100 protein-coding genes, 4 pseudogenes and 1 riboswitch (2 of these 105 running past the window's edge) are annotated in these 113,845 nt (G+C 69.6%); of the genes and pseudogenes, 46 read left to right on the top strand and 58 right to left on the bottom strand.

What is annotated here, in order from left to right:
* From AB0O34_RS02865 to AB0O34_RS02855, 3 genes are all read left to right on the top strand, one after another.
* Positions 1 to 656: the 3' portion of a winged helix-turn-helix transcriptional regulator gene (locus tag AB0O34_RS02865; RefSeq protein ID WP_363911889.1), read on the top strand. Its footprint begins 19 nt before the window's first position; 656 of the gene's 675 nt are visible here — the last part of the coding sequence; its start codon lies off the left edge, out of view; it ends in the stop codon at positions 654 to 656.
* A gap of 104 nt (positions 657 to 760) precedes the next feature.
* Entirely contained in the window at positions 761 to 2,146 is a 1,386-nt protein-coding gene (locus tag AB0O34_RS02860) for a hypothetical protein (protein WP_363911887.1), read from the top strand.
* A 239-nt stretch (positions 2,147 to 2,385) separates the two neighbouring features.
* Positions 2,386 to 2,676: a hypothetical protein gene (locus tag AB0O34_RS02855; protein ID WP_363911885.1), complete on the top strand. Its 291-nt coding sequence runs from the start codon at positions 2,386 to 2,388 to the stop codon at positions 2,674 to 2,676.
* A gap of 14 nt (positions 2,677 to 2,690) precedes the next feature.
* Here the strand turns inward: AB0O34_RS02855 and AB0O34_RS02850 are convergent, their stop codons facing one another.
* Positions 2,691 to 3,935 (bottom strand): styrene monooxygenase/indole monooxygenase family protein, encoded by a 1,245-nt coding sequence (locus tag AB0O34_RS02850; RefSeq protein WP_363911883.1) that lies wholly within the window; start codon positions 3,933 to 3,935, stop codon positions 2,691 to 2,693.
* A 294-nt stretch (positions 3,936 to 4,229) separates the two neighbouring features.
* Between AB0O34_RS02850 and AB0O34_RS02845 the strand changes: the two genes are divergently transcribed.
* Entirely contained in the window at positions 4,230 to 6,200 is a 1,971-nt protein-coding gene (locus AB0O34_RS02845) for a multicopper oxidase (RefSeq protein ID WP_363911881.1), read from the top strand.
* Positions 6,201 to 6,340: 140 nt separating this feature from the next.
* The gene (locus AB0O34_RS02840; RefSeq protein ID WP_363911879.1) at positions 6,341 to 6,919 is read left to right on the top strand and encodes a thioredoxin domain-containing protein; all 579 of its coding nucleotides are present in this window, start codon (positions 6,341 to 6,343) and stop codon (positions 6,917 to 6,919) included.
* 127 nt (positions 6,920 to 7,046) lie between these two features.
* On the opposite strand, the gene AB0O34_RS02835 is transcribed toward AB0O34_RS02840, so the two are convergent.
* Positions 7,047 to 7,178 carry a hypothetical protein gene (locus AB0O34_RS02835; RefSeq protein WP_363911877.1) on the bottom strand — a complete coding sequence of 44 codons (132 nt, stop codon included), beginning with the start codon at positions 7,176 to 7,178 and terminating at the stop codon, positions 7,047 to 7,049.
* Positions 7,179 to 7,326: 148 nt separating this feature from the next.
* Here AB0O34_RS02835 and AB0O34_RS02830 point away from each other — a divergent pair, with 148 nt between their 5' ends.
* A complete protein-coding gene (locus AB0O34_RS02830) occupies positions 7,327 to 7,698 on the top strand; it encodes an STAS domain-containing protein (protein ID WP_363911875.1) in 372 nt (123 codons plus the stop codon).
* 21 nt (positions 7,699 to 7,719) lie between these two features.
* On the opposite strand, the gene AB0O34_RS02825 is transcribed toward AB0O34_RS02830, so the two are convergent.
* Positions 7,720 to 8,232: a VOC family protein gene (locus tag AB0O34_RS02825; protein ID WP_363911873.1), complete on the bottom strand. Its 513-nt coding sequence runs from the start codon at positions 8,230 to 8,232 to the stop codon at positions 7,720 to 7,722.
* A gap of 68 nt (positions 8,233 to 8,300) precedes the next feature.
* Entirely contained in the window at positions 8,301 to 9,467 is a 1,167-nt protein-coding gene (locus AB0O34_RS02820) for an ROK family transcriptional regulator (protein WP_363911871.1), read from the bottom strand.
* Between the two features lie 133 nt (positions 9,468 to 9,600).
* Between AB0O34_RS02820 and xylA the strand changes: the two genes are divergently transcribed.
* The 5 genes from xylA to AB0O34_RS02795 all read left to right on the top strand — a co-directional run bounded on the left by xylA (position 9,601) and on the right by AB0O34_RS02795 (position 13,863).
* Complete coding sequence (xylA, locus tag AB0O34_RS02815; RefSeq protein ID WP_363911869.1) at positions 9,601 to 10,752, top strand: xylose isomerase; 1,152 nt, start codon at positions 9,601 to 9,603, stop codon at positions 10,750 to 10,752.
* Positions 10,749 to 12,122 carry a xylulokinase gene (gene xylB / locus AB0O34_RS02810; protein ID WP_363911867.1) on the top strand — a complete coding sequence of 458 codons (1,374 nt, stop codon included), beginning with the start codon at positions 10,749 to 10,751 and terminating at the stop codon, positions 12,120 to 12,122. Before xylA ends, xylB begins: the two co-directional genes overlap by 4 nt.
* Before the next feature lie 93 nt (positions 12,123 to 12,215).
* Positions 12,216 to 13,013: a DUF998 domain-containing protein gene (locus AB0O34_RS02805; RefSeq protein WP_363911865.1), complete on the top strand. Its 798-nt coding sequence runs from the start codon at positions 12,216 to 12,218 to the stop codon at positions 13,011 to 13,013.
* A gap of 164 nt (positions 13,014 to 13,177) precedes the next feature.
* Complete coding sequence (locus tag AB0O34_RS02800; RefSeq protein WP_363911863.1) at positions 13,178 to 13,564, top strand: roadblock/LC7 domain-containing protein; 387 nt, start codon at positions 13,178 to 13,180, stop codon at positions 13,562 to 13,564.
* Positions 13,565 to 13,740: 176 nt separating this feature from the next.
* Complete coding sequence (locus AB0O34_RS02795; RefSeq protein ID WP_363911861.1) at positions 13,741 to 13,863, top strand: hypothetical protein; 123 nt, start codon at positions 13,741 to 13,743, stop codon at positions 13,861 to 13,863.
* Positions 13,864 to 13,928: 65 nt separating this feature from the next.
* Here the strand turns inward: AB0O34_RS02795 and AB0O34_RS02790 are convergent, their stop codons facing one another.
* Together AB0O34_RS02790 and AB0O34_RS02785 are read right to left on the bottom strand one after the other, a co-directional pair.
* Positions 13,929 to 14,408 (bottom strand): ATP-binding protein, encoded by a 480-nt coding sequence (locus AB0O34_RS02790; protein WP_363911859.1) that lies wholly within the window; start codon positions 14,406 to 14,408, stop codon positions 13,929 to 13,931.
* A gap of 341 nt (positions 14,409 to 14,749) precedes the next feature.
* Positions 14,750 to 15,130, bottom strand: a complete 381-nt coding sequence (locus AB0O34_RS02785) for a hypothetical protein (protein ID WP_363911857.1) — start codon at positions 15,128 to 15,130, stop codon at positions 14,750 to 14,752.
* A gap of 419 nt (positions 15,131 to 15,549) precedes the next feature.
* Between AB0O34_RS02785 and AB0O34_RS02780 the strand changes: the two genes are divergently transcribed.
* The 4 genes from AB0O34_RS02780 to AB0O34_RS02765 all read left to right on the top strand — a co-directional run bounded on the left by AB0O34_RS02780 (position 15,550) and on the right by AB0O34_RS02765 (position 17,292).
* Positions 15,550 to 16,401 (top strand): helix-turn-helix transcriptional regulator, encoded by an 852-nt coding sequence (locus AB0O34_RS02780; protein ID WP_363911855.1) that lies wholly within the window; start codon positions 15,550 to 15,552, stop codon positions 16,399 to 16,401.
* Positions 16,402 to 16,410: 9 nt separating this feature from the next.
* Positions 16,411 to 16,614, top strand: coding sequence for a DUF397 domain-containing protein (locus AB0O34_RS02775; protein ID WP_363911853.1), 204 nt, complete (start codon positions 16,411 to 16,413; stop codon positions 16,612 to 16,614).
* A 159-nt stretch (positions 16,615 to 16,773) separates the two neighbouring features.
* Positions 16,774 to 17,034, top strand: coding sequence for a hypothetical protein (locus AB0O34_RS02770; protein ID WP_363911851.1), 261 nt, complete (start codon positions 16,774 to 16,776; stop codon positions 17,032 to 17,034).
* Positions 17,035 to 17,070: 36 nt separating this feature from the next.
* Positions 17,071 to 17,292: a hypothetical protein gene (locus AB0O34_RS02765; protein WP_363911849.1), complete on the top strand. Its 222-nt coding sequence runs from the start codon at positions 17,071 to 17,073 to the stop codon at positions 17,290 to 17,292.
* Between the two features lie 318 nt (positions 17,293 to 17,610).
* On the opposite strand, the gene AB0O34_RS02760 is transcribed toward AB0O34_RS02765, so the two are convergent.
* From AB0O34_RS02760 to AB0O34_RS02745, 4 genes are read right to left on the bottom strand one after another with little or no spacing between them, the layout of a single operon-like run.
* On the bottom strand, positions 17,611 to 18,186 hold the full coding sequence (locus AB0O34_RS02760) for an ATP/GTP-binding protein (RefSeq protein WP_358552919.1): 576 nt from the start codon (positions 18,184 to 18,186) through the stop codon (positions 17,611 to 17,613).
* Complete coding sequence (locus AB0O34_RS02755; protein WP_363911846.1) at positions 18,167 to 18,541, bottom strand: DUF742 domain-containing protein; 375 nt, start codon at positions 18,539 to 18,541, stop codon at positions 18,167 to 18,169. Before AB0O34_RS02755 ends, AB0O34_RS02760 begins: the two co-directional genes overlap by 20 nt.
* The gene (locus tag AB0O34_RS02750; RefSeq protein WP_358552923.1) at positions 18,538 to 18,945 is read right to left on the bottom strand and encodes a roadblock/LC7 domain-containing protein; all 408 of its coding nucleotides are present in this window, start codon (positions 18,943 to 18,945) and stop codon (positions 18,538 to 18,540) included. Before AB0O34_RS02750 ends, AB0O34_RS02755 begins: the two co-directional genes overlap by 4 nt.
* A complete protein-coding gene (locus AB0O34_RS02745; protein WP_363911844.1) occupies positions 18,942 to 21,425 on the bottom strand; it encodes a nitrate- and nitrite sensing domain-containing protein in 2,484 nt (827 codons plus the stop codon). The genes AB0O34_RS02750 and AB0O34_RS02745 overlap by 4 nt, the downstream gene beginning before the upstream one ends.
* 266 nt (positions 21,426 to 21,691) lie before the next feature.
* Between AB0O34_RS02745 and AB0O34_RS02740 the strand changes: the two genes are divergently transcribed.
* Positions 21,692 to 22,516: an SDR family NAD(P)-dependent oxidoreductase gene (locus AB0O34_RS02740; RefSeq protein WP_363911842.1), complete on the top strand. Its 825-nt coding sequence runs from the start codon at positions 21,692 to 21,694 to the stop codon at positions 22,514 to 22,516.
* Between the two features lie 107 nt (positions 22,517 to 22,623).
* On the opposite strand, the gene AB0O34_RS02735 is transcribed toward AB0O34_RS02740, so the two are convergent.
* Positions 22,624 to 24,552 (bottom strand): FAD/NAD(P)-binding protein, encoded by a 1,929-nt coding sequence (locus tag AB0O34_RS02735; protein ID WP_363911840.1) that lies wholly within the window; start codon positions 24,550 to 24,552, stop codon positions 22,624 to 22,626.
* Positions 24,553 to 24,934: 382 nt separating this feature from the next.
* Here AB0O34_RS02735 and AB0O34_RS02730 point away from each other — a divergent pair, with 382 nt between their 5' ends.
* The 6 genes from AB0O34_RS02730 to nrfD all read left to right on the top strand — a co-directional run bounded on the left by AB0O34_RS02730 (position 24,935) and on the right by nrfD (position 32,237).
* Positions 24,935 to 25,114 (top strand): hypothetical protein, encoded by a 180-nt coding sequence (locus tag AB0O34_RS02730; RefSeq protein WP_363911838.1) that lies wholly within the window; start codon positions 24,935 to 24,937, stop codon positions 25,112 to 25,114.
* A gap of 32 nt (positions 25,115 to 25,146) precedes the next feature.
* Complete coding sequence (locus AB0O34_RS02725) at positions 25,147 to 26,637, top strand: SPFH domain-containing protein (RefSeq protein ID WP_363911836.1); 1,491 nt, start codon at positions 25,147 to 25,149, stop codon at positions 26,635 to 26,637.
* An 84-nt stretch (positions 26,638 to 26,721) separates the two neighbouring features.
* A complete protein-coding gene (locus tag AB0O34_RS02720; protein ID WP_363911834.1) occupies positions 26,722 to 27,033 on the top strand; it encodes an isocitrate lyase/phosphoenolpyruvate mutase family protein in 312 nt (103 codons plus the stop codon).
* Between the two features lie 142 nt (positions 27,034 to 27,175).
* The gene (gene fdh, locus AB0O34_RS02715) at positions 27,176 to 30,397 is read left to right on the top strand and encodes a formate dehydrogenase (protein WP_363911832.1); all 3,222 of its coding nucleotides are present in this window, start codon (positions 27,176 to 27,178) and stop codon (positions 30,395 to 30,397) included.
* Positions 30,398 to 30,479: 82 nt separating this feature from the next.
* The gene (locus AB0O34_RS02710; RefSeq protein WP_363911905.1) at positions 30,480 to 31,268 is read left to right on the top strand and encodes a 4Fe-4S dicluster domain-containing protein; all 789 of its coding nucleotides are present in this window, start codon (positions 30,480 to 30,482) and stop codon (positions 31,266 to 31,268) included.
* Between the two features lie 30 nt (positions 31,269 to 31,298).
* Positions 31,299 to 32,237: an NrfD/PsrC family molybdoenzyme membrane anchor subunit gene (nrfD, locus tag AB0O34_RS02705; RefSeq protein ID WP_363911830.1), complete on the top strand. Its 939-nt coding sequence runs from the start codon at positions 31,299 to 31,301 to the stop codon at positions 32,235 to 32,237.
* A 77-nt stretch (positions 32,238 to 32,314) separates the two neighbouring features.
* On the opposite strand, the gene AB0O34_RS02700 is transcribed toward nrfD, so the two are convergent.
* Positions 32,315 to 32,773 carry a peptidase inhibitor family I36 protein gene (locus AB0O34_RS02700; RefSeq protein ID WP_363911828.1) on the bottom strand — a complete coding sequence of 153 codons (459 nt, stop codon included), beginning with the start codon at positions 32,771 to 32,773 and terminating at the stop codon, positions 32,315 to 32,317.
* 398 nt (positions 32,774 to 33,171) lie between these two features.
* Between AB0O34_RS02700 and AB0O34_RS02695 the strand changes: the two genes are divergently transcribed.
* Entirely contained in the window at positions 33,172 to 34,032 is an 861-nt protein-coding gene (locus AB0O34_RS02695) for an SAM-dependent methyltransferase (RefSeq protein ID WP_363911826.1), read from the top strand.
* A gap of 292 nt (positions 34,033 to 34,324) precedes the next feature.
* Here the strand turns inward: AB0O34_RS02695 and AB0O34_RS02690 are convergent, their stop codons facing one another.
* The 5 genes and pseudogenes from AB0O34_RS02690 to AB0O34_RS02670 form a co-directional block, all read right to left on the bottom strand.
* Complete coding sequence (locus AB0O34_RS02690; protein ID WP_363911824.1) at positions 34,325 to 35,356, bottom strand: ImmA/IrrE family metallo-endopeptidase; 1,032 nt, start codon at positions 35,354 to 35,356, stop codon at positions 34,325 to 34,327.
* Positions 35,357 to 36,173: 817 nt separating this feature from the next.
* A pseudogene (locus AB0O34_RS02685) lies at positions 36,174 to 36,838 on the bottom strand (DUF5996 family protein).
* Between the two features lie 110 nt (positions 36,839 to 36,948).
* Positions 36,949 to 37,272: a subtilase-type protease inhibitor gene (locus tag AB0O34_RS02680; protein WP_363911822.1), complete on the bottom strand. Its 324-nt coding sequence runs from the start codon at positions 37,270 to 37,272 to the stop codon at positions 36,949 to 36,951.
* A gap of 321 nt (positions 37,273 to 37,593) precedes the next feature.
* The gene (locus AB0O34_RS02675) at positions 37,594 to 38,700 is read right to left on the bottom strand and encodes a S8 family peptidase (protein ID WP_363911820.1); all 1,107 of its coding nucleotides are present in this window, start codon (positions 38,698 to 38,700) and stop codon (positions 37,594 to 37,596) included.
* A 400-nt stretch (positions 38,701 to 39,100) separates the two neighbouring features.
* A complete protein-coding gene (locus tag AB0O34_RS02670; RefSeq protein ID WP_363911818.1) occupies positions 39,101 to 39,658 on the bottom strand; it encodes a pentapeptide repeat-containing protein in 558 nt (185 codons plus the stop codon).
* 147 nt (positions 39,659 to 39,805) lie between these two features.
* Between AB0O34_RS02670 and AB0O34_RS02665 the strand changes: the two genes are divergently transcribed.
* Entirely contained in the window at positions 39,806 to 40,585 is a 780-nt protein-coding gene (locus AB0O34_RS02665) for a hemerythrin domain-containing protein (RefSeq protein WP_363911816.1), read from the top strand.
* Between the two features lie 130 nt (positions 40,586 to 40,715).
* Here AB0O34_RS02665 and AB0O34_RS02660 read toward each other — a convergent pair whose 3' ends face one another.
* Together AB0O34_RS02660 and AB0O34_RS02655 are read right to left on the bottom strand one after the other, a co-directional pair.
* Entirely contained in the window at positions 40,716 to 42,407 is a 1,692-nt protein-coding gene (locus AB0O34_RS02660; protein ID WP_363911814.1) for an ATP-binding protein, read from the bottom strand.
* A 227-nt stretch (positions 42,408 to 42,634) separates the two neighbouring features.
* Entirely contained in the window at positions 42,635 to 43,975 is a 1,341-nt protein-coding gene (locus tag AB0O34_RS02655) for an MFS transporter (RefSeq protein ID WP_363911813.1), read from the bottom strand.
* 70 nt (positions 43,976 to 44,045) lie between these two features.
* On the opposite strand from AB0O34_RS02655, the gene AB0O34_RS02650 reads away from it, so the two are divergent.
* Positions 44,046 to 45,044, top strand: a complete 999-nt coding sequence (locus AB0O34_RS02650; protein WP_363911812.1) for a DUF5937 family protein — start codon at positions 44,046 to 44,048, stop codon at positions 45,042 to 45,044.
* A gap of 3 nt (positions 45,045 to 45,047) precedes the next feature.
* On the opposite strand, the gene AB0O34_RS02645 is transcribed toward AB0O34_RS02650, so the two are convergent.
* The 3 genes from AB0O34_RS02645 to AB0O34_RS02635 all read right to left on the bottom strand — a co-directional run bounded on the left by AB0O34_RS02645 (position 45,048) and on the right by AB0O34_RS02635 (position 46,971).
* Positions 45,048 to 45,251 carry a DUF397 domain-containing protein gene (locus AB0O34_RS02645; protein ID WP_363911811.1) on the bottom strand — a complete coding sequence of 68 codons (204 nt, stop codon included), beginning with the start codon at positions 45,249 to 45,251 and terminating at the stop codon, positions 45,048 to 45,050.
* Positions 45,251 to 46,099 carry a helix-turn-helix transcriptional regulator gene (locus tag AB0O34_RS02640; protein ID WP_363911809.1) on the bottom strand — a complete coding sequence of 283 codons (849 nt, stop codon included), beginning with the start codon at positions 46,097 to 46,099 and terminating at the stop codon, positions 45,251 to 45,253. The genes AB0O34_RS02645 and AB0O34_RS02640 overlap by 1 nt, the downstream gene beginning before the upstream one ends.
* A 617-nt stretch (positions 46,100 to 46,716) precedes the next feature.
* Positions 46,717 to 46,971 (bottom strand): hypothetical protein, encoded by a 255-nt coding sequence (locus AB0O34_RS02635; protein WP_363911907.1) that lies wholly within the window; start codon positions 46,969 to 46,971, stop codon positions 46,717 to 46,719.
* On the opposite strand from AB0O34_RS02635, the pseudogene AB0O34_RS02630 reads away from it, so the two are divergent.
* Positions 46,882 to 47,358: pseudogene (locus AB0O34_RS02630) on the top strand (ATP-binding protein); the annotation flags it as partial. The gene AB0O34_RS02635 and the pseudogene AB0O34_RS02630 sit on opposite strands and share 90 nt — an antisense overlap.
* 72 nt (positions 47,359 to 47,430) lie before the next feature.
* Here AB0O34_RS02630 and AB0O34_RS02625 read toward each other — a convergent pair.
* The 7 genes from AB0O34_RS02625 to wecB all read right to left on the bottom strand — a co-directional run bounded on the left by AB0O34_RS02625 (position 47,431) and on the right by wecB (position 55,919).
* Positions 47,431 to 47,835: a VOC family protein gene (locus tag AB0O34_RS02625; RefSeq protein WP_363911807.1), complete on the bottom strand. Its 405-nt coding sequence runs from the start codon at positions 47,833 to 47,835 to the stop codon at positions 47,431 to 47,433.
* 112 nt (positions 47,836 to 47,947) lie between these two features.
* Positions 47,948 to 49,468, bottom strand: coding sequence for an MDR family MFS transporter (locus AB0O34_RS02620; protein ID WP_363911805.1), 1,521 nt, complete (start codon positions 49,466 to 49,468; stop codon positions 47,948 to 47,950).
* 208 nt (positions 49,469 to 49,676) lie between these two features.
* Positions 49,677 to 50,750, bottom strand: coding sequence for a glycoside hydrolase family 19 protein (locus tag AB0O34_RS02615; RefSeq protein ID WP_363911803.1), 1,074 nt, complete (start codon positions 50,748 to 50,750; stop codon positions 49,677 to 49,679).
* Positions 50,751 to 51,003: 253 nt separating this feature from the next.
* On the bottom strand, positions 51,004 to 51,663 hold the full coding sequence (locus tag AB0O34_RS02610) for a DUF234 domain-containing protein (RefSeq protein WP_363911801.1): 660 nt from the start codon (positions 51,661 to 51,663) through the stop codon (positions 51,004 to 51,006).
* 39 nt (positions 51,664 to 51,702) lie between these two features.
* Positions 51,703 to 52,425 (bottom strand): ATP-binding protein, encoded by a 723-nt coding sequence (locus AB0O34_RS02605; RefSeq protein WP_363911799.1) that lies wholly within the window; start codon positions 52,423 to 52,425, stop codon positions 51,703 to 51,705.
* A 163-nt stretch (positions 52,426 to 52,588) separates the two neighbouring features.
* The gene (locus AB0O34_RS02600; RefSeq protein WP_363911796.1) at positions 52,589 to 54,667 is read right to left on the bottom strand and encodes a glycosyltransferase; all 2,079 of its coding nucleotides are present in this window, start codon (positions 54,665 to 54,667) and stop codon (positions 52,589 to 52,591) included.
* Between the two features lie 115 nt (positions 54,668 to 54,782).
* Complete coding sequence (gene wecB / locus AB0O34_RS02595) at positions 54,783 to 55,919, bottom strand: UDP-N-acetylglucosamine 2-epimerase (non-hydrolyzing) (protein WP_363911794.1); 1,137 nt, start codon at positions 55,917 to 55,919, stop codon at positions 54,783 to 54,785.
* 76 nt (positions 55,920 to 55,995) lie between these two features.
* On the opposite strand from wecB, the gene AB0O34_RS02590 reads away from it, so the two are divergent.
* The 6 genes from AB0O34_RS02590 to hisC all read left to right on the top strand — a co-directional run bounded on the left by AB0O34_RS02590 (position 55,996) and on the right by hisC (position 63,930).
* Positions 55,996 to 57,657, top strand: a complete 1,662-nt coding sequence (locus tag AB0O34_RS02590) for a glycosyltransferase family 4 protein (RefSeq protein WP_363911792.1) — start codon at positions 55,996 to 55,998, stop codon at positions 57,655 to 57,657.
* Between the two features lie 127 nt (positions 57,658 to 57,784).
* Positions 57,785 to 59,050 carry a nucleotide sugar dehydrogenase gene (locus tag AB0O34_RS02585; protein WP_363911790.1) on the top strand — a complete coding sequence of 422 codons (1,266 nt, stop codon included), beginning with the start codon at positions 57,785 to 57,787 and terminating at the stop codon, positions 59,048 to 59,050.
* A gap of 18 nt (positions 59,051 to 59,068) precedes the next feature.
* The gene (locus AB0O34_RS02580) at positions 59,069 to 60,157 is read left to right on the top strand and encodes a glycosyltransferase (protein ID WP_363911788.1); all 1,089 of its coding nucleotides are present in this window, start codon (positions 59,069 to 59,071) and stop codon (positions 60,155 to 60,157) included.
* A 125-nt stretch (positions 60,158 to 60,282) separates the two neighbouring features.
* A complete protein-coding gene (locus AB0O34_RS02575) occupies positions 60,283 to 62,091 on the top strand; it encodes a DUF4434 domain-containing protein (protein ID WP_363911786.1) in 1,809 nt (602 codons plus the stop codon).
* Positions 62,092 to 62,130: 39 nt separating this feature from the next.
* A complete protein-coding gene (locus tag AB0O34_RS02570; protein ID WP_363911784.1) occupies positions 62,131 to 62,793 on the top strand; it encodes an NUDIX domain-containing protein in 663 nt (220 codons plus the stop codon).
* 75 nt (positions 62,794 to 62,868) lie between these two features.
* On the top strand, positions 62,869 to 63,930 hold the full coding sequence (gene hisC / locus AB0O34_RS02565; protein WP_363911782.1) for a histidinol-phosphate transaminase: 1,062 nt from the start codon (positions 62,869 to 62,871) through the stop codon (positions 63,928 to 63,930).
* Here hisC and AB0O34_RS02560 read toward each other — a convergent pair.
* From AB0O34_RS02560 to purD, 5 genes are all read right to left on the bottom strand, one after another.
* Positions 63,917 to 64,891, bottom strand: coding sequence for an EamA family transporter (locus AB0O34_RS02560; protein WP_363911780.1), 975 nt, complete (start codon positions 64,889 to 64,891; stop codon positions 63,917 to 63,919). The two genes, hisC and AB0O34_RS02560, sit on opposite strands and share 14 nt — an antisense overlap.
* A gap of 361 nt (positions 64,892 to 65,252) precedes the next feature.
* Entirely contained in the window at positions 65,253 to 66,485 is a 1,233-nt protein-coding gene (locus AB0O34_RS02555) for a transcriptional regulator (RefSeq protein ID WP_363911903.1), read from the bottom strand.
* A 395-nt stretch (positions 66,486 to 66,880) separates the two neighbouring features.
* Positions 66,881 to 68,152, bottom strand: coding sequence for a UDP-N-acetylglucosamine 1-carboxyvinyltransferase (gene murA / locus AB0O34_RS02550; protein ID WP_363911778.1), 1,272 nt, complete (start codon positions 68,150 to 68,152; stop codon positions 66,881 to 66,883).
* A 141-nt stretch (positions 68,153 to 68,293) separates the two neighbouring features.
* Positions 68,294 to 69,367 (bottom strand): hypothetical protein, encoded by a 1,074-nt coding sequence (locus AB0O34_RS02545; protein ID WP_363911776.1) that lies wholly within the window; start codon positions 69,365 to 69,367, stop codon positions 68,294 to 68,296.
* Positions 69,368 to 69,436: 69 nt separating this feature from the next.
* Positions 69,437 to 70,669 carry a phosphoribosylamine--glycine ligase gene (purD, locus tag AB0O34_RS02540; RefSeq protein WP_363911774.1) on the bottom strand — a complete coding sequence of 411 codons (1,233 nt, stop codon included), beginning with the start codon at positions 70,667 to 70,669 and terminating at the stop codon, positions 69,437 to 69,439.
* A gap of 403 nt (positions 70,670 to 71,072) precedes the next feature.
* Between purD and corA the strand changes: the two genes are divergently transcribed.
* The 3 genes from corA (at position 71,073) to AB0O34_RS02525 (ending at position 73,318) form a co-directional block, all read left to right on the top strand.
* Positions 71,073 to 72,206: a magnesium/cobalt transporter CorA gene (corA, locus tag AB0O34_RS02535; protein WP_363911772.1), complete on the top strand. Its 1,134-nt coding sequence runs from the start codon at positions 71,073 to 71,075 to the stop codon at positions 72,204 to 72,206.
* A 293-nt stretch (positions 72,207 to 72,499) separates the two neighbouring features.
* Positions 72,500 to 72,943, top strand: a complete 444-nt coding sequence (locus AB0O34_RS02530; protein ID WP_363911770.1) for an Hsp20/alpha crystallin family protein — start codon at positions 72,500 to 72,502, stop codon at positions 72,941 to 72,943.
* Between the two features lie 63 nt (positions 72,944 to 73,006).
* The gene (locus AB0O34_RS02525) at positions 73,007 to 73,318 is read left to right on the top strand and encodes a MerR family transcriptional regulator (RefSeq protein ID WP_358550628.1); all 312 of its coding nucleotides are present in this window, start codon (positions 73,007 to 73,009) and stop codon (positions 73,316 to 73,318) included.
* A 108-nt stretch (positions 73,319 to 73,426) separates the two neighbouring features.
* On the opposite strand, the gene AB0O34_RS02520 is transcribed toward AB0O34_RS02525, so the two are convergent.
* On the bottom strand, positions 73,427 to 73,696 hold the full coding sequence (locus tag AB0O34_RS02520) for a zinc-binding dehydrogenase (RefSeq protein ID WP_363911768.1): 270 nt from the start codon (positions 73,694 to 73,696) through the stop codon (positions 73,427 to 73,429).
* Positions 73,697 to 73,787: 91 nt separating this feature from the next.
* A pseudogene (locus AB0O34_RS02515) lies at positions 73,788 to 74,057 on the bottom strand (zinc-binding dehydrogenase); the annotation flags it as partial.
* A 19-nt stretch (positions 74,058 to 74,076) separates the two neighbouring features.
* Between AB0O34_RS02515 and AB0O34_RS02510 the strand changes: the two are divergent.
* Entirely contained in the window at positions 74,077 to 74,319 is a 243-nt protein-coding gene (locus AB0O34_RS02510) for a TetR-like C-terminal domain-containing protein (protein ID WP_363911766.1), read from the top strand.
* Positions 74,320 to 74,449: 130 nt separating this feature from the next.
* Here AB0O34_RS02510 and tenA read toward each other — a convergent pair whose 3' ends face one another.
* From tenA to AB0O34_RS02480, 6 genes are all read right to left on the bottom strand, one after another.
* Positions 74,450 to 75,133: a thiaminase II gene (tenA, locus tag AB0O34_RS02505; RefSeq protein ID WP_363911764.1), complete on the bottom strand. Its 684-nt coding sequence runs from the start codon at positions 75,131 to 75,133 to the stop codon at positions 74,450 to 74,452.
* Positions 75,125 to 75,236, bottom strand: a riboswitch (TPP riboswitch). (Overlaps the previous gene by 9 nt.)
* Before the next feature lie 37 nt (positions 75,237 to 75,273).
* The gene (locus AB0O34_RS02500; protein ID WP_363911762.1) at positions 75,274 to 76,479 is read right to left on the bottom strand and encodes an XRE family transcriptional regulator; all 1,206 of its coding nucleotides are present in this window, start codon (positions 76,477 to 76,479) and stop codon (positions 75,274 to 75,276) included.
* Positions 76,466 to 77,296: a hypothetical protein gene (locus tag AB0O34_RS02495; RefSeq protein ID WP_363911760.1), complete on the bottom strand. Its 831-nt coding sequence runs from the start codon at positions 77,294 to 77,296 to the stop codon at positions 76,466 to 76,468. Before AB0O34_RS02495 ends, AB0O34_RS02500 begins: the two co-directional genes overlap by 14 nt.
* A gap of 123 nt (positions 77,297 to 77,419) precedes the next feature.
* Positions 77,420 to 78,340, bottom strand: a complete 921-nt coding sequence (locus tag AB0O34_RS02490; protein ID WP_363911758.1) for a glycerophosphodiester phosphodiesterase family protein — start codon at positions 78,338 to 78,340, stop codon at positions 77,420 to 77,422.
* A gap of 207 nt (positions 78,341 to 78,547) precedes the next feature.
* Positions 78,548 to 79,831, bottom strand: coding sequence for an adenylosuccinate synthase (locus tag AB0O34_RS02485; protein ID WP_363911756.1), 1,284 nt, complete (start codon positions 79,829 to 79,831; stop codon positions 78,548 to 78,550).
* A 102-nt stretch (positions 79,832 to 79,933) separates the two neighbouring features.
* Entirely contained in the window at positions 79,934 to 80,353 is a 420-nt protein-coding gene (locus AB0O34_RS02480; protein ID WP_363911754.1) for a DUF3151 domain-containing protein, read from the bottom strand.
* A 120-nt stretch (positions 80,354 to 80,473) separates the two neighbouring features.
* Between AB0O34_RS02480 and AB0O34_RS02475 the strand changes: the two genes are divergently transcribed.
* Complete coding sequence (locus AB0O34_RS02475; RefSeq protein ID WP_363911752.1) at positions 80,474 to 81,283, top strand: polysaccharide deacetylase family protein; 810 nt, start codon at positions 80,474 to 80,476, stop codon at positions 81,281 to 81,283.
* 7 nt (positions 81,284 to 81,290) lie between these two features.
* On the opposite strand, the gene AB0O34_RS02470 is transcribed toward AB0O34_RS02475, so the two are convergent.
* From AB0O34_RS02470 to fbaA, 5 genes are all read right to left on the bottom strand, one after another.
* A complete protein-coding gene (locus tag AB0O34_RS02470) occupies positions 81,291 to 82,919 on the bottom strand; it encodes a glycosyltransferase (protein ID WP_363911750.1) in 1,629 nt (542 codons plus the stop codon).
* Positions 82,916 to 84,850, bottom strand: coding sequence for a glycosyltransferase (locus tag AB0O34_RS02465; protein ID WP_363911748.1), 1,935 nt, complete (start codon positions 84,848 to 84,850; stop codon positions 82,916 to 82,918). Before AB0O34_RS02465 ends, AB0O34_RS02470 begins: the two co-directional genes overlap by 4 nt.
* 43 nt (positions 84,851 to 84,893) lie before the next feature.
* Positions 84,894 to 86,114 (bottom strand): class I SAM-dependent methyltransferase, encoded by a 1,221-nt coding sequence (locus AB0O34_RS02460; protein ID WP_363911746.1) that lies wholly within the window; start codon positions 86,112 to 86,114, stop codon positions 84,894 to 84,896.
* Between the two features lie 55 nt (positions 86,115 to 86,169).
* On the bottom strand, positions 86,170 to 87,759 hold the full coding sequence (locus AB0O34_RS02455; RefSeq protein ID WP_363911744.1) for an asparagine synthase-related protein: 1,590 nt from the start codon (positions 87,757 to 87,759) through the stop codon (positions 86,170 to 86,172).
* A 249-nt stretch (positions 87,760 to 88,008) separates the two neighbouring features.
* Positions 88,009 to 89,031 (bottom strand): class II fructose-bisphosphate aldolase, encoded by a 1,023-nt coding sequence (gene fbaA, locus AB0O34_RS02450; protein WP_363911742.1) that lies wholly within the window; start codon positions 89,029 to 89,031, stop codon positions 88,009 to 88,011.
* A 225-nt stretch (positions 89,032 to 89,256) separates the two neighbouring features.
* On the opposite strand from fbaA, the gene AB0O34_RS02445 reads away from it, so the two are divergent.
* Both AB0O34_RS02445 and AB0O34_RS02440 read left to right on the top strand, forming a co-directional pair.
* Positions 89,257 to 89,949 carry a VTT domain-containing protein gene (locus tag AB0O34_RS02445; RefSeq protein ID WP_363911901.1) on the top strand — a complete coding sequence of 231 codons (693 nt, stop codon included), beginning with the start codon at positions 89,257 to 89,259 and terminating at the stop codon, positions 89,947 to 89,949.
* Between the two features lie 111 nt (positions 89,950 to 90,060).
* Positions 90,061 to 90,510, top strand: coding sequence for a hypothetical protein (locus tag AB0O34_RS02440; protein WP_363911740.1), 450 nt, complete (start codon positions 90,061 to 90,063; stop codon positions 90,508 to 90,510).
* Here the strand turns inward: AB0O34_RS02440 and pyrE are convergent.
* Positions 90,488 to 91,024, bottom strand: a complete 537-nt coding sequence (pyrE, locus tag AB0O34_RS02435; RefSeq protein ID WP_363911738.1) for an orotate phosphoribosyltransferase — start codon at positions 91,022 to 91,024, stop codon at positions 90,488 to 90,490. The genes AB0O34_RS02440 and pyrE overlap by 23 nt on opposite strands.
* 234 nt (positions 91,025 to 91,258) lie before the next feature.
* Here pyrE and AB0O34_RS02430 point away from each other — a divergent pair, with 234 nt between their 5' ends.
* Both AB0O34_RS02430 and AB0O34_RS02425 read left to right on the top strand, forming a co-directional pair.
* Complete coding sequence (locus tag AB0O34_RS02430; RefSeq protein ID WP_363911736.1) at positions 91,259 to 93,052, top strand: NYN domain-containing protein; 1,794 nt, start codon at positions 91,259 to 91,261, stop codon at positions 93,050 to 93,052.
* Between the two features lie 9 nt (positions 93,053 to 93,061).
* Positions 93,062 to 94,708, top strand: a complete 1,647-nt coding sequence (locus AB0O34_RS02425; protein ID WP_363911734.1) for an HD domain-containing protein — start codon at positions 93,062 to 93,064, stop codon at positions 94,706 to 94,708.
* Between the two features lie 9 nt (positions 94,709 to 94,717).
* On the opposite strand, the gene AB0O34_RS02420 is transcribed toward AB0O34_RS02425, so the two are convergent.
* Positions 94,718 to 95,344 (bottom strand): response regulator, encoded by a 627-nt coding sequence (locus AB0O34_RS02420; protein WP_363911732.1) that lies wholly within the window; start codon positions 95,342 to 95,344, stop codon positions 94,718 to 94,720.
* On the bottom strand, positions 95,344 to 99,531 hold the full coding sequence (locus AB0O34_RS02415) for a HAMP domain-containing protein (protein WP_363911730.1): 4,188 nt from the start codon (positions 99,529 to 99,531) through the stop codon (positions 95,344 to 95,346). Before AB0O34_RS02415 ends, AB0O34_RS02420 begins: the two co-directional genes overlap by 1 nt.
* Before the next feature lie 370 nt (positions 99,532 to 99,901).
* On the opposite strand from AB0O34_RS02415, the gene AB0O34_RS02410 reads away from it, so the two are divergent.
* A complete protein-coding gene (locus AB0O34_RS02410) occupies positions 99,902 to 101,206 on the top strand; it encodes a SpoIIE family protein phosphatase (RefSeq protein ID WP_363911728.1) in 1,305 nt (434 codons plus the stop codon).
* Between the two features lie 19 nt (positions 101,207 to 101,225).
* Here AB0O34_RS02410 and AB0O34_RS02405 read toward each other — a convergent pair whose 3' ends face one another.
* The 5 genes from AB0O34_RS02405 to AB0O34_RS02385 form a co-directional block, all read right to left on the bottom strand.
* Positions 101,226 to 103,010, bottom strand: coding sequence for a prolyl oligopeptidase family serine peptidase (locus AB0O34_RS02405; protein ID WP_363911726.1), 1,785 nt, complete (start codon positions 103,008 to 103,010; stop codon positions 101,226 to 101,228).
* A 117-nt stretch (positions 103,011 to 103,127) separates the two neighbouring features.
* Positions 103,128 to 103,970 carry a putative RNA methyltransferase gene (locus AB0O34_RS02400; RefSeq protein WP_363911724.1) on the bottom strand — a complete coding sequence of 281 codons (843 nt, stop codon included), beginning with the start codon at positions 103,968 to 103,970 and terminating at the stop codon, positions 103,128 to 103,130.
* Between the two features lie 25 nt (positions 103,971 to 103,995).
* Positions 103,996 to 106,089 (bottom strand): 3-hydroxyacyl-CoA dehydrogenase NAD-binding domain-containing protein, encoded by a 2,094-nt coding sequence (locus tag AB0O34_RS02395; protein WP_363911722.1) that lies wholly within the window; start codon positions 106,087 to 106,089, stop codon positions 103,996 to 103,998.
* Positions 106,086 to 107,285 (bottom strand): acetyl-CoA C-acyltransferase, encoded by a 1,200-nt coding sequence (locus AB0O34_RS02390; protein WP_363911720.1) that lies wholly within the window; start codon positions 107,283 to 107,285, stop codon positions 106,086 to 106,088. The genes AB0O34_RS02395 and AB0O34_RS02390 overlap by 4 nt, the downstream gene beginning before the upstream one ends.
* Positions 107,286 to 107,375: 90 nt before the next feature.
* Positions 107,376 to 107,915: a PadR family transcriptional regulator gene (locus tag AB0O34_RS02385; RefSeq protein WP_363911718.1), complete on the bottom strand. Its 540-nt coding sequence runs from the start codon at positions 107,913 to 107,915 to the stop codon at positions 107,376 to 107,378.
* A gap of 90 nt (positions 107,916 to 108,005) precedes the next feature.
* Between AB0O34_RS02385 and AB0O34_RS02380 the strand changes: the two genes are divergently transcribed.
* Positions 108,006 to 108,563: a hypothetical protein gene (locus AB0O34_RS02380; protein WP_363911716.1), complete on the top strand. Its 558-nt coding sequence runs from the start codon at positions 108,006 to 108,008 to the stop codon at positions 108,561 to 108,563.
* A gap of 29 nt (positions 108,564 to 108,592) precedes the next feature.
* A complete protein-coding gene (locus AB0O34_RS02375; RefSeq protein WP_363911714.1) occupies positions 108,593 to 109,894 on the top strand; it encodes a carotenoid oxygenase family protein in 1,302 nt (433 codons plus the stop codon).
* A 3-nt stretch (positions 109,895 to 109,897) separates the two neighbouring features.
* Here AB0O34_RS02375 and AB0O34_RS02370 read toward each other — a convergent pair whose 3' ends face one another.
* Positions 109,898 to 110,512 carry a TetR/AcrR family transcriptional regulator gene (locus AB0O34_RS02370; protein WP_363911712.1) on the bottom strand — a complete coding sequence of 205 codons (615 nt, stop codon included), beginning with the start codon at positions 110,510 to 110,512 and terminating at the stop codon, positions 109,898 to 109,900.
* A 104-nt stretch (positions 110,513 to 110,616) separates the two neighbouring features.
* Here AB0O34_RS02370 and AB0O34_RS02365 point away from each other — a divergent pair, with 104 nt between their 5' ends.
* Entirely contained in the window at positions 110,617 to 111,252 is a 636-nt protein-coding gene (locus AB0O34_RS02365) for an SDR family oxidoreductase (protein ID WP_363911710.1), read from the top strand.
* Between the two features lie 135 nt (positions 111,253 to 111,387).
* On the opposite strand, the pseudogene AB0O34_RS02360 reads toward AB0O34_RS02365, so the two are convergent.
* Positions 111,388 to 112,215, bottom strand: a pseudogene (locus AB0O34_RS02360) (transcription termination factor Rho); the annotation flags it as partial.
* Positions 112,216 to 112,502: 287 nt separating this feature from the next.
* Here AB0O34_RS02360 and AB0O34_RS02355 point away from each other — a divergent pair.
* A complete protein-coding gene (locus AB0O34_RS02355) occupies positions 112,503 to 113,294 on the top strand; it encodes an MBL fold metallo-hydrolase (protein WP_363911708.1) in 792 nt (263 codons plus the stop codon).
* Here AB0O34_RS02355 and AB0O34_RS02350 read toward each other — a convergent pair.
* Positions 113,268 to 113,845 carry the 3' portion of an MFS transporter gene (locus AB0O34_RS02350; protein ID WP_363911706.1) on the bottom strand. It continues 703 nt past the right edge of the window, so 578 of the gene's 1,281 nt are visible here — the last part of the coding sequence; the start codon falls outside the window, past its right edge; its stop codon occupies positions 113,268 to 113,270. The two genes, AB0O34_RS02355 and AB0O34_RS02350, sit on opposite strands and share 27 nt — an antisense overlap.

The following is a 113,845-nucleotide window of genomic DNA, read 5'->3' as shown; positions in this document are numbered from 1 at the left end:
ACTACGGCCAATACTGTGGCCTCGCCGCGGCGCTGGACGTGATCGGCGAGAGGTGGACGCTGCTCATCGTCCGTGAGCTCCTGGTCACGCCGCGCCGCTACAACGAGCTGCTGGCCAACCTGCCGGGAATCGGCACGAACCTTCTGGCCGTCCGGCTCAAGCTGTTGAGCGACACGGGCGTGGTGGAGCAGCTCACCTCCGATCCCGACGGCCGCGCCCGCCGCTACAGGCTGACCGAGCGCGGGCAGTCGCTGCGCCCGGTGGTGCTCGACCTCGCCCGCTGGGGCATGCCGCTCCTGGCCGAGCCCGATCCGGAGGACGAGGTCCGCCCCGAGTGGTCGCTCGTCGCGGTGGAGGCCATGATGCGCCCGCCGTCCGTGTCCGCCCCCGACGAGTGCTACCAGTTCGAGATCTCCGGGAAGGACGGGCGCATCGAGGTCTTCCATGTCGCGATCAAGGAGGGCAGCGCGCAGGTCGTGGCGGGCCCCACCCCTGAGCCCGGCCTGCTCGCCGTGACCGACGCGGTCACGTTCGTGGAGATCGGGGCGGGCAGGCTCGACCCCCTGGAAGCCGTCGTCGTGGGCAGGCTGCGCCTCGACGGAGACCCCGGAGCCGTGCTCCGCTGCTGCCGCATGCTCGGCCTGCTCCCCGGCTGATTCCGGTCCCTTTCCCTTTCGCTCTATGCAACGAACCTTTGTCATGAAAAAACACTCTTACGGATGGGGGTCCGGGACTACTCAGACAACGGGGAAGGAACGACATGCCGGTCAATCTGTCCAACAGCACGCCGCTCGCGTGGGACTCGGCCACTCTGGACGCCGACACCAAGGCGATGCTGGACAACCTGCAGCCCAACATCCTGCAGGCGCATGTCAGGGAACACATGTCGGTCCTGTTCATCGGCTTCGGCGACGGGGCCGACGCCAAGCGCTTCCTGCGGGACCTGGTCCCTTTGATGAAGTCGGCCAGGAGGCACCTGGAGGAGGTCAGGGAGTTCAACCGGTCCAAGGCGGCGGGCACGTCGTACGTCGGGGTCGGGATCAGCAAGCTCGGCTACCTCAAGCTCGGCCACTCCACGACCGGCTTCACCGACAACGCGTTCAAGTCCGGGCTCAAGCGGCGCAAGGACACCCTCGAAGACCCGCCGGTGAGCGCCTGGGAGGCGTCGTACAAGGGCGAGATCCACGCGGTCGTGATGATCGGGGACGCCACCGCGCCGCCGGTGGCCGCCACCCGTGAGCGCGTCCTGGCGCTGCTGCCGGCGACGGCGAAAGTCCTTGGCGAGGAGACGGGACTCGGGCTGCGTAACGCCCAGGACCGGGGCATAGAGCACTTCGGCTACATCGACGGCCGAAGCCAGCCGCTCTTCCTCGCCGAACAGGTGGCCGGGGAGAAGGGTACGAACTGGACGCCGTTCTTCCCGCTGAGCCACATCCTGGTCGCCGACCCGCTGGCTCCGAAGCCGGCCAGGCACTTCGGCAGCTACCTCGTCTTCCGGAAGCTGGAGCAGAACGTACGCGCCTTCCGGCAGGCCGAGGAGCACCTCGCCGACAACCTCGGGCTCACGGGAGCCGACCGGCAGCTGGCCGGGGCCATGCTGGTCGGAAGGTTCCGCGACGGCACGCCGCTGAGGCTCCACGGCAAGCCGAGCTCGGACGGCTTCCCGGTGCAGAACGATTTCAGCTACCGCGACGACCCCGGGTCGAAGTGCCCCGTCAGCGCGCACATCCGCAAAGTCAATCCGCGCGACTCCCGTGACGGTGGCCTCGAGCGGGTCCTCGGTGTGATGATGGCCAGGCGCGGTCAGACGTACGGCACGCGGACGGACGTGCCCTGGGACGACGCGCCCCCGGAGACCAGGCCCACGGGCGGAGTCGGCCTGCTGTTCATGGCGTTCAACTCCAGCCTGCAGAACCAGTTCGAGTTCACGCAGCAGTCGTGGGCCGACAGCCCCGGCTTCCCGTCGGAGGGCGCCGGCCACGACCCTGTGATCGGCCAGGGCAAGCGCGAGGTCAAGGTGAGGTATCCGAAGGCCTGGGGCAGTGACAAGCTCAGCGCGCCGCAGGCCGAGGTTCCCCAGACCGTCACGATGCGGGGCGGCGAGTATTTCTTCATGCCGTCCCTCGCCTACCTCAAGAGCCTGTGAGGGCCCTCAGGGGAGGGTGAACGACGGGAGGAGGGCCGGCAGGTCGGTGGCGCCCTGGGCGGTGAGGGTCAGGTCGCGGGTGCCTTCGTGCGCCTCGACCAAGCCGCGCCGCGCTGCAGATATTCGTCACGAACTTCACCCGGACCACGTCGGGGGCCGCGCGTACCACGGTCTGGGCGGGAGCCTTCCTCGCCGCGAGCTGCGTCCTGCTCGCCACCACGGCTGGAGGCTCGGGGCCGGTGGCGACGGCGGTGGTGGCGGTCGCCGCGCTGTTCCACGTGGCAGGTGAGCTCGGGTACGTCGGCGGGAGCTGGGCGTTGTCGGTCGAGCTGATGCGGGAGGACGCCCGGGGCGCCTACCAGGGCGCGTCCGAGGCGGCGACCGCCACGGTGCAGATGTTCGCACCGGCCGTCTTCACCCTCCTGCTGACGCAGTTCCGGGCGTCGGGCTGGCTGATGGTCGCCGCCGTCTTCCTCGCGTGCTCGGTCCCCGTCCCCGCGCTGGCGCGGTGGGCGGGCCGTACGCGCTGACGCGGACGCGCGGGCTAGGACGAGACCACGAGCGAGGACTCCGCGCGGGAGGCCAGGAGCGCGTCCACCTCGGCCGGGTCGGAGAACAGCGACCAGGCGGCCACCGGGTCGCTGAACAGGTTGATGAAGTGGTCGGCCAGGCCGCGGTCCATGGCCGCGCCGATGAACAGCTTCAGCACGTGCTCGGCCGGCGGCTGGAGGAAGGCGTTGGCCCACTCGGTCACCGGCCCCGCGACCTTCCACATCTCGGCGGCCACGGACTCGGCGAACCGCACGTCGTACGGGCCGCCCGCCGCGATCGCCTCGGCGGCCACCCAGGCGCAGTGCGAGCCGAGGTTGGCGCCCTGCCCGGTGATCGGGTCGTTGGTGATCCACGCGTCCCCGACGGCGAGGGCGATGCGGCCGGTGGCGAGCTTGGCGACGGGGTTGCGTACCATCGGCGTGACCGCGCCCTGGAGCATGTCGTCCGGGCCGAGCAGGTCGAACGAGCCCGGGTCGACGCGCTCGGCGATGCGGGGAGCGTGCTCGGCGAGCACGCCCTGGAGCGTGCGGATGAAGGCGCGCGGATCGTCCTGGTAGGACATGCGGGTGATCGGCTCCAGCGGGCCGCCGGGGACCGCCTCGACCAGCATCCCGCCGGCCATGCCGTCCCGCGTGCGCATGGGCATCTGGAAGATCTCCCCGCACCCCGGCGACACGTTGTAGCTGAAGCCCGCCGGGGTGATGCCGGTGTAGAGGCCGGCGAGGAGCGACCGCTGCGGGCGGTCGTACGGGGATCGGGCCTCGTCGCGGGGGAACAGCTCGGCGACCGAGCGCCGCCCGGCGGCCACCACGATCAGCTCGTGGTCCGCCGACCACCTCTCGACGTCCGCGGCGCCCGGAGAGGGCTCGGTCACCACCAGCCGCCCGCCACGGGAGGTGTAGTCGTCGAGGAAGGCGGGCAGCAGGAGGCGGAAGTCGGCGGCGTGGAAGGGCTTTTCGATGGTGCCCTCGAACTCCAGCGGCGGCTCGCCCTTGATGGAGATCCTCGCGGTCTTCGAGAGGCTCTCGGCGTCCGCGAAGTGCTCGCTGCCGAGGGCGCGTTCACGGTCGCGGGTGCGCCCCATGCGGGCGACGGTGTTGGGCAGGCGGCCACCCCTCAGCTCGTCGGCGGTCTTCTCGGTGTACAGGGTCACGTCCACGCCGAGCTGCCGCAGCCTCAGCGCCAGCGTCAGGCCGGAGATCCCCGCGCCCACTACGCCGATTTCACTGGTGGTCATTTCTTGCTCCCTTCTCCGCCCTCATTCAGCAGCACCGGACTTGGGCGCTGATTGACGCCGAGTTGGCATGTGCTTGGCAGCCTCGTTTCTCCTGGAAAGCCGTAAAAGGGACACGCGCATGGGCGTTACCTGGCCTTCCGTTAGGGTGGGCCGTGAACGCGACCCGGTGAGCGCGCGGGCGGGTGGGTACAAGTCGTGCAGGGGGAATTGTCGCCTTTAAGGCATATATCCGCGCATAGGCGGACGTCGGCGTACTGATCTACAGAACTTCCCGGCCCCGGGAAAGGAGCCGAGATGATCGATAGACGTCAGGTCCTGAAGGCGGCGGCGGGCGGAGCGGCCCTGCTGGTCACCGGACGTACGTCCCAGACCTCCGGCGGGGTGACATCGGCCAGGCGGGCGACGGCCTCCTCGCCGGGCGTGCGCTGGGCGGGCACGCTCGACGCGGCGGGCATCGCGAAGTACGTCACACCACTGGTCATCCCGCCGGCCATGCCCGCCGACGCCTCACCGGACGGCGACCGCGACCGCTACGTCATCGGCGTCCGGCAGTTCCGGCAGCAGGTGCTGCCTCCGGGCAACCCGGCGACCACGCTGTGGGGGTACGGCTCGCCGGAGCACCCCGAGAGCTTCGCCTCCCCCGCGTGCACCATCGAGGCCAGGTCAGGACGTCCCATACGGGTCATGTGGGTCAACCAGCTCGTCGACGGCGACGGGGGCTACCTGTCGCACCTGCTGCCCGTGGACCCGACGCTGCACTGGGCGAACCCTCCAGGCGGGCAACACGGCCGGGACACGCGACCGGCGTTCTCGGCCACGCCCGGCCGGTACCGGGGGCCCGTGCCGATCACCACGCACCTGCACGGCGGGTGCAGCATGGACGACAGCGACGGCCATCCCGAGTCGTGGTACCTCCCGGCCGCGCGGAACATCCCCTCTGACCACGCCACGGAGGGCTCGCGGTACGGCCATTTCATGAGCACGTTCGGGAGCCGCGAGAGCGTCGAGTGGCAGCCGGGCTCGGCGGTCTTCCAGTACGACAACGACCAGCCCGCGTCCACGCTGTGGTTCCACGACCACACCCTCGGCATGACTCGGCTCAACGTCTACGCGGGGCTCGCGGGCTTCTACCTGCTTCGCGGCGGAGCGTCGGACCTCGACCCCGGAGTGCTTCCCGGACCCGCTCCCCAGGCCGGCGACCCTCCCGGCACGCGCTACTACGAGATCCCGATCATCATCCAGGACCGGACCTTCGCCGAGGACGGCTCGCTGTTCTACCCCGGCAGCCGGGCGCTGTTCTCCGACAAGTACGGCGGCCCGTACATCCCCCGCAGCCATGTGCCGCCCATCTGGCAGCCGGAGTTCTTCGGCGACGCGATGATGGTGAACGGCCGCACGTGGCCGGTGCTGGCGGTCGAGCCACGCCGCTACCGCCTCCGCTTCCTCAACGGATGCAACTCGCGGTTCCTGATCCTCAAGGTGGCGGCCGACCCCCTCGCCAGACGCCCGGCGGCGCCCGCCGTGCCCTTCTGGCAGATCGGGGCGGAGGCCGGGTACCTGCCCCAGCCGGTGCGACTACACAGCCTGATCATCGGCCCCGGCGAGCGTGCCGACGTCATCGTCGACTTCACCGGTGCCAGGCCGGGCACGGAGTTCTACCTGATCAACGAGGGTCCCGACGAGCCGTTCAGCGGGGACGCGAAGGCGGCGCCCGCCAACCCGGCGACCACCGGGCAGGTGATGAAGTTCGCGCTGAGGCCGCTTTCCGGCAGGGACGAGAGCGTGCCGCCCGCACGGCTCGCGCTGCCCGCGCTCACCCGGCGCGGCCCGGCGACGCTGACCCGTCAGGTGGCACTCCTGGAGCATTCCATGGAGGTCAGGGCGGGCACGGAGGTGCCGGCGGCGACGATGCTCGGCACCCTCGCCGGAGGCGGCACGGCCAAGATGTGGTCGGATCCCGTGACCGAGAACCCATCGCTCGGCGCCATCGAGGTGTGGGAGATCCACAACTCCACCGACGACGCCCACACGGTCCATCTGCACGAGGTCCGTTTCGAGGTCGTCGACCGCGGGCCGCTCAAGGGCGCCAAGGCCCGGCCACCCGAGCGCTGGGAGCGGGGCTTCAAGGACACGGTGATCGCCTACCCGAAGGAGGTCACCCGGATCAAGATGATGTTCGACCTGGAGGGTATGTACGTGTGGCACTGCCATCTGCTCGAACACGAGGACAACGAGATGATGCGGCCGTTCCAGGTCGGCTCCTGACGCCACTTGGCGGAGCGATCGTCGCGAGGGCGCGGGGCAGTCTTTGGCCGATGTTTGTGCGCCGGAGAGAACAGATGCCCACGGCCGGGTCGTTCTACTGATCGGGGGCCAAGGTCCCCCGGTGTCCGGAGGAGGATCGTATGAGCATGCGAGCAGGCCAGGTCATGGCACCGGTCCACGTGCCGGCCGGGGCGACGGAGACCGGCGACGGCATCAAGGTCGGCGACGGCCCGGTCATCGTGGACGCCTACATCGACTTCCAGTGCCCGTTCTGCAAGCAGTTCGAGCTGACGGCCGGGCCCACGCTCGACCAGCTGGTGGAGAACCGGCTGATCACCATGGTGTACCACCCGATGGCCTTCCTGGACGCGGCGTCGACCAACCAGTACTCCTCCCGGGCCGCCTCGGCCTCCGGGTGCGCCTCCGACCACGGCAGGTTCATGGAGTACGCCTACGCGCTCTTCGTCAACCAGCCCCCCGAGGGCGGGCCGGGGCTCAGCGACGACGAGCTGGCCGAGCTGGGCGGGTCGGTCGGGCTGACCGACCCGGGCTTCGGAACGTGCGTGCACCGGCACACCTACGTCGAGTGGGCGGCGTACGTGACCGCGAGGGCCGCCCAGCGGGGGGTGAACGCCACACCGACCGTCTTCGTGCAGGGCGTGTCCGTCCCGGCGAACGCCCAGATGATCGTCGCCGCGGTGGCCGCCGTGACGGGCTGAGCGCAGGCACGGAAGGCCACTTCCCGTGGTCTGGAAGTGGCCTTGTCGTGGCCTGCCCGGCCGGTGGGCACACGGTCCGGTCAGTGCGACGCGCGAGCGCCTCGCCTGGTCGGATCTGTTGCAGGTGTCAGCCGCAGTGCTCGAAGGGGCTGTCGTAGGCGGAGGAGCCGGCCTTTCCACCCCACTTGACGCAGGTGTTCGAGGCCGAGGCGCGTACCGGGCGGCGGGCCGGGCCGATCTCGCCCGCGACTACCTGCACCTCGCGGTCACCCTCCAGCGCGAACTGAGCGCGGGGTCATACCCTGGGGGAGTACAGGTCGTGAACCCGTGGGTGGCCGGGTGAGACGGGAGGGGCATAGCCTGCACTGAGACAGAAACGGTTTCACCGTTAGAAGGGGTGCATACCCATGCCAGCGTCGCAGCACGGTCAGAACTTAGATATCCGTGTTGAACGCCTTGATGACTGCACGGTGCTGCACTTGGCCGGTGACCTGGACTTCCACGGCACCCCCATCTTCAACGCCCACATCGACGGGGTGTGGACCGGAGAGCAGGGTCCCCGCATCATCATCGACCTGGCCGGTCTGAAGTTCTGCGACTCCGCCGGCCTCGGGTCGCTGGTCTATGTCTTCAACCAGATCACGTCGGCCAAGGGGCGGCTGATCCTCGTCGCCGTGCCCGACTACCTGCGGCGACGGCTGAGGATCAGCGGCCTGGACAATCACTTCGAGTCTCTGGACACCGTCGAGCAGGCGGTGCTGGAGGTCGGCCCGGCCTGAGGCGACCGCACCACGTCCTGGTCAGACGGCGCCGATCGAGATTCCTACCCCGCCGCGCGTGCTCGCACCGTACCGCTCCTTCTCGCGGGCGATGTCGAGCGGCTGGATGCTGCTGCGCCCCGCGAGGGTCTCCTCGGTGAGGAGCGCGGCGGGCACGAGCCAGGACACCTCGAACTCGATGCCGTCGGGGTCCTTGGCGTACAGGGCCTTGGTGGTGGAGTGGTCGGAGGCGCCGACGAGCGCGCCGAGGTCACTCAGCTTCGCGGCGATCTGTTCGAGGTCGCCGAGCGTCTCCACCTCCCAGGCGAGGTGGTAGAGGCCGACGGTGGCCCTGCCCGCCTGGGACGGGCCCGCCTCCGCACCGATCTGGAAGAGCCCCAGGTCATGGTCGTTGTTGGACGACGGCGCCTGGAGGAAGGCCGCGCCGGGGAACGCCATGACCGCGTGGAAGCCGAGCGCCTCCTGGTAGAACGCGACACTGCGCTCGACATCGCGCACGTACAGGACGGCGTGGTTGAGACGGTGAACGGGCATGACAGCCTCCAATAACTTGAACTCTCAACCAATATACCCCCGTGCGTTCCACCGCTCCACGGGCCGGGTCACCCTTGTGGGGTGAGCAGGAAGGCGCCGGGGTCGGCGATGATGCGCTGGATCACCTGACCGGCCGCGCCGAGCGTCGCGGCGTCGGCGCCGACCTGCGAGACGACCAGGGCGGGGACGCGGGCGCGCATCTGCCCGAGCCGCTTCCGCATCGCCTCCTCCGCCGGGCCGGACACCCAGGGGAACAGCGGCGCGAAGATCCCGCCCAGCACGATCGTGTCCGGGTCGAGCAGGTTGACCGCCGTGGTGAGGGCGACGCCGAGCGCCGAACCGGCCCGCTCGCAGGCGGTCGCCGCCGTGGGCTCGTCCGCCTTGAGCCGGGCCACGAGCTCGGTGATCTCCTCGTCCGGGGGCAGCAGCGCGTCCTGCCCGGCGTACCGCTCCAGGCAGCCGGTGCCGCCGCATCGGCACGCGGGACCGTCCGGGGAGACCACGACGTGGCCCAGCTCGCCCGCGAAGCCATGCGCGCCACGGAACAGCGCGCCGTCGACCACCAGGCCCGCGCCGATGCCGATCTCTCCGGACACGTGGAGGAAGTCGCCGAGCGACGCCCCCGACCCGAACCACAGCTCGCCCAGCGCGGCGAGGTTCGCCTCGTTGTCCACGAGCACGGGCAGCGGAAGCGCGAGTGTCTCCGCGACGGTCACGTCGCGCCAGCCGAGGTTGGGCGCCCGGTGTACGGCGCCGGTGGAGCGGTCGACGGGGCCGGGCAGCGCGACGATCGCGCCCGCGACGGAGAGCCCCTGCGCGGCGGCGTCGGCCAGCATGCCGGTCGCCAGCTGCCGCAACCGCCCGATCACGTCCACCGGCGAGGCCGCGCGGTTGTCCACAGGCTGTGTACGGATCAGGCGCACCGTGCGGCTGAGATCGACGACGCAGGCGGCCAGGTAGTCGACGTTGATCTCCAGGCCCAGCGCGGCGACCCGGTGCCCGCTGAGGCGTACGGCCACGCCGGGCCGTCCGCGCTCGCCGTCGCGCACCGCGCCGGACTCCACCGCCATGCCCGCGTCGATGAGGTCTCCGACCAGTTTCGACACCGTGGTCTTGGTCAGGCCGGTGGTCTCGGCGAGCGCGGCACGCGTCAGGGGCCCGCTCCGGTCGAGCTCTCCGAGGACGACGGCGAGGTTTCCCGCGCGCATCGAATCGTGTCGTACGGCCTGTGCCATCAGGGGTTGTCTCCTGCTTCGATCACAGCGCCCAATACCTTCCCGTGAACTCGCCGGGGCGTCCCTCTTGACCTGCCGCGAGTACCGGCCGATATTTAGTCCACAACATAGACTAAATCGGGAGACACCAACAGTGAACGAGTACGCACCCACGAAGGAAGACAAGTTCACGTTCGGCCTGTGGACGGTCGGCTGGCAGGCGCGTGACCCGTTCGGTGACGCCAGCCGCGCCCCGCTCGACCCGGCGGTGGCGATACACCGCCTCGCCGAGCTCGGCGCCTACGGCGTGACATTTCATGACGACGACCTCCTCGCCACTGAGCCCGACCGCGACAAGGCCATCGAGAACTTCAAGCGGGCCCTGAGCGAGACCGGCCTCAAGGTTCCCATGGCCACGACCAACCTGTTCACCCACCCCGTCTTCAAGGACGGTGGCTTCACCAGCAACGACCGGGACGTCCGCCGGTACGCGCTCCGCAAGGTCATCCGCAACATCGACCTCGCCGCCGAGCTCGGCGCGACGACGTACGTCTGCTGGGGCGGGCGCGAGGGCGCGGAGTCCGACGCGGCCAAGGACGTCAGGGCGGCCCTCGACCGCTACAAGGAGAGCCTCGACGTCCTCTGCTCCTACGTGATCGACAAGGGGTACGACCTGCGGTTCGCCCTTGAGCCCAAGCCGAACGAGCCCCGTGGCGACATCCTGCTCCCCACGATCGGCCACGCGCTGGCGCTGATCAACGAGCTGGAGCACCCCGAGATGGTCGGCCTCAACCCCGAGGTGGGCCACGAGCAGATGGCCGGGCTCAACTTCGTCCACGGCATCGCCCAGGCGCTCTGGCACGGCAAGCTCTTCCACCTCGACCTCAACGGCCAGCACGGCCCCAAGTACGACCAGGACCTCGTCTTCGGCCATGGTGACCTGAAGAGCGCGTTCTTCCTGGTCGACCTGCTGGAGAACGGCGGCTACGAGGGCCCGAGGCACTTCGACTACAAGCCGCTGCGCACCGAGGACGCCGAGGACGTGTGGGTCTCGGCCGCCGCGAACATGCGGACGTACCTGATCCTCAAGGAGAAGTCGGCGGCGTTCCGCGCCGACCCCGAGGTCCAGGAGGCCCTGGTGAACTCCCGCGTCACCGAGCTGGCCCAGCCCACCCTGGCCGCCGGGGAGACCTACGAGGACCTCGCCAAGGACGACTTCGACATCGACAAGGTGGCCGAGCGCGGCTTCCACTTCACCCGCCTCAACCAGCTCGCGCTCGAGCACCTCCTCGGAGTCCGGGGATGACCCTCGTCGCGGGAGTCGACTCATCGACGCAGAGCTGCAAGGTCGTCATCCGCGACGCCGAGACGGGGAGCCTGGTCCGCGAGGGCCGGGCCCCCCACCCGCCCGGCACCGCGATCCACCCCGATCACTGGTGGAACGCGCTCCAGGAGGCGGTCGCCGCCGCGGGTGGCCTCGCCGACGTGGCGGCGCTGTCGGTGGCCGCGCAGCAGCACGGCATGGTCTGCCTCGACGAGCACGGCGAGGTCGTCCGGGACGCGCTGCTGTGGAACGACACCCGCTCCGCACGCGCGGCCGACGACCTGATCACGGAGCTGGGCGGGCCGCGGGCATGGGCCGAGGCGGCGGGCAGCGTTCCGGTCGCCTCCTTCACCGTGACCAAGCTCCGCTGGCTGGCCGAGTACGAGCCGGACAACGCGGCCCGTACGGCTGCGGTGTGCCTGCCGCACGACTGGCTCACCTGGCGCCTCGCCGGGTCGCCGGGCATCGGCGCGCTCACGACCGACCGGGGCGACGCCTCGGGCACCGGCTACTGGTCGCCCGCGACGAGCTCCTACCGCCCCGACCTGCTCAAGCTCGCCATGGGCCACAGCCCGCTGGTGCCCCGCGTGCTCGACCCCACCGGCCAGGCGGGTGAGTCACAGGCTGTACGGCTCGCGCCGGGCACGGGTGACAACATGGGGGCGGCGCTCGGAGTCGGGCTGCTCCCCGGTGACGTGGTGGTCTCGATCGGCACCTCGGGGACGGTCTTCGCCTGCTCCGACGTCCCGAGCCAGGACCCCTCGGGAGCCGTGGCGGGCTTCGCCGACGCGACCGGGCGGTTCCTCCCGCTGGTGTGCACGCTCAACGCCGCCCGGGTGCTGGACGCCGCGGCGCGCATGCTCGGCGTGACCACGGCCGAGCTCTCCGATCTCGCCATGCAGGCCCCACCGGGTGCGGACGGGCTCGTGCTCGTTCCGTACCTCGAAGGGGAGCGGACCCCGAACCGTCCCGAGGCCACCGGGTCGGTGCACGGGCTGCGGCTGTCCAACTCGACCCCCGCGCACCTCGCGCGGGCCGCCGTGGAGGGCATGCTGTGCGGGCTGGCCGACGGGCTGGACGCGCTGGGACTGGAGCCTGGGCGCGTGCTGCTCATCGGCGGGGGCGCCAGGTCCGAGGCGGTACGCAGGATCGCGCCCGCAGTGTTCGGACGTCCCGTGCTCGTGCCCGAGCCGGGAGAGTACGTCGCCGACGGGGCGGCGCGCCAGGCCGCCTGGCTCGTCGCGGGCACCCCGGAACCTCCCAGGTGGGAGGCGGGAACGCCCGAGCTGTTCGAGGCGGAGCCGGCGCCCGATGTCCGCTCGCGCTACGCGGAGATCGTCGCCGGGATCTGACCTCCGACCCTGAGGCGCCTCCGGACCGCCTCAGGGGTCGCTCAGGGGTGGCACCGGATGTTCGAAACCATCGTTTCGGGACAGTCTTGATCCATGCTGCCCCTGAGAAGGCTTTACCCCCTGGTCGCCGGAACCGGAGTACTGGTCGCGTCGATCACGATGGTGGTCGGCCGGATCGGTGTCCCCCTTGACACGCTTCATCTGACGATCGGCCGGTCCACGGCGCCTGGCTCGGGCGCCTCGCTCGCGATGGTGCTGCTCGCGGCGTCCTCGCTCGGGCTGCTCGCGTGCATGCGGGCCGTACGGGCACCCGTGGAGGGCTGGCCCGAGCGGCTCGTGGCGGTGTGGGCGGCGTCGCTGACCGGCGCGGCCCTGCTGCCGGGGACGGTCGCGGCGGACGTCATGATCGTGGTCGCGCTGGTCGGCCTCGCCGGAGCCGCCGCGCTGATGGTGCGGCGGTTCGGCGACGACGAGAGCTGGCGGCCGGCGGCCCGCCCGCTGGAGTGGCTGTCACTGGGCGCGGGCGGCGCCCTGGCCGTGCTGACCTATGTCGCCCTTCCCGGGCACCGGGTGCTGATCGGCCTGGTCGAGTGGTCGCTCCTCGGCATCGAGGCGGCCGTCCTCGCCGTCGTGGCCGTACAGCTCACGCGGATCGCCTGGAGCCCCGCGGGCACTGCCGCCGTTGCCACCGCCGTCCCCGTGGAGCCCCCGCCGATCATGGTTCCCGCTCCGGCGAGGCGGCCGGTGAGCCCGGCGCGTACCCCGGCCTGGATGCCGGCGCGGACTCCGGCGATGACCGCCGGCATGGCCATGGCGAGGGCACTCGCCCCCACCATCGAACGCGCTACAAGCGGCACGGGACGGCCTACCAGGGTGCTAAGCCGACACTAGCCATGTAAGAATCTAATTCACGAAATATCACAGATGTATCAAGAAATCACGCGCCACAGTGCTAGTGTTCATCGGCGATCTTCGCCCCAGGCATCGAGTGGGTCCATCCGGTTCACGATCTCCGCGTTGGCCGACGGCGAACGAGACGGCCGGGAGGTGTGGGAATGTCGACCGAGCTGAACTGGCTGCTTGACGACTTCGTTGCGCGGGTGACGGACGTGCGGCACGCGATCATCCTGTCGATTGACGGGCTGCGCGTCGCGGCCTCCGGCAGTCTCTCGCGCGAGGACGCCGAACACCTGTCGGCCGTGGCCGCCGGCTTCCAGAGCCTCGCCAAGGGCACGAGCATGCGCTTCGGCGGCGGCGCCGTGCGCCAGACCATCGTGGAGATGGAGGCGGCCCTGCTGTTCGTCACGGCGGCCGGCAACGGAAGCTGCCTCGCGGTGATGAGCATGATGGACGCCGACGCCGGGCTGATCGCCTACGAGATGGCCCGCCTCGTCGGCAGGGTCGGCCGCCACCTGACCACCCACCCAAGAGGCACCGTCTGAAGCTACCGTGTCGCACATGTACTCGGGCGGAACATGGCGGTAGCCGAAGAGAGCGCGCTGGTCGCGGCCGCCCTCGCGGGTGACGATCGGGCGTTCACCGGGCTTGTCGAGCGTCACCGGCGGGAACTACACAATTCCTGCTGTGCCGCGACGACCGTTTCCTCCCTGCCGAGTTCATGCGCCGCCTCGTCAAGGAACGCCTGGGGATGGTCCCCGACGAGATCAACGGAGGCCACAACGTCGCCCTCAGCCGTCCCAGCGAACTGGCCGACCGCCTGACGGCACATCATCGAGTGTGAACCGGCCGGGCCGCGCTGCTTTTCCGGCCTGTCGGGCGTCGAGTACGACCGTATCCGCCGCCTGCTCACCGCGTAAGAGAGGGCGGGTCCTCGTGTGTGCGGAAGCGCGGGATGGGCAGCTCCGTGGGGACGCGGCTGGTGTTCTGGGTGGCTTGACGCCAGCGGGCCCAGACGGTCTTGCCGGGGCCGTCGGCCAGTGGGGTGATGCCGTGGTCGTGGGCGATGGCGGCGACGATGGTGAGGCCGCGGCCGTGGGTCGCGTCGATGCCGAGGTCGAGGTGGCGGGGTTGACCGTTCCCATGGTCGGTGACCCGGACGCACAGCTCCCCAGCCGAAGCCCAGAGGGAGAGCCTGATCGGAGGGTCGCCGTAGTTGACCGCGTTCGCCAGCAGTTCACTGACGACCAGGACCACGTCGTCCGCGAGCTCGCCGAACGTCCAGGCCGTGAGGATGCCGTTGACCAGTTCGCGGGTCTTGCCGATCACTGAGAGGTCGTGAGGGAGGTCCCAGCAGACGGTACGTAGACCGTCCGGCGTTCCGGGCATCGAAACTCCTCGGGATGGGGTCAGGGCGGGTGGGTGGGGTGCCGGGTGAAGCCGGTCGGCAGTGGGGCTTGAGCGCGTTGTCGGTTCCGCTTCGCGGATGAGGTCGCGTAGTTCGTCGGCGGTGCGGGCTTGCAGGATCAGGGGCCGGGGTGCGGGCCACGTGGCGACGGCGTGGAAACGTCGCGTGCCGACGCCGTACCAGATGGACCATCCGGGTTCCATCAGGTCCAACTGGTGCGCGGAGGCTCGTTTGGCGAGGTCCCATCGTCGCTGGGTGACCTTCTCGGCAGACGCCCCTTTCCGGTGCCGTCCACCCGGCCGCTTCCTGGGATCGCATCTGTTCACGCCGCGATCCCCTGTCGGTACGGCTCGCGCTCGCCGGGTGGGACTCGCGTACCGGGAGGCCGGCCACGCCGGTATGGAACGGCGACCGCCGTCGCGGGTTCCGCCATACGCCCGTGCCGCCCGGCCAGCGCGACGTGGGACTCCAGTGGGACGCGGTAGGGCTCGTGCGAGATCCCATACGGCTCCCGCCTGGGCAGCGGGCGCACGGGCATCACCGTCGGCAACCGGCCATCCAGGCCGAGACGCCGCCGCGCGCTCATCCGGGCGTTGACTTGCGCCGCAGTGGGCTGCTCCCACTCGTGGCGGGGCCGGTGCGGCAGGCTCGCGGCCGCATGGGCGTACGGCGGATGCCCACACCACCGACACCCAAGCGGCATCGGCGGCTCCTCAGCCCGCCAACGCGCCCGAATGACCCGTATGGCTTTACTACAGTTACGCATTGGGATCGGACCTCCTGAGTCCGGTTCAAGGGGCTCGCCGGGCGTGCACTGCCTTGGTGGGCCCCGTTTTTACGCCTGGGCCTACGTGGAATGTCTGGCGAACTGGGGTTTGCGCTGCATTGCGCATGCCACCTCATCGCGGCCGTCGGAGCCCAGACTTAAGGCCTCCCGCGACCTATTGCCCACGAGGTAAATGGCGGGCCGCTATTACAGCCATGTTGAGTTCACTCCTTGCGATGAGCCATGCGGCTATAGTGATAGCGCAGCCCTTAAAGTGCAAGGCGTAATTTGAGTTACGTGCAATTGTCCGATTCGAGGCACATTTCTGGACTCGTGTCCGTAACAAGAGGAGAGCCATGACGAGCAGCCCCACCGTCAAGCGACGACGGCTATCCGCTGCCCTCCGCCAGCTCCGTATTGAGACTGGACTGACTGCCGCCGAAGCTGCCAAGCACCTGGACTGGGATCCGTCCAAGATCACACGGATGGAACGCAACGAATGGAAACGACCAGCTCCACATGACATCAGAGGGCTACTGGACCTCTACCAAGTCACAGACGGGCCACGCCGGGAAGCATTGATGACCCTCGCTAGAGAGTCGCGCCAGCGTGGCTGGTGGGCTGACTACCAGGACGTCTTCCGAAGTTCCTTGCCCGACTTCGAAGCCGGCGCCTCGATGATCCGGACATACGAGGCCCTTCTGATCCCCGGCTTGCTCCAGACGGCTGCTTACACGGCAGCCATGCTCCGAGGTGGGCAAGTTCTCGACCCAGCCGTCATCGAACGCCGCGTCCAAGCCAGATTGACGCGTCAGCAGATCATTTCCCGTGAGGACCCACCCGCATTGGTCGTCGTCATCGACGAGGCCGCGTTGCATCGGATGACCGGCGGGCCGGAGGTGATGTGCGCGCAGCTTAGGCACCTGATCGACGTGGCGGCCCGGCCTAACGTGACCGTCCAGGTTCTGCCGCTCTCCGTCGGTTCACACCCGGCCATGACGGGAGGCGCATTTCTGATCTTGGACTTCCCGTCTCCAGATGATCCGAGCCTGGTGTACATGGAGACCGCAACAGACGACCTCTGGTTGGAGACCCCAGAGGAACTCCGGCGCTATACGCTCATTTATAGCCAGGTGCAGGGACTTGCCCTATCTCCTGATGAGTCCGTGCAGCACATGGCCGCATTAGCGGATCAACTGAAGAGGTAGGCCGAAACAGTGGATCACAGCACCTTTCTTGCGTGGCGCAAGAGTAGCTACAGCGGAACAGGCGATAACTGCGTCGAGGTGGCAACTGTCCCTAGCGGCGGTCGGGCAGTACGTGACAGCAAGAACCTCAGCGAGCCAACGCTGAGCTTCACGTCTGATGAATGGCATGCGTTCATCAGCGGTGTGAAGACTCGCCGATTCGGCATGCCGTAGGCACGTCGTCTGGTTTGCGAGCGACCCCGACTTGGGGTCCATGACACGCAGGCTCCTTCCGGTACCAGCTTGGGCCCCAGCCTGTGGTTCCCAAGACGAGGCGAGGCTCCCCGGCTACCGTGGCCGCGTGTTGAGCACTTACCAGGAGGGCTGGCTGCGATGACCGTGCCGATCACTCGCCACCTGAAGTTTCGTGTCACTCTTGAGGAGACGCTCGATACGAAGATCGTGGTTTGGGGCGCCGACCCTCTCGATGCACCCATCCGGTCCGGGGTGACCGGCCGCACGCTCGCGGAGCTCTTCGAGGAGGTCGAGGCGGTCAAGCACTTCGTCCTTGATCTGCCCGAGGATGTCCCGATCTCGGTTGAGTATGTGTACGAGATATCTGGCGTTCCGCAGGAACTCCTCGCCTCCTACTAGGAGGAGCGGGCGCATCTTCGTCGCACTGCTTCGGACATGGCGGCACGGCTCCGGCAGGCCGGTTTGACGGAGGATGACAGCGCGGCCCTTTTAGGCCTGTCGGACCTTGTCGTCGCGAGCACCGACGCTGCCGCGCTGACCACGGCAGGGGGTAACGCACGCCAGTCACACTGCTTCGGATCCATGGTGGAGTTCCAGCTCAACTGGAAGTTCCAGAAGTCGATGAAGATCCTGATTCGACGTGCAGTCATCCTGTAACCCTTGAACATCGCGTCTGGTCCCGGAAACAAATGCGGGGAGCCCGAAGGCTCCCCGGAGACGCAATGCGTGCGTGAACGAAGCCACGCACGGGGTTGTAATGAGAGCAGCCTACCTGGCCGACCCGAACACCGTCAAAGGTCGACGCATCACGCTCCGTGTCCGATCAGTCTTCCAGAGATGACACCCTCACCAGATGGATTCGCCGAACTATCGCCACTCAGGACCCGTCTTGAGTCGCCATGTTCTTCTGCACGCGTGATCATGAACGTTGGGCCGATCTGCGTACCTGGCATCCGGGGCGAGGGGTGGTGTCTCCTATCCGGCGGCTGGGGTGAGGGTGCGGAGGGCGTGTTCGACCAGGGTCACGAGGACTACCTTGGCGGAGGCGCGGCGGCGTACGTCGCAGAGGATGACCGGGATGTCCGGGTCGAGGTCCAGGGCGATGCGGACGTCCTCGGCCTCGTGCTTGTCGGCTCCGTCGAAGCAGTTGACCGCGACGATGAACGGCGTGCCGCGCTGCTCGAAGTAGTCGATCGAGGGGAAGCAGTCGGTGAGGCGCCGCGTGTCGGCGAGGACGACCGCGCCCAGCGCGCCGTAGGACAGCTCGTCCCACATGAACCAGAAGCGCTCCTGGCCCGGCGTGCCGAACAGGTAGACCACGAGGCCCTCGCGGATGGTGATCCGCCCGAAGTCCATGGCCACCGTGGTGGTCGTCTTGCCCTCGACGCCGTCGATGTCGTCGACGCCGATGCCTCGGTCGGAGAGGACCTCTTCGGTGCGCAGGGGCCTGATCTCGCTGATCGCTCCGACCAGCGTGGTCTTCCCCACGCCGAAGCCGCCCGCCACCAAGATCTTGAGAGCGACGGGCTCCTCAGAGGGCTCGTAGGCCATTGATCACTTCCTTGAGAATGCGCTCATTTGGGCGCGGTCCCGTCTGGGCGGGAGCTCGTACGCTGATCATGCCCTGATCTTGGAGATCGCCGAGGAGAACGCGGACCACGCCGAGCGGCAGGTCGATCTCGGAGGCGATGTCCGCGACAGACATCGGCCGGTCGGCCAGCTCGAGGATGCGTAGCTCCTCGGGGCCGAGACCGGCCTCGCCAGTGTACGGAGACCCGGTCGCCGTGACCATAGCGATCAGGTCCAGATTGTCACCCGACGACCGCGTACGGCCACGGATAAGGGCATAGGGCCGTACGATCGGCCCGGCCTCCTCGTCGAGCCACTGCTCGCCACGGGTCGTCATGACAACGTCCGCCGGGGGTTGGTGGAGATGTGCTGGCCGACGCGCTTGACCAGCATCGCCATCTCGTAGGCGATGTGGCCCACGTCGGCGTCCGAGCTGCTCAGCACGGCCAGGCAGGTGCCGGTGCCGGCCGCCGTCACGAAGAGGAACGCGGACTCCATCTCGACGATGGTCTGCCGCACCTCACCGCCGCCGAAGTGGCGTCCGGCGCCGCGGGCGAGACTCTGGAAGCCGGAGGCCACAGCCGAGAGGTGCTCCGCGTCCTCCCTGCTGAAGCCCTTGGAGGCTCCGACGACGAGGCCGTCGGTGGAGAGGATGACCGCCTGGCGCACGGCGGCGACCCTGCTGATGAGATCGTCGAGGAGCCAGTTGAGTTCGCCGTTAGACGACACTTTGCCGGTCATTCGTCACCCTTCTCGCCAGTCGTCTGATGTACGTAACCCTCACTATGGTTGCGCAGCTCGTGCTTTTGGTCACGCTCGCTCGGGCCCGCAGTGGCTCCTTCAGGGGTCTCGGATGCCCGGCCCTGGAGGGGATTCTCGTCGTCGCGCCTGCTCGCGGGCTCGTTCGGCCGGCCCTCGTTCTCTGGCACGACCCCCGGCGGTTCCTGATCGGCTTCGGCGCGTCCTCGGCGTCCTCCTTGCTGGAAAGCGGAGAACATAGCACGAGCCTCGTCCGGAGATCGCTCGATTTGTCCGGAAAGGCTGGATCGTCCGATCTCTGAGCCTCCCGGCCGTCCGGCGGGAGCGGGGGGTGTGGGAGCGGCGAGGGGGCCGGTGGTCTCCCGGAGCTGCGGGGCCATGTTGGCCTGGCGTACCCGGCGCGGCAGGCCCCTGTGGGTGCCCTTGGACGCGGAGGTGCGCGACGGCAGCCCCTTCGAGGGGGGATCCTCGGCGTCGGCCAGCGGCCTGCCCGTGCCTCCCATGCCAGAGGTGTCGATCGGGCCGGTGTCGGCGATGCTCGGCACGACGGTCAGCGAGGGCGCCGACTCGGGCGACCGCGCGCTCGGCGGGGTGAAGAACAGCGATGCCCCGGCGCGCGGCTCGCCGGCGAGCGCCGGAGGCTGCTGTGACGTCCTGCCGGTGAGGGAGTCCCGGGCGGGCAGCGGACCGGTCTCGGCGAGGGAGCCCGGGATGGGGGTCGGTGAGCCGTCGTCGGCCACCAGTTCTTTCGGAATGAGCGCGATGGCCGTCGTGCCCCCGTACGGCGACGCGCGCAGGATCACGCTGACGCCGTTGCGCGCGGCGAGCCGGCCGACGACGAACAGGCCGAGCCTGTCGCTGTCCGCCAGGTCGAACTCCGGAGGGTTGGCGAGCCGGTCGTTGATCGAGGCGTACTCCTGCGGGGTCAGGCCGAGACCCCGGTCCTCGATCTCGACGACGAAGCCGTTGGCCACCGAGTCGCCGCGTACCTGCACGCGCGTCTGCGGGGGAGAGAACATCGTCGCGTTCTCTATCAGCTCGGCGATGAGGTGGATGAGGTCCGCGACCGCAGTGCCGCTGAGGTAGGCGTTCGGCAGGGGAAGAACGTTGACCCGGGTGTAGTCCTCAACCTCGGCCACGGCGGCGCGCACGATGTCGAGGACGGGAACCGGCTTGCGCCAGGCCCGGCCCGGCGCCGCGCCCGACAGGATGATCAGGCTCTCCGCGTGGCGGCGCATCCGGGTGGTCAGGTGGTCGAGGTGGAACAGGTCGTCCAGTGCCTCGGGCTCCCTGGCGCGACGCTGCATGGCGTCGAGCAGCGTGAGCTGGCGGTGCAGCAGGCCCTGCTTGCGCCGGGCGAGGTTGAGGAAGACCTGGCTGACGCCCCTGCGCAGGTTCGACTGGCCCACGGCCGCCTCCACGGCGGTGCGCTGCACGGAGCTGAACGCCATGGCGACGTCGGCGATCTCGACGGAGTCGCCGCCGACGATCGGCGGGGCCTCGGTCTCGACGTCGACCTCCTCGCCCCTGCGCAGCCGCTCGACGACCCTCGGGAGCCGTACGTCGGCCAGCTCGCGGGCGGAGTTGCGCAGGTCGGCCAGCTCCCGCACGAGGCGGCGGCCGAAGCGGACAGAGATGATGATCGACGCGACGACGGCGACGAGGCCGAGGCCGCCCGCGAGGCCGATGCGGATCAGGATGCCGGTGGCGACGCTCTTGGCGCGGTCGGCCAGGGTGGCGGACGCCTTCGCGTTCACCTGGTCGAGCATGGCCGAGAGGTTGTCGGTGATCGGCTGCCACTTGGCGAGTGAGTCGGGCAGCGGGCCGCCGGCACGGGCCTTGTTGACGAGGTCCTGCTCCATGCCGGTGAAGCGCTTGAAGGTCGGGGAGGCGAAGACCTCCTCGTACGGCTTGCGCAGCTCCTGGTCCAGCGTGGACATGCCCTTGGCGTACAGCAGGCGCCGGTTGGCGGCCCACTCGGAGAAGGCGACGTACTCGGCGTCGGAGAGCCCGCCCGTGGTGATGGCCCCGCTCATCAGCGCGTTCTCGCGGGCGATGGTCTCGCGGCCGTTGCCCATGGCCTGCATCGCCCCGGCCTGCTCGAAGATCGCCAGGTCGGGCACCGAGACCATTCGGTCGTACACGCGGAAGAGCGCGTCCATGATGTGGTTGTACGACTGCGTGGTCTCCAGCCGGCTCGACTGCGCGGTGTCCACGTCGGCCCGGATGCTGGGCAGGTGCTCAAGCTCGTCGAGCAGGGCCGTCAGCGCGGTGTTCATCGCGTCGCTGAGCGATCCCTCGGCCGCCTGCTTGATGCCGGCGGCGCGGAACTGGGCGAGCGACTTGTCCGTGGCGTGCCGCTGGACGGCGAGCCGGTTCTGGTCGCCGGCCCGCACGCTGAGGGTGCCGGCGGACAGCGCACGCTCGGCCTGAATCTGGAGCCCCAGATCGGTTGAAGTCACGCCGACGCCCTGGTAGACCGCGTTCGCGCTCAGGAGCGAGATGCCATCACCGATCGTGAGATTTAGGACAAATCCCCACAAAGCGCTGAGCGACAGCAGGGGAAGGAGTAGTAAGGAAAAGATCTTGAAGCGGATGGACCGCTTTCCAGAACCCATGGTCACTCCTGCATCGCTCGGAGGGTCTAGCCGCATTTAGGGGGAAATGCACCTCCGGAAGATCGCACAGAAGGCTAGCACCGATAGGGTTCCGGCGTACTGGAGGACAGATGATTACTGTGATTACGGGGGCCAGTGCGGGCATTGGTGCGGCCGCCGCCGAGGGGCTCGCCCGCGCCGGGCACGACGTGGTTCTGGTTGGACGCTCCCGCGCCAAGCTGGACGCGGTCGCCGGCCGCCTCGCCGAGGTCTCGGGCCGCCGTCCCGACATCGCCACGGCCGACTTCACCTCGTTCGAGGACGTCACCCGGCTCGCCGCCGACCTTCTCGACCGATATGAGCGCATCGACGTGCTCGCCAACAACGCCGGGGTCATGTCGATGAACAGGCGGCTCACCCGCGACGGCCACGAGATGATGATCCAGGTCAACCATCTGTCGCCGTTCCTGCTGACCAACCTTCTTCTCGACCGCGTCATCGCGTCCGGCGGCAGGGTGGTCACCACCTCTTCGGGCGCAGCGAGGACCGGCCGTCTCGACCCCGCCGACCTCGACAGGTCGGGAAGGCGCTGGAGCGCCTGGCTGCAGTACGGCGACACCAAGCAGGCGAACGCGCTTTTCACGGTCGCGCTGGCCCGGCGCGGAGTGGCCGCCACCTGCTTCCACCCCGGCGTGATCAGGACGGGCTTCGCGCCCGGCAGCCTCTACATGAAGCTGCTGATGGTGATCCCCGGAGTCGCGAGCACGCCCGAGCAGGGCGCGAGCACGCTGGTCCACCTGGCGACCTCTCCGGACGGCACCAAGCACAGCGGGCGCTACTTCGCAAGGAGCGCCCCGGCGTCGGCGACCAAGGGCATGACCGACCCGGGCCTCGCCGCCGCGCTCTGGGACGCCAGCCTCGCCGTCACCGGCCTCTCCGCCGGCGAGGTGGCCTGAGCACACGTGCCGCTCGCCGTGCCGTACGTGATCTTCGAGCTGGTGTACTCCCTGCCCCGCAGCCCGACACCTCGTGGGCCTTCACGATGATCCGCCGCCCCCGGTCCTCAAACTGACAGCTCTCGTACGGCCCTGTAGGCCGCGCTGACGGCGGCGTCGGCGTCCGCCCCGGGCACCGAGTCGGAGTTGGCGATCGCGATGCGCCCGAAGCGCCGCCGTGCGGTGTCGGCGGGGAACGGCCCGTCCGGGTAGAACGCGTCCCACGGCCGCGCGTACTCGGGGGCGTACCCGTGACCCCAGCGGTTGACGGTGAGCCCCTCGATGTCGCGCGCCGGGTCGAACCCCCAGGGGCCGAGCAGCCTGGTGAGCTGTTCCCTGACGCCGTACTCCAGCGTGCCGTACGGCGTGCCGAACAGGGCGTGGCGCCCCGCCACCGCCGCGTCCCTCGGCGCCATCCCCGGCGTGGCCGGGGTGTGGACCAGGTGGACGTTGATCGGCTCGTCCGGGGTCCTCGGGCAGCGGTAGGAGCCGACGCTGACCGGCGGGGCCAGCTCGGCGGTGACCCAGTAAGCCCCGGTGAAGCGGGCGCGGCGGATCCCCGCCTCCCTGAACGCGTGCCAATCGCGCAGCTGCGCCGTCGCGGACACCAGCGGGAGCTTAACCGCCTGGCGCAGGGCCTCCTTCTGCTCCGCCGGCAGGTCCTGGACCAGGTGGGGGATCACCATGTTCCAGCAGGCCATGACCACCGCGCCCGCCCGCACGGTCCTGACCCGGTGGCCGTCGAAGTAGCCCACGGTCGCCGTCGTCGCCGTGTCGGCCGGGCCGTCGTTGTGTACGAGCACCACCGTGCTCGACAGGCGCAGCCGTACCCGGTTGGTGGGACGGTCGAGGCCGCCGTAGTCGAAGGACGTGGTGGTGATCTCCTCCATCGAGGCCGCCCCGGCGAACCCGGGCACCATGCGCGCGATCATCATGCGGACCAGGGCCTGGTTGCCCTCGGGAAAGCAGTACACGTCGGCGTCCTTCGCCGCCCAGCTCCTGGCCACCCTCGGCGAGTTGTACGCCGAGGGCTTGGTGCCGTCGAGCCTCAGCCCCGCGAAGCCGGGATAGGTGAAGCGGTCCGCCCCCGCCCACGCGTCGATGGCGCCCAGCGCGTCGGAGCCGTAGGCCCAGGTGGTGTTCGGCATCGTCTGGCAGAACCTGACGGCGTCGGGGTGCACCCGGCAGACGTCCCTGAGGAACTCCGCGTACGTCAGCCCGGCCAGCCGTTCCTTCTTCTCCTCGTCCGGCAGGCCGGGGAACCAGTCGGGGGGATCGTCGAACAGCATGACCAGGTCCTTCCTTGCCTGGACGGCGATCGGCAGCTCCGCGACCCACTGGGCGGTCGTCTTGCCCGGGTGGAGCACCACGAGCTTGTCGGCGCCGAAGCTCTCCCTGTCGCAGAAGACGCCGTCGTGCATCAGCAGGCCCGGGTAGAGGTCCGGGTCGAGGTGCCCGCGCGTCGCGCGCGGCTGCACCCCGAGGCCGGCGAGCAGGTCCTTGCCGTCGGGCGACCACGCCGAGGGCGCGTACAGCGAACGCGAGCCGCCGTGCCCGATCAGCGGCCCGACGCGTCCCGCGGGGTGGAACTCGTTGCGGCGGGCGTGGCCGCCGACGTCGTCGTGGTTGTCCAGGATGAGCACCCGCGCGCGTGGGTCGCGCCGTGTCCACGTGTAGGCGGCGGTGACGCCGCTGATGCCGGCGCCGACCACGACCAGGTCGTAGCTCTCGCCGGTGGGCTCCGGCGTGCCCGCCCGCTGCCAGAACCTGCCGTCGCGCAGGGCGTGCGCCACGCCCAGGGAGTCCGGCGTGTCGCCCTGGAGTCCCGGTGAGCGCCTCGTCACGCGGCTCCTGCCGTGAGCGCGGAGGGCCAGGGAGCCGCCGGCGTGTCCCGCCACGGCGGCTTCGGTGTGGCGGGTGCGCGAGCCGAACGCCGCGCACGCGGCCACCGCCGCCACCCCGTCGAAGAAGTCCCTGCGGCTGATCTCGCGGTCCATCCCCAGCCCACGCTCGCGTGCTCGTCTTCCCGGAAAGTCTCCGCCAAGCGGGAAATGAGCCATCATTCCGCGATCATCAGTCGGGTGAAGCGGAAAAAGGAGCGTGTCGCGGAGCGCGGGCCAACTCTTTTGGCATTTATTGCGCCACCCGCACGGGCGAAATCCCGCTTCGCGGACCGCTTCGCCGTTGTTGATGGGAACGCGATGACCAGGCCGGTCGTTGGCGGGATGAGGACGAAGCGCGCGGACGTACGAAGTCGGGGTGAAGTGCTGTTCAGCCCTTCACCTGCTGATGATGTGACGGGGCAAACGGGGTAACGTTCGCGTTCACGGTCGATGTACGACGACGGGGTGTTTACGGGTGGTCGGCAGGCAGGGCAGGGTGACCGGCAAGATCGGGCCGGGCCTTGTGGGTGAGGTGATGGTGCCGATACGCGGGGGCGTTGAGGCCTTCTACGCGCATCCGACGCTTCCCGACGAAGAGATCCCGGTGGGGACCATCATCGTCGTCGTCGATTATTCGCCGCCGCGCACGGTCTACGTGGCACGCGCGATCGTCTGACTCTCCTCTCCCCCCTCATTTCGGAGGTCTCCATGACCACCACGGAGCTGGCCATCTGGGCCGGCGGTGTCGTCGTCCTGCTCATCGTCATCATCCTTCTGTTCAAAGCCGTCTGGCGGATCGCCGAGCCCAACGAGGCGCTGATCATCTCCGGCCTCGGGGCGCACACGAGGAACGAGCTGGCGGACAGCCTCGGCTTCAAGATCATCACGGGTAAGGGCGCGGCCGTGCTGCCCGGGTTCCAGACGGCGCGGCGGCTGCGGCTCGACAGCCGGGCCACCAACCTCCAGGTCAACTGCGTGACCCAGCAGGGCATCCCCGTCCAGGTGCGCGGCGTGATCATCTACAAGGTCGGCGACGACTTCGTCTCGATCGCCAACGCCGCCCGCCGCTTCCTCGACCAGCAGGACAGCATGAACGGCGCCATCCACGAGCTGTTCACCGGCCACCTGCGCTCGATCATCGGCAACCTGACCGTCGAGGACCTCATCCTCAACCGCGAGCGGCTGACGGGCGAGACCCGCAGCAGCGCCGCCGACGAGATGAGCAAGCTCGGCCTGGTGGTCGACTCCCTCCAGATCCAGGAGATCGACGACGAGACGGGATACATCCTCAACCTCGGCAAGCCGCACGCCGCCAGGGTCGCCGCCTCGGCCCGCATCGCCGAGGCCCAGCGCGACCAGGAGGCCACCGAGGCCGAGCAGGTCGCCGCCGCCAAGAAGGCCGGAGCCGTCCGCGAGTCGCAGATCCAGCAGGCCGGATACCAGGCGGAGATCGACCAGGCCGCCGCCAAGTCGCGCCAGGCGGGCCCGCTGTCCGAGGCGACCGCGCGCCAGGAGGTCGTCGTCCAGGAGACCCGCGCCGCCGAGCTGGAGGCCCAGCTCGCGGAGCAGCGGCTGCAGTCCCAGGTGCGCAAGCCGGCCGACGCCAGGGCGTACGAGACGGTGACGCTGTCGCAGGCCGAGCGCGACGCCCGCATCGCCCAGGCGGAGGCCGAGGCCAGGGAGACCGAGCTGCGCGCCGTCGCCCAGGCGTCCCAGGTCAAGCAGGCCGCCGCGGCGGAGGCCGAGTCCGTGCGGCTTCGCGCCGAGGCGGCCGGCGCGGCGTCCCGTGCCACGGGTGAGGGCGAGGCGGCGGCGGCACAGGCGCGGGGCCTCGCGGAGGCCGAGGCGGCCAGGGCGCGTGGTCTGGCCGAGGCCGAGGCGGCGAAGGCCAAGGGTCTGGCCGAGGCCGAGTCCATCAGGGCCCGTGCTCAGGCGCTCGCCGAGAACCAGGAGGCGGTGATCGCCCAGCAGCTCGCCGAGAACTGGCCGGCGATCGTCGAGGCCGGCTCCAAGGCGTTCGGCAACATCGACCACATGGTCGTCCTGAACGGCGCCCAGGGCGTCGAGGAGCTGCTCGCCAAGGCGCTCACGCTCGGCGGGACCGGTCTCGGTCTCGCCCGCTCCCTGCTGTCCGGCGCGACGCCGCCCAGCCTGAACGGCACCGAGCCGCCGGCCGGCAAGCCGCTCGACGTCAACTGACCCTAGGCCTCACGCCGCGAGCTCGCCGGTTCCCGGCATGCCGAGGACGGTCGCGAGGGCTTCCATCGCGGCGGGGTAGGCGGGTTGCAGACGCGGGCCGAGCGGCTGGCCGAGGCGGTGGAGCGCGGGCGCCGCTACCTGCGGGCGGGGGCCGACTGCGTGTACCCGATCCTGGCCTCCGAGCCCGGCGACATCCGGGTCCTGGCCGGGGAGATCGACGGGCCGATCAACGTGCTGTTCCGGCCCGGCGTCCCGTCCCTCGCCGAGCTGGGCGCGCTGGGCGTCGCGCGGGTGAGCTTCGGGCACGGCCTGCACGCCGCCGCCCAGGCGTATCTGGGCACGATGCTCGACGCGATCAAGTCCGGCCGCAGCCCGTACGAGGTGCCCACCGGCTAGAGCCAGCAGCCCGTACGAGGTGCCCACCGGCTAGAGCCAGGAGGTTGGAGTCCTTCCCGGCGGGGGAGGAACGGGCAGAAAGCGTGGTGTGCCCCCCGATGGCAACGGTGTTGATTCGCCGGGTGATGCGGACGGGGGCGAAATGGGGATCAGTGGTTTCCTGGGTCGGTGGCCGGTGTTTCGGCAGCTCACCGGCCCCGACCCATGCGGGCTGGGCGTGGCGGTCAGATCGCCCAAGACCGACGCGCTGAAATCCCGCGTCGCCACCGCCGACCGGGTGGTGAAGTCGGTCTGCCCTTACTGCGCCGTGGGCTGCGGGCAGGACGTCTACGTCCGTGACGAGAAGGTCGTCCAGATCGAGGGCGACCCCGACTCCCCGATCAGCCGGGGCAGGCTCTGCCCCAAGGGCTCGGCGTCGCTCCAGCTCACCACCGGTCCAGGTCGCGAGCACGTGGTGATGTACCGCAGGCCGTACGCCACCGAGTGGGAGCGGCTCGACCTCGACACCGCCATGCAAATGGTCGCCGACCGGGTGGTGCGCACCCGGCAGGAGACCTGGGAGGAGGAGTGCGACGGCAGGCGCGTGGCGCGGACCATGGGCATCGCGAGCCTCGGCGGCGCCACCCTCGACAACGAGGAGAACTACTTCATCAAGAAGCTGATGACCGGGCTCGGCGTCGTGCAGGTGGAGAACCAGGCCCGGGTATGCCACAGCTCGACGGTGACCGGGCTCGGCACCTCCTTCGGCCGGGGCGGCTCGACCACGTTCATGCAGGATCTGCAGCACTCCGACTGCATCATCATCGAGGGCTCCAACTTCGCGGAGGCGCACCCGGTCGGCTTCCAGTGGGTGATGGAGGCCAAGCTGCGCGGCGCCACGATCATCCACGTGGACCCCCGCTTCAGCCGCACGAGCGCCATGGCCGACCTGTACGTGCCGATCCGCGCGGGCACCGACATCGCGTTCCTCGGGGCGATCATCAACCACGTGCTGACGGAGGGGAAGGATTTCCGGGAGTACGTCCTCAACTACACCAATGCCGCGAGCATCGTCTCCGACGACTTCGTCGACAGCGAGGACCTGGACGGTGTCTTCTCCGGATGGAACCCCGAGACGCGCAAGTACGACGTCAGCAGCTGGCAGTACAAGGGGCCCCAGGTGCAGGCGGTCTCGGGGCGGCGGCTGCGGCTGGAGGAGTACCACGTACCCGGCATGAGCGAGGCGCACGGCTCGGGCGGCGCCCCGGTGACCGCGCATCCTGAGTGGGACGAGACGCTCACCCACCCTCGCTGCGTCTACCAGATACTCAAGCGGCACTTCGCGCGCTACACCCCCGAGGTGGTCGCGGAGACCTGCGGGATCCCGCGCGAGACCTTCATGAAGGTCTGCGACGCGCTGACCTCGAACTCCGGGCGAGAACGCACCACCGCCTTCGCGTACGCGGTGGGATGGACGCAGCACACCGTCGGCACGCAGTACATACGGACGGCGAGCATCCTGCAGTTGCTGCTCGGCAACATCGGACGGCCGGGCGGCGGCATCATGGCACTGCGCGGCCATGCCAGCATCCAGGGCTCCAGCGACATCCCCACCCTGTACAACCTGCTGCCCGGCTACATCCCGATGCCGCACGCGCACACCGACGAGAACCTCGACGACTTCGTCGACGTCATCAGCACCGAGAAGGGCTTCTGGGCCGACGCCCGGTCGTACGTGGTCAGCCTGCTCAAGTCGTACTACGGGGACGCGGCCACCGCTGAGAACGACTTCTGCTTCGGTCACCTGCCCCGGCTGACCGGCTCGCACAGCACCTACGACACGGTCATGGCGCAGCTCGACGGCGTGTGCAAGGGCTACTTCCTGTTCGGTCAGAACCCGGCGGTGGGGTCCGCCAACACCCGGTTGCAGCGGCTCGGGATGGCGAACCTCGACTGGCTCGTCGTACGGGACTTCTCCCTGATCGAGTCGGCGACCTGGTGGAAGGACGGGCTGGAGATCCAGAGCGGCGAGCTGCGCACCGACCAGATCGGCACCGAGGTCTTCTTCTTCCCCGCGGCCTCCCACACCGAGAAGGACGGCACGTTCACCAACACCAACCGGCTCCTCCAGTGGCACGACACGGCCGTTGAACCGAGCGGTGACTGCCGCAGCGACCTGTGGTTCGTCTACCACCTCGGCCGGCTCGTCAAGGAGCGGCTGGCGGGGTCCGACGACCCGTGCGACCGCGCGATCCAGGACCTGGCCTGGGACTACCCGGTCGAGGGTGAGATGCGTGAGCCGAGCGCCGCGGCCGTGCTGCGGGAGATCAACGGGTACGGCCCGGACGGGAGCCTGCTGTCGACCTACACGCAGCTGCGCGGCGACGGGTCGACCTCGTGCGGATGCTGGATCTACTGCGGGGTGTTCGCGGACGGGGTGAACCAGGCGGCCCGCCGAAAGCCCCACACCGAGCAGAGCTGGGTGTCGCCCGAATGGGGCTGGGCGTGGCCGCTGAACCGGCGCACGCTGTACAACCGCGCCTCGGCCGATCCGGACGGGAACCCGTGGAGCGCGCGCAAGGCGTACGTCTGGTGGGACGCGGAGCGGGGCCGGTGGACCGGGCACGACCTCCCGGACTTCATCGACGACCGCCCACCCGACTACCGGCCCCCGGACGACGCCTTGGGCGCCGACGCGCTGTCGGGGATCGACCCGTTCATCATGCAGGGCGACGGCAAGGGCTGGCTGTACGCCCCGGCCGGGCTCCTGGACGGGCCGCTGCCGGTGCACTACGAGCCGCAGGACACCCCCTGCGATAACCCGCTGTACCGCACGCACCGGAGCAACCCGGTACGGGTGACATACGACCGTCCGGGCAACCGATACCACCCGCCGGGCAGCGAGGTCTATCCGTACGTCGTCACCACCTACCGGCTCACTGAGCACTTCACGGCGGGCGGCATGAGCCGCTGGCTGCCCTACCTCGCGGAGCTCCAGCCGGAGATGTTCTGCGAGGTCTCGCCGGCGCTCGCCGAGGAACGCATGCTGGAGCACGGCGGCTGGGCCACGATCATCACCGCCCGGGGTGCGATCGAGGCCAAGGTCCTGGTGACCGACAGGATCCCCGGGCTCAGCATGAACGGCCGTGTCGTCCACCAGATCGGCCTGCCGTACCACTACGGGCCGAACGGCTGCGCCACCGGCGACCCGGCGAACGAGCTGGCGCCCATCGTGCTCGACCCGAACGCCGACATCCAGGAGGACAAGGCGTTCACCGCGGACATCCAGCCAGGACGGCGCCCGCGCGGGGTCGGGCTGCCGCGGCTGGTGGAGACGTTCCGTCGCCGGGCCGGCATCACCGAGCCCGCTCACCAGGAGGTCTGAGATGACCGTGCGGTCGATCCCGGTGGCCACGAGGCTGCCCGAGGTCCAGGAGGAGACCGGCTACGCCGAGCATCCGCCGCGGATGGGCTTCTTCACCGACACCTCGGTGTGCATCGGATGCAAGGCGTGCGAGGTGGCCTGCAAGGAGTGGAACCAGCTCCCGGCGGACCCGCCGTTCGAGTTCACCGGCCTGTCCTTCGACAACACCGAGCAGCTGTCCGCGTCCACCTGGAGGCACGTCGCCTTCATCGAGCAGCGCAAGCCGATCAGGAAGCCGGCGGACTCCGGCGACCAGGGCATGGGCGACCTGCGCTGGCTGATGGCCTCCGACGTGTGCAAGCACTGCACCGACGCCGCCTGCCTCGACGTCTGCCCGACCGGCTCGCTCTTCCGCACCGAGTTCGGCACCGTGGTCGTGCAGCAGGACATCTGCAACGGCTGCGGTTACTGCGTCTCCGCCTGCCCGTACGGCGTGATCGACAAGCGCGAGGACGACGGCCGGGTGTTCAAGTGCACCATGTGCTACGACCGGCTGGTGGACGACCTCACCCCCGCGTGCGCGAAGGCCTGCCCGACCGAGTCCATCCAGTACGGGCCGCTGGACGAACTGCTGCAGCGTGCCGCCGCCCGCGTCCAGGAACTGCGCCAGGACGGCGTCACCGACGCCCGGCTCTACGGCCACGACCCCGCCGACGGGGTGCGCGGCAACGGCGCGTTCTTCCTGCTGCTCGACGAGCCCGAGGTGTACGGCCTGCCCCCGGCCCCGAAGGACACGACCCGCGACCTGCCATCGATGTGGCGGCACGCGGCCGTCGCCGCACTGACCCTGGCCTGCGGCATCGCCACCGCCTTCGTCGCGGGGCCCCGATGAGCCACGCCCGGACGCACCAAGGAGAGTGAAATGACGACGCGAGGCCGCCTCGATGGTCAGGCGACGCACATGGCGGACGAGTACATCTCGTACTACAACCGCCCGATCCTGAAGGCGCCGACCTGGCGCGAGGTGAACATCGGCAGCTATCTCTACCTGGGAGGCTTGGCCGGGGCCTCGTCGGTGTTCGCGGCCGGAGGCCAGCTCACCGGGCGTCCGGGGCTCGCCCGGGCCGGGAAGGGCGCCGCGCTCGCCGGGATCACGATGTCGCTCGCCCTGCTCGTCGAGGATCTCGGACGGCCGGAGCGCTTCATCAACATGCTCAGGACCTTCAAGCCGACCTCGCCGATGAGCGTGGGCACCTGGCTGCTGACCGCGTACGCGCCGCTGGTAGGGATCAGCATGCTCACCGATCTCACCGGACGGTTCCCGCTCGCCGGCCGCGCGGCGTGTTACGGGGCCGCGGTGATCGGGCCGGCGATCACGACCTACACGGCCGTGCTGGTGAGCGACACCGCCGTGCCCGCCTGGCACGAGGGCTACCGGGAGATGCCGTACCTGTTCGCCGGCTCCGCCACGGCCACGGCGGCGGGCGCCGCCATGATCGCCGCGCCGTCCTCGGAGAACGCCCCCGCGCGCCGCGCGGCCGTGCTGGGCACCACACTGGAACTGGTCGCCGGGCGGCTGATGCGCCGCCGCATGGGCATGATCGCCGAGTCGTACGAGCGGGGACGCGCGGGCACCCTGCTCCGTGCGGGAGAGGCGCTGGCCGTGGCGGGCGCCGCGGGCGCGATGCTGGCGGGGCGGAAGCGCTCCATCGCCGTGCTGGCGGGGGCGGCTCTCATGGCCGCGTCGGCCTGCGTCCGTCTGAGCGTGTTCTCGGCGGGCGTCGTCTCGGCCAAGGACCCGCGCTACACCGTCGTTCCCCAGCGCGCCCGCGCGTCCGCGCAACCGGCCGGACGCTCGTGAGCGTCCGTCGCGGTCTGTGACCCCGGACGCGAAAGCCCCGGGCCGTCCGTCTCGGGCGGCCCGGGGCGAGGTGGAGGTTACTTGCCCGCCGGCCACTCGATCTTGTCGACCGTGTCGTTGGTGGCGGCCGGCTCCTCAAGGGAGCGCCCGGCCTTCAGCGTCCGGGTGAGCCCGGGAGGGTCGATGTTGATCAGCTTCGCCTTGTGGTCGGTGTTGTTGACCCAGGAGGAGACGTTGTTGGCCGCGCTGGGTCGCCCGGCCACGCCGCCGGCGACGGGCAGCTTGTTGAGGTCCACCGGGTGGCCCGCCCCGACGCCGTAGGCCGGGCCGCTCCTGCCGTAGTCGCGGTAGAGGCACAGCGTCTTCGTCGGGCACTGCTCGCTGTCGGTCAGCTTGACGACGCCCGAAGGCAGCCCTGAGTCGGCGACAGGAGTGTCGTCAACCGTCGCGGCCATGGCCGTCGCGGCCGGGAGCGAGAACGCGGTCACAGCGGCGGCGGCAGCCGCTCCCAAATAGAACACGACGCGATTAGTCACGATTTCTCCCCTGATATCGATGACGTCGGTCGGCCGATTTGGCCTCAAAGGGATGCCCCTCCAGACCGGCCCGGCCGTTCCTCATGCGTCGACCATTAGACACGGGGAGCATCTGATTGCCCACGAGCGGTGAGCGCGAGCCGTTGGATGTTTGCCGCCGCAAATACCGCGGTTGGGGAGAAGTTGAAGGAGACCCGTGCATGTTCCCGGCATCGCTCGCAATTCACCCCGCGACGATCGGGCGTCGTTCAGAGGGGACCCGCCTGGGCCATCTTCGCGAGCCATTCACCGTACAAGGCGACGATGGCGTCCAGCGTTAGTCACTTGTGATTCATTGGCTCTTTTGAAAGATTTTATTTGCTGATATAATGGCAAAAATCATATGTAGTGTCTCTCCCGTGAATCACGATGGAGAACCAAGCCAGACGGCGCTCATGGCGGCCGCCGCGCGTGCCGCGCATCTGATCGTCGACGACGAGCCGAAAATCTTCGCCGACACTCTCGCCTACGAGCTACTGGGAGATCGGGCCGAGGAGCTCGTCGGCTACCACCGCGCCCACGGCACGCATCTCGTCCTCTCAGGCGCCCGCGCGGCGGCGGTCACCCGCAGCCGCTATACGGAGGACCGCCTCGCCGAGGCGATTCGCGGTGGCATCGATCAGTACGTGATCCTCGGCGCGGGCCTCGACTCGTACGCCTACCGGGCGGAGCCCGCCGGCCAGGTCCGGGTCTTCGAGGTGGACCATCCGGCCACGCAGCGGTGGAAGCGCCGGAAGCTGGAGGACGCGGGGATCGCGGCGCCGGGCGCCGTCACCTTCGTCCCCCTCGACTTCGAGACCGAGTCGCTGCTGGACCATCTCGTCCACCACGGCTTCGATCCGTCCCGGCCCGCGTTCGTGAGCTGGCTCGGCGTCACGATGTACCTCACCCGTGAGGCCATCGGGCAGACCCTCGCGGTGATCGGCGGCCTCGCGCCCGGCACCGAGGTGGTCGCCGACAGCATGCTCCCCGAGGACCTGCGGGACGAGGCGGGTCAGGCGTACGTCGAGGCCGTGATGCCGGTCTCGGCCGGGGGCGGCGAACCCTGGCTGACCTTCCTCGGCCCCGACGGCATGGCCTCCCTGCTGAAAGAGCACGGCTTCGACGTCATGGGGCACGCCCGCCAGCGCGACGCCGTCGACGCCGCCCTGTGGAACAGATCCGACACACTCCGACCCCAGGACCTTTCCCTGCTCACCCACGCGAGAGCATCCCGATAGGACCGGAGCGCCGTCTACTCGGTGCTGGAGGAGTACACCGACGAGGCTGCGGCCATGGCGCACAACGAACGTGCGGCAGAACTGCCGGCGCGTGTGGGACAGTGCGCGGAGATGGTCTATGCAGAGCTCTATGGACCCATCGGGCCCGAGCTCCGTGAATGGGTTCGGAATGATCCCCAGATAACCACGTTTGCAGACTTACCTGATCAGGGCGCCGAAGCCTGACAAAGCCCTGCCTCGTGCCATGCAAGGCAGCTTTACGCAGCACACCTGGTTTCAGGTGGTAACGGGCTCAGTCCTGTACCTGTCTGAGGAGTTCGTCGCGATCAAAGTCGCTCATAAGCGTGAGGTTGTACAAGTGCTCGGTTGCGGCACGCCGACTTACCCGCAAGCGGGTCGCGATGGCCGTGATGCCTTCCAAGTCGGTTATTGGATCTGGTGCGTCTGCGATGGCCTGCTGAACCAGCGTGGTGGGCATGAGAAACATCGCCGCGAAGGCATTGGCTCGGCGCTCTATGCTTCTGGGCGCCCATGGGCCACTCGCGATGGCCAGCTTCTGTCCGCGCGATCTGTCAAAGAGCAAGTGGCACAACTCGTGGGCCATGCTGAAGCGTTGGGCGTTGCGAGAGCTAAAGAATCTCGATGTGGTGTTATGCACGATCGTCGGTCGATGGTGTGGACCCACCATCGAGCAGGCCCGTATGTTCTGATCTTGCAGCTTACGAGAGACAATCGTTACGCCCAGTCGTTGGAGCAGCCCTGCTATGTTCACCCAGCCGTCTGGAAAAGCATCGTCCATCTCCGCGTGGATAAGTTCGGCGAGCTCGTACCCTTGATCCCATGCCGGAACGGCCAGGTTAGGAAGGATATGCTCGTTCAACTCGTCAAGGGAGTCCACAGCCGCGTGCCCAGAGTATTGCTCCAGCAGCACAGACGCCAGCGTACGGACATCCTCCCTTGCCACCGTGGGTGACAGCGAACTGAAGAGCAAGGCCGCGTGACAGGAGCCGGCGATGACGAGGGGAGATTCATCAACCGATAGGGCAGCTTGGGCGCCCTCGTTGTTTCCGGAGCTCTTGAGGTCAGTGATGATCTCTTCCCATCGGCTTCGCATCTCGTCCTCGAGGACACTGCCCTGGAGGCGCCCCCGAAGAGGAGGAAGCGTTCGCAGGCCGGCCAGCCAGTTGAGTCGGTTGTCATGCTGGCCTGAAAGCCTCAGATTCGCGACCTTCTCACATAGTGTCGCTACCCTTTCACTCTCTGGATTCATGCTCATTAGATGCTTCGCCGCTGCTTGTAGAACCTCGTACAGCGGCTCTGCCACCTGCGGTTGAGGAGCTTCTCCTCGTGAAGGAGCGCGTTCCAGTGCTCGGCCAGCCACTCCAGTAGCGGGAGAAGATACCAATGAGTCCTCTGCAGCAATTCACCCTGACTGATATGGGCGCAGAGGTTCTGTCCCTCCGCCCATAGTTGAAAAGCCCCCCAAGATGTCGCCTCCTCCCGAGTTGCTCCCGTTCCTGAGTCGGGATCGGGCATGAAGGCGAGTCTAAAAGCGAAGATATCCGTGTTACCGGCGAACTTTTCCCACGTAATGGTCATCGATCACGGCGCCTTCTCGCTCTACGTACCGTTCTACGGTCGATCTTCTCAGAAGCCACCCACTCGGCGATCAGACGGGGCGGGACCTCTTCCCAGTCGACGGGGTAGCCGTGCCACCTGCCCTCGGCGTGCTGTTGTGCACAGTAGGCACGGTCGCCGTCTGTCGCGTAGCGTTTCTGTCCTTCAAGATCGCTTTGAACCAGTAAACCGGGACGCGTTCGGCGGACAGATCGAGCCATTTCGTCCGGGTGTCGGGATGGGCTTGTGCTTCGGGTTGGGCTCATAAGTGAGAGGGAGTTCGTCGACCTCCTCGCGGGATTGCCCGAGTTCCCTGTCTGTCACGCACGGCCCTCCTGCTCTCCGCATGTGCATGAAATGACGAGTGCACTGATCCATCCGCAGGCCGTAGCGCGGCAGCGCTTCATGCCTTGCCCATGTCGGGGGCGAGTCGCGGCCTTGAGACATCGTGTCATCTGGAAGGGCTTACGCGCTGGCGACTGCGGACGCTGCGGGCCTCGTCGCTCGCCTTCGAGGGGGCATGCTCAGGTGCTCAGTAGTGGGTCGGTGATGCCGCCGGGGCAGGCGAGGCGTGCGATGTCCCAATTCGCCAGACGTGCTCCGGCTCGGTAGGCGCTCTCGTAGAACGCGAGCACGGTGGCGCGCGGGTCGGCCTCGGTCCGGGCGTCGGCGTAGGGCAGGACGGCGAGATGGCTGCCGCGTTGCGCGATCCACCGTGCGGCCTCGGGCAGCAGGGGCTCGTTCTCCAGTCTCTCCGGCTCGGGAGCGGTGTAGGAGTAGAAGGCCGCCTCGGGGAAGGAGTCGTCGCCGAACCAGAAGCCGGAGCTGATCACCTCCCGGGAGTACGCCTCGCGGGTCACCGGGTCCGCATCGGGCGACTGGTCGACGACACGGTCCCCGAATCGGGTGCAGGCGATGTCGAAGGTGTGCCCGCTCTGCCGTCCACCGTGGTGACGTGGAGCCGATGCCCGACGAAGTCGAAGTCGATCGTGAAGATGGGATTGCCGTCGACCTGCCCCATGGGACGTGTGGTCAGACCTCGCCCGGTGAGGTGGAAGGGGGCGTTCCACCAGTGGTTGCGCCGGACTCCGGCGGCCAACCGGATCTTTCCGATGACCTGGGCGAACCGGTGCAGCGTGGCCTTGGTGTCGCGCCACTCGGCCAGCGGTATCGCTGGGAACAACTCCATGGCACCATCGTTCCCACGTAGATCACGTTCAAGAGGGCGGACGCGAGCCTGAGCCGGCAAGGGGCCCGGCATTTCCTGGGTCCATTGCCGGCTCGCTCGTCGCGTGCACGTCAGAAACTTCCCACAGGCCCAAGAATGCTCCGTAGTTCGCAGGCATTGCCAAAGGTGCGTATCGACGACAGCAAGTGGCCGTCCCAGACACCGACCGACGACACTGTCACCGGGTTGTAAATCGACGTGCAAACCGTTCCGCTTGAACCCTTCAGCTTTTGCACATCACCGCCTACGCCTGCCAGCATCGCACAGGCCTCCCGCACTCTTGGGTGCGTTCCGCCTTCCGTGGGCGCACACTGCAACACCACGGCCCGAGAGGGCCGTACGAGGTCCGGCCCCTGGCCGAGCACCAGCACCAGCGCCTTGTCCGACTTGGTCATCCCTGCCGCGTCGGGTGTGGTGGCGGAGTGGCTCGGTGGTGGCTGGCCGGCCGAGCCGGCATTCGCCGCCGACTGCCCGAACCCCGTGACCGCCACCGCGACTAGGATCACGGCGATGCGGGCGATACCTCCCCACAAAGGTCTCACGTGCATTCCCCCTGGTCATCGCGTTGCCAACGGTCACATTCTTGATCGCGGTGGCCTGAGGGTCAAAGACCTACCCTTGGGGCGCGGGCCAACGTCTCGCCTGATCAAGGCCAAGCCCTGGCATGCCGGCTCCCTGCCGTCGCGGAGGCCGTACCGCGAAGTGGGAGGGATGAGCTAGAGCCCGGCGGTGTACAGCAGGCTGTTGCTCGTGCCCGTGGGCAGACCCTTCAGGACGCCAGGGGTGGTTGCGCCGACGACCCATTTGAGGACGGACGCCGTGGCGTGATCGCCGTAGGTCTGCTTGTACAGCGCCGCGACCCCGGTGGCGTAAGGAGAGGCGAAGGAGGTTCCGCTGCCCGAGGTGCTGCCGCCACCCCTTCTGGCCGAAAGGATGTTCGAACCTGGAGTGATCACGTCGACGCAGGTGCCGACGTTGCTGAACGAGGCGAGGTCGTCGGTGATGGTGGAGGCTCCGACGGTCAGCACCCGCGGAGCGCTGGCCGGGGAGGTGCCGCACGCGTCGGCGGAGTTGTTGCCGGCTGCCACGCTGACGAACACTCCGGAGTCGGCCAGCGCGGCGGCGGCGTTGGCCGCGTCAGACCTCGGCCCACCGAGTGAGACGTTGGCGACGGCCGGTTTGACCGCGTGGGCCGCCACCCAGTCGAACGCGGCGATGATCTGGGAGAACGTACCGGTGCCGTCGCAGCCCAGGACACGCACCGGAGAGAGCTTGACGGCGCGGGCTACGCCCCAGGTTGTGCCGCCGACGATGCCGGCGGTCATGGTGCCGTGGCCCAGGCAGTCGTTGGTGCCGTAGCCGTCGTTGACGTTGCTGTAGCCGGGGACGATGCGGCCGGTGAACTGGGAGTTGGCCGGGTCGATGCCGCTATCGATCATGTAGGCGGTCACCCCCGCACCGGTGTGCGTGGAATTGAAGAGGTGATTGAGCGGGAGGCGGCGCTGGTCGATGCGATCGAGCCCCCATGAGGTGGTGGACCCCGCCGGTGGAACGCGCATCACCGGTCCGGCCGGGCGCGGCGGGGAGTCGAAGGCGTGGGCCAGGGCATCCTGTTCGATGGCCGCGACGGCGGGATCACTCCGCACTTCGCTGGGCTCGGAAGGCGTCAGCCGGGCCGCGAACCCTTTGACCACGTGCTGGTAGGTGTAGAGGGGCTGCACGCCCAGGGGGATCACCGCGCCGAATGCGCTGGTGCCCTGTTTCAGCCTGACGATGTACTGGCCGGGGATGGAGCTGGAAGAGGGACCCATCGTGACCTTCACCGGGGATCGTGGTGGAGTCGTCGTCCCGGCCTGCGCGGCAGGGGACATCGTGATCGCGGCACTGAACAGCAGAAGTCCGTGCAACCCGCGCGCGAGGCTTCTCCTGCTTGTGCGGATCTTCCTTGCGGGGTGCATTCTCATAGGACCCTCTCAATGATCGACTGGTGTGGCTGAGGGATAGCCATTCGACTACTGAGAGTAGCGATCAACTGCTTGGTGCCACGGCCGTTGGTCTCCGCGCCCCGTGCATGACAGGGGCAAGATCCTGTCAGCGTGGAACGACGGCCTTCTGCCCCTGACTTCCCGAGCGGTTGGGAGCGCTTCAGACGCGCGCCATGTGTTCGTCCTCCCGGTAATCCGCACAGCGGGGAGTCGGCCGCTGTGACCAGGCCTTTCACGACTACGAGTCCTCGATGAGGATCCCCATGGCGTTTGCGAGGCTGTGGACGAGTCCCTGCGCGTCCGAGGTTCTGACGGTCACGCCCCTGAGGCTGGTAACTCCGCCGATCGCCAGCAACACACAGTCGTTGAACCGTGCCCCTTCCATCTGGGCGTTGGAGAACTGCGCGCCCGTAAGGTCGCAGCGCTCGAATCGGACGCCCCTCAGATCCGCGTTCTGGAAGTTCACCTCCAGCATGTTGCAGTCGCGGAAGACGACGTTCTTGAACGTCGAGAACCTGAACCCTGTGAGATCGCTGCGGCAGGCGTCGAACAGCACGTCCCGGAACCCGCACTCGGACCAGGCCATGCCGGTCAGCCGGCTCGCGGTCACCCGGGTGCGGTGCATCGACGACGACCTGGCGGACATGTTGGAGAGGTCGCAGCGCTCCATGGCCACGTCGGAGAAACCGCCCCGGCGCATCACCGTGCCGGAGAATCGCATGTCGACGAACCGACATCCCTCGAACTCGGCCGTGTCGGCGTCCCGGGACGACAGGTCGACGCCGTCGAACTCCATATGACCTGAGGCGGGAGGAGTCGGAGGTAATGTCGCGGATCAAGCGTTTACCCACGTGTCGGCGTGGGGCCCGGCGGGAGGGGGACTCTCCCTTTCACACGCGGGTGCGTGGGGTGAAACCTGGGAACTGCGCAAAACGGAGATATCGTGGAAGATCATCACTCGCCGACGGTGAGCCGCCGTGACCTGCTGGGCCTGTCCACCGTCGTTCTGACCGGCGCGGTGCCCCTGGCCGTCTATCCCGGATCCGGCACCCCGGCTCTCGCGGCGGCGGCCCCTGCGCAGGTCCACGGGCATGGGCACAAGCCGGGGGTGACGCCTCCGGAGGACCTCATGCGGGAGCACGGGGTGCTGAAGAGCATCCTGCTGGTGTACCGGGAGGGGATCCGGCGGATCCAGCGCGGCGAGCAGGTGCCCGCCCAGCCGTTGCACGCGGCCGCCCGCATCATCCGCGACTTCATCGAGCGCTACCACGAGTACCTGGAGGAGAAGTACGTCTTCCCGCGCCTGCGCGAGGCCGGCAGACTCCGCCACACGGTCTCCGTCCTGGAACTGCAGCACAAGCGGGGACGCGAGGTGACCGCCCGCATCCTGGCCGCCACCCGCCATTCCAGGGCCTCGGCCCACCAGCGCCACGCCTTGGTCTCCGACATGGCCGCCTTCATCCGCATGTACGAGCCCCACGAGGCCCGGGAGGACATTGTGGTGTTCCCCGTCTTCCGCAAGGTGACGCCCGCCAGGGAGTTCGCCCGCCTGGGCGAGGTCTTCGAAGCCGAGGAGCACCGCCGTTTCGGACAACGCGGCTTCACCGCCGTGGTCCACCGGGTCACCGACATAGAAAAGGCCCTGCACATCCACGACCTGTCCCAGTTCACCCCCCGAAGGTCATCCCCCCATCGCAAACACGGCCGAAACTCAGCCCGCTGACCTCTTGCGTGATCCTTCGAACTCTATGGAGAGCGCCGGTGAGGACGGCGCAGCACCGCTGATCCGCACACTATGCCCAGGACGCCGCCGAAGCGATGACCGCCAGGTCATCCATGAGCTCGCGGGCGACTTACGATCTACCTTTCGGAAAATTCTTCCCAGGGCCGTAACGCACCCCAGCGCCTCCTCGTGCGGCACCGATCTTCTCGAGAATCTCCCGATCTCTGAGACCGTTGATCAGATCTCGGGCCGCGTACACATGCAGGTCGAACAGTCGGCGGATTGTCTGGTTGGTGACGTACCCATACTCCCGTACATGGTCAATGACTTTTTGATCGGCCTCTGTGGCACTGTGTCGTCGATATGTCACTGACCGGGACATCGCTGTGAGAACTTGGGCCCGAAGGTGGTATGTCGGAAACGGCTTGTTAAGCGTACGCCGAGTCGGCTCCAGAAGGTCATATTCGTCCGTCATCGTGGACAAGACCTCTTGTGCCTCGACCGGAGTACGCTGGATGATTTCGGCGAGTTTCATCGCATCGATATTTTTGCTGTGCCGAAGATGTGACAAGGCAAGCAGCACGTTCAGGTCTCTTGCCGCTTTGGTTGGAAGATCACTTATGAAGCGAACAAAAGCGTCGTTGCCGATGCCCCCCGCGAGCGTTGCGCGAACAAGCGTTCCGTGATCCTCGAACAGGGGAGGCTCTTTGCCGATCCGTAGCATCTCTCGGTAGGCTCTACCGACTCCCTGACCCGTCCGTTCCGCGAGCTGTAGCATGGAAACCGTTTCAGTGAGGAGGCGGTTTCTCGGAGTCGAGGGGTAAGTGAGAATGTTGGAGGGAGTCACCCCTGAAACCAGTCCCCCGGGACTCGTGATGATGAGGCGCTCAGGCGAATGCTCGATATCGACCGTGCCGCTGGTCTCGTAAGATCGGTGAATGAACGCATTGATAATAAGCTCGCGTACGGCCTCGTTCGGATAATCGGTGAGCTGAAGTTGCACGCCGCCGGCCACATTAAGCGGGTGGACCTCGCGACGAGTCTCTATCGCGTCCGTCAGAGCTTGAATCGCAGCGATCAGAGGTCGAGTCCCTCTTATCCGTCCAGTTGCCTCGCTGCCCGTGGTCGGACGAAATTGATAGGAGTAGCCATAGCCGGGGACGATCTGGTTCAGCAACGGCTCATCGCCCAGCAAGAGGACGCCCGCATTGGTGATGCCGCCGTTAGGTGCGATCAGGCGGAGGGATTCCAGCAGAGCCTGATCGCCTAGGTCGGCCAGGTGATCGCGACCGCTTGCCGTCAGAATGCGACGCAGCCTCTCGAACTCTATGGCGCTGAGCTTGTCGATCCCAATGCTTGAGGCGTCCGCCGACCAGTCGACCTGGCCGCGTGCGATCATCGCCTCTCGCTGCTGATCAGGAGGGAAGGGAAGGCACTCTTTGCCAAGACGGCGAGTGGCGAGACCCGCCGCATTGCTGTGTGGCATCACTCCTTGTGGCACAGTAATCAAGATCAGCCGAACACCGTCGATTATCTTTTCATTAACGAAAGCGGTTAGCGGCGGCCTCGTTCGATCGAATATCCCCTTGCGAATGAGGTCGACGCTGTAGCTCATCGGCACGCCCCGCAGTGCGAGATCGCGGGTAATGGCTTTATCGTCCACGCCCAGCACAACCGTGCCGCCACGCGCATTGACAAAGCAGACGAGAGCGTCGGCGAGCAGATTCAAGGTGGACTTGGGAGAGTCCGCGACCATCTTGAAGTCAAGCGCCTCCGTCTCCAAGGCATCGGCTGTGACACCTTGACCCACTATGGCCAGCACGGTCTCTGCCTCGTGTTGGTTCACGAACTGAGAGTAACTGAGAGCTGGTATGTTTTTAACGCTTCTCAGTAGCCTGTGCTCGGTCGCGTCATCCTCTAACTGAGAAAGAGGCGCAACGCACCACTTCTCAGTTATCTCAGTGAGGACAGAAGTAGGGCCTGCTGGTCAGTGTCCGGCTTCATCTGCTGAGGTCCCTCGGACGCAGGTCCTGCCGGGTAGCCGAAGGCTCAGCCGGGCTGAGGAGGGGCTTTCGTCCGGTGGACGGTGCTGCGGGCCGACGTCCGTACGGATCGCAGCACCGCTGATACGCACGCTATGCCCAGGACGCCGCCGAAGGCGATGACTTGGTGTACCGGGAAGAACTCGGCGGCCGTGCCCGCCAGGGTCATGCCGAGGCCCTGGGCCGTCATCAGCCCGGCCGTCATCAGCGTCATCGCCCGGCCGCGCAGCTCCTCAGGCACGGCGGCGATGAACCACTGGTCCAGGCCGAGGCTGTACGAGATGCCGCAACCGGTGAGGATCTGGCAGACCAGTGCCCAGCCCAGCGAGGGCTCGAACGCGTACCCGAGGGCGGGCAGCATCGCGAGGACGGCGACCGGCATCGTCAGGCGTGCCCTGCGGCGCGGGCCGAGCAGCGAGCCCACCAGCGTTTCGCTCGTGATCGCGCCGATCGGCATGCCGCACATGAGCAGCCCGAGTCCCGCCGGGCTCAGCCTGAGCGAGTCCGCGTACGAGGTGAGAAGGGCCTCCGACACCACCACGAACATCGGCGGCACCCAGGACAGCAGGAGCAGCGCCCGGATCCGCCGGTCGGCGAGCAGCAGCCGCATCCCGGAGAGCGAGGCGCCCAGGACCGTCCCGCCGCCCGTCGCAGCCCGCGCCGGCCGGCGGCGGGTGCCGAAGCGGAGCAGCACCGCCGAGCCGAGGAACGTCGCCACCGTCAGCGCGAGCATGGTACGCGGCGACGCGACGGCCAGCAGCAGCCCTCCCATGGCGAAGCCCGCCAGTTGCGCGCTCTGCGCGACGATTCGTATCACCGAGCGGCCGAGGACGAACAGGTCACCCTCTCCGAGGATGTCGCCGAGGGTTGAGGCACGCGTGCCGGTGAAGACCGGCGCTACGGCGGCGATCACGCAGCGCAGCACGAGCAGCAGGGCGACGGGCATGCCCGGCAGTAGCATCCCGGCCGCGCACGCGGCGGACACCAGGTCGCAGACGACCAGGACCCGGCGCGCGGGGAAGCGGTCGGCGAGGGACGAAAGGAGAGTGCCGCCGAGGACGTACGGCAGCAGGCCGAACGCGAAGGTCAGCGCGCTCAGCAGCGGCGAGCCGGTGAGCCGGTAGACCAGGACGGCCAGGGCGATCTCGCAGACGACGCTCCCGAGCGTGGACATCGCATGCGCGACGAAAACCGCCCGAAACTCCCGCACCCCGAACACGGCCCGATACCCGGCACTCCGCTCCCCGTCGCCGTGCGGACGCGTGCCGGTGCCGTCCGGACGGGTAACGGTGTCGTCGGGGCGCCTGCCGGTGGGGTGGGGGTTCTCGGGAGCGGGAGGGGAGGACATGGCGGCAGCTTGCCCAGGGCACCCGGGCGGCTTCTAGACTTTCGGTCGCAGCCGAATCTTCGGGGGGACCATGCCGCTGCGACTGCGGTTCGGCACCGACGATCTGCTGCGCTGCCGGTTCGCGGTCTCGCCGCTGTGCGAGACCCATGAGGCCGTACGGACCCTGAGACGCCGGGGGCGGCACGGCTACCACCGGCCGTGGCTGCGAAGGATGCGGGAGGCGGTCGCCGGCCTCGACCTTTCCGCCCTGTGGCTGTTCATGCCGCGCGGCGGCTACACGCCCGACTTCCTGGGCCCGCCGCCGGGCACCCCCTTCACCTCGCCCGCCTCGTTCGAGGACGAGCTGGCGCTCCTGCGGGTCACCGACCCCGCCGTGGCGCACGAGGAGATGGCGCGCTCGCTGGCCTGCACCCCCCGAGCCGCCGAGTCGCCGTTGGGCAGGGACATGCTCGACGACCCCGAGCGTGCCGTGCAGAGGCTCGCCGATCTGACGGAACGTGCCTGGCACGCGCTGATCGCCGCGGAGTGGCCGCGCCTGCGTTCCCTGCTGGAGGCCGACATCGCCTACCGGTCGCGGCAGTTGGCGGACGGCGGGCTGGAGGGCCTGTTCGCCGACCTGCACCCCGGGCTGCGCTGGTCCGGCGGCACGCTCGCGATCAGCAGTCCGGCCGCGTCCCTGGGCGTGTGGGATCTCGGCGGCCGGGGCGTGCTGCTGATGCCGAGCATCTTCGTGTGGCCCGATGTCGTGAGCGGTTTCGCCCCGCGCTGGCAGCCCACGGTGATCTATCCGGCACGCGGCATGGGCGCCCTGTGGCAGCGTCCCGTTCCCGAGGCGCCGGGCGCGCTCGTACGGCTGCTGGGCGCGAACCGGGCCGCGATCCTGAGCGGCCTCGACGAGCCCGCGTCCACCACGGCTCTCGCACACCGGCACGGCCTCGCGCCGTCGTCGGTGTCGGAACACCTGACCGTCCTGCGCCACGCGGGGCTGCTGGCGTCCCGCCGCCGTGGCCACCAGGTGCTGTACGAGCGCACACCGCTGGGCACGGCACTGGCAACGAGCGAAGCCTGACAATCAGCCCAGCTCGCCGGCCTTCACGCCGTGAACGAAGGTCTGCCACTCAACGGACCCGAAGGTAAGGATCAGGCCACCCGGATCCTTGCTGTCACGTACGGCCCGTCCCCCGCCGGGCAGGTTCGCTACTTCGACACAGTTGTCGTTGTTGGCCCCGCTTCGACTGCTCTTGTACCAGCCGAGGGTGCTCGTACTGTGATCCATCAGCAACTGTCCTTGAGTTGGTCTGCCAGTGCTGTCATGTACCGCACCGACTCATCGGGTGATAGAGCCGATGTCATCACATGGCTGAAAATAAAGCTATAGCGCTGGTATTCATCCGGCTTCTCCAGCCAAAGACTGTCGGTAGTAGTCACTGTGTAGACGAGACTCGGGTCCTCCGGGAAGTCCAGGATGACGAAGGCGCCTTCCAGTGCAGGGTGAGCACCAGCGGCGTCAGGAACTATCTGGATGGTGATATTGGGCTTGGCCGCCAACTCGATGAGTCGCTGAAGCTGTGCATGCATCACCTCTGCACCACCAATCTGTTTCCGTAACGCCGCCTCATCGATGAGGGCCAGCAGAGACGGCGGGTTCTCGCGGGTGAGGATCTTCTGGCGGGCGAGGCGTGCTGCGACATGACGCTCGATAAGTTCGGAATCGAGAACTTGTCCGGCTTGCCAAACGGCCTTTGCGTACTTCTCTGTCTGGAGCAACCCAGGGATGAGTACTATCTCCCAGGTGCGGATGGCGCTGGCGCCGGCTTCGAAGTCAGGCAGGCTACTACGAAATACATCTTGGTATTTCTCCCACCAGCCACGTTGACGCGCCTCTCTGGCCAGCGTGACCATCACCTCGCGTCGGCTCTCCTCGGTGACTCCGTATAGATCGAGAAGTAGACGGATATCGTGGACGCTTGGGAGCTTCCATTGGCCGCGCTCCATTCTGGTTACCTTGGAGGCGTCCCACTCAAGTAGCTTCGCCGCCTCGGTCACCGTGAATCCAGCGAGAAGGCGGAGCCGGCGCAGTTCTTGTGACAGCCGTCGCCGCTTCACTGTCGGACTTCCTGTCATGCCCTATCTCCCTGGCACAAAATAACCACATTTGTGCGTTAGTCGTTTAATCGGACATTTTGCATATTAGGATTTGTCTATTGCGAGTTTCGAGTCTCGCTGTCAACATGCTAATGGGCAATCGGCCTGCGCGTCGGCGCATCACTCTGGGAAGCATGATCAACTCCCGAGTGATGTTGATATTGTGTGAATTAACCCCATTTGGGGGAAATGGCAGCAGTTATGGCTGCAATGAGCTGAAAACTATCCGCTTACTAACTGCGGAGGCCGTCACAGTGCGCGAACACCGGACGGCCTCCTTGAAACGGACGCTGGAGGTCCGATCCCGTGGTCAACTTTACAGGGATTATCCGTGTCATCCGGATGCGCTACAAGGCCGAGAAGCCGCCTGCGCCTATGGGGTGCCGGTGGTGCGGTGATTCGCCGTACGCCCACGATGACCGTTGCCTTCCCCACCGGGGGCGGCACGCCTATGAGGCACCGACCGATCGCCAGTTCCGGGCACGGCTGGCCGAGTGGTGGCGCCTGGGACTCTCGGGCCGCGCTCCCGCGTCGGCTCCCGTACGTCCGCTGAGTGCGATGTCGCAGGTCTCGGTCCCGGATGCCAGGCAGCGCGCTCAGTTCATCGCGTCGCCGGCTGCCGGATCCGCTCCGCCGTACCGGGAGGGCCGTCCCCCAGACGTCCGTTGCTTGCCGGGCAGGCGCGAGCCGTACCCGTACGAGGCCCAGAGCCGGAGGGCGGCGTGACCGGACGGCATCGCAAGGGAGCGGTTACCGCTGCGGTGGTTCCCCGGCAACGGGAAGTCGCCCAGCGAGCCGCCGCCGCACACCTTGACCAGATCGAGCAGAACTCGTCCCCCCGTCTTCGACAAGGAGTTTCAGTGATCGACACTCCGAATGGTCCTCGTACCGTGTGCTGGGATCTGCCCTGTGAACCGGCGGTCGTGGGCAAGGCCCGGAGCATGGTGCGGGACACGTGTCGCGGTTGGGGTGTGCCCCGGGAACTCACCGACGACCTGGTTCTGGTGGTGAGCGAGCTGCTCGGGAACGCGGTCGTGTACGGCGAGCCGCCGGTGAGGCTCTCGCTCTGGGCGACGGCGGAAGGCATCTGCGTGCGGGTCACCGACCACGGCCCCCAAGATCCCCGGCGGCTCCGCCTCAGTCTGGACGCCGTCCACGGCCGGGGCCTCACGATCGTCGAGATGCTCGCGGACCGGTGGGGCGTCGTTCACGCGTCAGACGGAACCGGCAAGACAGTGTGGGCGGCCTGGCAGTGGCCCTCGCGGCGACCGGGTGCGACGCTCGTCACGGGCCTCGAAGCCGTGGACCCCTCAGCGGGAGTCGACGCCGGAGGTGGTCATGACCTCCATGATGTGGCCGTCTGGGTCGTCGAAGTAGACCGTGCGTCCGCCGCGGGAGGTGTTGATCTCCCCGAAGCGCTTGGGCTCGTGGGGCTCGGCGTAGTAGTCGAGGCCGGCTTTCTCGATCCGGTCGAAGATCTGGTCGAACTCGGGCTCGCCGACCTCGAACGCGTAGTGGTGCGGGGCGATATCCGTAACGCCTCTGGTGGCGAAGTCGACGTCCGCGAAGTCCAGTGTCAGTGACTCCCCGATGCGCACCGGTATGAACGGGCCCATTGGCTCGCCGACATCAAGGCCGAGGATCCCGGCGAGGAATCCGGCCGAGACGCGCTTGTCGCGCGCGGGGACGATCGTGTGGTTGAGAGAGATCGCCATGGTTTCCCATCCCCTTACCGGGGCGATCGATGGTCTTCCCTTCACCTACACCGTTCCCAGCCGGATGCCGGTTATGCCGTACGCGGTGGGGAAGCCGGGCATGGAGGGGGCGTCAGTCGAAGGTGAGCTGTTCGGTGCGGCGGGGCATGAGGAGGAGGGCGCCCACGCTGAGCACCGCGACCACGACGAGCGCGAGGAAGACGTGGTGGCTCGCGTCGTACAGCGCCTTGCGTACGAAGACGGCCGTGGGCGACTGCGCGGCGGGACCATGGGCACCGAGTACGAGGCTCGTCGCGTCCACGCTGTTGGGAAGCTTGCCGGCCAGCGACGCCGGCGGGTGGGCGAAGCGGTCGGCCAGCGTGGCGTTGGAGATCGCCCCGAGGATCGCCGCCCCGACCGCGCTGCCGATGGAACGGGAGAACATGTTGGTCGCCGTGACGACGCCCCGGCGCTCCCATCCGACCACCGACTGGATGGCGACCATCGTGGGACTGGATGCGAGTCCCAGGCCGGCGCCGACGATGAAGCACGCGCCCGCGACCATCCACACCTTCGCCTGCTGGCTGAGCAGGGCGGCCAGGACGGCGCCGACCACGACCAGGACGCTGCCGATGAGGGCCGTGTCACGGAAGCCGATCCGCATGTAGAGGCGTCCCGACAGGGTGGCGGCCAGCGGCCATCCGACGGTGAGCGCGGCGAGGGCGAATCCGGCGACCAGAGCCCCGGTGCCGAGGACGCCCTCAGCGTAGGTCGGGACGTACGAGCTGAGGCCGATCATGAGCGCGCCGACGCCCAGTCCGACGAGGTTGCCTCCGGTGAGCGTGCGGTGGCGGAACACCCACAGCGGCAGGATGGGCTCGGTGGCCCTGCGCTCCACGGTGACGAACGTGGCCACCAGGACGGCGCCCGCCGCGAAGATGGCGATGCTCGGCACGGAGCCCCAGCCCCACGCCACCCCGCCTTCGAGCAGGCCGAGGATGAGCAGGGACGAGCCGGCGGTGAGCAGCGTGGCCCCGAGGTAGTCGATCCGGTGGGAGCTCCGCGTCACCCGCTCCTTGAACCGGCTGGCGAGCATCCAGGCCGCGATGGCGCCGAGCGGCAGATTGATGAAGAAGATCCAGCGCCACGACACGTACTCCGAGAACAGGCCGCCGAGGGTGGGCCCGATCACGGCCGAGATGCCCCAGACGCTGGCCACGTAGCCCTGCACGCGGGCGCGTTCCTCGACGGAGTACAGGTCGCCGACCATCGTGATGCTCATGGGCTGGACGGCGCCGGCGCCGATACCCTGCAGGGCGCGGAAGATGATGAGCGCGGGCATGCTCCACGCGACGCCGCACAGCACCGAACCGAGGAGGAACACCGCGATGCCGAAGAACATGACCGGCTTGCGCCCGAAGATGTCGGCCAGCTTGCCGTAGAGGGGGACCGTCACCGCCTGGGTGAGCAGGTAGATGGAGAACAGCCATGGGAACTGCGAGAAGCCACCGAGGTCGCTGACCACGGATGGCACGGCGGTCGCGATGATGGTGCTGTCGAGTGCCACCAGTCCCGTGCAGAGCATGATGGCCGCGAGTACCGGGCCGCGCTCGGACTTGAGACCGATGCCTTTCGGGGTCGCTACCGTGGTCACCGGGGCGTTCTCCTTGTGCATCGTGGACGTCGAGGCCGGACTCACCCCGCTGGCCGCGCGGCCCGTCCCCGGGAGTAGGCAACCGCTCCCTGCTGCTCCTCATTCCCCCTCAATCACGACAATCTACGTATGACGTCCATATTCGCGCTGCGTAGCGGCCCACAACAGAGAAGGGTGCGGCCACCGGGCCGCACCCTTCGTGTGTCGCTCAGCAGCTCAGGTTGTTACCGGGGGAGACGCCGAGGATCTGCGTGAACCGCTGGTAGGCCGAGACGCGGCTCTGCACCTGGGCCGGGTTCCTGCCGTCGCACTCCAGGGAACCGTTGATGCTGCGGATCGTCTGGCCGAAGCCGTAGCCGTTCACCATCGCGTTGTGCGCGGTCATCGTGCCCGGTCCGTTCTGCGACATCCAGTACCAGATGCCGGTCTTCCAGGCCACCGCGGCGTCGGTCTGCACCAGGTTCGGGTTGTTGAGCAGGTTGATGCCGAGGGCGTCACCCGCCGCCTTGTAGTTGAAGTTCCAGCTCAGCTGGATCGGACCGCGACCGTAGTACGCCGCCTGCCCCGCCGGGCAACCGTAGGGCTGGCTCGTGTCGCAGTAGTGGGGGTAGTTCGCGGTGTTCTGCTCGACGATGTAGACCAGGCCACCGGTCTCGTGGTTGACGTTGGCGAGGAAGGCCGCCGCCTCCTGCTTCTTGACCGTGTCACTGCCGGTGTTCGCGAACGTCGAGTACGCGCTCAGGGCCGCGACCAGGCCGTTGTAGGTGTAGAAGGAGTTCCTGCCCGGGAACATCTGGTTGAACTGCGCCTCGCTGACGACGAACCCGCCCGTGGGCGGCGGCGTCGAACCGCCGCCACTACAGGTGTACGGCTCCCAGTACCACGTGCTGATGGTCGGGTCGTATCCCGGATTGTCGTGCGTGGCCCGGTAGTACTGGCCGTTGGTGTACTTCACGATGTCGCCGGTGACGTACGTCCTGCCGGCGACCCAGCTCGGGTAGCTGCACGAGCCGGAGGGAGGGGGTGTGCTACCGCCGCCACCTGAGCAGCTGCCCTGGTCGGCCCAGACGTCGGCGCCGCCCGGGACCTCGTTCTGCGTCCACCACTTCGCGGACCAGTTGTGCGCGTTGTAGGAGGCGGTCATCCCGCCGGTGTACACCGCCGACGAGCTCCACGGGGTCGCGCAGGCCGCCGCGGACGCGGGCGACACGGGCAGGACCACCGCCAACGCCCCCGCGATCGCCACAGCGGCGAGGGACGCCATGATGCGCAGTCTCGACACTTCGTCACTCCTTCGTGCGGCTCAGGTCCGCACACGATGGATGAACAGGATTGATCCCGCGCAACGACCCCGCCCGGTACCTCGGTACTCCGAGGTAGTCCTCCACAGGTCTGAGGTAAATCAACACGATCTTCTTACAACAGTCAAGCTCTGACAAAGAGCGGGTAATCGCGAAATATCGCCTCAGTTGGTCGCCGAGGAGGAACCGCCGACCCGGCCCGCCCGGTCAGGAAGTCTTCTTAGATCAACATGGTCAACTCTGATGCCGCCACGCGGTGATGAGCTCCTCTGGGCCGTAGAGAGCGGTGAGTCCGTCGCATGTCGCGCCGCTTCGGGATGCGGCGACCAATGGGAGGGTGCGATCGGTCAGCGCGGCCCGGTGCCGGATCAGTTCCTGGAGGTCGTGATCGTCGAAGGCGCTCTCCAGCCACTTGATCGACCCTACGAAGCGAAGTTCCTTGGCGATGGGGGCGCGGTCCGCTCCGACGATGTCGATCTCGACGTCGTTGCTCCGTGTCCAGTAGGAGCCGATGGCCTCGGCGGAGGGAAGCCGTCCATCGGGTACCAACCGGGCCAGCGCTTCGCGTACCAATGGCTCGACCGCCCTTCCGTGCCAACTGCTCCAGCCCGCCGCGATCCGCCGTAGCGTGAGGTCACCCCGGCGCCGCTCGATCTCCGGCATGTGCGGCCGCAGGAAGTAGAGCCAGAAGCGAAGGTAGGGATCGGCGATCCGGTATCGGCGTTCCCGCGACGGGCGGGTGCTCAGCGGGAGCTCCGAGGACACGATGCCTTTGGCCGTGAGGAGGTCCGCCGCGCGGGTGAGGGTGGAGTGGGAGATGCCTCCCGCGGCCCGCGCGATGTTGACGAAGGTGCGCTCCCCGCTGCCGATGGCCTCCAGCACTTCCCTTGCCATGGCCTGTCCGGGGAACTCCGCGGCCAGCGTCCTCTCTCCTTAGACGAGCAGGGCCGATACCGGGTTGGTCAGCGCGTCATGCAGGAACTTCCACACCGACGCTCCCGGTGCCCATTCGGCGCACACCAGAGGGAGACCACCGGTCACGAGAGCCGCGTCGAAGGCCGTCTTGGCGTCCAGATCGAGCATCCGCTGGATCTCGGAGGGATTGAGAGGCCTGACCACCATCTCGGTGCCCCGCTGGTGGAACGGCCTCTCGTAGCTGTTGAGCGCCTCCATCATCGACATGTCCGAGCCGATGAGGATCAGCAGAACGGGCTTGCGGCTCAGGTACCGGTCCCAGGCCCGCTGGAGCAACCCTTCGAAGGCATCGACGCGCTCCATGAGGTAGGGAACCTCGTCGATCACCACCACCGATGGTGAATCGTCGGGGATCGCGTCCGCCAGCAGTTGGAGCGCGCTGTTCCAGTTGGCCGGGGCGGTCTCGACGAAGAGTTCACGGTGAGGAAGGTCGGAGGACGCGACGTCATCGAGCAGTTGCCGCAACTCCTGCTCGGCGCTCGCGCGCGCGGCGGTGAAGTACAGAGACGCCAGGCCGCTGCGCGTCACGAACTCCTCCGCCAAGGCGGACTTGCCGATCCGCCTGCGCCCGCGCATGAGCAAACACCGCCCCGGCCGGGCACCGCCGACGGCCGAGGTCACCCGGTCGAGCAACCCCTGCAGCGCCGCAAGCTCCGCTTCCCGCCCGATGAACCCGCTCACATGCACCTCCTGCCGATAGTATCGCTGCCGATAGTATTGCCAGGAGTACGGGGCATGCTGATGCTCTGGTCCGGCGAGCGGAGGGCGTTCGTCCGGAAGGTGAGAGACGGCGGGCTGCGCTGATGTTCGAGTCCGGCGGCCAGGTTGATCGCCGGTACGCCGGTCAGATCATTACGTGGGCTTCGGGGTGGCCGACGAAGGAGAACTGGGCGTTGCGCGTCAGCTTGTAGTCCTGGGCCTTCCAGGTGTGGGCCGAGGCGTCGGCGCCGCGCATGTAGACGAAGTTGAAGCGGTCGGCGGAGTAGATGCGCACACCTTCCTCCTTGCACCGTCGTACCAGCCGCGTGTCCTCGCCCGCGTTGACGGCCTCGAAGGCGAACGCGCGCAGCAGGTCGGCCTTGGCGAGGATCGTGGCGCCCTGCACGAGGTGGGCGTACCGGTGCTCCAGGCCGGGCAGGCGCATCACGGTCGTGTTGGTGGCGGGGAAGTAGGTGTAGTGGGCGCCCTTGCCGACCATCTCCGCGTCGGCGTAGTCGAAGGCGCGCAGCAGGTCCGAGAGGTAGTGCGTGCCGTACAGGTTGTCGTCGTCCATCTTGGCGATGTACTCGCCGTCGGCCTGGGCGATGCCGACGTTCAGCACCTCGCCGAGCGTGAGCGACGGGTCGGCGGTGAGCACCTTGACGGCGGGGATGCCGGCGGCCAGGGCCTTGTCGCGGACGACACCCGGATCGATGTCGAGCCCGTGCAGCACCAGGATCAGCTCAAGGTCGCGGTGGCGCTGGCGGGCGACCTGGGAGATGGCGTGTTCGAGCTGGCCCGCCCGGTTCGTGGGCAGGACGACCGACACGCTCTTCGTCCGCGTGACCACGGGACGGCCGAGCGCGGTGAGGATCTGGTCGACACGGTGGGAGAAGAGGTGCTTGTCGAACACCTCGCGCATGGCCAGGTGGGCCTGGCGGGCGCGGAGCTCCGGGCTGTTGATCAGGTAGAGGGCCTGGTTGTAGGCCTCTTCCTGCGTGTGCGCGATCGGGATCAGCGAGCCGAACGTCTCCTCAATGGCCCGCGACCATCCCGACAGCACGGTGGTGGAGCACGCCGACAGCTCGAAGACGCGCCGGGCGCACATGGTCGGCGAGTCGATCACCGAGTTCACGTTGAGGAAGACCTTGTACATCTTGTACGCGGCGAGCATCTGCTCGTACGGCAGCTCGCCCACGATGTGCGGGCGGTACTCCTCGGGCCAGGCGTACTTGTCGCCGGCCTTGTCGTTGCGGGCGAAGATGTGCAGGCCGAGCTCCCGCGTGGGAGCGATCACGGCCTCCATCTGCTCGCGCCGCTCGGGGTGCTTGTCGCGGAAGTACATGCCCGCGAAGACCACGTCGTACGGCCGGCCCTGCTTGGTCTGGATCGGGTTGTGCACGCGCGGCTGCGCCGCGAACTGCAGCACATCCACCCGATCATGTCCCAATATTTCGCGATACTTGTGGACCATGTCGCCGTCGCACGTGTACACGTAGTCGAAAAGCTTCGCCGTGTCGATGAAGAACTCGAAGTTCGGCGGGTCCTCCTTGTTCCAGAAGACCGTGGGGATGCCCTGCTCGCGGCACCAGCTCACCAGGTCGCGGAGCTCCTGCTTGGGCGCGTTGGTGCCGGTCATCTGGTAGCGCCAGCGCGTCTGGTTGCCGTGCCACGCGGACTCGCAGAACAGTACGTCGGGACGCTTCTCCGCGAAGATCTCCGGCCAGTCCTTGAGCCCGAACTCGATCTGGTCCCACTCGTACTTGAAGGCCATCCTGGAGAAGTCGTCCAGGATGACCGCGACCTTCAGGTCCGGACGGCTGACCGGGCCCTCGGGCCAGGCCAGGTTCGGGATCTTGACCTCGGGCGCGTGCGCGAGCACGGCGTCCATGGCGACGCTGCTCGCGGTGACCGTCGCGGGCGCCTTGGGAGCCTTCTTGGGCTTGAGCGCCTGGGACAGGTCGCGCGGGAGCCGTACGAGCCTGGACGGGCGCTTGGCTCCGGCGAGCGCGGTGCTCACGCGGTACGGGCGCTGCGCCCTGGTCGCCGACAGCTGCCACTGGGCGTACTCGGCCCGCGCCTCGGCGGTGGCGAGGCGTCGCTCCAGGTCGCGGATGCGGTCCTCGTAGCGCTCGACGACCTTGCGCTCCTCGGGTAGCCAGTTCGCCGCCCCGAGTCGCTGAAAACGCGGCTCATCCGGATTTGTCTGGTCACTCTCGGCCATGGTGCGACTTGCTCCCTCGTCCTCGCCCGGGAATGTCCGATCGTACGGCTTTGACCGCGAAAGGATGGGCGTTTTCGCCTAAATGCCCAAATCGCCAACCTCGCGATCGGGCAGGTCAGCGCATCGTGGGCGGGGTCCCCTGGGCGGCGGGGGAGAGGTCGTCGCCGCGCAGCCAGGCCTCGATGACGCGGGCGATCCTCGGCCCCGCGGCGCCGTCCCACAGTGGCGGCAGCTCCCCGCTCGGGGTGGCCGCGCCGTCGGCGAGCGCCTTGGACGCCGCGGCGGGCAGCGTCGCCGGGGTCACGAGACGGTTGGTGCCGTGGGTGATCGTGATGGGCCGCTCGGTGTTCGGCCGCACGGTCAGGCAGGGGACGCCGAGCACGGTCGTCTCCTCCTGCACGCCGCCGGAGTCGGTGACGACCAGCGCGGCGCCCCGGACCAGCGAGAGGAACTCGACGTACCCCAGCGGGTCGATGATCGTGAGGTTGTCGCCGGTCACCAGGCCCGCCTTGGCGAGGCGCTCGCGCCCGCGCGGGTGCAGCGGCACCACGATCGGCACCTGCTCGCTCACCGCGAGCACGGCCTCGACCAGCTCGCGGGCGGACTCGGGGTCGTCGACGTTCCCCGGGCGGTGCAGGGTGGCGACGGCGTACCGCACGGGCAGGCCGAGGCGCTCCTTCAGCGGTTCGGGGTCGAGCTTCGGCAGCGCCGAGAACAGGCTGTCGATCATCGGGTTGCCCACCAGGTGCGCCTTGGCGGGGGAGACGCCCTCGCTGGCCAGGTGGGAGAGCCCGTCGGGGCTGGTCACCAGCAGGATGTCGGCGAGCGCGTCGGTGACGACGCGGTTGACCTCCTCGGGCATCTCCCGGTCGAAGGACCGCAGGCCGGCCTCGACGTGCGCGGTCGGGATCTGGAGCTTGGCGCAGACCAGGATCGCGGCGAGCGTCGAGTTGACGTCCCCGTAGACCACGACGAGGTCGGGCTTGTGCTCCAGCACGACCTCCTCCAGGCCGGTCAGCAGCGCGGCCGTCTGGCGTGCGTGGCTGCCCGAGCCCACGCCGAGGTTGGCGATCGGCTCGGGGAGGCCGAGGTCGGCGAAGAAGACGTCCGACATGAGCGCGTCGTAGTGCTGCCCGGTGTGGACGATGCCCTGCCGGACTCCCAGCTCGGCCAGGCCTCGCACGACGGGGGCCGCCTTCGGGAAGTTGGGACGCGCGCCCAGCACGTGCAGAACGAGGGGATTTTCCCTCATTGACCTCGCCTTTCACCCGGGAGTGGGTCAACTAATGGCCAGTAGGGCCAAGCGGTGCCTATGGTACGGTCACCGCGTGGTTTCCGAGGCCAGCCGGCCCGATAAGGTCTCCCCCAAGTCGGCTCGCGCCGGCGTGCGCGGTTTCCTCAAGGGCTTCGTCCAGCATCCGGTCATTGTCTCCAGAGTCTTCGTCACCAGGGTCAAATCCGACCCGATGCGTGTGGCGCAGGCGGCGGCGGAGGCGATGCCTCCACGCCTGCGCCCAGCGGTGGGCAAGGTCGCGTGGCCGGTCGCCCGCGTCGTGCGCGTCACCGCGCGCAAGATAGCGCGGCGCATGGCCGACGGCCCCCTCGAAGCGGCCAAGGCCGAGTTCGAGCACGGCAAGATGACCAAGGCCATCGAGGTCCTGCAGCCGCACGCGCGGTGGCCGTTCATCCGCAGGCGGATCGCCTACTACGAGGGCGAGAAGGCCGCGATCGGCGCCGCTCCGATCCCGCCGAAGTCCAAGGTGATCGTCGGCGAGCGGGTCGAGGGCCGAGTGCTGCACTGCGTGACCAACGCGCTGCCGTACACCCAGGCCGGGTACACCGTCCGCACGCACCGCATCGTGACCGCGCAGCGCGCCGCCGGGCTCGATCCGCACGTGGTGACCAGCTGGGGCTGGCCCATGCTCCAGGGGCACGCCGACGCCGAGCCGTACGAGGAGATCGACGGCGTCCCGTACCACCGCCTGCTGCCGAGCGGCGAGGTGCCGTTCGAGAGCCGCGGCCGGATGATCCGCGGAGCAGGCGAGGTGACCGAGCTGGTCAGGACGCTTCGGCCCCAGGTGCTGCACGCCGCGACCGACCACCGCAACGGCTCTGTGGCGCTCGCCGCGCGCGAGCGGACCGGCACGCCGCTGGTCTACGAGGTGCGGGGCTTCCTGGAGGAGACCTGGGCCTCGCGCGACGCGGCCAGGGTCGGCAGCGAGCGGCACCTGCTCCAGCGCGATCGGGAGGCGCACATCATGCGCTCCGCCGACGCGGTGGTGACCCTCGCCGAGACGATGGCGGTGGAGATCGCCGAGCGGGGTGTGCCCCGCGACAAGATCTTCCTCGCGCCGAACGCCGTGGACGACACGCTGCTGACCGCCGACTACGACGGCGCGGCGTTCCGTGCCGCGTACGGCATCGCGCCGGACGAGATCGTCGTCGGTTCGGTGTCGAGCATCGTCGGCTACGAGGGCTTCGCGACGCTGCTCTCGGCCGCCGCGCTGCTGCGTGACACCGGGACTCCCGTGCGCGTCCTGATCGTCGGCGACGGCGCCGAGCGGCCCGTGCTGCTCGCCCAGGTCGAGAAGCTCGGCCTGGGCGATCTGGCGATCCTGCCGGGCCGGGTCGGGCCGGAGGAGGCGCTACAGGCGCAGTCGGCCATCGACATCTTCGTCTGCCCGCGTGAGGATCTGCGCGTGTGCCGCCTGGTGACGCCGCTCAAGCCGGTGGAGGCGATGGCGCTCGGCAAGCCGGTCGTGCTCAGCGACCTTCCCGCGCTGTCGGAGCTGGTCGGTTCGGACGGCGCCGGCCTGCTCGTACCGCCCGGTGATCCGGCCGCCCTGGCCAAGGCTCTGGCGGGTCTGAGGGACGATCCGGAGCGGCGCGCCGAGATGGGCGAGGCCGGTCGGACCGAGGTCGCGACGAAGCGGACGTGGAGCCGGATCGCAGCGACATATCGGACGATCTACCAGTCCGTTGCCCGATGATTTCCCGTGTCATGACCGATCGGAAACCTCGGCTTGGCTATGGGTTCAATCGCATTAGACGTGATCTGTGTGGAGTTGAGATAGCCTTTCCCACCATGCAGTGTTGTTTCGGGCTTCAGGACGCCACGTGAGCGGGTACGACCTCGCGGTCATCGGCCTGGGTTACGTGGGCATGCCCCTCGCCAAAGAGGCTACGGGGGCAGGTCTTCGCGTGGTCGGACTGGACGTCGACGCGCGAAAAGTCGACGCCCTGACCTCCGGCCGTTCCTACATCGACGACCTGAGCGACGCCGATCTCGACTCCATGCTGGCCAACGAGTTCACGGCCACGCTCGACCAGTCGATCCTCGCCGCCAGCGACACCATCGTCATCTGCGTGCCCACGCCGCTCGACGAGGACCATCGTCCGGACCTCTCGGCGGTGCGCGGCGCCGTCGAGGCGGTGGGGCGTTACCTCCAGCGAGGCACGCTCGTCGTCCTTGAGTCGACCACCTACCCCGGCACGACCGACGAGGTCGTCCGCCCGATCCTCGAACAGGCATCCGGGCTGACCGCCGGCGTCGACTTCCACCTCGCCTTCTCGCCGGAGCGCATCGACCCCGGCAACACCAAGTACGGGCTGCGCAACACCCCGAAGGTGGTCGGCGGGTACACCAAGGCGTGCCGCGACCGCGCGGAGGCGTTCTACGCCCGGTTCATCGAGCAGGTCGTGACCGTCAGCGGCACGCGCGAGGCCGAGATGGCCAAGCTGCTGGAGAACACCTACCGGCACGTCAACATCGCGCTCGTCAACGAGATGGCCATCTTCTGCGACGAGCTCGGCGTGAACCTGTGGGAGGCCATCGAGGCCGCCTCCACCAAGCCGTTCGGCTTCCAGAAGTTCCTGCCCGGTCCGGGCGTGGGCGGTCACTGCATCCCGGTCGACCCCTCGTACCTCTCCCACGCCGTGCGCAAGCTCGGCTACCCGTTCCGCTTCGTGGAGCTGGCACAGGAGATCAACGAGCGGATGCCGGCGTACGTCGTGGCCCGCGTGCAGCGCCTGCTGAACCGCGCCAAGAAGCCGGTCAACGGCTCCCGCGTCCTGCTGATGGGCGTCACCTACAAGCCGGATATCGCCGACGAGCGCGAGACTCCGGCGGTGCCGATCGCGCGAGCGTTCCGCGATCTCGGCGCCGAGCTCGTCTTCGCCGACCCACACGTGAAGCAGTGGACGGTCGACGGGGTCGAAGTACCACGAGAGGACGATCTCGCTGAGGCGGTGGAGAGGGCGGACGTGACCGTCCTGCTCCAGCAGCACTCGGAGTTCGACCTGGACATGGTGGAGAAACGAGCGCATCTACTTCTCGACACCCGGGGCGTCCTCTCCGAGGGCGAACGCGTCGAGCGGCTCTGACGGGCGGAGGGTCGGCGCGTGCACGTGCTTGTCATGACGGTGGTCCACCACCCCGAGGACGCCCGGATCCTGCACCGGCAGATCCGCGCGCTCGTGGACGCCGGTCATGCGGTCACGTACGCCGCGCCGTACACCGCGCGGGGCGTCGTGCCGAGGTCGTGGGTCACCGGGGTCGATCTGCCGAGGGCGGCGGAGCGCAAGCGGCTGTCCGCGGTGCGGGCGGCCCGGCGGCTGTTCAAGAGCCTCCGCGGCCAGGTCGACCTGGCGCTCATCCACGACCCCGAGCTGCTGCTCGCGGTCGCGGGCGTGCGGCGCAGGCCTCCTGTGGTGTGGGACGTCCATGAGGACACCCCCGCCACGCTGTCGCTGAAGCCGTGGCTGCCCTCGTTCTTGCGCCCGCCGACGCGCTTCCTCGCCCGGCTGCTGGAGGGCACGGCGGAGCGCCACCTGCACCTGCTGCTGGCCGAGACCGCCTACGCGGGCCGGTTCCGGCAGGCGCACCTGGTCGTGCCGAACGAGACCTGGGTGCCCGACCACGTCAGCGAGCCTTCCGACGACCGCGTCGTCTACCTGGGCTGGCTGTCGGAGGCGCGGGGCGTACGCGAGGCCGTCGAGGTGGGCCGGCTGCTCCAGCCGCACCGCGTGGCGGTCGAGCTGATCGGCTACGCCGACCCGCAGAGCAGGCCCATGCTCAATCAGGCTGTGGCCGATGGAGTGCTGGAGTGGCGTGACTTCATGCCCAACGACGAGGCGCTCAAGCGGCTCGACGGGGCGCTGGCCGGGCTCTCGCTGTTACACGACGAGCCGAACTACCGCCATTCCATGCCCACCAAGATCGTCGAGTACATGGCGCACGGCATACCGGTGATCACCACGCCGTCGCCCAGGGCGGTCGAGCTCGTGGAGCGTTACCAGAGCGGCGTGGTCGTGCCCTGGCGCGACCCCCAGGCGGTGGCACGCGCGGTGCTGCGGCTGCGCAACGAGCCGGCGGAGCGCCGGGCGGCGGGCGCGCGCGGTTACGCCGCCGCCCGGGCCAACCACCACTGGCCGAACTCCGCGCGGAGGTTCGTCACCCAGCTCGAAGCGTGGGCGGGCGTGAAGAAGTAGTTCCTGGGCACTGACGCTTCGAACGCCCGGGCGCCGGGATGCCCTCCCAGCGTGGCCCTGGGCGACCCCCCGATCCTGATCGTTTTTTATCAGGGCCACAATTTAAGGACGGTAATCTCCTGAAGGTGCGCGGGCTCACTCTGCTCCTGGGAGCGGCTCTTCTGGCCGCTGTCGCGGCCATCGTCATCGTCCTGCCGGACTCCCAAGGCGGCTCCAGGACCGCGACGACCACACCGGCCCAGCAGCCGAAGCCGGGCACCCCGACGCCGACGGCCAGCGTGTTCAGCGACCCCTGTGGAACGTTCGACACCACGACCCCCGCGCCGTACGCCGTCACCGGATACTGGCTGGTGCCCACCTCCGACCACTGCACGTGGCGCAGCCAGCTCCAGGCCATCCACCAGGTCGGCGGGGACACCGTCGTACGTCTTGGATTCGGTCTCCAGCCGCGCGCCGTGGACCAGGACGGGCAGGTGCTGGACGCGGTGGGCAAGGCCCCCGACCCTCGCTATCAAAGGTGCGAGGAGAACGGCATGACCTGTGTGCAGGCCGCCGAGTCCGCGCTCAAGGCCGCCAACCCCGGCAATCGCATCACCTGGACGTACGTCTACCGGACCGACGAGGCGTTCGGCAGGGGCCTGTTCCGCTGCCCCCAGATGGAGCACACGATCACGGTCGGCGCCGACGTCTACTATCGCGTGCTCGCCCCCGACGACGGCTCCGACGACGCGACGTGCGACTTCAGCTCAAAGGGCAGGGGGTACCACCTCATCCTCGTCAACGGCGCGCTCAAGGACAGCCTGACCGAGATCCTCGACCTGGCCGACCGCTTCGCGATGAAGGTCTTCCCCGCGCTGCCGCTGGCACCGCGCGACCGTGTGGAGCCCACCAAGGCCGACCCCCGGCACATCGGGACGCTCACCACGCTGACCCGGCGCGTCCTGCAGGACTACGGCGACCGCTTCAACGACAGGACCTCTCTCGGCGGGGTCTACCAGCCCTTCGAGTTACAGCTCAGGGACTGGCCCGACCCGGCCGTGGTCACGACCCTCCAGGTGTACGCCGAGCAGCACGACATCGTGCAGCAGGAGCTTCCCGGCAAGCCCATCATGGTCAGCCCGTACCTCGACGGGCGCAGGGGCAAGAAGTTCACCTCGACGCCCGAGCAGGTCGCGCGGGGCTTCAAGGTCCTCGCGCAGACGGGCGTCGGCATCATCGCCCCGCAGGACAGCCGCGGCACGGGCAAGGTCGGCCTGTACTGGCCGAACCTGAAGGGCCAGACGGTCGACGACCGGCTCAAGCCCGTGGTGGGCGACACCTCCTACGGCGAGGCGTACTACGGCGCCACGCGCGACTACTACCGCGCGATGTCCAACGCGCTCGGGGAGATGCGCGCCGAGGGGCGCGAGGTTCAGCTCTGGGCCAACGTGGAGGCGTTCGAGCCGAAGGGCGACGGCGCCTGCGAGGCCGGCGGCAAGCGAGGCGCCACGGACAAGGAACGCCTCGACGCGGCCGTCGCGTTCGCCGGACCGTACGTGTCCAAGATCATCTCCTACAAGTGGAGCAGCTTCTTCAACTGCGGGTCGCCGACGCTCGCCGAGCAGGTCGCGAAGGACTGGGACCGGCCCATCCCGATCCAGGTCGTCAGCGGCAAGCGGGGCATCCAGGACGGCATCGAGGTCCGCGGCTACAACCTGGCCCTCGGCAGGGTCACGGTGAGCTGGTACGGCGGAGACGAGCCGCGCGAGGCCGACTCGGCGGCGGTCGGATGGACCGACAAGACCCCCATCCCCGGGCTGCCCCCCGCCGTGCAGAAGATCTGGGTGCCGGTCGACTGGAGCTCGGTGCCCTCGGACGCGTGGTTACGCGTGGACGTGACCTCGCCCGACGGGCGCAAGAGCAACGCCCCGGTCTACCTCAACCGCGGGGCGTGACGGTCTTCGGCCCTCGTGTACCGGTGTAACGTGCGTCCCATGGTGCCGCGCATTCCCGTCAGCGTGGACCTCGTCGTGCTCACCGTGCGCTGCCAGCAGCTCAGCGCCCTGGTCTGGAAGCGCGACCGTCCGCCGTACGAAGGGCGCTGGGCGCTCTCCGGCGGGTTCATCCAGCTGGAGGAGGACCTCCCGGCCGCCGCGTCGCGGGTCCTCGGCGAGCGCGCCGGGCTGCCCGGGGCGCCGGTCCACCTGGAGCAGCTCCAGACCTACGGCTACCCCGACCGCGACCCCCGGCAGCGCGTGGTGAGCGTGGCCTACCTCGGGCTCGCGCCCGACCTGCCCGCCCCGACCGAGGCGCACATGAGCTGGCAGCCGGTCTCCTCGCTCGACGTGATGGCCTTCGACCACCGCCGCATCGTGCTCGACGGCATCGAGCGCGCCGGGGCCAAGCTGGAGTACACCTCGCTCGGCGCGGCGTTCTGCCCCTCGGAGTTCACCGTCGCCGACCTGCGCCGGGTGTACGAGATCGTGTGGGGCCGCTCCCTCGACCCGCGCAACTTCCACCGCAAGGTCACCAAGGCCGACGGGTTCCTCGTCCCCACGGGGCGCACGACCACGCGCGACGGCGGGCGGCCGGCCATGCTCTACCGCCGGGGGCCTGCCGAGCTGCTCCACCCGCCGATGCTGCGCCTGGCCGGTTAGGCTCGCGGTCTTCAGGGGGCCTTCGAGGGCATGGTCAGGGGTCTTCGAGCCGTGGCCGCGTCATAAGGTAAGGCCATGCCGCGTTTCCGTCCGATTCTCGATGAGTTGCCCGCCTACCGGGCGGGCAAGGCCGTGGTCTCCGCCGACGGCCGCTCGTTCAAGCTGTCGTCCAACGAGTCCCCCTATGACCCGCTGCCCTCCGTGGTGGAGGCGATCGCCGCCGCCGCGAGGGACGTCAACCGCTATCCCGACCCGGCGTGCGTGGCGCTCACCGAGGCCCTGGCCGAGCGGTTCGCGGTGCCCCAGGAGCACATCGCGCTCGGGGCCGGCTCGGTGACGGTCGCCCAGGAGCTCTTCGAGACCGTGGGCGAGCCGGGCGCCGAGGTGATCTACGCCTGGCGGTCGTTCGAGGCCTATCCCCTGCTCGCCGACCTGGCGGGGGTGACCTCTGTGCGGGTGCCCCTCGAGGAGGAGACCCACGACCTGTCCGCGATGGCGGCGGCGATCACGCCCAGCACACGCATGATCTTCGTGTGCAACCCGAACAACCCGACCGGCACCGTCAACCGCGCCGCCGAGCTCACGGCGTTCCTCGACCGGGTGCCCGAGGACGTTCTGGTCGTGCTCGACGAGGCCTACCGCGAGTATGTGCGCGACGCCGACGTGCCCGACGGGCTCAGCCTTTACGCCGACCGGCCGAACGTCGCCGTCCTGCGCACCTTCTCCAAGGCGTACGGCCTGGCGGGGCTCCGGGTGGGCTACCTCATCGCCCACGCTCCCGTGGCCTCGGCCGTGCGCAAGACGATGATGCCCTTCGCGATCAACAGCATCGCGCAGGCCGCCGCGGTCGCCTCCCTCAGGGCCGAGGACGAGCTGCTGGAGCGCGTCGAGACGGTCGTCAAGGAGCGCGCCCGCGTCCGCGAGGCCCTGCTCGGCCAGGGGTGGGAGGTCCCGCCCACCGAGGCCAACTTCGTCTGGCTGCGGCTCGGCGAGCGCACGGTCGAGTTCGCCGAGCGCTGCGCCGTCGACGGTGTCGCCGTACGGCCCTTCGCGGCCGAGGGCGCCCGCGTCTCCATCGGCTCGCCCGACGCCAACGACGCCTTCCTGGCCGCCGCGGAGGCCTTCAGGAAGGAGTGACGTCGGCTGCCGGGGGAAGCCCACGTGAGGGGCCGGGCCTGACGTCCTCGGCCGGCTCCTCCGTCGCGGGACGCCGGCCGTTGCGCTCGGTGGACACGACGAGCGCGACGCCGAGGACGATGACGAGCCCGGCGGCGAACATCTGGGTGGTCACCCGCTCGCTGAGCACGACGACGCCGAGGATCACGGCCACCACCGGGTTGACGTACGCGTAGGTGGACACCAGCGAGATCGGCGCGTTGCCGAGCAGCCACACGTACGACGTGAAGCCGACCAGCGAGCCGATCAGGACCAGGTAGAGGAGCGCCAGCCACGAGCTCCCGCTGATTGTGGAGAGGTGCAGGCGCTCGCCGAAGGCGGGGCCCGCCACGAGGAGCCCGGCGCCGCCTACGGCCATCTCGACCGTGCTGGCCACGAAGGGATCCTTGGGCATGGAGATGACGGTGGGCAGGAACGATCCGATCGACCACGAGAGCGACCCGGCCAGGATGATCACGATGCTTACGGCGCTGGACGACGGGGCACCGGTCAGTGAGAGCCCGGCGACACCGCAGAACCCGATGAGCACTCCGGCCAGCGTCAGCAGCCGGGGGCGGTCGCGGGCCATCATGCGGAAGATCACCAGCCACAGCGGCACCGACGCGACCAGCAGGGAGGCGAGGCCGGAGGAGATGTGCTGCTCGGCCAGCGCCACCATGCCGTTGCCGCCCGTGAGCAGCAGCAGCCCGACCAGGCCGGCCCCGAGGAACTCCCGCCGGGTCATGCGGAGGCTCCCTGCCCCCCGGCGCACCACGAGCACGGTGCCGAGGATGATGGCGGCCGCGACGAAGCGCAGACCGCCGCTGAGCATCGGGGGGATGGTCTCGATGGTGATCATGATGCCGAGGTAGGTCGACCCCCACACGACATACACGGCCGCCAGCGCCGCCCAGACCCTCACGTCACGAGTGTTAGTCCCCATGGCTCATGACAATATCGGTCTAGGCGGACATTTCACGCGCGAGTTTCGGACGCTGAGACGCGGGCCCTGGTCGCTCTACCACAGGTTTGTCCACATCGTGTGGATAACTAGCCCGCCGGTGGAGCTGGACATCACGTTTCAGCATCTAAATACGGCAAATCAGGGAAGAATTCGTCGAGCCGATGTTATCCACAAGCTGTGGATAAAAGGCGTTGTGTCGCCACTGGACCCGCTGACGTGGCTTGCCGTCCACATGTTCGAACCCTTATGTGCACCTGAAGCCGCCCTGTCGGTGAAGTCATCCACAGCCCCCGGTGGCCGCGGGTCATCCGCCCCACGCGAACGACCCGCGAACACACGGCTAGCGCGGGCCGAGCTTCTCCACGATGAGGCGGTACAGCTGGCGCGGACGGCCCGGCTGCGGTGTGCGGTTCGGCGGAAGCGGCCACGCGAGTCCCTCGTCGACCAACGTGCGCAACAGACGCCGAGCCGTGCGGGGAGTCACTCCGAGCATGCGCCCGGCGCTCTCCGCGTCCACAATCGTGTCGCCGCCCTCCAGCTTGGCGGCCAGCCGTGCGAGCACCTCGACGCCCTTCGGCCTGCCCTGCCCGGGAGCCTGGGGAGGCATCCGCGGGGCCGGGACCAGCGTGCGGCCCTCGCGGTCCACCGCGAAGCCCTGCGGCTGCTTGCCGGCCTGCGTGCGGGCCAGAGCCGCCCTGGCGTGCGTCTCCGCGTCGTGGGTGGTGCGCCCCATGCCGACGCCGACCTCCACCGCCAGCCCCAGGTCGTCGCGGATCCGCGCGGCGAAGGGGAGCACCCGGAACCCGTCGGTGGCGGCGGACATCGAGCCGCGCGTCGCCGTCACCAGGTAACTGTGGTCGTCGATCGCCCATACGGCGGCGTTCATCCGATTGGCTTCCTGTACCAGCAGGCGGTGCAGGGACAGTCTCAGCTCGTCACGCCAGTACCTCGGTGCCGCCCGCCGTACGGGCTCGCGTAAAGTCGGCACCTCGATGAGCACGACCGTGAGCTGCGACTCCTCCAGCCTGTGGTGCGCGCCGAGCAGCGCCGCCGTGTGCAGCGCCGTACGGACCGCCGCGGAGGTGGGCCGTATGCGCACGGTGGGCACGCCCGCCGCGGTCAGCCGGTCGGCCACCCCGGGCAGGCATGTCAGAGCCCCTGTCGTGCCGCCCTGCCTGATGAGGCGCTCGTGGTAGGCCGCGATGGTGCCCGTCGCGCCCGGCTCCTCGCGGGTCTGCACCCCCGCGGTCGGCAGGCCGAGGTCGGCGTAGGCCTCCTCGACCTCCGAACGGCCGAGCACGTCGATGCTCACCCGGCGCGGGTCGATGCGCTCGTCCAGCGCGGCCCTGGCCAGCGCCGCCGTGAGGGCGGGCCCTCCGAGCTGCACGTACGTCGCGGGGATCGTGAGCACCCCCGAGCGCCTTGCCAGCTCGTACGGCACGGGGCTGGCGAACAGGCAGGCGTCCACCCCCGGGCCGAGCCTCACCACCTTGTCGGCCGCCTCCTGCTCGTCGCGGTACGCCGCGGCGACCAGCCGGCACGGAACCGGGGCGGCCGCGTGACCCATGAGCATCACTCGTTCGACAAGGTCGTGGGGTCCCACCACCCCGATGGTGAGGTCGGGGGCCGACGCGCCCACGCGTGACCCTCGCGGAGTTTCTTCGGCCCTCTCGACCAATGTTCGTCCCATCCCGCCATACCTCTGATCGAGGCCGCCACACCGTGCGGTCCCCAAGAAATCCACTGGTCGAGTCCACCTCGCGGGGACCGCCGATCAGGGCGCTGGAAGAGCGGCTGACGGCGTTCCCGGCTCGGGTTCTTCTCCCATCCGGTCTAGTCCTCTTTGGAACGATCGCTCGCCGAGGCACTAATGTCACGCCCGGATTTGCCGGAATGCCGCTGGCCTATGCCGATCAGGCATGGCGGGGATGGTTATATGAACAGGTCAGAGGCGGTTTACGCGCTCAGTCACGACGTAGAGGAAATCTCTCTTACCACATCGCCACCCAGGGCCTTCATGCGCGCCGCGAGGTCGTGGTGGCCACGGTCGATGAGATATCCGGGTGAGACGACGGTCTCGCCCTCGGCGGCCAGGCCCGCGAGGATGAGCGCGATGCCGGAGCGCAGATCGTGGGCCGTCACGTCGGTGCCGGTCATCGACGTGTGGCCGTGGACGACCGCGCGGCTGCCCTCGACCTCGATGTGCGCGCCCATCTTGTTGAGCTCGCCCGCCAGCGCGAAGCGCCCGTCGAAGATGCGCTCGTGGATGTAGCTCGCGCCGTCGGCGAGGCACGCCACCGTCATGATCGGAGACTGCAGGTCGGTGGCGAAGCCGGGGTAGGTGTCGGTGATGACGTTGATCGGCCGCAGCGGCCGGTCGCGCCGCACGTTGAGCACCGCGCCGTCGGTGGCGAACTCGACGCCCATCTGCTCCAGCTTCCAGCGCACCACGCCGAGGTGCTCCAGGGACGCCCCGACGAGGTTCACCTCGCCGCCCGTGATGGCGGCGGCCATCGCGAACACGCCCGCGTCGAGGCGGTCGGGCATGACGCGGTGCTCCACGGCGGTGAGCTCGTCGACGCCCTCGACGGTGATGAAACCCGTGCCGCCGCCGCTGATGCGGGCGCCCATCTTGGTCAGCATTTCGATGACGTCGAGCACCTCGGGCTCGAGCGCGGCGTTCTCGATGATGGTCGTGCCCTTGGCGAGGGCCGCCGCCATGATGAGGTTCTCGGTGCCCGTGTGGGAGGGCGTGTCGAGGTACAGCGGGGCGCCGGTGAGCCCGGCGGCCTTGACGTGGATGACGCTCTCGCCCTCGTCGACGACCGCGCCGAGCCGCTTGTAGCCCAGGTAGTGGAAGTCGAGGTTGCGGCTGCCGAGGTTGCACCCGCCGACGCCCTCGATGATGGCCTCGCCGAGACGGTGCAGCAGGGCCGGCACGAACAGCACGGACCCGCGGAACCTCCGGGCGATCTCGGCCGGCAGCACGGCGCTGGTGAGCCGCGAAGCGTCGATGACCAGAGTGCGCTCGGCCTCGTGGAGCTCCACCTTGGCGCCCACGGCCTCGGCCAGTTCGAGCGCCCGCCGGACATCTTCGATGATCGGGACGTTGCGGAGGACCGTACGGCCCTCGGCGGCGAGCAGAGCCGCGCCGATCATCGGGAGCACGGCGTTCTTGGCTCCCTGGATGAAGGCGGTTCCGCGCAGGGCGTTGCCACCGCGCACGCGGTAACGAACCATATGATGAGGCTCCTCGAAATCTGGGAAATGACGCGCCTGGTCAAGCGGACGGCGGCAAAGTTATCCGCCCACAGTAGCCCTTTCGGGATGATGGCCCGGCCAATTTGACGTCACTCAGCTGCCCAGAAAAGCCCTGATCACTCAGCGGGAAGGCGGGTTTGTCGGCGCGTTCGGAGAGGCCGCGTGCAGCAAGGTGTTCGCACGCTGGTCCACGAATCGCGTCACCACCTGCTGGGCGTATCCGAACACCATCGCCCACACGAGGATCGAGGTCTGCGAGCTCAGCCCGGCGAACCCCGGCACGAACCCGGAGTTCAGAATCAGCAGGCCGACGATGGCGGTGGCCACGCCCGCCGGCGCCTTGAGCAGGTTCTGCGCGACCGCCAGCGAGTAGCGCGTGGAGAGCTCCGAACGGGTGGACAGGCTGGCGGCGGTCGCGAGGGCCGCGCCGAGTATCCCCATGAGCGCGACCAGTGGCACGTCGCCGGGGGTCGGGGCACCGTTGCCCGCCGGGCACACCTGGTTGTCCCTCGCCCCGAAGGTCGCGAGGAGCGTCCCGTTCCCGCACATCGGGATCGCGTCCGGCCAGACCGCGCCGACGGCGACCAGCCCGGCGACGATGAGCGTGAGGATGACCACTCCGCCGAGCAGCATGTTGCGGAAGCTGCGCACCCTGCCGCTCTCGATGGAGGCGGCGTTGTAACCGGCACGCAGCACCGACTGCAGCAACGACCGGTCGCGCTCGCCGATGTCGCCCGCGGCGGCGCGCGCGGCGAGCCGGCTGAGGCGGGGATCGTCCGAAGCGAGGTACGCGCGGCCGGTCGCGAGCACCTCGGGGGCGCGGGCGTTCAGCTCGTTCGCGGGGAGCAGCCCGTAGAGCAGGATGGTGGCGCCGTAGATGTTCGCCCAGGCCCCCTCGATGGCCTGTCCGGTCAGCCAGCGCCGCCAGCCCTGGCGGTCCCTCGCGTACTGCGCGGCCGTCGCGAGGTGGCGTTCGATCGTGCTGTGCAGCACTTCGAGACCCGGCTCACCTGGGCGCGAGACCACGCACCGGCCGGCGTCGGCCTGGATCTCCTCGGCGCGCGAGTCGATGTAGATGCGCCACACGCCCGGCCAGCGCAGCACTTCCTTCTGGCTCGCGTCCTTCTGGCTCGCGGCGGGCGCCCTGACGGTGTCCGGCGCCTCGCTCGCGTGCACGGCCGGGTCGGCTGCCATACGCCCTCCAGGGATTCGCTCTGCCCACGGCTTATCGCGATCTCCCCGTCCGGCGCTACCCCTTTCGGGCTATGCCCGGGCCGCGATGTCGGAGCGGTGGTGCGAGCCGCGGAGCGTGATGCGTCCGACCTGCTCGTACGCGGTGGCACGCGCCGTCGCGATGTCGGGACCGGTGCCGACGACGCTGAGCACCCGCCCGCCCGCCGACACGACCCTGCCCTCCGCGTCGAGCGCGGTGCCGGCGTGGATGACGTACGCGTCCTTCACCGAAGGCGCGAGACCCTCGATGCGGTCGCCCTTGACCGGGTCGGCCGGGTAGTTCTCGGCCGCGATGACGACGGTCACCGCCGCGCCGTCGCGGTAGCGCGGCGCGGGCTGTGCATCCAGGGTGCCGGTCGCGCACGCGTACAGCAGGGCGGCAAGCGGGGTCTCCAGCCGGTCGAGCACGACCTGCGTCTCAGGGTCGCCGAACCGCGCGTTGAACTCGATGACCCTGGGCCCCGCCTGGGTCAGGGCCAGCCCGGCGTACAGCACCCCGGTGTACGGCGTGCCGCGCCGCGCGAGCTCGGCGACGGTCGGGAGGACGACCTCGGCCATGACCTGCTCGGTCAGCCCGGCCGGCGCCCACGGCAGCGGCGTGTAGGCGCCCATGCCTCCGGTGTTCGGGCCCTCGTCGCCGTCGTAGGCGCGCTTGAAGTCCTGGGCGGGCTGCAGCGGCACGGCGGTCGTGCCGTCGCACAGGGCGAACAGCGACACCTCGGGACCGTCGAGGAACTCCTCCACGACCACGCGCTCGCATGCCGCGGCGTGCGCCAGGGCCTCGGCGCGGTCTGAGGTCACCACGACGCCCTTGCCGGCGGCCAGCCCGTCGTCCTTCACGACGTACGGCGCGCCGAACGCGTCGAGCGCCGCCTCGGCCTCCTCCGGCGTCGTGCACACGCGTGCTCCGGCGGTCGGCACGCCGGCGGACACCATGATGTCCTTGGCGAACGCCTTGGAGCCCTCGATCTGGGCCGCTTCCTTCGACGGGCCGAAGCAGGCGATGCCCGCCGCGCGGACGGCGTCCGCGACACCGGCCACGAGCGGCGCCTCGGGCCCGACGACGACGAGCTCGGCGCCCAGGCTCACGGCCAGCGACGCGACCTGCCCGGGGTCGGTGGGCACGACGGGATGCGTCGTCGCCACCGAGGCGATGCCTGCGTTGCCGGGAGCACAGTGGAGCTCGGAAACCGCGGGGTCGAGCCCGAGGGCCCGGCACAGGGCATGCTCGCGGCCGCCCGATCCAATCACAAGAACGCGCACCTGGGGAGTCTACGGGTCGGGCCTGGGGTCGCCGGACGGCGACGGCGTCCGCACAGGTGGAAGGCGTTCCAGGCCTTCCCTGATACCCGATGCATGAGCCGGCGAAGAGGTATTGTCGGCTTCCACATGATCGAGGAATCCAATCGCCGTGTACGCTAGGTACTGAAGCCTGGCTGTGGTAAGTTGGGGCAGCTTTGGGCCGTCTCTTAGCGATTGGAGGTGGAATCGGGATGACTTCTGGTGATCCCAGCAGTACGTGCTCGCGCACGTACTTTGTGCGCAAACCCGACCACTCCAATTCGGTGTCCGACTGAGAGCCACGCGCGCCTATTCTCTGTGACGTCTGTCGCACTATTACTTTTTCGCGCATTGGTTCCGCGAGGTCGGGCGGGAAGGGACCGCCATGCGCTCGTCCACGCTTTTCCAGCGGATCAACCTCCACCCCCGCACCACCCACGTACGGCTCGGCACCTCGCCGTCGGTCGGCGTGGTGCGCCACGAGAGCATGAACGGCCGTTGCGTGCCGCCCAGTGACTCGCTCGTGGAGTTCGGCGCCTACGTCGCCGGCAAGCGCGTCCGCGTCTCCGGCATTCCGGAGGCCGTCAGCCTCGTCCGCGAGCACAACGCCTCCTCCGAGATCAACGACGCGTACGTCTGGGTCGGGCTGCACGAGCCGGAGGCCCCCGAGGTCGAGTGGCTGGCCGAGGTCTTCGGGCTGCACCCCCTGGCCGTCGAGGACGCCATCAAGGCCCACCAGCGCCCCAAGGTCGAGCGTTACGGAGACTCCCTCTTCGTCGTCCTCAAGACCATCGCCTACCTCGACCACGACGAGCTGACCGCCTCCAGCGAGATCATCGCCACCGGCGAGATCATGGTGTTCGTCGGCCCCGACTTCGTGGTCACCGTGCGCCACGGCGAGCACTGCCCGCTCTCCGAGGTCCGAGGCCGCCTTGAGGACAAGCCGAAGCTGCTGGCCCGCGGGCCGGCGGGCGTGCTCCACGCCATCGCCGACTTCGTCGTCGACAAGTACCTCTCGGTCGCCGACCTGATGCAGGCCGAGCTTGAGGAGGTCGAGGCCGCCGTCTTCGCCGACGTCAGCTCGCGGGACATCGGCCGCATCTACCAGCTCAAGCGCGAGATGATCGAGATGAAGCGCGCCGTGACGCCGCTCCAGACGCCGCTCGGAGCTCTGCCGTCGCGCCGCATGATCCCCTCCGAGATGCGCGAGTACTTCCGTGACGTCGTCGACCACCTCTCACGGGTCTGCGAGCAGGTGGAGTCGTCGAACGAGCTGTGCAACTCGATCCTGCAGGCCGCGCTCGCGAGGTCCAACGCCCTCGCCAACGAGGACATGCGCAAGATCTCCGCGTGGGTGGCCATCATCTCGGTGCCCACGATGATCGCCGGCATCTACGGCATGAACTTCAAGCACATGCCCGAGCTGTCGGCCATGTGGGGCTATCCCCTCGTGATCGGCGTCATGCTCGTCATCTGCTCCCTCCTCTACCGAGGCTTCCGCCGCAACGCCTGGCTCTGACCGCTCCGCCGGCAATCCTGAAGTCACATCGCTTCCGGCAGGCGCCGGCGCCGGGCAGCCCGCCGTTGACGCCGCCGACCGGCCCCGGCACGCCCGAGGCGGTGCAGGTGGTTCAGCAACTGCGTGCTGCTGCGCTGGGCCGCCGTCTCCGACCTGCCCCTCCCGCCCCGGAGGGCACGCGACACGGCTCCTATCCGATCCCAGTTACCAGTTGCATGCATCGCTAGACAGAGGTAACCTACAGCTGTAGTTGGAGGTTTTCTGCTACACCGACAAGCGAGGAGGTTCCGGAGATGCTGTTGACGTCGATCGACCCGTTCGTTCAGGAAGTCGAGCGCCAGTTTGATCGCCTCACCCGTGGCGCCCTCACTTGGGGAGAGGGAAGCGCCCAGGGGGCCATGCCGCTCGACGGCATCCGCAGGAAGGACGACGTGGTCCTGCGCTTCGATCTTCCCGGCATCGACCCCGACTCGATCGAGGTCACCGTCGACCGCGGCGTGCTCACGGTCAGCGCCAGCCGCCAGGAGGAGCTGTCGGAGGACGACCGGCTGTTCGTGCGCGAGCGCGTCATGGGCACCTTCACCCGGCGCGTCTACCTCTCCGAGCACCTCGACAGCGACCGCGTCGACGCCGCCTACCACAACGGGGTGCTCCAGATCCGCATCCCCGTGCTGGAGAAGGCCAAGCCACGCAAGGTCGAGATCCAGCGCGGCGACACCAGGGCGATCCGCGCGTGAGGTGACCGCGAGCGATGGGCCGGTGCCGCTACGGGCGCCGGCCCGTTCACCATGGAGGCACACATGTCCAGGTTGCCCATCGACGACAACCACGCCCCGCTGTACTCCATGGGCCAGGTCGCCGGCATGCTCGACGTCCAGCAGGCCTTTCTGCGCCGCCTCGACGAGTTCGAGGTGGTCCGCCCGCAACGCTCCTCGGGCGGCCAGCGCCGCTACTCGCGCGCCGACATCAACCGCGTCCAGTACGTCGCGGAGCTGACCGGGGAAGGCATGACGCTGATCGCGATCCGCCGCATCCTGGAGCTGGAACAGCAGGTGAAGGCACTGAAGAAGGAGCTGGAGGCGACACGCCGGCTCCTGCCTCCCAAGGAATGAAACCCCGGAAAGGCCTCGGTGGGCCGCCCGATCACCACGTGTGACGGGCGGTCCTCCGAGGGAAGCCGCCGGCGTGGGTGCCGGTGGCCGTCCAGCGCGGGACGCGCGCTACGGGGTCAGTACGATCTTTCCGGCGACGGTGCCGGACTCGGCCAGCCGCAGAGCGTCGGCGACGCGGATGAGCGGCAGCCGCACGGCGATCTGGGCGGTGACCTCACCGCGCTGGAGTGCCGCGAAGACCTTGGTGAGGTCGGCGCGCAGCCGGGACCTGAACCGGTTCTTGGCCAGGGCCCGCCCGGCCCAGACGTTGAAGAAGTAGGCGCGGCGGCCGTTGGGCAGCGCGTTCCACAGCCACACCCGGCCGAGCAGCTTGAGCACGGGGCCACTGCTTGGATCCCTGGTCGTCCCGGGTGGAGGCGCTGCCGTACGAGACGAGCGTGCCGCCGGGCGCGAGCAGGCGCCAGGAGCCGACGACGCCGCGGCCCCCGACGTGGTCGAAGACGGCGTCCACCCCGCCGGGGGCGAGCTCGCGGACGCGCGCGGCGATGTCCCCGGTGCGGTAGTCGACCGGAAGGACGCCGCGCTCCCGCAGGGCGTCGTGGTGGCGCGTGGACGCTGTGCCGATCACCTTCACGCCGGCGGCCCGCGCCAGCTGAATCAGGATCGAGCCCACGCCGCCGTTGGCGCCGTGCACCAGAATGGTCTGCCCGGCGCGGACGCGTGCCTTGCGGTGCAGCATCTGCCAGGCGGTGATGCCGTTGACCACCGCCGCGCCGACTCCTTCGGGGACCTCCGCGACACCGTTCGAGACGCACCTCGAAGACCACCGGCACTGGGCGGACGGCCACCCCGCCCCGCCCGCGGCCCTCCACCGGGCACTGACCTTCTGGACCCGGCTGCACGGCGTCCTGTCCCTGGAACTCGCCGGCCACTTCACCGGAATGGGATTCGACCCCACGCTGCTGTTCACCGCCGAACTGGACGACCTCCCGGCCCACTGACCACACCGAACCCCTGCCAGAACGGCCCGTGCACGGTTTCCACGCCCACACGATGCGCCGCTTCCGGGCCGATCCGGGCGCTTCCTGCCAGGGTGCCTCGTCCTTCTGGAGGGCGCCCGCGCTGTCTGTGTCAGATGGGCCAGGACTCCTGGTGCCAGGCGGCGTTCCAGAACATCCATTCGTAGCGGGAGGTGGTGACGAAGTGGTCCTGGGCTCGGCGGCGCTGGCGAGAGGTGGCCTCGTCCCCTGCCCGGTCGGTCAGGGCGACCACCCGGCGGACGACGCTCTGGAAGGCCTCGTCGCCGTAGGTGGCGATCCACCGCTGGTAGAGCGGATCGGGCGACGACTTGGCCAGCAGGGCCTCGCCGACACGGGCGTAGATCCAGTAGCAGGGCAGCACCGCGGCGAGGCCGTCGAGGAACGACCCGCCGTACACCGTGGCCAGCAGATAGCTCGTGTACGCGCGGGTGGTCGGGCCCACCGGCAGCTCCGCGGCCTGTGCCGGGGAGCCGCGCAGCTCGGCCATGAACTCCGCGTGCATCTCCTGCTCCGCCGCGATCGCCCCCACCGCGTCGCCCGCGAAGGCCCGTACGTCGTCCTCGGTCGGCGCCTTGGCCGCGCACAGGGCGAGCGCCCGCGCGTAGTCCCGCAGGTAGTGCGAGTCCTGCACCACGAAGTGCCGGAAGGCCTCACGCGGGAGCGTGCCGTCGACCAGCCCGGTGATGAACGGGTGGTCCAGGATCGCGCTGTAGATGGGGCCGATCGCCTCCCACAGCTCTTCGCTGTACGGGCGCGCGTGCTCGAACGTCGTCATCGAACAACTCCCTACGCCGGCATGACCCGGTCAGGTTCGAGCGGTCTGCGGCCGCGTCAGCCGCACTCTCAGCCCGGTGCGCCGGACTCCCGCGTTCTGTCCGACCCGAGATTAGCGCGTACGGCTCCCGGCTCCACCCGCTAGGGGACGATCACCAGCTTGGGGCGCTGGTCACGGATGCCCAGCAGCTCTCGGACGCGGGCGAGCGGCCAGGCGAGCTGGGTGGCGAGCGTGGCCATGGTGAGGTCGGTGTCCGCCGCCGCCAGGTCGAAGGCCTGCCGTAGGAGCACCGGGTGCTCTCCCGGGTAGCCGGTGATGGGCTCGCTGGCGAAACCCGGCTGGTCGCGGAGGGCGCCGAGACGCTGGTACGCCCGGCTGGCCGAGGAGTCGGAGAGCAGGCCGACCTCGCGGCAGCGGTAGAGCAGGGAGCTGATCGAGACCCCCCACACGTGCTTGAGCTCGGCCAGCCGGCGCAGGTCGAGGCGCCGGGGAAGCTCGAGCAGGATGCTGTCGCGCGGGGTCAGGAACTCGGCCGCGAAGGTGTCGGCCTCGCGCTCCTGCTGGACGTCGCCGGCGGCGGTGTCGCCGTGCAGGACGAGATGGCCCAGCTCGTGGGCGGCGGTGAAGCGGTAGCGATGGATGTCGTCGAAGCGGTTGGCGGTCAGCACGACGATCGGCCGGGGCAGCTGCGAGGTCGAGAAGGCGTCGACCGTGGTGGCGTCCTCGTCGGGCGGGGGAAGCACCACGACGATGCCATGGGCCTCCATGTGGCGGACGAGATGCGAGATCGGCCCGGTGCCGAGCCCCCAGTGCCGTCGCAGCTCGCGGGCGGCGGCGGCCGGGTCGCGTGGCAGCTCGACCCCGGAGTGCACCTCGCCGCCCGAGAACCCCGGAAGGTCCACGTGCGGCAGCCGTACGCGCTTCTCCAGCGCGTGGGTCAGCTCCCAGACCTGCTCGACGAACGCGACGGCCTTGGCCCGCTGGTGGACGCGGGTGGAGCGGAGGCTGCGGAAGTGCGCCATGGACCCGTCGAGCTTGGCGTGCGGCCGGCCCGACAGGAAGAACGCCAGGGGAACGCCGAGGGCGTCCGCGAGGCGGGGGATGAGGTCGGGCCGGGGATGGGTCATGCCGGTCTCGTACTGCCCCACCGCCGCCGGGGTGACGCCCACCCGTTCGGAGAGGTCCTTCTTGGTCATGCCCGCCAGCCGCCGGGCCTGGGTCAGCCGCGCCTGGTCGAAGGCGTCGGCCACCGCCTGCGGGCTCGGCCCGCCGCGCCCGGCGCCGCCGGAGGGGTCGAAGAGACGAATCTGGCCGCCGTCGCTCCTGCGGCTCTTACGGTCGCTCATCGGCGTCGGCGATCGGCTGGTCGTCGGTGGTCTCGCTGTTCACGGGGAAGATCATCGCATTCTGGCGCTCGACCACGGGGCGGCGCACCAGGGTGAGGTCGGGCTCTGCGCCGCGGTCGAAGCGCGCGGCCACGTCGGGCTCGGTCGCCGGGAGGCCCTGCGACACCCACGGCAGGGCGGTGAGCAGGGGGATCTGCTCGCAGTGGAGCCACTGGATCCGGCCCATGTCGTCGATCAGCTCGGCCTCTCCCCAGTAGAGCTTCAACAGGCTGGCCTGCGCGTTCGCGGCGTAGGCGACGGGGATGAGCCGCGTGTCGCCCGGGAGCCGCGCGAGGAGGGGCCGCGCGGCGGACAGCTCGGCGAGCTGGGCCTCCTCGTCGTCGCCGGCGAGGGCGAGATCGAGCACTTCCTGGTGGTAGGTGGTCTTGGGGCCGAAGCGGGTGAAGAGCTCGCGTACGAGCGCGGAGACGCGCCCGTCGCTGACCCGCGCCTCGCTGATCGGAGTCGTGTCGTCCTCGGCGTAGCGGAAGGGCAGGAGCAGGTTGCCGTTGAGCACGACGAGGTGGTGGGGCGAGCCGTACGGCCGGACGACCTGGAACCCCGGGTCGTTCTTGAAGCCGTCGACGAGCGCCTCGTAGCGTCGCGCCATGAGGGTGGACCCGTAGGCGTACCGTTTGTCGCTTCTGGAGGACTTCTGGGCATCCTGGGCGTTCCCGGCGGCCTCCAGGAGGGACGCGGCGAGCTGCCCCCGCACGGACGCGGCGCGCTCCCCGAACCGCTCGGCCGCCCAGCTCGAAATCTGTGGCTCCTCGTGCATTGGTGACCTCCCGTACGCGGCGCCCTGACCTCAGGTGATCGATGCTGCCACTTCAGTTCTCCGCACGATACTCCCGCGAGCACTCCAGTTGATGTTGGGACTCGCCGGAAACCGCCGAAAACGTCAGGCGGGCGCGTGGCGGAGTGCGGCGGCGGGCTCGGGGAGGGGGAGGCCGCGCCGCGCCCACAGCTCGCGCATCCGGTCGGGGTAGTCGGTGACGATGCCGCCGACGCCGAGGTCGATCATCCGCGACGCCTCCTCGGGGTCGTTGACCGTCCACACCGCGACAGGAAGCCGGGCCTTCGCCGCCTGGGCCATCAGCTCCTCGTCGACCAGCACCAGGTCGGGGGACAGGGTGGTGGCCCCGATCGAGGCGGCCGCCGCGGCGATGTCCCCGCCGAAGTCCCCCTTGTGGTCGAGGCCGAGCCACTCGGGCTGGAGCGTCGCCTTCTCGACCAGGGCGTAGCGCGTGGCCACGAGATCTCTGGCGATGCGCAGGATGCGCCAGTCGAAGCTGAGGATCGCCGCGCCGTCCAACCGGTTGTGCCGGTCGAGCTCGGCCACGACCAGCTCGGTCAGCCGCCGCGGATCAACAGACAGGTCGGGCCGGGTCGGGTCGGACTTCAGCTCGACGTTCAGCCGCACGCCGTCGGCGCCGTACGCGCCCACCAGGCCGAGCACCGCGCCGAGCGTGGGCACGCGCGTGCCGGGGATCGAGACCTGGGTGCGGACGAATCGGTCGGTCTTGCTCTTCGGGTGGCGCACGCCGACGTCGAGGGTGCGCAGCTGGGCGAGGGACAGGGAACGGATGGGCTTGCCGACGTAGGGGAACGCGGGGTCCCCGGGCGTCGCGGGGACGGTGTCCGCGCTGGTGACGGCCGACACGGTCAGGTCGTGGGTGAGCACGAGCTGCCCGTCGGCGGTCAGCGCGACGTCGAACTCGATCGCGTGGACGCCGAGCTCCAGCGTGTAGGCCATGCCCGGGAGGGTGTTCTCCGGGCGTAGACCCCGCGCCCCCCGGTGGCCGTGTATCTCCACCTGCACAATGGCGCACCCTATCGTTCGCGTGCCTCGGCCATGTTCAGGCGGGGCCGCGCGGGTCCCTCCGTGCCGATGCCCATCTCAGCCGGTGTCCGGATCGTTCGGTTAACGGAGGCGATGAGCAAGGGCCTGCCGGTCGTCAGCTTCGACTGCCCACGCGCTCCTCGCGGACCTCTCGGCCGGGCCCGCGCGACACCGGTGAGAGACGCCTCAGATCAGGGGACGCAGGGAAAGGGTCTGGGTGCGGCCGGGGCCGACGCCGATGGCGGAGATGGGCGCCCCGCTCAGCTCCTCCAGTGCCCTCACGTAGTCCTGGGCGTTCTTCGGCAGGTCGTCGAAGGACTTCGCCTCGGTGATGTCCTCCTGCCAGCCGGGCAGTTCCTCGTAGACCGGCTTGGCGTGGTGGAAGTCGGTCTGGGTCATCGGGATCTCGTCGTGGCGCACCCCGTCGACCTCGTACGCCACGCAGACCGGGATCCGCTCCAGGCCGGACAGCACGTCGAGCTTGGTGAGGAAGAAGTCGGTCACGCCGTTGATCCGGGTGGCGTACCTGGCGATGATCGCGTCGAACCACCCGCAGCGGCGGTTGCGGCCCGTCGTCACGCCGTACTCGCCGCCGGTCGTGCGCAGCCAGTCGCCCATGTCGTCGGTGAGCTCGGTCGGGAACGGGCCCGAGCCGACGCGCGTGGTGTACGCCTTCAGGATGCCGATCACCCGGGTGAGCCGGGTCGGCGGGATGCCCGATCCGATGCACGCGCCGCCCGACGTCGGCGAGGAGGACGTCACGAAGGGGTAGGTGCCGTGGTCGATGTCGAGCAGGTTGCCCTGGCCGCCCTCCAGCAGCACGACCTTGTGGTCGTCCAGCGCCTTGTTCAGGATCAGGGAGGTGTCGGCGATGTGCGGCTTGAGCCGCTCGGCGTACCCGAGGTACTCCTCGAGGACCTTCGCGGGGTCGATGCCCCTGCGGTTGTAGACCTTGGTCAGCACCTGGTTCTTCTCGTTCAGCGCGACCTCGATCTTCTTGCCGAGGATGCCAGGGTCGAGCAGGTCCTGCACCCGCACGCCCATGCGCGCGATCTTGTCACCGTACGCGGGGCCGATGCCGCGTCCCGTGGTGCCGATGCGGGCCTTGCCGAGGTAGCGCTCGGTGACCTTGTCCAGCGCCTTGTGGTGGGGCATGATCAAATGCGCGCTGGCCGAGATCAGCAGCCGGTCGCACGAGATGCCGCGCTCCTTCAGCCCGTCGATCTCCGCCAGCAGCACTCCGGGGTCGATCACGACGCCGTTGCCGATCACGGGGACGACGTCCGGCGACAGCACGCCGGTCGGCAGCAGGTGCAGCGCGTATTTCTGGTCGCCGATGACGACGGTGTGACCCGCGTTGTTACCGCCCTGGTAGCGGACGACATAGTCGACCTGCCCGCCCAGAAGGTCGGTGGCCTTACCCTTGCCCTCATCGCCCCACTGGGCGCCCACGAGAACGACAGCCGGCATGGTTAACTCCCGCGCACCAAAAACGAAACCCCTGGCGCAAGCGCGACAGGGGCTCTTGCGTTGAGAGACTACCCGAGCAGGCTGATGCCGCCCAAGCGCGGCTTACTGGGAACTGAGGAGCTTTACCGCTTCTGGGCTGCTTTCACGGAGGAACTGGGTGCATCTCTCGGCCTCGTCCTTCTCGCCGATCGCCTGGGCGGCCCGGCCGAGCGCGTTGAGGCAGCGGAGGAACCCCCTGTTGGGCTCGTGCTCCCAGGGGATGGGGCCGTGACCCTTCCAGCCCGCGCGTCGCAGCTGGTCAAGGCCTCGATGATAGCCGGTGCGGGCGAAGGCGTAGGAGGTCACCGCGTGCCCGGCGGCGAAGTATTCGTCGGCGAGCGCCGCCCAGGCCGCCGTGTAGGCGGGGAAGCGCGCGGCGACGTCACTGGCCTTGGCGCCGGATTCCAGGGCCTCTCGGGCCTCCGGGCTGTCCGGGAGCTGGGTGGGCGGTGGCCCGGCGAGAAGGTTCTCGTGCGTTTCCATGAGCACAGTCTTACCTGTGTTCCGCCTGTCTGGTCATACTCCCTTCTGCGATACGTGGGGAAAGCCGAAAATTGTCCGATACGGTGACCCGGTTGCGTGTCGAACAGAGGAGCAGAGGACGTGACCCTCTCAGCGTCCCGGCGCGTCGCCGTGACACTGGCCGGACTGCTGGGGCTGGTGACGGCCTGTGGCGGAGAAGCCCGCCGGAACCCCCCGGACCCCCCGGACGCCGCCAAGACGGTGGTGTCCCTGACCTTCGACGACGCCTGGGCCACCCAGGCGGTCGCGGCCGATCTTCTGCGCAAGCACCATCTGATTGGCACGTTCTACATCAACAGCGACTTCCTCGGCCGGCCGAAGCGGCTCACGAAGGCGCAGGTGGACGGGCTGGCCGCCTCGGGCAACGAGATCGGCGGCCACACCCTCACCCACCCCCGTCTGCCCACTCTCTCGAAGGCCGTGAAGCGCCGGGAGATCTGCGACGACCGGCGCGCCCTGCTGGCCATGGGCTACAAGCCACGCTCCTTCGCCTACCCGTACGGCATGTTCGACGCCGCGACCGTCGCCATCGTGCGGGGCTGCGGCTACAGCAGCGCGCGGAGGTCGGGCGGCATCGCCCCGCCGAACGTTCCCTGCCCGCGGTGCGCCCGGGTCGAGGACGTGAGGACGATGGACGCCTACCACCTGCGCACGCTTCCCGCGGTACGGCGGTCGGTGACGCTCGACGATCTCAAGTCGTACGTGCTCCAGGCGGAGAAGCAGGGGGGCGGGCTGGTGACCTACCAGTTCCACAACGTCTGTGACACATGTGACGAGTTCGGCGTACGACCTCGGGTGCTCGACGACTTCCTGGGCTGGGTGGCGGGCAGCGGGGTCTCGGTCCGCCTGCTCGGCGACATCGTCGGCGGAGACCTCCGCCCCGCCCCCTAGGCGTCGCTCAGCGCAGGCGTCTGAGCAGGGCCTTCGGGCCTCCCTGGCGCGGAATCCCCGCCTCGGGGGCCGTGGCCTGGCCGTCCAGGCCGGCGAGCCGGCCTGCGAGACGGGCGTTCTCCGCCCGCAGCCTGGCCACCTCCAGCTTGAGGGCCGGGTCCTCGCTCTTGCCGCGCTTCGGAGGCTCGGCCTCGGCCGCCGGGAGGAAGCCCATGGTCCTGCCGTCCAGCCAGTGCGTGCCGTACACGTCGTGGACCGCGGCGTCCAGGGGCTCTCCCTCGGCGCGCACCAGCGAGGCCCTGGCGAAGGCGCCGGTGTGTTCGAGGCGGGCGGTGATGACCTCCTCCGCCTCGTCGAGGGCGATGTTGACCAGCCCGTGCCCGTGCTCGACCGCCTGCTCCACCACCCGCCGCAGCGTCTCCCGGCCCGGCACCCACCCCGCGGGGCAGAGCATGCGGAACGACGAGGGCGCCGCCGTGGCCGGCACGCTCTCGGCGTACCGGACCCGGGGGTCGCCGCGATAGAGCCCCCGAAGGAGCAGCAGGTCGAGATCGGGGGTGTCCAGCGGGTTGCGTCTGTCCTCCTGGACCGTGCCCCACGGCCCCACGAGCGTGATCGCGATGTCGTTCAGCGTGCTGGCGAGGAAGCCGTCCACCGTCGCCCGGGTGTCCTCGTACGCCCTGGCCTGGACGACCACCTCGGCGTAGGGCACCAGCCACTGGCGGCGCGGGTGGGTGCGCAGCCACCGCATGTGCGGGATGTGGTCGGGGACGAAGACCTGGTTGTACCGCCTGACCTGCTCCCCGTCGCGCATCATCATCGAGGTGCCGAGGTGGCGGCTGCGGGCCTCGGGCGCGAGCACGAACGCCGCGCCCGCCTGGGCGAGCCGGTAGCCCAGCTCGGTGTCCTCGCCGAGGACGAGCCCGGTGTCCAGCGGCCCGGCCTCGCGCAGCAGCCGGGCGTTCACCGACGCCGCGTTGGTCACGTGGACGCGGTACGCCGAGTCGCCGGCCGTGCGAAGGCCGTCGGTGCGCTCGGCCAGGTCGACGATCCAGCTGTGCGGCTCGCTCGCCGCCTCGTCGAAGAGCTTCTCCGTGGCGCCCGCCGAGACCGCCGCGTGCACGGCGGCGGGGGTCGGGGTGCCCGGCCGGTGGGCGACGTACCGCACGTAGCCCATCACCACGAGGTATCCGGCGAGGTGGTGCCAGCGCATGTGCGCCTCGACCTCGTCGTGGAAGGTGACCATGTCGGCGTCCAGCCAGTGGACGACGTCGCCCCCGGCCACCGCGAGCCCGGCGTTGCGGGCGTTGGACCGCCCGCGCGAGCCCGGTTCCGTGGTGATCAACCGGGTGTTGCCGGGGACGATCTCGGGGAGGCGGAGGGCGGGAACGGTCCCGTCGTCGACGACCACGACCTCCATCAGGTGCCGAGGGTAGCTCTGGGCCGCGAGGGCGGCGAGGGTCAGGTCGAGCTTGTCCTGGTGGCCGTAGGCCGCGATCACCACGCTGACCGACAGCCGGGGCCGCCAGGTCCCGAGCGCGGGCGGGTTGAGCACCCCGTAGTCGTTGTGCCGGATCCTCGGCTGGGCCGGCGCCCCTGTGCTGGCCGGTGTCCCGTGCTCGGTCGGCTGTGTCACTGTTCCAACTCCATCAATCCGCTGGGCCGAAATCCCCGCCACTGGTCCTTGGCCCTGGCGAGGAAGTACCCGACCGGCTCCTGCCAGGTGTGCATGCCTCTCGCCGCCCTGCGCGCGACGAAACCCAGGCCGTGCGTCCGATATATGGCGCCACCTGCTCTGAGCAGGTCCTGGAAGAACTGGACGTCGACCGAGCGCGCCACCGGCCTGAAGCCGCCGAGGGACTCGAAGGCCGAACGCGACACGACGAACGTGCCGCCCGCCACGTGGTTCGACATCGTCTCGCTGGTCCAGTCGCGGCGGATGGTCACGTCGATCTTCTGCAGGTAGAAGAACTCGGAGGCCGCGCCCACCAGTTCGGCCCCCGAGTACGACTGGGCGAGCATCATGTCGGCCAGGTGGTCGGGGCCGTACCAGTCGTCGTCGTCCCACTTGCTGAGGAACGAGCCGGTCGCGCGCTCCGCCGCCTGGTTGAGCACGATGCCGAACGGCAGCCGCGCGTCCGCCTCCACGACCGTGACCGGGCGGTCGAAGGCCTCGATCGCACGCACGATGTCGGGAGCGGCGGCGGACACCCCGTGCAGCGTGAGCACGACCTCCAGGTCCACGCCGCGCTGCCGGGCGATCTGGGCCAGCGCGAAGGGAACCAGGTCGCTCCGGCGGGTGCACATGATGACCGAGATCGTGGGCTTCGCCGGGAGGGCGATGCCGGCCCGCCCGGCGAGCGAGCGCCACCGGGCCATGGTCCCGTGAGTCGCCAATGCCAGCCGGCGCAGCCGTACGCTGTGCTCCTCCCGGCGCAGGGCGTCTGCCAGATCGTGCTCGGTCGCGTCGCTCAGCCGCGCCGCCAGCTCAGGGCCGAGCGCCCGCGCCGCCCAGACGGGAGGCGGGCTGGACAGCAGGGGTACCCCCGCCGCGGCGAGGCCCGCCACGGCGCGGACGGCGGCGATCGGCCCGGTGTGGGCGGGCCGCCAGTCGACGCGGACCCCGCGAAGGCGCCGCAGCCGGGCGGCGTCGGCGTCGGTCACGCCCCCGGACGCGGCCAGGCGTACGAGCGTCTTGCCCTCGGCGCGGACCTCCCAGCGGCCGTCGTGCTGGGCGAGATCGGCCACCGCGCCCGCGGGGGACTTCAGGAAGCCGCGCGGGTTGACCGACCGCTCGTCGACGGGAGGCACGGCGTCCGGTTCGAACGCCGCCTCCCGCAGCGCCTCGTACCCGCCGGTGGAGCCGAAGCGCTCCCAGGTGGCGTCCGCCGGCCGGTCCACGGCGGGGACCCGGCCGTCGATCCAGCCCTCCCCGGCCGCGGCCGGTACGGCCCGGATCGCCAGGTCGGCGGTGGGCACGTCGGAGCGGTCGGGGGCGGGGCCACGCCCGTCCGCGAAGGTCACGTTGGGGTCGCCGGGCCGCCAGCCCGCGAGCCCGGGACCGGCCAGTCCGGCCATGGGCAGCGCGTACCCGTTCAGTTGGTGGCCGCCGAAGCTCCTGGCCACGGCCGCCGCGACCTCTCCGGCGGGCTGCGGGTGGGAGAAGCGCGCCTTGACCCGCCAGCCCGTGCGGCCGTACCGGCTGACGCCCACGTCGCGCAGGAAGCGCCGGCCGAGGCCCGGCGACAGCGGGACGCCCGGGGCGTCGCACCACGGCGGCGCGTCCACGACGATCACGCCGACCATGAGCGCCGCCGGGAGCGCCGCGCTGAGCGTGACCGCCCGGCGCAGGTCGGTGGGGGTCCCGGCGACCACCACGACGGCCGACGGGTCGGACATCGCCCACGGCTCGGGGCCCATGCTGTCCATGTCCGCCGCCTCGAACGCCACGCCGGGGAGCAGGCCGTCGAGATCGCCGGCGTCCACTCCGGCGACGGCCACGGCGACCTTCCCGCCCGCCTTGCTCAGCTCGGCCGTCATCCCGGCCGACACGAGCGCGGCCGTCATCCCTGCCTCCCCTCGGCGGGCCGGGTCCGGACGGGTCGGCACCTCATCCGGCGTTCCGCCTGAGCACCATCGCGCCCTTCTCGGCGGGGTGGGCCGTGCCGGCCAGCTCGGGATACTCCCTGAGCCAGCGGTCGGCCACCTCGCGCTCGGCCGGGCGGTTCGTGTCGTCCAGGACGATCCACGCGTCGGCGGCGCAGCGCGGCAGCAGCACGGGCACCGCCGGGTAGCGCACCAGCGGGGCGGCGGCCCCCGGGGGCCCGTCCACGAAGAGGAGCCCGATGCCGCTCAGATCCTCCACGGCCCGGGGGTCGTACCAGGGAATGGACTCGGCGCTCCAGGAGGTGAGCGGCGCGTGGCGGATCTCGACGGTGTCCTGCAGCCCGTGGGCGAGGACGAGGTCCCGCGACGCCTCGGCGAACCGCTCGTCGTGCTCCAGCGCGACGACCCGCCCGCCCCCGAAACGCTGCACCGCGTAGCCGAGCCAGACGCTGGAGGAACCGCTGCCGCACTCGACGACGATCTTGGCACGATCCACCGCGATCCGCTCGATGAGCAGGCGAAGGACGTCGGGAGAGGCCGCCCAGCCGCGAAGCGGGGGAAGCGGGGCGCGGGGCTGGAGCAGCGCCCTGATGTCGATGAGCGCTTCGAGCTGCGAGTAGTTCTGGCGCGCCGACTTCTCCAGGTCCGCCTGGCCGTCGCGGACCGCGCCGCCGAGGACGTCCAGCCGCTCGGCGACGTCGCGTACGGCCTGGAGGGCGGTGCCGGTGAGGCCGGTCAGCTGCTCGTGGTCGTGGCGGAGCTTGCGCAGGTCGTCGAGGTCGTCGGCGCTCTGCCGGACGGTGGCGTCGACCCGGGAGACGGCGCTCGCGAGCTGCGCGAGCCGGTCCGTCTGCGTGGTGAGCTCCATCCGGTCCTCGCCGAGCGCCGAGAGCAGGACGCGCGCCTGGTGGCGGCCGGCGTCCTCAAGGCGGCCGGGCAGCCCGTCGAGCGTGGTCGCGAGCTGGGCGAGGGTCTGCTCGGTCCTGGCGAGCGCGGCATCCTGGCGCTTGGTCCGCGCGTCGATTCGCAGCGCCTTGCCGTCGGTCCTGCGCCCGCCCACGAGGATCACGGCCGCCGCGGCCAGGATCGCGATGGAGAGGGCGATCTGGACGGCCGAGGCCGGTCCCACGATTCCCGCAGCGGACAGCAGCACCAGTGTGATCATCGCGAGGCCCGCGAAGGCAGCGCTGACGATCAGCAGTAGGCGTGGGGGTAATGTCCGCATTCTTACCCTTTCTGGACGTATTCGGGCAGGCAGGGGGTTCCAGAGTATGTACTGGTCAGACGAGGGGCTCCCAGCTCAGGCGGGAGCTGTACTCGCCGTGCCAGCGAGCGAGCATGCTCGCCCACTGGAGTACGTACAGCGGCCCTGACCAGCGGGTCTGCCGCGCACGCAGCTCGGCGTCGGTCAGCGTCGCCAGCAGGCGGGGGCCGAGCAGCGCACGCACCTCAGGGCTCTGGGCGATGCTCTCCGCCAGCGAGGCCAGCGCGGCCGGGCTGGTCTTGCGCTGAGGGCCGGGCTCGGGCCGGTCGCCGGGATCGTTGGTCGAGGGCAGCGAGGCCACCTCAGGCGCCCCGTGACCGAGCATCGCCCGGTAGTACGCGTGCCCCTCACGGGCACTGAGCGGCACCCGGAGGGCACTGGTGATCACATCGGGGTCGGCGAACGGCAGCCAGACCTCCGCCTCGGGCCCCAGCAGCCAGCTCGGCGAGCTGAAGATCCCCCGGTACCGGGTGAGGAGCCTGGCGAGGACCGGCATCGCGTGATGCCCCTCGGCCGGCTTGGTCACCCGGTCGAACGCCGAGAGGCTGAGGTCGGCGAGCGCCTCGCCCGCGCCCGGCGCCCAGACCTCCGGCTGCCGGGGGAAGTGCGTCGACAGGGCCTTCCAGGTGATCGTGCGCGCCCGCTCCGGGCTGGTGGCCCGCGCCACCTCGGGATGGTCGGCGCGGGTCCTCAGCAGCCCGTCCCCGAGGCAGCCGTCGATCAGCGGCGCCCGCAGGCGGTGCACCGCCCGGGCGTACGGCATGGCCCAGCCGTGGTGCAGGGTCTGGTACTGGGTGCGGCGCCACACCTGCCGGTGCTCTTCCAACCAGGCCTCGGGACCCGGCTTGACCACGTGGTGCGGCACGCCCAGGGCCGCCGCGACGGTCGCGGCGTGGGTGACGTCCAGGTCGAGGCCGTCGTCGGTGCTGGTGGTCCACGCCTCGATCTGGCTCCCGGGACGGCGTACGGCCAGGGCGGCGAGCAGCCGGGAGTCCCAGCCGCCGCTGAGCCCGATCGCCACCGGCCCCGCGCGGTGCGGGATCCGATCGGCGAGCAGGTCGACCATCTCCTCGGGCGCGGGCGGCTTGTCCGGTTCGGCGGCGAGCCAGGCGGGCTCGAACCGCTCCCGCCGCAGCCGCTCCGGCCTCCCGCCGGTCGCGCGCCAGGCGGTGGCGGGCTCCAGGTGCCTGATCTCGGAGAACGGCGTCTCGTCCCCGATTTGCGTCGTCATCACCAGCAGGTTCGCCCATGCCGACCAGTCCACGTGGAGGGGGCCGTCGTCCAACTGGACGAGGGGGTCGATGCGGGCGGAGAAGTAGAGGGCGTCCCCGAGTGGACGGATGTTCAGCTCGTTCAGGCCGAGGGCGTCGGTGTGCAGAACGGCGCCTTGGTGGTCGACGACCAGCCCGGCGGCCAGGCGGCGCTCGGCGGCGTCCTGCCAGGAGTGCGGCTGGGGCGGACCGCCCGCCGCGGGCCACCACAGGTAGCCGGAGCGCGACCCCGCGGACCAGTTTTCCGGTTCGCCCGTCGACCAGAGGGCGGCCAGAGGGGAACGGTGCACCTCGTCGAGCCCTCGCGGCGAGGCCGACAGCAGCCGCTCCGCCACGCGTGCATCCCACTTTCCGATGGCACCGCACACATATGGTCGCGCTCGGTAGGAGATGGACATTTAGCTCATGCTAACGACGTATTTGTTACTCCAGCCGCGTAATCATCTCTTTGTACGCATATTCTCAGGAAATTCACATGGAACGGGCAGGCCCTGCGGCCAGCCCGTTCCCTGCAAATCAGGACATCTTCCACAATCTCGGTCTACGTCGAGTCAGATGTCCGAGTCGGCGGCGTTCTCCTGGGCTCAGGAGATCTTCGTGCCGGCGGACAGAAGGTCCTCGCAGGCCCGGGTGACGCGGGCCGCCATGCCGGTCTCGGCCGACTTGCCCCACGCACGCGGGTCGTACTCCTTCTTGTTGCCCACGTCGCCGTCGACCTTCAGCACGCCGTCGTACTTGCGGAACATGTGGTCGGCGACCGGGCGGGTGAAGGCGTACTGCGTGTCGGTGTCGATGTTCATCTTCACCACGCCGTAGGAGATCGCCTCGCGGATCTCGTCGAGCGAGGAGCCGGAGCCGCCGTGGAAGACCAGGTAGAAGGGCTTCTCCTTGCCGTACTTGGCGGCGACGGCGTCCTGGATCTCCTTCAGCACGCTCGGGCGGAGCTTGACGTGACCCGGCTTGTAGACGCCGTGCACGTTGCCGAAGGTGGCGGCCAGCAGGTAGCGGCCACGCTCGCCGAGGCCGAGTGCCTCGGCGGTCGCGAGCGCGTCCTCCGGGGTGCTGTAGAGCTTCTCGTTCATCTCGCCGACGACGCCGTCCTCCTCGCCGCCGACGACGCCGATCTCGACCTCCAGCACCACGTGGGCCTCACGGGCCTTCTCGAGGAGCTCGCGGGCGATCTGGAGGTTCTCGTCGAGCGGGCAGGCGGAGCCGTCCCACATGTGCGACTGGAACAGCGGGTCCTTGCCCGAGGCCACGCGCTGCCGCGAGATCTCCAGCAGCGGGCGCACGAAGCCGTCGAGCTTGTCCTTCGGGCAGTGGTCGGTGTGCAGCGCGATGTTGACGGGGTACTTGTCCGCGACGACGCGGGCGTACTCCGCCAGCGCGACGGCGCCGGTCACCATGTCCTTCACGGACGTGCCGGACAGGTATTCGGCGCCGCCGGTCGAGACCTGGACGATGCCGTCGCTCTCGGCCTCGGCGAAACCGCGGAGCGTGGCGTTCAACGTCTGCGAGGAGGTCACGTTGATCGCCGGGTATGCGAAACCATTGGCCTTGGCCCGGTCGAGCATGTCGGCGTAGACCTCTGGGGTCGCGATAGGCATCGGAAGTCATCTCCCTGAAAGGAACGGATGGCTGGCACGGGGCTCGGTCTTCCCCGGGGGCAAGTATTGCGAAGGAGCGGCGGGCGAGGAAGCAGGAGCCGGGCTCGTGTTCACCAACGGGTGTGCGTGTCCGGCCGGCCCGCCAGGTCACCCTCATGACTAGACATACCTGGTCCTACCCGTCCAGCGCGCCTCACCCGCCGGTCGGGGGTACCCTCATCCGTGATGGACCTCACAAATCTTCTGGACGCCCAATGGTGGATCGTCACCTTCGGGCTCATCGGCATCCTCGCGATCATCTTCGCGGAGACCGGGCTGCTCATCGGGTTCTTCCTGCCGGGTGACTCGCTCCTGGTCGTCGCCGGGATGGGAGCCTCCGCGGCGGTCGCGTCCTCGGTCGGCCTCGACTCGCCGTTCCCCCTGGGCGTTCTCCTCGTCGCCGCCCCCATCTGCGCCATCGCCGGCGCCCAGCTAGGGCACCTCATCGGCGCGAAGTCCGGCCCCCGGCTCTTCTCCAGGCCCGAGTCCCGGCTGTTCAAGCGTGAGTACGTCGAGAAGGCCGAGCACTACTTCCAGAAGTTCGGCCCGTCCAAGGCCGTGGTGCTCGCGAGGTTCATCCCGATCGTGCGCACCTTCCTCAACCCGGTCGCCGGCATGCTCGGCATGCCCGCTCCGAAGTTCTTCGTGTGGAACGTCGTCGGCGGCATCCTGTGGACCGAGTCGATGCTCCTCGTCGGCTACTTCGCCGGCAGCGCCATCCCGAACGTCGACCGCTACATCCTCCCCGGCGCCGTGTTGATCATCCTCCTCTCGGTCATCCCGATCGTGCGTGAGGTGCTGAAGAGCCGCAAGGAGTCGAGGGACGGAGCGGACGGGCCGCGCGGCCGGCACCACCGCGACTCGGCCTCCCCGCTGTAGCGCGTCGGGCCCGATTCGGCCGTCCAGCTATAAGAGTCCTGTTCGGAGCGGCGTTGGTGCTCGCACGCACGCGCTACCCTCCAGTATGTGGGACGCCATCGGTCTGACCCCATGGGAATCGCCCGCCTGCTTCTCGTAGGCTTGGCGATCCTCGTGGTGCTGGCTCTCATCGTGGTCGGAGTGCTGTCCCTGATGGGGTCGCTGAAGTCCGACGACCAGGGCACCGCGCCGCCCGGCACGGGCGCCACCGGTCAGGTGTCGCGGATGAGCCCGGCGTCCTCGCCCTCGGTCGACCAGACCTCGGCCGACGCCGAGATCCCCACCCTTCTCGTCGAGTGCCGAGCCGACCGGTGCCCCCTGTTCGTCCGCGTCACCGGCGGCGACGTGGTCGAGGACCGCGAGCTGAGCCGTGGCCAGCAGGCGGTGTACTCCCAGCCGAACCTCGACGTGGTCCTCGACGACGCCTCCACGGTGTACGTCGAGGTGAACGGCGAGGCGCGCTCCCCTGGCAAGCCAGGGGAGCGGCAGAGCTTCAAGGTCAGTCGAGGCCCAGGTCAGTGAGGGTGTAGGCGGTGCGGTAGGGCAGGCCGGTCTCCTCGATCTTCGCCGCCGCGCCCCGATCCACGATCGTCGCCACGCCGACGACCTCGGCTCCCGCCTCCCGCAGCGCCTCGACCGCCGTGAGCACCGACCCGCCCGTGGTAGAGGTGTCCTCCACGGCCAGCACGCGGCGGCCCGTGACGTCGGGCCCCTCGATGCGGCGTTGCAGACCGTGGGCCTTGCCCTCCTTGCGGACGACGAACGCGTCCAGATGGCGCCCGCGTCCCGAGGCGGCGTGAAGCATGGCGGCGGCCAGGGGGTCGGCGCCCAGGGTCAGCCCGCCCACGGCGTCGTAGTCGAGGTCCTCGGTGAGGTCGAGCATCACCCGGCCGACCAGCGGGGCGGCGGTGCCGTCGAGCGTGATCCGCCTCAGGTCCACGTACCAGTCGGCCTCGCGGCCCGAGGAGAGCACGACCCGGCCGTGCACCACCCCCTTGTTCTTGATCTCGTCCAGCAGATTCGCACGGTCGCTCATGGGGCCAGCCTAGAGAGGGGGGATTCGGATGGACCGCTGGGCTACTCGTTTATCACCGCAGGTCGGTTATAGGGGACAAACTGGTACGGTTCGCGTGAACGTTCCTAGATATGGTCAGGCGCGGGCCGAATCGCCGGGATTCACCCTCGCACGATCAGTGGCTTCATTACCCTGAGATAGGGCCGGGCTTCGGCTGCCACCGGGCTTGGGCCATGTAGGAAAGGGCGGTGTCGCGTGGATCGCTGCGCGCTGTTCGTGGACGCTGGCTATCTGCTGGCGGACGGCGCGATGGCCGTGCATGGGACCCGCCATCGCGAGGCCGTCGCCTGGGACTACCCCGGCCTGCTGCAACTTCTCTCCACCCTCTCGCGGGAGCGCACCGACCTCCCGCTCCTTCGCTGCTACTGGTACGAGGCCACCGTCGAGGGCAGGCGCACCCCCGAGCACGACGCGCTGGCCGACATTCCCGGCCTCAAGCTCCGCCTGGCGCGCATCAGGCCCGGCCGCAGGGAAGGCGTGGACGCCCAGGTCCACCGCGACCTGATGACCCTGGCCCGCAACAACGCCATCTGCGACGCCGTGGTGGTGAGCGGCGACGAGGATCTCGCCCAGGTGGTGAGCGACGCCCAGGATCTCGGCATCCGGGTCACCGTCATCCACATCGCGGCCGACGGGAGCTGGGCGGTGTCCCGCACCCTCCAGCAGGAGTGCGACGACCTGATCGAGATCGGCAGCGGCCACCTGCGGCCGTACGTCAACCTGGTGACCGGCAACGTCACGGGCGGCGCAGACATGTCCGGCAACGGGCAGCATCTCCCGCAGCCGGTGAGCAACGGCCGGCCCAGGGACAACGGGCACGCCCAGAGCAACGGCCACCAGCCTTCCTCCTCCGGTTCCACGCAGGCCGGCTCCCCGGCGTCCTCGTCCTCCCACGGGTCGTCCTCCCACGGGTCGTCCTCCCACGGGTCGGGCTCCCACGGATCGTCCTCCCACGGATCGTCCTCCCACGGGTCCGGTTCCCACGGGTCGTCCTCCCACGGGTCCGGCGCCTTCGGCACCGGCTCCCACAGCTCGGGTTCCCACGGGTCTGGTTCCCACGGGCTCTCTCAGGGGGCCGGCTCCACGGGGTCCGCGTCCTTCGAGCAGGGCTCCCACGGGTCGTCCTCCCCCGAGGAGGAGTCACCACCGCAGGCCGCGCAGGGGTCCGGCGCCCACGGGTCCGGCCCGCTGGAGCCGAGCGCCCCTGCCACCGGCTCCTGGACCGCCATCGGCTCGCACGGCTCACAGGGCTCGGGCGCGAGCTCCCAAGGCTCCGGCACCGGTTCGCATGGGTCCGGCTCGTACGGGTCGGGGTCCCATTCGGGCTCCCACGGCTCTCAGGGGTCGAGCTCTCAGGGAGTGAGTTCTCAGGGAGTGAGTTCTCAGGGGGGAGTGAGCTCCTACGGGCCCGGTTCGCATGGGTCGGGCACCCGCGGCACGGGATCCCACGGCGCCGGTTCCCCGCCGCCAAGCCCGCCGCGCCCCTCCCAGCCGGCGCTGCCCGCCGCCTACTCCAGCTACGCCGCCGAGCCGCAGCAGCCCTCCCAGCCCCCGCCGCAGCCGCCTCCCCAGGCACCGCCCTCCCCGCCCATGGCGGCGCCCGTCCCACCACAGCCACCGGCCGTGCCCAGCCAGTACAACATGGGCTCCTCCGGCACGCCCCCGACGTATCCCGGCCCCCAACTGGGGCCCTACACAGGCCCGCAACCGGCTCCCGTTCCCTCGCACACCACGCCGGGCACCACGACCCTGGCCGACGCGGTGAAGGCCGCCCACAAGGAGGGGCACGACTTCGGCGAGTCGGTCGCCAGGGACGCCCCGGCCCTCTGGCTGGAGGCCGTGCTCGCCAGAAAGCCGCGCATGCCGTCCGATCTCGAGGCGCGGTTGCTCCAGGGTTCGTCGCTCCCGATCGACTTCCTCCTGCACGACGAGGTACGCCACGCGCTTCGCCGGGGCTTCTGGGACGCCCTGGAACGCGCCCGGCGCTAACGTTGTGCCATGCGGGCGCGTTCAGACCTTGAGCCGGTTCTCCGCGCCCACCGGGCCGGCTATCCGAAGGCCAAGCTCGGGCCCGTGCGCCGGGCGTACGAGGCCGCCGAGCTGGCCCACCGCGGCCAGTCGCGCAAGTCGGGCGAGCCCTACATCATCCATCCGATCGAGGTCACGCTCATCCTGGCCGAGCTCGGCATGGACACCGCGACGCTCCAGGCGGCGCTCCTGCACGACACGATCGAGGACACCTCCTACACGCTCGACGAGCTGAGGTCGGACTTCGGCGACGAGATCGCCGTCCTGGTCGACGGGGTGACCAAGCTCGACGGCTCCAAGTGGGGTGAGCGCGCGGAGGCGGAGACGTTCCGCAAGATGGTCCTGGCCGCCGCCGCCGACCTGCGGGTGCTGCTCATCAAGCTCGCCGACAGGCTGCACAACCTGCGCACGCTCGGCTTCCAGCCCGCGCACAAGCAGCAGCGCATCGCCCGCCAGTCCCAGGAGCTCCTGATCCCTTTCGCCGAGCGGCTCGGCATGTACGAGCTCAAGCGCGAGATGGACGACCTCTGCTTCTCGGTGTTACAGCCGGAGGCCCACACGGCCATCGCCGCGGCGATGGCCGCGCGGGAGGCCGAGGGGCGGCTGCTCCTGGAGCCCGCGGTGCGGCGCCTGAGGGCCTCGCTGAAGGAACAACGGCTGTCGGGTGAGGTGATGCTTCACCGCCGGCACCTCTGGGCCGTCCACCTCGATGTGGGCCACCACCTCGACACGCTCCAGCCCGCCGACCTGTTCCGGCTGCTCGTGCTCGTCGACGGGGAGGACCGCGACTGCTACATCGCGCTCGGAGCCGTCCACACGAGCATGAGCCCGGTGCCCGGGAGGCTCAAGGACTTCATCTCGCTGCCGAGGTTCAACCTCTACCGCGCCCTGCACACGCGGGTGATCGCCGACGGCGGCAAGGTCATGGACGTCATCATCCGCACCAGGCAGATGCACCGCCTGGCCGAGCGCGGGCTCGCCGCCCACATCCACGACGTCGCGCGGGGGCAGCGCGCGGACGTGGCAGGGCGCATCGACCTTGAGTGGCTGCGCCGCCTGCTGGCCTGGCAGAACGACGCGTCCTCCGCCGACTTCCTGGAGTCGCTGCGCGGCGACCTTCGTCCCGACCTCATCGCCGCGTTCACCACCGAGGGCGAGGTGATCCCGCTGCCTCCCGGCGCGACCCCGATCGACTTCGCCTACGCCCTCGGCCCCGAGATCGGCAACCATGCCATCGGGGCACTGGTCAACGGCAAGCTCGCGCCGTTGCACGCGCGGCTGGACAACGGCGCGGTGGTGCACATCCTCACCGCCGAGACGGCCCGCCCCTCGGCCGAGGGGCTCGACGCCGCGACCACGCCCACGGCCAGGCTGCTGATCCGCCGGCACCTCGCCACCCAGCGCGCCGACGCCGCTGCGGCCACCGGGCGGCGCATGGTGGCCGAGGCCGTCGCCGCGACCGGCATGGAGCTTCTCGACCTGGAGTCCCGGGGGGTGTCCGGCAGCGTCGCCGGGCGCCTGGGCTACCGCGAGCTGGACGACCTGTACACGGCCGTGGCGGCGGGCGTCGTGGAGCTGGAGACCCTGGTGTCCAAGCTCACCGCCGACAGCGCCTGACCCCGGCCCTCACGAGAGGGCGTCGAAGCCGGCGCGCAGGTGCAGGACGCGCTCGGAGAGGTCGCTCAGCGGCCCGGTCAGGGACGCGCCGCCGTTGGACTTGTCGGCCAGCTCGGCGACCCGCGACAGCTCGTCCTCCACGGCCGTCAGCCGCCGGGACAGCTCGGGCAGCACCTCGGCCGCCGTGCCGTCCGTGAGCTCGACGCTCAGACGCTCGCGCAGCAGCGACGCCTGCTCGGCCAGCCTGCGGTTCATGTTGTAGAGCTCGACGAACACCGAGACCTTGGCCCGGAGCACCCATGGGTCGAAGGGCTTGGTCAGGTAGTCGACCGCGCCCGCCGCGTACCCGCGGAAGGCATAGTCGGGCGCGCTGTCGACCACCGTCAGGAAGATGATCGGGATGTTGCGGGTGCGCTCGCGCCGCTTGATGTGCGCCGCCGTCTCGAAACCGTCCATGCCGGGCATCCGCACGTCGAGCAGGATGAGCGCGAACTCGATGCTGAGGAGCGCCTTGAGGGCCTCCTCCCCGGACCGCGCCCGCACGGCGACCACGTCCAGGGAGCTGAGAATGGCCTCCAAAGCGATGAGGTTCTCCTCTCGGTCGTCGACCAGGAGGATTTTCGCTCTGTCCGGCATCAACCGCGTCCTTCTCTTGCGTCTCTTGCGTCACCCGCGGCCCGCCCGCGTGTGAGCCAGCCCCGCAGGCGTTCGAGCAGGCGATCGACGTCCACCGGCTTCGGAACGTAGTCGGAGGCGCCGGAGGCGATGCTCTTCTCCCTGTCGCCGCGCATCACCTTGGCGGTGAGCGCGATGATCGGCAGGTCGGCGAACTGCGGCATGTGGCGGATGGCCGAGGTCGTGGCCCACCCGTCCATCTCGGGCATCATGATGTCCATCAGCACCAGCGCCACGTCCTCGTTGCGCTCGAGCTGCTCGATGCCCTCGCGGCCGTTCTCCGCGTAGACCACGGTCGAGCCGTGCCTTTCGAGCACGCTCGTGAGCGCGAAGACGTTCCGGATGTCGTCGTCCACAATGAGGATCTTCGCACCGTTCAGCGGATCGTCGCCCTGCCAGGTCTGACTTTCGCCGGCCTGCGGTAGCTGAGGCATCTGCAGATCGTCGTTCAGCGGCAGCTCGGGCAGCACGTCGGAGGAGTCGAGCTGGAGAACCCGCCCAGGGTGGACGCCGGGCAGCGAGACCGCCGCCCCGCCGTCCCCGCCCGCGAGCGGCCCGGCGTAGCTGATCGGCAGGTGGAGCGTGAACGTGCTGCCGTGCCCTGGCTCGCTCTTGGCGTGGATCTCCCCGCCGAGCAGCCTGGCGATCTCGCGGCAGATCGACAGGCCGAGACCGGTGCCGCCGTACTTGCGGCTGGTCGTGCCGTCGGCCTGGCGGAACGCCTCGAAGATCACATCGAGCTTCTCGGGCGCGATGCCGATGCCGGTGTCCACCACCTCGAACGACAGGATGTCGTCGCTGTCCTGGAGCGTCTCGTCGATGTACGGCACGTCGCCCGCCGCGCGGGTGATGTTCAGCCGCACCTCGCCCTTCGGCGTGAACTTGACGGCGTTGGACAGAAGGTTGCGCAGAACCTGCTGGAGGCGCTGCTCGTCCGTACGGAGCTCCTCGGGCACCGAGGGGCTGACCTCGACGGTGAAGGACAGGCCCTTGTCCTGGGCGAGCGGGGTGAAGGTGGCCTCGACGTAATCGACCAGCTTGGGCAGCGAGAGCTGCTGCGGGTAGATGTCCATGCGGCCCGCCTCGACCTTGGACAGGTCGAGCATGTCGTTGATCAGCTGTAGCAGCGCCGAACCGGCCCCGTAGATGGTCCTGGCGAACTCCACCTGCTGGGAGGTGAGGTTGCCGTCGCTGTTCTCGGTCAGGAGCTTGGCCAGCACCAGGAGGCTGTTCAGCGGGGTGCGCAGCTCGTGGGACATGTTGGCCAGGAACTCGGACTTGTAGCGCGAGGAGACCGCGAGCTGCTCGGCGCGCTCCTCCAGGGTGCGGCGGGCCTGCTCGATCTGGAAGTTCTGGATCTCGATGGCGCGGTTCTGCTTGGCGAGCAGCGCGGCCTTGTCCTCCAGCTCGGCGTTGGACCTGCGCAGCTCCTCCTGCTGGCGCTGGAGCTCGTCGGAGCGCTCGCGCAGCTCGGTGGTGAGCCGCTGCGACTCGATGAGCAGGCCCTCGGTGCGGGAGTTGGCGATGATGGTGTTCATCGTGACGCCGATGGTCTCGACGAGCTGGTTGAGGAAGGCCAGGTGGACCTCGCCGAAGCGGCTGAACGAGGCCAGCTCGAGCACGCCGAGCACCTGGTCCTCGAACAGGACCGGCAGGACCACGATCTGCGCCGGGGTGGACCGGCTCAGCCCCGAGTCGATGGTGAGGTAGTCGGCGGGGACGTCCTCGAGCACGATCGGCCGGCCCTCTGCCGCCGCCTGCCCCACGATGCCCTGCCCGAAGGCGAAGCTCTGCCGGGGGTTGCGGCCGGGCCGCACGCCGTATCCGGCGATCAGCCGCAGCTCGTTGTCGTGCGGGCTCGGGACCATGTAGAAGGCCCCGTAGCGCGCGGACACCAGCGGCGTGAGCTCGATCATGATGAGCTTGGCGACCTCCATGAGGTCGCGGTGGCCCTGCATGAGGCGGGAGACGCGGGCCAGGTTGCTCTTGAGCCAGTCTTGCTCCTGGTTGGCCTTGGTGGTGCCGACCAGGTTGGACACCATCGTGTTGATGTTGTCCTTCAGGTCGGCCAGCTCGCCCTGCGCGTCGACGGTGATCGAGCGGGTCAGGTCGCCCCGGGCGACCGCGCTGGTGACCTCGGCGATGGCGCGCACCTGGGTGGTGAGGTTGCTGGCCAGCTCGTTCACGCTCTCGGTCAGCCGCTTCCAGGTGCCCTCGACGCCCTCCACGCGAGCCTGGCCGCCGAGCTGCCCTTCGGAGGCGACCTCGCGGGCGACGCGGGTGACCTCGGAGGCGAACGAGGACAGCTGGTCGACCATGCGGTTGATGGTGGTCTTCAGGACGAGGATCTCGCCCTGGGCGTCGACGTCGATCTTGCGGGACAGGTCGCCCCTGGCGACCGCCGTGGTGACCTCGCCGATGTTGCGGACCTGGTAGGTCAGGTTGGTGGCCATCAGGTTGACGTTGTCGGTGAGGTCCTTCCAGACGCCCGACACCCCGCGGACCCTGGCCTGGCCGCCGAGCTGGCCCATGGTGCCGACCTCGCGGGCGACGCGGGTGACCTCGTCGGCGAACAGCGAGAGCTGGTCGACCATGGTGTTCACCGTGTCCTTGAGCTGCAGGATCTCGCCCTGAGCGTCCACGGTGATCTTGCGGGACAGGTTGCCCTGGACGACCGCGGTGGACACGGCCGCGATCTGCCGGACCTGGGAGGTCAGGTTGTTCGCCATGAAGTTGACGTTGTCGGTGAGGTCCTTCCAGACGCCCGACACGCCGCGCACCTGCGCCTGGCCGCCGAGCTGGCCCTCCGAGCCCACCTCGCGGGCCACGCGGCTCACCTCGGAGGCGACCGACGAGAGCTGGTCGACCATGGTGTTGATCGTGGACTTCAGCTCGAGGATCTCGCCCTGGGCGTCGACGTCGATCTTCTTCGACAGGTCGCCGCCGGCCACGGCCTTGGTCACCTGGGCGATGTTGCGCACCTGGTAGGTGAGGTTGTTGGCCATGGAGTTGACGTTGTCGGTGAGGTCCTTCCAGACGCCCGACACGCCCTTCACCTCGGCTCGGCCGCCCAGCTGGCCCTCGGTGCCGACCTCGCGGGCCACGCGGGTGACCTCGTCGGCGAAGAGCGAGAGCTGGTCGACCATCGTGTTGAGGGTCTCTTTGAGCTGGAGGATCTCGCCTCTGGCGTCGGCGGTGATCTTCTTGGAGAGATCGCCCTGCGCGACGGCCGTCGCCACGGTGGCGATGTTGCGCACCTGGCTCGTGAGGTTGCTCGCCATGACGTTGACGTTGTCGGTGAGGTCCTTCCAGACGCCCGACACGCCCCGCACGCGGGCCTGACCGCCCAGCTCGCCCTCGGTGCCGACCTCGCGGGCGACGCGGGTGACCTCCTCGGCGAAGGCCGAGAGCTGGTCGACCATGGTGTTGACGGTGTTCTTGAGCTCCAGCATCTCGCCGACCGCGTCGACCGTGACCTTGCGGCTGAGGTCGCCCCGCGCCACGGCGGTGGTGACCACGGCGATGTCGCGGACCTGGGCGGACACCCGGCTGGACATGGTGTTCACGGCCTCGGTGAGGTCGCGCCAGCTTCCGGACATGCCCCGGAGGTTGGCCCGTCCGCCGAGCTGGCCTTCGGACCCGACCTCGCGTGCGACCCTTGTGACCTCGGAGCTGAAGAGGGAGAGCTGGTCGACCATGCCGTTGATGGCCTTGCCGAGCCGCCGGACCTCTCCGCGTGAGGTGCGGTCCATGTCGATGCGGCGCGACAGATCGCCCTGGGCGACCGCGTCAAGGACGTCCGCCGCGCTGCTGACCGGGCCGACGAGGGCGTCGATCAGCGCATTCACGGAGTCGACGCTTTCGGCCCAGGAGCCCACGCCGGGCCCCGGCGTCAGGCGGACGCCGAAGCGCCCCTCCTTGACCACTTCACGGCGTACGCGCAGCAACTCGTTCGCGAGGTGCTCACGGCGGTCGGCCACCTCGTTGACCAGCAGGCGGACCTCGCTGAGAATGCCCGGTGGGGCATGGGGCACCCTTCGCCGGAAGTCGCCGTCACGCCACGTGATGAGCGTCTCCAGGAGAGGCCGGAGCTCAGACTCGGTATAGGACCGCTCCGAACTGGCCCCCATCGTCGGGGTACCCTTCATGAAGCCTCCTTCACGCTGTTCGGGCGGGACTCGGAGTAATGCCAGTCTGGCATGAAGGACGCTATGCGGTCGCCCAGTCGATTGACCGCATGTAAGAGCCGACTGTGGTAAGCACGGTGCAATGACAAGTTCTTCCCGGGGTGTGCTGGCCGCGTCGTTCGCGCCTGGCAGGACGGCCCTACCCGCCGCGAAGCGGTTCACGCGCGAGGTAATGACTGCGTGGGCGGCCGCTCCCATCAGCGCGGAAGCCGAGCGGCTGACCGGAGAGCTGGTCTCCGAAGTAGGCGATGTCGCTTTTGAGATTGTATGGGTTCATCAGGGCGATTCTCTCCAGATCGAGGTTCGCCAGAAGGGGAACGACGAGGTCGCCATGGCCCCCTCGTCCGCTCCGGTCACCGTCTGGGGCGTGAGCTTCGCAGGAGACCTCCGCACCCGCTGGGCCCGCCTCCACCTGCCCGGCAGCGGCGGCAGCCGCATGGTCGACGACTGGACCGGGCAGGGCTCCTCGCAGGGGCCCGGCTGGCTCGGTTTCCTCGCCGACGCGAGCGATCTGCTCGCCGGCACCCTCGATCCCGACATGGTCCCCGCGCTGATCGCCCAGATCGTGGTGCCGCGCCTGGCGACCTGGTGCGCGGTCTACACGGCCGACTCGGGCCTCGGGCCGCTCGACCTCGCGTATCTCTGGCACGCCGACGAGTCCCAGATCGACCTGCTGCGCGAGCAGCTCGACAAGGTCGTGATCCCCTCGGCGGAGAACCTCACCCCGGTGCCGGTCCAGCTCTCCGACTGGCAGTCGCTGGCCTTCCCCCTGGTGGCCCGGGGGCGCAGCCTCGGCATGATGTGCCTCGGGCGCTCCGGCCGCTTCCCCGACGACGTCGCGCAGCTCGCGGAGGACCTCGGGCGGCGGGCCGCGCTCGCCATGGACAACGCCAGGCTGTACGCCCAGCAGGCCGACGCCAACCGCGCCCTGCAGCGCAGCCTCCTGCCGCCCGGCACCCCCGCCGAGACCCCCGGCCTCGACTACTCCGTGGTGTACGAGCCGGCGGGCGAGACCAACGAGGTCGGCGGCGACTTCTACGACCTGTTCACCACCGGTGAGAGCTCATGGCGGTTCGCGATCGGCGACGTCTGCGGCACCGGCCCGCAGGCGGCGGCGGTCACCGGCCTCGCGCGTCACACGCTCCGCCTGCTCGCCCGCGAGGGGTACGACGTGGCGTCGGTCGTCTCGCGGCTGAACCAGGCGATCCTGGAGGAGGGCGAGCGGGCCAGGTTCCTGACCCTGCTCCACGGCGAGATCACCCGCACCGACGACGGCCTCGACCTCTCGCTGATCTCCGCGGGGCACCCCGAGGCGCTGCGCCTGCGCCCGAGCGGCGTGGTGGAGGCCGTGGTGACCTCCCAGTCCCTGCTCGGCGTCTTTCCCGAGGCCGAGTTCGTCGCCGACCACGTCCGCCTGGCGCCAGGAGACGTCCTGCTGGGCGTGACCGACGGGGTGACCGAGCGCCGGTCGGGCGAGCGACTGCTGGACGACGACGGCGGCCTGTCCAAGCTCCTGGCCGAGTGCGCCGAGCTGTCGGCACGTGCCGTGGCCGAACGGATCCGCCGCGCGGTGGAGGAGTTCGCGATCGAGCCGAGCGCCGACGACCTGGCCATCCTGGTCCTCAGAGCCGAGTAGGGGGCCGGTTGGGGGCAGGCTAGGAGGCCGGCTGGGCGAGCCCGACGTGCTTGCGGGCGAAGTCCAGCTGCGCCGACATCTGCCGGATCCGCTCCTCGACCACCAGCGTGCCGTGGCCAGCGTTGTAGCGGTAGACCTCGAACTCGTGCCGCCGCTCGGTCAGCTTCTCCAGGTACTTCTCGATCTGGCTGATCGGCGAGCGCGGGTCGTTCTCGCCGGCCAGCACCAGCAGCGGCGCCTGGAGCGAGTCGAGGTAGGAGATCGGGGACGACGCCGCGTACAGGTCGGGGACCTCCTGCGGGGAGCCGCCGAACAGGGCGCGGTGGTAGGCCCGCAGGCCCTCGGTCTCGTCGCCGTAGGCCGCCGCGTGGTCGGCGATCGGCACGGCCGCGATGCCCGCGACCCAGGACTTCGGCTGGGTGCCGATGCCGAGAAGCGTGAGGTAGCCGCCCCAGGAGGCGCCCGCGAGCACGAGGCGCTCGGGGTCGGCCATGCCCTGGTTGACCGCCCAGTCGCGGACCGCCGCGACGTCGGCCAGCTCGATGTGGCCCACGTCGCCCCGCAGGGCGTCCCGCCAGGCCGAGCCGTATCCCGTGGAGCCCCGGTAGTTCACGCGGACGACGGCGAAGCCGGCGTCCACCCAGGCGGCGACGTTCGGCAGGAAGGAGTCGTCGTCCTGCGCGGCCGGGCCGCCGTGCAGCAGGAACACCGTCGGGTACGGCGCGGGGCCGCTCTCGGGCCGGGACACCAGGGCGTGGACGCGCCCGCCCGGCCCCTCGACGAAGACGTCCTCCAGCGGCACCGAAGGCGGCGCGGAGGGCCCGGACTGGTTCATGACCACGTGGCCGTCGCTGGACCTGACCACCGGGGGGTGCGCGGCGCTCGACCAGGAGTACTCGACCGTGCCGTCAGGGCGGGGCATCGCGTCGTGGATGACCCCATGCAGGGTCTTGATCGGCGTGAGCCCGCCGCCGCCCAGGTCGTACCGGAACAGCTCGGTCCTGGCGCGGTTGTTGTGACCGATGAGCACGGCGCGCCCGTCGTGGTACCAGTCGGCGGTGATCTCGCCGGGCACACGCAGCCAGATCTCGCGCTGCTCTCCGGTCACCGGGTCCCAGACCAGAGGCTCGCGGCGGCCCCGGCGCTCGTGCAGGGCGAGGATGCGCCGGTCGGTCATGGTGGGGGCGAAGCGCACGCCGGTGAAGCCCTTGCCCGGCCCGTCGTGCAGGTCGCCGACGACCTGGCCGTTGGACCTGATCACGCGCAGCGCCGGGTGGCGCGAGTCGCCGTGCTCGCTGTGGCTCACCGCGATCAGCGTGCCGTCGAGCGACATGCCGGCCACCTGGGCGAACTCGCGGGACTCGTAGATCACGGTGGGCTTCTCGTCGCTGCCGAGCCGCGTGTGGAGCACCTGGAAGCCGTGGCGGCTGCTCCTGCCGACGGCGGCGGTGCCGGTGGCCGACAGCGCGAGGCCCGTCGGGTGCCCGGGAGCGAGGTCGGGGTGGGCGGGCATCTCGGGGCCGCCGTTGAACGGCTGGCGCATCCAGATGCCGAACTCGTCGCCGTAGGTGTCGGAGAACCAGTAGATCCACTGGCCGGTGGGGTCGATGGCGGCGTGGGACGTGCCCCTCGGGCGGCTGGTGACCTGACGCGTGGAGCCGTTCGACCGGTCCCAGGCGTGGATCTCCCAGATGCCGGAGATGTTGCAACGGTACACGGCCCGGGCCGGCGCGAGCCGTGCCCAGACGGGCAGCGTCATACGTGCCGCGCGGAACCTGGCCTGCCAGCGTTCCTCGGCCTTCATGGGCGTGCCCCTCCCTCACGCTCTCCCGGACCCGGGATCGGCGGGTTGCCGTTAAGTATGTCGCTTGAAAACGGAAGATGGCCTACAAAGTCGGAGAAATTCGTGATTCCAGTTCGCCTAGGCGATCTTACGGAAGAGGGAGATCCGGCACGACATTTTCACGGCCATCGAGTGCGGAAGGCGTGAGATCTCCTCCCTGAGCGCCATCTGGTCGGTATGCCAGGCGCTCGGACCCATGCCTACCACGGTCTCGACCGCCTTGTGGTCCAGCAGCATGTCCGACTCCTCGGTCACGTGCCCGGTTTCGAGGAAATACGCCCCCAGCGCCTCCTCGACCCGCCGGCTCTTGGACTCGTCCACCGAGAGCAGGCCGAGCCTTTCCACCAGGGGGGCGAGGTGGCGCGGCGTCGGCGTCACCACGATCAGGACGCCCTCGGGGCGCAACACCCGGGCGAACTCCGATCCGTTTCGCGGCGCGAACACATCGAGCAGGACGTCGGCGCAGCCGTCCTTTACCGGCAGCGGCCGCCACACGTCGGCCACGACGGCGCCGACGCGGGGGTGGGCGCGGGCCGCCCGCCTGAGCGCGTGCTTGGAGATGTCGAGCGCGATCCCCACGTCCGCGGGGCCCAGCATCCCGGCGAGGTAGTGGCCCGTACCCGCCCCGGCGTCCAGCACGACCCTGCGGTCCGCGGTGCCTTCCCCCTGGTGGCCGGCCAGCTCGCGCAGCCGGCCGGCCAGGGAGGCGAAGTGTCCCGAGCCGAGGAACTCGGCCCGCGCGGCCACCATGGCCGGGGTGTCGGCGGTGCCGGGGACGCCCGACCCCGTGAGCAGGCTCACGTAGCCCTGCCTGGCGACGTCGAAGGAATGGCCCCGCGCGCATCGCACGACCATGCCCTCGATGGCGAGATCGCCGCGGCACACGGGGCAGACGAGGTACTCGATGGCGTCGACCAGCATGCCCTCATCATCCCGAACCGCGCGGTCAGGCCGGGACGGAGGCGACCCCCTGCGACAGGAAGGGGCGGCCGTTGACATCGGCGGAGACGCCCGTGCGGTCCAGGTACGGCGTGATCCCTCCGGTGTGGAAGGGCCACCCGGCACCGAGGATCATGCACAGGTCGATGTCCTCGGCGGCGGCGACCACGCCCTCGTCGAGCATCAGCCGCACCTCCTCGGCCATCGCCCGCAGCGCGCGGTCGCGGACCTGCTCGGAGCTCGGCCCGGTCGCCCCGGACCCCTCGAAGATCTCCCGAGCCTCCGGGTCGATCGAGAAGTCCGGCGCGTAGACCCCGGGCTTGCCGGCCTTCACGAGTGCCGCGAGGTTCGCGGACACGCCGTACCTGCCGGGGAATGCCTCGTGCAGCGTCTCGGCGACGTGCAGGGCGACGGCGGGGCCGACGAGCTGGAGCAGCGCGAACGGCGTCATCGGCAGCCCGAGGCCGTCGAGGGCGTGGTCGGCCGTCTCGATCGGGGTGCCCTCGTCGACCGCCCCGATGACCTCGCCCATGAAGCGGGTGAGCAGGCGGTTCACCACGAACGCCGGGGCGTCCTTGACCAGCACGCTGGACTTCCTCAGCGTCTTGCCCACCGCGAACGCCGTGGCCAGCGACGCGTCATCGGTGCGCTCACCCCTGACGATCTCCAGCAGGGGCAGCACCGCGACCGGGTTGAAGAAGTGGAAGCCCACCACCCGCTCGGGATGGCGCAGCTCCGACGCCATCGCGGTGACCGAGAGGGAAGAGGTGTTGGTGGCCAGCACGCACTCAGGGCCGACCACGGCCTCGACCTCGGCGAAGACCTGCCTCTTGACCTTGAGGTCCTCGAAGACGGCCTCGATGACGAAGTCGGCGTCGGCGAACGCGTCCTTGGTCAGCGACCCGGTCACCAGGCCCTTGAGCCGGTTGGCCTGGTCGGCGCTGATCCGTCCCTTGCCGAGCAGCTTGTCCACCTCGGCGCGCACGTACCCGACGCCCTTGTCGAGGCGGGCCTGGTCGAGGTCGGTGAGGACCACGGGCACCTCAAGGCGGCGGGCGAACAGCAGGGCGAGCTGCGAGGCCATCAGGCCCGCGCCGACCACGCCGACCTTGGTCACCTTGCGGGCCAGGGCCCTGTCGGGCGCCCCGGCGGGCCGCTTGGCCCGTCGCTGCACCAGGTCGAAGGAGTACAGCCCGGCGCGCAGCTCGTCTCCCATGAGCAGGTCGGCCAGCGCCTGGGTCTCGGCCTCGAAACCCTCGTCGCGGTGGGCCGTACGGGCCAGTTCGACCAGCTCCAGCGCCCGGTAGGGGGCGGGGGACGCTCCGCGCAGCTTCAGGTCGACGAGCGTCCGCGCGCCCGCGACGGCCGCCTTCCAGGACTCGGCGTCCTGGGTGAACGGCGGGCGGGGGACGGCGGCCTCGCCGGTCAGCACGCGGGAGGCCCAGCGCAGGGACTCCTCAAGGAAGTCGGCGGGCTCGAAGATCGCGTCGGCGACGCCGAGCTTGAACGCCTCGGCGCCCTTGATCATCCGATTCTGCGACAGGGGGTTCTCGATGATCAGCTTCAGCGCGTTCGCCGGGCCGATCAGCCGGGGGAGCAGCTGCGTGCCGCCCCAGCCGGGCACCAGGCCGAGGAAGCACTCGGGGAGCGCGACCGCGGGGACGCCGGAGGAGATCGTGCGGTAGGTGCAGTGCAGCGCCACCTCCAGCCCGCCGCCCATCGCCGCGCCGTTCACGAACGCGAACGACGGCACCTCCAGCTCTCCGAGCCGCCGGAACACCTCGTGCCCGAGCCGGCCGAGTTCCTCGGCCTGCTCGCGGGTCCGTACGAGCGACGCGCCCTTGAGGTCGGCGCCGACGGCGAAGATGAAGGGCTTGCCGGTGACGCCGACCGCCGCGAGGTCGGTGCGGTCGCAGATGGCGTCCAGGGCCTTGTCGAGCTCGGCGAGGCCGCGCGGCCCGAAGGTGTTCGGCTTGGTGTGGTCGAAGCCGTTGTCCAGCGTGATCAGGGCCATCGTGCCCGCGCCGCCGGGCAGCCGGACGTCGCGTACGAGCGCCCCGGTCACCACCTCGTCGGCGAAGATGTTGGTGATGTCGCTCACTTGGCGCCCTCCCAGGCGAGGTTCTCCCAGACAACCGTGCCGCCCATGCCCATGCCGACGCACATCGTGGTGATGCCGTAGCGCACGTCGGGGCGCTCGCCGAACTCTCGGGCGAGCTGTGTCATCAGCCGCACGCCGGACGAGGCGAGCGGGTGGCCGAAGGCGATGGCGCCGCCGTACGGGTTGACCCTCGGGTCGTCGTCGGCGATGCCGAAGTGCTCAAGGAAGGCCAGCACCTGCACGGCGAAGGCCTCGTTGATCTCGAACAGGCCGATGTCGCCGATGGACAGCCCGGCCAGGCGCAGCGCCCGCTCGGTGGAGGGGATGGGGCCGACGCCCATCACCTCGGGGTCGACGCCGGCGAAGCCGTAGGAGACGAGCCTCATCTTGGGCGTCAGGCCCAGCTCGGCGGCGGCGTCCGCGGCGGCGATGATGCTGCCGGTGGCGCCGTCGTTGAGGCCCGCGGAGTTCCCGGCGGTGACGTGGCCGTGCGGGCGGAAGGGCGTCTTGAGCGAGGCGAGGCCCTCGATGGTGGTGCCGGGTCGCGGCGGCTCGTCCTCGGTGGCGAGGCCCCAGCCCTCGGCGGCCTTGCGGGTCGCCATCGGCACGAGGTCGGGCTGGATCCTGTTGTCGGCGTAGGCCTTGGCGACCTTCTCCTGGGAGGCGACGGCGTAGGCGTCGGCGCGCGCCTTGCTGATCGCGGGGTAGCGGTCGTGCAGGTTCTCCGCCGTCATGCCCATGATCAGCGCGGAGCCGTCGACCAGCTTCTCGGACAGGAAACGCGGGTTGGGGTCGACGCCCTCGCCCATGGGGTGGCGGCCCATGTGCTCGACGCCGCCCGCGATGGCGATGTCGTAGGCGCCGAAGGCGATGCCGCCCGCCACGCTGGTGACCGCGGTCATCGCGCCCGCGCACATGCGGTCGATGGCGTAGCCGGGCACCGACTTCGGCAGCCCGGCCAGCACGGCGGCGGAGCGGCCGATGGTCAGGCCCTGGTCGCCGATCTGGGTGGTGGCCGCGATGGCGACCTCGTCGATCCGCTCGGGCGGGAGGTGCGGGTTTCGCCGCATCAGCTCGCGGATGACACGGACGATCAGGTCGTCGGCGCGCGTCTCGGCGTACAGGCCCTTGGGCCCTGACTTGCCGAAAGGTGTGCGTACGCCGTCGACGAACACGACGTCACGGGACGAAGGCACGGTTGGCTCCTCGCTGCCGGGTAGCTTCCGGCTTTGGGCTACTCGTGAGTAACATGATGCCATGGCCGCGCGCCCGGTCGCGAAGGGGAGCTACTCCTGCGGTTTCGCAGGGGTTTCCCGCCCGATCTGGCCTTCGGCCCACTCGGCCCACTCGCGCTGCAAGGCGCTGAACCTCAGGCCCCACTCCAGGGCGAGCCGGCCGTAGACCGAGAGATCGTCGTCTCCGTCGGACACCACCCCTTTCAGTGCCGCCAGCCTCTCGTGCTGCTCGGCCCCGAACTCGGCCCGCCGCCGAAGGTAGGCGCGTGCCTGCTCATGATCGACCTGGCCGAGGAAGAAGACGCGCAGCAGCATGTCGCTGCGGCCGGCGTGGCTGGGCTCGACCTCCGTCAGCCAGTGACGCAGCTCGGCCAGGCCCGTCTCGTCGATGGCGTACTCTTTGCGGCCACGCGGGCCCTGCGCCGCCACCTTGACCAGGCCCGCGTCGGCGAGGCGGGAGAGCTCGGCATAGACCTGGCTCTGCGTGGCCGGCCACACGTTGGCCAGGGAGATCTCGAAGATCTTCAGCAGGTCGTAGCCGCTCGCCGGGCCCTGGGCGAGCATCCCGAGCAGCGCGTGTCGAAGGCTCATGACCGGGATCCTACATTCCACTGTTGACAGGTCGCCAGCAGACCTTCTACTTTCGACATGTCTACATTGGAACGTCGAAAAGGTCCGACAATGATTCGCAGCCTCCTCGGGTTCCTCCCGTGGATCGTGTACGCCGTCATCGCCACCGGCGACGAGTGGCGCTACGGCGCGGTCGCCGGCCTCGTGATCGCGCTCGTGGTCATCGCCGCCGACCGCAGGTCGGGCAAGCAGTGGGACCAGATGGTGATCGAGTCCAGCGCGGCGGTGTTCTTCACGGTCATCACGGTGATCTCCCTGATCGCGCCGGAGTCCCCCCTCATGCCGTACGGCCCGGCCCTGGTCAACGCCTGGCTGGCGCTCACCGCCTGGGGCTCCCTGGCCATCCGCAGGCCGTTCACCCTTGGCGTCGCCCGGAGCATGACCACCCGGGAGGTGTGGGAGACGCCGGTGTTCTACCGGGTCAACGCGGTCATCACCTCGGTGTGGGGCGTGGCCTTCGTCGTCGCGGCCGTCTCGCTGGGCTTCCTGCTCCACAGCGCCCCGCACGCGACCGCCGCCGTGGTCACGATCAAGGTCGTGACGTTCGTGGCGCCCGCCCTCTTCACCGTCCGCTACCCCAAGGCCGTCGCCGCCCGCTACGCCGTCTGAGCCGTTCTTCCCTGTCTGGAGCGCCCATCATGTCCACCGCCACACCGTCCTACCTGTCGGGCGACCTCGCCCCCGTGCCCGACGAGATCGGCGCCGTCGACCTGCCGGTCACCGGCGCCCTGCCGGCCGAGCTCACCGGGCGCTACTTCCGCAACGGGCCGAACCCGCTCCCCGGCCAGGATCCCGGCCACTGGTTCGCCGGCGACGGCATGATCCACGGCATCCGCCTGCGCGACGGCCGCGCCGAGTGGTACCGCAACCGGTGGGTGCGCACCCGCAAGTTCACCGGAGGCGCGCCCTACCTCGGCGCGGACGGCCCCGACCTGACGGCCGTCACCGCCAACACCCACGTCATCCGCCACGCCGACAGGATCCTCGCCCTGGTCGAGAGCGGCCTGCCGTACGAGCTGACGCCCGAGCTGGAGACGGTCGGGCCCTGCGACTTCGGCGGCCGGCTGACCACCGCGATGACGGCGCACCCGAAGCGCGACCCGGCCACCGGAGAGCTGCACTTCTTCGGCTACGGCGTCCTCGCGCCCTTCCTGACCTACCACCGCCTGTCGGCCGCGGGGGAGCTGGTGGAGAGCCGCGTCGTCGACGTCCCCGGCCCGACGATGGTCCACGACTTCGCGATCACCGAGAACCACGTCGTGTGGCTGGACCTGCCCGTCGTCTTCGACATGGAGCTCGTGGGAGGGGGCCTGCCGTTCCAGTGGGACGACTCCTACGGCGCCCGGCTCGGCGTGATGGACCGCGCGGGGCAGGTGAGCTGGTTCGAAATCGATCCCTGTTACGTCTTCCATGTCGGCAACGCCCGTGAGGACGCCTCGGGCCGGGTGGTGCTCGACGCGGTCCGCTACTCGCCCGGCGCCTTCGCCCGGATCTGGCCGCGCATAGGCGGCAGCGCCGTTCCCGCCGCCGAGACGGGCGGCGCCGTGCTGCACCGGTGGGTGCTCGACCCCGCGAGCGGCGCGGTGAAGGAGGAGCAGCTCGACGACCGCGCCGTGGAGTTCCCCACCCTGGACGAGGAGCTGCTCGGCCGGTCCAGCAGGTTTCTCTACACGGTCACCGGCGACGCGGTGGTGAAGTACGACATGGAGACGGGCACGTCCCGCGCCCGGGATCTCGGCGGGCGGCCGGGCGAGGCGGTGTTCGTGCCCGCTTCCGGCGCGCGGGCGGAGGACGGGGGCTGGCTGCTGTCGATCGTCAACGACCGGGAGGGCTCGGAGCTGCTCGTCCTCGACGCCGCCGGGCTCGACTTCGTGGCCTCCGTACGGCTGCCGCGCCGCGTTCCCGCCGGCTTCCACGGGACGTGGATGGCCGACCGCTGACGGTCAGGCGATGCCGGTGAGGACGGTGCGGGCGAGGCCCGTGGCGAAGTCGCCGAGGCCCTTCGGCGACCCCTCCTCGCCCATGAAGTGCCGCAGGAAGGCGCGCTGGTAGCAGGCGCCGAGAAGCAGCGCGGCGGCCGACTCGGGGTCCGCGTCCGAGCGGATGCGGCCGTCGGCGCGCAGCACGCCAAGGAAGCGGGCGAGCGCGTCGAGCGGCTTGTGGGGGCCCGCGCCCAGCTTGCGCAGCCCCTCGCGGTGGCGCTGGAGCAGCGCAGGTTCGGCGAAGAGCGAGGAGGCGATCGGCATGCTCGCCTCGTAGAACAGCGTGGCGTTGTGGGCGATGTCGGTGAGGCACTCCTCGGCCGTACGCTCGCCCGGATCCTCGGAAAGCTCCGTGATCAGTGAGCCGAGCGCGGGCAGGCGCTCCTGCAGCACGGCGATGAAGAGCTCCTCCTTGCCGGAGAAGTGCCGGTAGAGCGCCGCCTCCGAGCATCCGGCCGCACGGGCGATCTCCTTTGTGGTGACGCGGGCGAGGCCCATCGTGCGCATGAGGTGCTCGGCGGACTCCAGGATGCGTTGCCGTGTGCGAGCGCCGGCGGCGGTGCGCTGGTGGGGCATCGGAGCGTTTCTTCCTTTCACCGGTCCAAGGCTTTGCCCGCGCGGAGAGCGGGTACTCATCCTATGATGTGAGTGAGTACTCACCAACTTATGGGGGATGTCTCATGAAGCTCACCGTCTTCGGAGCCACCGGCGGCACGGGAAGAGAAGTCGTCCGGCAGGCGCTCGACGCGGGGCACCAGGTCGCGGCCGTGGTTCGCGATCCGGCGCGCCTGCCCATCAGCCACTCCGCGCTGGAGGTGGTGACCGCCGACGTCACCAGCCCCGACGCGCTGCGCCCCGCGCTCGCCGGCCGTGAGGCCGTGATCTCGGCGCTCGGGGCGAACAGCAGGAAGGAGGCCGGCATCGCGTCGATGGCGCTGCGGTCGATCCTTCGGGCGATGGACGCGAGCGACGTGCGCCGGCTCGCGGTCCTGAGCGCGGTGCCGGTCGGTCCCGTCCCGGAGGGGGAGGCCCTGTGGTACCGGGCGATGGCGCTGCCGCTGCTGCGCAGGGCCCTTCGCGACGTGTACGCCGACCTCGGGGCGATGGAGGAGGAGGTCAGGCGCAGCGCCGTGGAGTGGACCATCGTGCGCCCGCCCCGGCTCACCGACAAGCCGCTGACGGGGAACTACCGCCGGGTCGTCGGGGGCAACGTGCCGCGCGGCTACACGATCTCGCGGGCCGATCTGGCGCACGCGATGCTCGCGGTGGTGGACGACCCCGCGACGGTGAAGCAGCCGGTCGGCGTGGCGTACTGACCTTCGGTCACGATGTGGCCACCTGCCGGAGGAAAGCCGCGTTCGTCGGCGTCTCGCGGAGGCGGTCGAGGAGCAGTCGTCCATCCGGGAGCCGGTCTCGGCGAGCGCGGTCGCGAGGATGGTGAGCGAGCCGCCCTCCCGGGCCGCGCGGGCGGCGCCGAAGAGGCGTTTCGGCAGGTAGACGGCTTGGGCGTCGATTCCGCCCGTGAGGGTCTTGCCGCCGTTCGGTGCGATGACGTTGTACGCCCTGCCGAGCCGGGTCAGCGAGTCCAGGAGAAGCACGACGTCCGTGCCGTGTTCGACCAGCCGCTTGGCCCGCTCGACCGCCAGCTCGGCGATCAAGGTGTGGTCACGCTCCGGCCGGTCGAACGTCGAGGCGATGACCTCGCCGTGGACGGACTCGCGGAAGTCGGTGACCTCCTCGGGCCGTTCGCCGACCAGGACGATCATCAGGTGGACGCCGGGGTGGTTGCTCGTGACGGCGTCCGCGATCGCCTTGAGCACCATGGTCTTCCCGGCCTTGGGCGGCGCGACGATCAGGCCGCGCTGTCCCTTGCCCACGGGGGTGAGGAGGTCGATCAGGCGGGTGATCGGGGAGTCCGTTTCGAGGACCAGGCGGTGACGTGGGTGGATGGGGGTGAGTCCGGCGAAGTGCGGCCTGGCCTGGCCGGGAATCCGCCCGTTGACGGACACCAGGCCGGCCAGTCTGTCGTACGGCTTGCGTGTGCTTCCCAGCACCAGGTCGCCCGGGCGAAGGCCCAGCTCCTTGACCTGTGACAGGGGCAGGCGTACGTCGTTCTCGCCGGGAAGGTAGCCGCTTGTCCTGATGAAGGCGCCCTTGTCCCGGATGTCGACCAGCCCGGAGACCTGCTCGATCGGGTGCTCGGTGGTGGCGCGCCGGCGCGGTGGCCGTTTCTGCGCTGGTTCGATGCTCGTTGATGGTGCTTCGGTGGTTACGGTCATGATCGTCCTTTGATGAAGGGGGCACCGGAGATCACGCGAGGAACGTGGGGCGATCCGTCAGGAGAAATGCCTGAAACGGGGATGCCTGGACGAGCTGCGACTGATCAGATGATCGGTGCGAGATGCCTGCCCTCAGCGGGCGGCGGGAGAGAAAGCTGCTCCGGAAAATGCGCGGGGCCGAGCCGGCCGCGCTGGAGCGCATATCAAACATAACAGCATAGGGCGATCCAGGCGCAACCCCTCGATCGCTAGTCTGGGCGGCACTGCCGCCCGGATGAGGGAGTTCGATGTCGTACGCGCCCAGGTCGATCGCCGGAGTCGAGGTCATCCCGCTGTGCGACGCGGTGGGCCCGATGGGCGGTGACCTCAGGCAACCGGTGCGCGAGATCCTCTCCGGGGGCTCACCAGAAGACTGGGCCGGGCTCGCGGACGACTGGGTCCTGCACTTCCGGTGCTACCTGCTGCGCGACGGCGCCGGGCGTACGGTCCTGGTGGACACCGGCATCGGCGGGTCCGACTCGCCCGCGTCGAGCTGGGCGCCGGTGCCGGGGGGCCTGATCGGCGAGCTCGCCGCGCGGGGCGTCGCGCCCGCGGACATCGGCACCGTGGTGCTCACCCACCTGCACAGCGACCACGCCGGCGGCGCCGTCGTCGACGGCGTCCCGGCCTTCCCCAACGCCCGGCACATCCTCCAGCGGGCCGAGATCGACTGGATCGAGGGCGCCGGCCCGAACCCGATCCTGGAGCGGGTGCTCCGCCCGCTGACCGGGCTGGTGGACGCCGTGGAGGGCGACGCCGAGGTCGTCCCCGGTGTCCGCGTCCAGCTCGCCCCTGGCCACACGCCGGGCCACCAGGTGGTCGAGATCGGGCCGCTGACGCTGACGGGCGACGTGGTGCTCCATCCCGTCCAGCTCGCCAACCCGGCGATCACCTACGCCCACGACCTCGACCCCGAGCGGGCGGTGGTGACCAGGGAAGACCTCCTGCGGCGGGTGCGCGCCCGCGGCGGCCTGATCGGCACCGGGCACTTCCCCGAGGCTTTCACCGAGCTCTCAGGTGGGGCTCGCGCAGGAACGTGACGGTTCCGCCGTGTCGCGGGCCTCTTCGAGCTCTTCGCTGAGCTTGGCGATCAGCCTGCGTGCCTTGCCGCGGTAGCGCAGCACCTGCACGGCGCCGAGGATCCACACCGGGTACTGCACGGCGAACGCCCAGCGGTAGGCGTCGAGGCCGATGCCGCCGCGCAGGTCCAGCGCGATGCCGATGAAGGCGATCACCGACATGGTGGCGGTGAAGCCGCCGCCGTTGACGATGCCGGTGGCCACGCCCATGCGCGCGGCCGGGTTGAACGTCCGGGCGAAGTCGAAGCCGATCATGGAGCCCGGGCCGTTCCCGGCAAGCACCACGACCAGCACCAGGAGCAGCCACAGGGGCGCGCGTCCCGGCCACAGCAGTACGGCGGTCCAGGCCCCGGCGGTCGAGCCGATGACGATCAGCACCATGCGCGACCGGTGGAAGGGGTGGCGTCCGGCGAGGTAGCCGAGCACCGGCCCGCACACCATGCCCAGCAGGGTGAGCGTGGTCAGCAGCACGCCCGCCGTCGCGGGGCGCAGCCCTTGGCCCTCGACCAGGA

Origin of the sequence: Sphaerisporangium sp. NPDC088356 (assembly GCF_040685555.1) — a bacterium.
GTDB lineage: Bacteria > Actinomycetota > Actinomycetes > Streptosporangiales > Streptosporangiaceae > Sphaerisporangium.
Note: the sequence above shows the minus strand (reverse complement) of the source record. Positions and strands in the feature narration are given on the sequence as shown.

Coding starts and splice junctions, on each gene's coding strand:
- AB0O34_RS02785 (WP_363911857.1), bottom strand. CDS start 15,130: ATGCCGCTTGGGTGTCGGTGGTGTGGGCATCCGCCGTACGCCCATGCG.
- AB0O34_RS02830 (WP_363911875.1), top strand. CDS start 7,327: ATGCCAGCGTCGCAGCACGGTCAGAACTTAGATATCCGTGTTGAACGC.
- xylB (WP_363911867.1), top strand. CDS start 10,749: ATGACCCTCGTCGCGGGAGTCGACTCATCGACGCAGAGCTGCAAGGTC.
- AB0O34_RS02655 (WP_363911813.1), bottom strand. CDS start 43,975: ATGTCCTCCCCTCCCGCTCCCGAGAACCCCCACCCCACCGGCAGGCGC.
- tenA (WP_363911764.1), bottom strand. CDS start 75,133: ATGACGACGTTCGAGCACGCGCGCCCGTACAGCGAAGAGCTGTGGGAG.
- AB0O34_RS02610 (WP_363911801.1), bottom strand. CDS start 51,663: ATGGCAAGGGAAGTGCTGGAGGCCATCGGCAGCGGGGAGCGCACCTTC.
- AB0O34_RS02555 (WP_363911903.1), bottom strand. CDS start 66,485: ATGCTCATGGGTCACGCGGCCGCCCCGGTTCCGTGCCGGCTGGTCGCC.
- AB0O34_RS02545 (WP_363911776.1), bottom strand. CDS start 69,367: ATGGCAGCCGACCCGGCCGTGCACGCGAGCGAGGCGCCGGACACCGTC.
- nrfD (WP_363911830.1), top strand. CDS start 31,299: ATGACGACGCGAGGCCGCCTCGATGGTCAGGCGACGCACATGGCGGAC.
- AB0O34_RS02525 (WP_358550628.1), top strand. CDS start 73,007: ATGTCCAGGTTGCCCATCGACGACAACCACGCCCCGCTGTACTCCATG.
- AB0O34_RS02790 (WP_363911859.1), bottom strand. CDS start 14,408: ATGCCCGGAACGCCGGACGGTCTACGTACCGTCTGCTGGGACCTCCCT.
- AB0O34_RS02725 (WP_363911836.1), top strand. CDS start 25,147: ATGACCACCACGGAGCTGGCCATCTGGGCCGGCGGTGTCGTCGTCCTG.
- AB0O34_RS02740 (WP_363911842.1), top strand. CDS start 21,692: ATGATTACTGTGATTACGGGGGCCAGTGCGGGCATTGGTGCGGCCGCC.
- AB0O34_RS02460 (WP_363911746.1), bottom strand. CDS start 86,114: ATGCGGACATTACCCCCACGCCTACTGCTGATCGTCAGCGCTGCCTTC.
- AB0O34_RS02465 (WP_363911748.1), bottom strand. CDS start 84,850: ATGACGGCCGCGCTCGTGTCGGCCGGGATGACGGCCGAGCTGAGCAAG.
- AB0O34_RS02845 (WP_363911881.1), top strand. CDS start 4,230: ATGATCGATAGACGTCAGGTCCTGAAGGCGGCGGCGGGCGGAGCGGCC.
- AB0O34_RS02600 (WP_363911796.1), bottom strand. CDS start 54,667: ATGGCCGAGAGTGACCAGACAAATCCGGATGAGCCGCGTTTTCAGCGA.
- AB0O34_RS02860 (WP_363911887.1), top strand. CDS start 761: ATGCCGGTCAATCTGTCCAACAGCACGCCGCTCGCGTGGGACTCGGCC.
- AB0O34_RS02825 (WP_363911873.1), bottom strand. CDS start 8,232: ATGCCCGTTCACCGTCTCAACCACGCCGTCCTGTACGTGCGCGATGTC.
- AB0O34_RS02410 (WP_363911728.1), top strand. CDS start 99,902: ATGGCCCCCTCGTCCGCTCCGGTCACCGTCTGGGGCGTGAGCTTCGCA.
- AB0O34_RS02645 (WP_363911811.1), bottom strand. CDS start 45,251: ATGGATCACAGTACGAGCACCCTCGGCTGGTACAAGAGCAGTCGAAGC.
- AB0O34_RS02445 (WP_363911901.1), top strand. CDS start 89,257: ATGGACCTCACAAATCTTCTGGACGCCCAATGGTGGATCGTCACCTTC.
- AB0O34_RS02670 (WP_363911818.1), bottom strand. CDS start 39,658: ATGGAGTTCGACGGCGTCGACCTGTCGTCCCGGGACGCCGACACGGCC.
- fbaA (WP_363911742.1), bottom strand. CDS start 89,031: ATGCCTATCGCGACCCCAGAGGTCTACGCCGACATGCTCGACCGGGCC.
- AB0O34_RS02380 (WP_363911716.1), top strand. CDS start 108,006: ATGATTCGCAGCCTCCTCGGGTTCCTCCCGTGGATCGTGTACGCCGTC.
- AB0O34_RS02480 (WP_363911754.1), bottom strand. CDS start 80,353: ATGGAAACGCACGAGAACCTTCTCGCCGGGCCACCGCCCACCCAGCTC.
- wecB (WP_363911794.1), bottom strand. CDS start 55,919: ATGAGGGAAAATCCCCTCGTTCTGCACGTGCTGGGCGCGCGTCCCAAC.
- AB0O34_RS02680 (WP_363911822.1), bottom strand. CDS start 37,272: ATGACCAAGTCGGACAAGGCGCTGGTGCTGGTGCTCGGCCAGGGGCCG.
- AB0O34_RS02765 (WP_363911849.1), top strand. CDS start 17,071: ATGGCGGCACGGCTCCGGCAGGCCGGTTTGACGGAGGATGACAGCGCG.
- AB0O34_RS02420 (WP_363911732.1), bottom strand. CDS start 95,344: ATGCCGGACAGAGCGAAAATCCTCCTGGTCGACGACCGAGAGGAGAAC.
- AB0O34_RS02850 (WP_363911883.1), bottom strand. CDS start 3,935: ATGACCACCAGTGAAATCGGCGTAGTGGGCGCGGGGATCTCCGGCCTG.
- AB0O34_RS02760 (WP_358552919.1), bottom strand. CDS start 18,186: ATGGCCTACGAGCCCTCTGAGGAGCCCGTCGCTCTCAAGATCTTGGTG.
- AB0O34_RS02755 (WP_363911846.1), bottom strand. CDS start 18,541: ATGACGACCCGTGGCGAGCAGTGGCTCGACGAGGAGGCCGGGCCGATC.
- AB0O34_RS02735 (WP_363911840.1), bottom strand. CDS start 24,552: ATGGACCGCGAGATCAGCCGCAGGGACTTCTTCGACGGGGTGGCGGCG.
- hisC (WP_363911782.1), top strand. CDS start 62,869: ATGCCGCGTTTCCGTCCGATTCTCGATGAGTTGCCCGCCTACCGGGCG.
- pyrE (WP_363911738.1), bottom strand. CDS start 91,024: ATGAGCGACCGTGCGAATCTGCTGGACGAGATCAAGAACAAGGGGGTG.
- AB0O34_RS02415 (WP_363911730.1), bottom strand. CDS start 99,531: ATGAAGGGTACCCCGACGATGGGGGCCAGTTCGGAGCGGTCCTATACC.
- AB0O34_RS02640 (WP_363911809.1), bottom strand. CDS start 46,099: ATGACAGGAAGTCCGACAGTGAAGCGGCGACGGCTGTCACAAGAACTG.
- AB0O34_RS02800 (WP_363911863.1), top strand. CDS start 13,178: ATGTCGACCGAGCTGAACTGGCTGCTTGACGACTTCGTTGCGCGGGTG.
- AB0O34_RS02370 (WP_363911712.1), bottom strand. CDS start 110,512: ATGCCCCACCAGCGCACCGCCGCCGGCGCTCGCACACGGCAACGCATC.
- AB0O34_RS02650 (WP_363911812.1), top strand. CDS start 44,046: ATGCCGCTGCGACTGCGGTTCGGCACCGACGATCTGCTGCGCTGCCGG.
- AB0O34_RS02375 (WP_363911714.1), top strand. CDS start 108,593: ATGTCCACCGCCACACCGTCCTACCTGTCGGGCGACCTCGCCCCCGTG.
- AB0O34_RS02530 (WP_363911770.1), top strand. CDS start 72,500: ATGCTGTTGACGTCGATCGACCCGTTCGTTCAGGAAGTCGAGCGCCAG.
- AB0O34_RS02570 (WP_363911784.1), top strand. CDS start 62,131: ATGGTGCCGCGCATTCCCGTCAGCGTGGACCTCGTCGTGCTCACCGTG.
- AB0O34_RS02560 (WP_363911780.1), bottom strand. CDS start 64,891: ATGGGGACTAACACTCGTGACGTGAGGGTCTGGGCGGCGCTGGCGGCC.
- AB0O34_RS02365 (WP_363911710.1), top strand. CDS start 110,617: ATGAAGCTCACCGTCTTCGGAGCCACCGGCGGCACGGGAAGAGAAGTC.
- AB0O34_RS02440 (WP_363911740.1), top strand. CDS start 90,061: ATGGGAATCGCCCGCCTGCTTCTCGTAGGCTTGGCGATCCTCGTGGTG.
- corA (WP_363911772.1), top strand. CDS start 71,073: ATGCGCTCGTCCACGCTTTTCCAGCGGATCAACCTCCACCCCCGCACC.
- AB0O34_RS02805 (WP_363911865.1), top strand. CDS start 12,216: ATGCTGCCCCTGAGAAGGCTTTACCCCCTGGTCGCCGGAACCGGAGTA.
- AB0O34_RS02355 (WP_363911708.1), top strand. CDS start 112,503: ATGTCGTACGCGCCCAGGTCGATCGCCGGAGTCGAGGTCATCCCGCTG.
- AB0O34_RS02500 (WP_363911762.1), bottom strand. CDS start 76,479: ATGAGCGACCGTAAGAGCCGCAGGAGCGACGGCGGCCAGATTCGTCTC.
- AB0O34_RS02495 (WP_363911760.1), bottom strand. CDS start 77,296: ATGCACGAGGAGCCACAGATTTCGAGCTGGGCGGCCGAGCGGTTCGGG.
- AB0O34_RS02770 (WP_363911851.1), top strand. CDS start 16,774: ATGACCGTGCCGATCACTCGCCACCTGAAGTTTCGTGTCACTCTTGAG.
- AB0O34_RS02795 (WP_363911861.1), top strand. CDS start 13,741: ATGCGCCGCCTCGTCAAGGAACGCCTGGGGATGGTCCCCGACGAGATC.
- AB0O34_RS02625 (WP_363911807.1), bottom strand. CDS start 47,835: ATGGCGATCTCTCTCAACCACACGATCGTCCCCGCGCGCGACAAGCGC.
- AB0O34_RS02400 (WP_363911724.1), bottom strand. CDS start 103,970: ATGCTGGTCGACGCCATCGAGTACCTCGTCTGCCCCGTGTGCCGCGGC.
- AB0O34_RS02385 (WP_363911718.1), bottom strand. CDS start 107,915: ATGAGCCTTCGACACGCGCTGCTCGGGATGCTCGCCCAGGGCCCGGCG.
- fdh (WP_363911832.1), top strand. CDS start 27,176: ATGGGGATCAGTGGTTTCCTGGGTCGGTGGCCGGTGTTTCGGCAGCTC.
- AB0O34_RS02405 (WP_363911726.1), bottom strand. CDS start 103,010: ATGAAGGCCGAGGAACGCTGGCAGGCCAGGTTCCGCGCGGCACGTATG.
- AB0O34_RS02820 (WP_363911871.1), bottom strand. CDS start 9,467: ATGGCACAGGCCGTACGACACGATTCGATGCGCGCGGGAAACCTCGCC.
- AB0O34_RS02840 (WP_363911879.1), top strand. CDS start 6,341: ATGAGCATGCGAGCAGGCCAGGTCATGGCACCGGTCCACGTGCCGGCC.
- murA (WP_363911778.1), bottom strand. CDS start 68,152: ATGGTTCGTTACCGCGTGCGCGGTGGCAACGCCCTGCGCGGAACCGCC.
- AB0O34_RS02485 (WP_363911756.1), bottom strand. CDS start 79,831: ATGCCGGCTGTCGTTCTCGTGGGCGCCCAGTGGGGCGATGAGGGCAAG.
- AB0O34_RS02425 (WP_363911734.1), top strand. CDS start 93,062: ATGCGGGCGCGTTCAGACCTTGAGCCGGTTCTCCGCGCCCACCGGGCC.
- AB0O34_RS02750 (WP_358552923.1), bottom strand. CDS start 18,945: ATGACCGGCAAAGTGTCGTCTAACGGCGAACTCAACTGGCTCCTCGAC.
- AB0O34_RS02780 (WP_363911855.1), top strand. CDS start 15,550: ATGACGAGCAGCCCCACCGTCAAGCGACGACGGCTATCCGCTGCCCTC.
- AB0O34_RS02710 (WP_363911905.1), top strand. CDS start 30,480: ATGGGCTTCTTCACCGACACCTCGGTGTGCATCGGATGCAAGGCGTGC.